107 protein-coding genes and 1 tRNA gene (2 of these 108 only partly in view) are annotated in these 115,343 nt (G+C 45.7%); 54 read left to right on the top strand and 54 right to left on the bottom strand.

Annotated features, from left to right (window positions below; translation table 11 throughout):
• Nucleotides 1-594, top strand: partial view of a DMT family transporter gene (locus tag QUB68_RS02225; RefSeq protein ID WP_332988966.1) — the end only. The gene continues 1,170 nt to the left of window position 1, outside the view; only the last 594 of its 1,764 coding nucleotides appear in the window; the start codon falls outside the window, past its left edge; it ends in the stop codon at nt 592-594.
• A gap of 261 nt (nt 595-855) precedes the next feature.
• Here the strand turns inward: QUB68_RS02225 and QUB68_RS02220 are convergent, their stop codons facing one another.
• The 5 genes from QUB68_RS02220 to QUB68_RS02200 form a co-directional block, all read right to left on the bottom strand.
• Entirely contained in the window at nt 856-2,883 is a 2,028-nt protein-coding gene (locus QUB68_RS02220) for a bifunctional serine/threonine-protein kinase/formylglycine-generating enzyme family protein (RefSeq protein ID WP_332988963.1), read from the bottom strand.
• A gap of 320 nt (nt 2,884-3,203) precedes the next feature.
• Complete coding sequence (locus QUB68_RS02215; RefSeq protein WP_332988961.1) at nt 3,204-4,250, bottom strand: DMT family transporter; 1,047 nt, start codon at nt 4,248-4,250, stop codon at nt 3,204-3,206.
• A 105-nt stretch (nt 4,251-4,355) separates the two neighbouring features.
• Nucleotides 4,356-4,709, bottom strand: coding sequence for a cupin domain-containing protein (locus QUB68_RS02210; RefSeq protein WP_332988958.1), 354 nt, complete (start codon nt 4,707-4,709; stop codon nt 4,356-4,358).
• A gap of 15 nt (nt 4,710-4,724) precedes the next feature.
• Entirely contained in the window at nt 4,725-5,429 is a 705-nt protein-coding gene (locus QUB68_RS02205) for a DUF4079 domain-containing protein (protein WP_332988956.1), read from the bottom strand.
• A gap of 109 nt (nt 5,430-5,538) precedes the next feature.
• A complete protein-coding gene (locus tag QUB68_RS02200) occupies nt 5,539-5,916 on the bottom strand; it encodes a hypothetical protein (RefSeq protein ID WP_332988954.1) in 378 nt (125 codons plus the stop codon).
• A 109-nt stretch (nt 5,917-6,025) separates the two neighbouring features.
• Between QUB68_RS02200 and QUB68_RS02195 the strand changes: the two genes are divergently transcribed.
• From QUB68_RS02195 to QUB68_RS02160, 8 genes are all read left to right on the top strand, one after another.
• On the top strand, nt 6,026-6,919 hold the full coding sequence (locus QUB68_RS02195; RefSeq protein ID WP_332988951.1) for a LysR family transcriptional regulator: 894 nt from the start codon (nt 6,026-6,028) through the stop codon (nt 6,917-6,919).
• A gap of 695 nt (nt 6,920-7,614) precedes the next feature.
• Nucleotides 7,615-7,950 (top strand): cation:proton antiporter subunit C, encoded by a 336-nt coding sequence (locus QUB68_RS02190; RefSeq protein ID WP_332988948.1) that lies wholly within the window; start codon nt 7,615-7,617, stop codon nt 7,948-7,950.
• Nucleotides 7,947-9,377 carry a cation:proton antiporter gene (locus tag QUB68_RS02185; protein WP_332988945.1) on the top strand — a complete coding sequence of 477 codons (1,431 nt, stop codon included), beginning with the start codon at nt 7,947-7,949 and terminating at the stop codon, nt 9,375-9,377. Before QUB68_RS02190 ends, QUB68_RS02185 begins: the two co-directional genes overlap by 4 nt.
• Complete coding sequence (locus QUB68_RS02180) at nt 9,374-9,757, top strand: Na+/H+ antiporter subunit E (protein WP_332988942.1); 384 nt, start codon at nt 9,374-9,376, stop codon at nt 9,755-9,757. The genes QUB68_RS02185 and QUB68_RS02180 overlap by 4 nt, the downstream gene beginning before the upstream one ends.
• Nucleotides 9,758-9,931: 174 nt before the next feature.
• Complete coding sequence (locus tag QUB68_RS02175) at nt 9,932-10,162, top strand: hypothetical protein (protein ID WP_106146229.1); 231 nt, start codon at nt 9,932-9,934, stop codon at nt 10,160-10,162.
• A complete protein-coding gene (locus QUB68_RS02170) occupies nt 10,159-10,446 on the top strand; it encodes a monovalent cation/H(+) antiporter subunit G (RefSeq protein WP_332988938.1) in 288 nt (95 codons plus the stop codon). The genes QUB68_RS02175 and QUB68_RS02170 overlap by 4 nt, the downstream gene beginning before the upstream one ends.
• Nucleotides 10,436-11,023, top strand: coding sequence for a DUF4040 domain-containing protein (locus tag QUB68_RS02165; RefSeq protein ID WP_332988935.1), 588 nt, complete (start codon nt 10,436-10,438; stop codon nt 11,021-11,023). Before QUB68_RS02170 ends, QUB68_RS02165 begins: the two co-directional genes overlap by 11 nt.
• Nucleotides 11,023-11,688 (top strand): Na(+)/H(+) antiporter subunit B, encoded by a 666-nt coding sequence (locus QUB68_RS02160; RefSeq protein WP_332988932.1) that lies wholly within the window; start codon nt 11,023-11,025, stop codon nt 11,686-11,688. The genes QUB68_RS02165 and QUB68_RS02160 overlap by 1 nt, the downstream gene beginning before the upstream one ends.
• Nucleotides 11,689-11,811: 123 nt before the next feature.
• On the opposite strand, the gene QUB68_RS02155 is transcribed toward QUB68_RS02160, so the two are convergent.
• From QUB68_RS02155 to QUB68_RS02090, 14 genes are all read right to left on the bottom strand, one after another.
• Nucleotides 11,812-12,228 carry a hypothetical protein gene (locus tag QUB68_RS02155; RefSeq protein ID WP_332988929.1) on the bottom strand — a complete coding sequence of 139 codons (417 nt, stop codon included), beginning with the start codon at nt 12,226-12,228 and terminating at the stop codon, nt 11,812-11,814.
• A gap of 295 nt (nt 12,229-12,523) precedes the next feature.
• Complete coding sequence (locus tag QUB68_RS02150; RefSeq protein WP_332988927.1) at nt 12,524-12,805, bottom strand: hypothetical protein; 282 nt, start codon at nt 12,803-12,805, stop codon at nt 12,524-12,526.
• 351 nt (nt 12,806-13,156) lie between these two features.
• The gene (locus QUB68_RS02145; RefSeq protein WP_332988925.1) at nt 13,157-13,762 is read right to left on the bottom strand and encodes a DUF4276 family protein; all 606 of its coding nucleotides are present in this window, start codon (nt 13,760-13,762) and stop codon (nt 13,157-13,159) included.
• 96 nt (nt 13,763-13,858) lie between these two features.
• On the bottom strand, nt 13,859-14,962 hold the full coding sequence (locus tag QUB68_RS02140) for an AAA family ATPase (RefSeq protein WP_332988923.1): 1,104 nt from the start codon (nt 14,960-14,962) through the stop codon (nt 13,859-13,861).
• 50 nt (nt 14,963-15,012) lie between these two features.
• On the bottom strand, nt 15,013-15,159 hold the full coding sequence (locus tag QUB68_RS02135) for a hypothetical protein (RefSeq protein WP_332988922.1): 147 nt from the start codon (nt 15,157-15,159) through the stop codon (nt 15,013-15,015).
• A 32-nt stretch (nt 15,160-15,191) separates the two neighbouring features.
• On the bottom strand, nt 15,192-15,575 hold the full coding sequence (locus QUB68_RS02130; RefSeq protein WP_332988920.1) for a type II toxin-antitoxin system VapC family toxin: 384 nt from the start codon (nt 15,573-15,575) through the stop codon (nt 15,192-15,194).
• Nucleotides 15,572-15,808 carry a type II toxin-antitoxin system Phd/YefM family antitoxin gene (locus tag QUB68_RS02125; protein WP_332988918.1) on the bottom strand — a complete coding sequence of 79 codons (237 nt, stop codon included), beginning with the start codon at nt 15,806-15,808 and terminating at the stop codon, nt 15,572-15,574. The genes QUB68_RS02130 and QUB68_RS02125 overlap by 4 nt, the downstream gene beginning before the upstream one ends.
• A 101-nt stretch (nt 15,809-15,909) precedes the next feature.
• Nucleotides 15,910-16,179 (bottom strand): type II toxin-antitoxin system RelE family toxin, encoded by a 270-nt coding sequence (locus QUB68_RS02120; RefSeq protein ID WP_332988916.1) that lies wholly within the window; start codon nt 16,177-16,179, stop codon nt 15,910-15,912.
• Nucleotides 16,176-16,394 (bottom strand): hypothetical protein, encoded by a 219-nt coding sequence (locus QUB68_RS02115; RefSeq protein ID WP_332988914.1) that lies wholly within the window; start codon nt 16,392-16,394, stop codon nt 16,176-16,178. The genes QUB68_RS02120 and QUB68_RS02115 overlap by 4 nt, the downstream gene beginning before the upstream one ends.
• 85 nt (nt 16,395-16,479) lie before the next feature.
• On the bottom strand, nt 16,480-17,073 hold the full coding sequence (locus tag QUB68_RS02110) for a DUF6000 family protein (RefSeq protein ID WP_332988913.1): 594 nt from the start codon (nt 17,071-17,073) through the stop codon (nt 16,480-16,482).
• 293 nt (nt 17,074-17,366) lie between these two features.
• Entirely contained in the window at nt 17,367-18,953 is a 1,587-nt protein-coding gene (gene ndhD1 / locus QUB68_RS02105) for a photosynthetic/respiratory NAD(P)H-quinone oxidoreductase subunit D1 (RefSeq protein ID WP_442923029.1), read from the bottom strand.
• Nucleotides 18,954-19,335: 382 nt separating this feature from the next.
• Nucleotides 19,336-21,381, bottom strand: coding sequence for an NAD(P)H-quinone oxidoreductase subunit 5 (locus QUB68_RS02100; RefSeq protein WP_332988911.1), 2,046 nt, complete (start codon nt 21,379-21,381; stop codon nt 19,336-19,338).
• A 433-nt stretch (nt 21,382-21,814) separates the two neighbouring features.
• On the bottom strand, nt 21,815-22,192 hold the full coding sequence (locus QUB68_RS02095) for a thioredoxin family protein (RefSeq protein ID WP_332988906.1): 378 nt from the start codon (nt 22,190-22,192) through the stop codon (nt 21,815-21,817).
• A 45-nt stretch (nt 22,193-22,237) separates the two neighbouring features.
• Nucleotides 22,238-22,951 carry an NnrU family protein gene (locus tag QUB68_RS02090; protein WP_332988904.1) on the bottom strand — a complete coding sequence of 238 codons (714 nt, stop codon included), beginning with the start codon at nt 22,949-22,951 and terminating at the stop codon, nt 22,238-22,240.
• 178 nt (nt 22,952-23,129) lie between these two features.
• On the opposite strand from QUB68_RS02090, the gene QUB68_RS02085 reads away from it, so the two are divergent.
• Entirely contained in the window at nt 23,130-24,134 is a 1,005-nt protein-coding gene (locus QUB68_RS02085; RefSeq protein ID WP_332988902.1) for a LysR family transcriptional regulator, read from the top strand.
• Between the two features lie 145 nt (nt 24,135-24,279).
• Here QUB68_RS02085 and QUB68_RS02080 read toward each other — a convergent pair whose 3' ends face one another.
• Nucleotides 24,280-24,474, bottom strand: a complete 195-nt coding sequence (locus tag QUB68_RS02080; RefSeq protein WP_332988900.1) for a hypothetical protein — start codon at nt 24,472-24,474, stop codon at nt 24,280-24,282.
• 6 nt (nt 24,475-24,480) lie between these two features.
• Between QUB68_RS02080 and QUB68_RS02075 the strand changes: the two genes are divergently transcribed.
• A complete protein-coding gene (locus QUB68_RS02075) occupies nt 24,481-25,938 on the top strand; it encodes a serine/threonine-protein kinase (RefSeq protein ID WP_332988899.1) in 1,458 nt (485 codons plus the stop codon).
• 104 nt (nt 25,939-26,042) lie between these two features.
• Here QUB68_RS02075 and QUB68_RS02070 read toward each other — a convergent pair whose 3' ends face one another.
• From QUB68_RS02070 to QUB68_RS02060, 3 genes are all read right to left on the bottom strand, one after another.
• Nucleotides 26,043-26,819: an ABC transporter permease gene (locus QUB68_RS02070; RefSeq protein WP_332988897.1), complete on the bottom strand. Its 777-nt coding sequence runs from the start codon at nt 26,817-26,819 to the stop codon at nt 26,043-26,045.
• A gap of 82 nt (nt 26,820-26,901) precedes the next feature.
• Nucleotides 26,902-27,621, bottom strand: coding sequence for an HAD-IA family hydrolase (locus tag QUB68_RS02065; protein ID WP_332988895.1), 720 nt, complete (start codon nt 27,619-27,621; stop codon nt 26,902-26,904).
• Between the two features lie 289 nt (nt 27,622-27,910).
• A complete protein-coding gene (locus QUB68_RS02060) occupies nt 27,911-29,104 on the bottom strand; it encodes an NAD(P)/FAD-dependent oxidoreductase (protein WP_332988894.1) in 1,194 nt (397 codons plus the stop codon).
• Nucleotides 29,105-29,456: 352 nt separating this feature from the next.
• Between QUB68_RS02060 and QUB68_RS02055 the strand changes: the two genes are divergently transcribed.
• Nucleotides 29,457-32,507 (top strand): PAS domain S-box protein, encoded by a 3,051-nt coding sequence (locus tag QUB68_RS02055; protein ID WP_332988892.1) that lies wholly within the window; start codon nt 29,457-29,459, stop codon nt 32,505-32,507.
• A gap of 125 nt (nt 32,508-32,632) precedes the next feature.
• A complete protein-coding gene (locus QUB68_RS02050) occupies nt 32,633-33,055 on the top strand; it encodes a thiol-disulfide oxidoreductase DCC family protein (protein WP_332988890.1) in 423 nt (140 codons plus the stop codon).
• A 111-nt stretch (nt 33,056-33,166) separates the two neighbouring features.
• On the opposite strand, the gene QUB68_RS02045 is transcribed toward QUB68_RS02050, so the two are convergent.
• From QUB68_RS02045 to QUB68_RS02035, 3 genes are all read right to left on the bottom strand, one after another.
• A complete protein-coding gene (locus tag QUB68_RS02045) occupies nt 33,167-33,586 on the bottom strand; it encodes a hypothetical protein (protein ID WP_332989219.1) in 420 nt (139 codons plus the stop codon).
• A 324-nt stretch (nt 33,587-33,910) separates the two neighbouring features.
• Nucleotides 33,911-39,367, bottom strand: a complete 5,457-nt coding sequence (locus QUB68_RS02040; RefSeq protein WP_332988888.1) for a trifunctional serine/threonine-protein kinase/ATP-binding protein/sensor histidine kinase — start codon at nt 39,365-39,367, stop codon at nt 33,911-33,913.
• A gap of 281 nt (nt 39,368-39,648) precedes the next feature.
• Nucleotides 39,649-42,033, bottom strand: coding sequence for a GAF domain-containing protein (locus tag QUB68_RS02035; protein WP_332988886.1), 2,385 nt, complete (start codon nt 42,031-42,033; stop codon nt 39,649-39,651).
• Between the two features lie 496 nt (nt 42,034-42,529).
• On the opposite strand from QUB68_RS02035, the gene QUB68_RS02030 reads away from it, so the two are divergent.
• Both QUB68_RS02030 and QUB68_RS02025 read left to right on the top strand, forming a co-directional pair.
• Nucleotides 42,530-43,309, top strand: coding sequence for a calcium-binding protein (locus QUB68_RS02030; RefSeq protein WP_332988884.1), 780 nt, complete (start codon nt 42,530-42,532; stop codon nt 43,307-43,309).
• 294 nt (nt 43,310-43,603) lie between these two features.
• Entirely contained in the window at nt 43,604-45,100 is a 1,497-nt protein-coding gene (locus tag QUB68_RS02025) for a tetratricopeptide repeat-containing S1 family peptidase (RefSeq protein ID WP_332988883.1), read from the top strand.
• Here QUB68_RS02025 and QUB68_RS02020 read toward each other — a convergent pair.
• From QUB68_RS02020 to QUB68_RS02010, 3 genes are all read right to left on the bottom strand, one after another.
• Nucleotides 45,071-45,343, bottom strand: coding sequence for a hypothetical protein (locus QUB68_RS02020; protein WP_332988880.1), 273 nt, complete (start codon nt 45,341-45,343; stop codon nt 45,071-45,073). The genes QUB68_RS02025 and QUB68_RS02020 overlap by 30 nt on opposite strands.
• A 102-nt stretch (nt 45,344-45,445) precedes the next feature.
• The gene (locus QUB68_RS02015; protein ID WP_332988878.1) at nt 45,446-46,228 is read right to left on the bottom strand and encodes a Tat pathway signal protein; all 783 of its coding nucleotides are present in this window, start codon (nt 46,226-46,228) and stop codon (nt 45,446-45,448) included.
• Between the two features lie 3 nt (nt 46,229-46,231).
• Nucleotides 46,232-46,540, bottom strand: a complete 309-nt coding sequence (locus QUB68_RS02010; RefSeq protein WP_332988876.1) for a hypothetical protein — start codon at nt 46,538-46,540, stop codon at nt 46,232-46,234.
• A 372-nt stretch (nt 46,541-46,912) separates the two neighbouring features.
• Here QUB68_RS02010 and QUB68_RS02005 point away from each other — a divergent pair, with 372 nt between their 5' ends.
• Together QUB68_RS02005 and QUB68_RS02000 are read left to right on the top strand one after the other, a co-directional pair.
• Nucleotides 46,913-48,301 carry an NB-ARC domain-containing protein gene (locus QUB68_RS02005; protein ID WP_332988874.1) on the top strand — a complete coding sequence of 463 codons (1,389 nt, stop codon included), beginning with the start codon at nt 46,913-46,915 and terminating at the stop codon, nt 48,299-48,301.
• An 87-nt stretch (nt 48,302-48,388) separates the two neighbouring features.
• A complete protein-coding gene (locus QUB68_RS02000; protein WP_332988873.1) occupies nt 48,389-48,760 on the top strand; it encodes a hypothetical protein in 372 nt (123 codons plus the stop codon).
• Between the two features lie 138 nt (nt 48,761-48,898).
• Here QUB68_RS02000 and QUB68_RS01995 read toward each other — a convergent pair whose 3' ends face one another.
• Complete coding sequence (locus tag QUB68_RS01995; RefSeq protein WP_332988872.1) at nt 48,899-49,126, bottom strand: type II toxin-antitoxin system HicB family antitoxin; 228 nt, start codon at nt 49,124-49,126, stop codon at nt 48,899-48,901.
• The gene (locus QUB68_RS01990) at nt 49,123-49,494 is read right to left on the bottom strand and encodes a type II toxin-antitoxin system HicA family toxin (RefSeq protein ID WP_332988870.1); all 372 of its coding nucleotides are present in this window, start codon (nt 49,492-49,494) and stop codon (nt 49,123-49,125) included. The genes QUB68_RS01995 and QUB68_RS01990 overlap by 4 nt, the downstream gene beginning before the upstream one ends.
• A 42-nt stretch (nt 49,495-49,536) precedes the next feature.
• Between QUB68_RS01990 and ffh the strand changes: the two genes are divergently transcribed.
• Nucleotides 49,537-50,964: a signal recognition particle protein gene (ffh, locus tag QUB68_RS01985; protein ID WP_332988868.1), complete on the top strand. Its 1,428-nt coding sequence runs from the start codon at nt 49,537-49,539 to the stop codon at nt 50,962-50,964.
• A 238-nt stretch (nt 50,965-51,202) separates the two neighbouring features.
• On the opposite strand, the gene QUB68_RS01980 is transcribed toward ffh, so the two are convergent.
• The 8 genes from QUB68_RS01980 to QUB68_RS01945 form a co-directional block, all read right to left on the bottom strand.
• The gene (locus QUB68_RS01980) at nt 51,203-51,790 is read right to left on the bottom strand and encodes a Uma2 family endonuclease (protein ID WP_332988867.1); all 588 of its coding nucleotides are present in this window, start codon (nt 51,788-51,790) and stop codon (nt 51,203-51,205) included.
• A gap of 81 nt (nt 51,791-51,871) precedes the next feature.
• Nucleotides 51,872-53,071, bottom strand: coding sequence for an LPS export ABC transporter periplasmic protein LptC (gene lptC, locus QUB68_RS01975; RefSeq protein WP_332988866.1), 1,200 nt, complete (start codon nt 53,069-53,071; stop codon nt 51,872-51,874).
• Nucleotides 53,072-53,236: 165 nt separating this feature from the next.
• Complete coding sequence (locus QUB68_RS01970) at nt 53,237-53,842, bottom strand: LabA-like NYN domain-containing protein (RefSeq protein ID WP_096831201.1); 606 nt, start codon at nt 53,840-53,842, stop codon at nt 53,237-53,239.
• Nucleotides 53,843-53,932: 90 nt separating this feature from the next.
• On the bottom strand, nt 53,933-55,540 hold the full coding sequence (gene metG / locus QUB68_RS01965; RefSeq protein WP_332988865.1) for a methionine--tRNA ligase: 1,608 nt from the start codon (nt 55,538-55,540) through the stop codon (nt 53,933-53,935).
• Between the two features lie 196 nt (nt 55,541-55,736).
• Nucleotides 55,737-56,096 (bottom strand): hypothetical protein, encoded by a 360-nt coding sequence (locus QUB68_RS01960; protein WP_332988863.1) that lies wholly within the window; start codon nt 56,094-56,096, stop codon nt 55,737-55,739.
• Between the two features lie 202 nt (nt 56,097-56,298).
• Nucleotides 56,299-57,402, bottom strand: a complete 1,104-nt coding sequence (gene hrcA / locus QUB68_RS01955) for a heat-inducible transcriptional repressor HrcA (RefSeq protein ID WP_442923035.1) — start codon at nt 57,400-57,402, stop codon at nt 56,299-56,301.
• Nucleotides 57,403-57,771: 369 nt separating this feature from the next.
• Nucleotides 57,772-58,644 (bottom strand): alpha/beta fold hydrolase, encoded by an 873-nt coding sequence (locus tag QUB68_RS01950; protein ID WP_332988859.1) that lies wholly within the window; start codon nt 58,642-58,644, stop codon nt 57,772-57,774.
• A 246-nt stretch (nt 58,645-58,890) separates the two neighbouring features.
• Complete coding sequence (locus QUB68_RS01945; RefSeq protein WP_006631881.1) at nt 58,891-59,616, bottom strand: hypothetical protein; 726 nt, start codon at nt 59,614-59,616, stop codon at nt 58,891-58,893.
• Between the two features lie 77 nt (nt 59,617-59,693).
• Between QUB68_RS01945 and QUB68_RS01940 the strand changes: the two genes are divergently transcribed.
• Complete coding sequence (locus QUB68_RS01940; RefSeq protein ID WP_332988857.1) at nt 59,694-59,957, top strand: hypothetical protein; 264 nt, start codon at nt 59,694-59,696, stop codon at nt 59,955-59,957.
• A gap of 237 nt (nt 59,958-60,194) precedes the next feature.
• On the top strand, nt 60,195-60,749 hold the full coding sequence (locus QUB68_RS01935) for a GNAT family N-acetyltransferase (RefSeq protein WP_332988856.1): 555 nt from the start codon (nt 60,195-60,197) through the stop codon (nt 60,747-60,749).
• On the opposite strand, the gene QUB68_RS01930 is transcribed toward QUB68_RS01935, so the two are convergent.
• Nucleotides 60,721-60,957 (bottom strand): hypothetical protein, encoded by a 237-nt coding sequence (locus QUB68_RS01930; RefSeq protein WP_332988855.1) that lies wholly within the window; start codon nt 60,955-60,957, stop codon nt 60,721-60,723. The genes QUB68_RS01935 and QUB68_RS01930 overlap by 29 nt on opposite strands.
• 48 nt (nt 60,958-61,005) lie before the next feature.
• On the opposite strand from QUB68_RS01930, the gene QUB68_RS01925 reads away from it, so the two are divergent.
• The 5 genes from QUB68_RS01925 to QUB68_RS01905 all read left to right on the top strand — a co-directional run bounded on the left by QUB68_RS01925 (nt 61,006) and on the right by QUB68_RS01905 (nt 65,056).
• Nucleotides 61,006-61,079 (top strand) — tRNA-Pro (locus QUB68_RS01925).
• Between the two features lie 153 nt (nt 61,080-61,232).
• Nucleotides 61,233-62,114, top strand: a complete 882-nt coding sequence (locus tag QUB68_RS01920) for a Tic22 family protein (RefSeq protein ID WP_332988854.1) — start codon at nt 61,233-61,235, stop codon at nt 62,112-62,114.
• A gap of 326 nt (nt 62,115-62,440) precedes the next feature.
• Nucleotides 62,441-63,328 carry a peptide chain release factor N(5)-glutamine methyltransferase gene (gene prmC / locus QUB68_RS01915; RefSeq protein WP_332988852.1) on the top strand — a complete coding sequence of 296 codons (888 nt, stop codon included), beginning with the start codon at nt 62,441-62,443 and terminating at the stop codon, nt 63,326-63,328.
• Nucleotides 63,329-63,492: 164 nt separating this feature from the next.
• Complete coding sequence (locus QUB68_RS01910) at nt 63,493-64,095, top strand: L-threonylcarbamoyladenylate synthase (RefSeq protein ID WP_332988850.1); 603 nt, start codon at nt 63,493-63,495, stop codon at nt 64,093-64,095.
• Nucleotides 64,096-64,120: 25 nt separating this feature from the next.
• Nucleotides 64,121-65,056 (top strand): sensor histidine kinase, encoded by a 936-nt coding sequence (locus QUB68_RS01905; protein WP_332988849.1) that lies wholly within the window; start codon nt 64,121-64,123, stop codon nt 65,054-65,056.
• A gap of 176 nt (nt 65,057-65,232) precedes the next feature.
• Here QUB68_RS01905 and QUB68_RS01900 read toward each other — a convergent pair whose 3' ends face one another.
• Nucleotides 65,233-65,721 carry a GNAT family N-acetyltransferase gene (locus QUB68_RS01900; protein WP_332988847.1) on the bottom strand — a complete coding sequence of 163 codons (489 nt, stop codon included), beginning with the start codon at nt 65,719-65,721 and terminating at the stop codon, nt 65,233-65,235.
• A 417-nt stretch (nt 65,722-66,138) separates the two neighbouring features.
• On the bottom strand, nt 66,139-67,122 hold the full coding sequence (gene hemB, locus QUB68_RS01895; RefSeq protein WP_332988846.1) for a porphobilinogen synthase: 984 nt from the start codon (nt 67,120-67,122) through the stop codon (nt 66,139-66,141).
• A 307-nt stretch (nt 67,123-67,429) separates the two neighbouring features.
• On the opposite strand from hemB (QUB68_RS01895), the gene QUB68_RS01890 reads away from it, so the two are divergent.
• The 3 genes from QUB68_RS01890 (at nt 67,430) to QUB68_RS01880 (ending at nt 69,292) form a co-directional block, all read left to right on the top strand.
• Nucleotides 67,430-68,422, top strand: coding sequence for a DUF1517 domain-containing protein (locus tag QUB68_RS01890; protein ID WP_332988845.1), 993 nt, complete (start codon nt 67,430-67,432; stop codon nt 68,420-68,422).
• Complete coding sequence (locus QUB68_RS01885; protein WP_332988843.1) at nt 68,382-68,543, top strand: hypothetical protein; 162 nt, start codon at nt 68,382-68,384, stop codon at nt 68,541-68,543. Before QUB68_RS01890 ends, QUB68_RS01885 begins: the two co-directional genes overlap by 41 nt.
• Before the next feature lie 194 nt (nt 68,544-68,737).
• Nucleotides 68,738-69,292 (top strand): cyclic nucleotide-binding domain-containing protein, encoded by a 555-nt coding sequence (locus QUB68_RS01880; RefSeq protein ID WP_332988842.1) that lies wholly within the window; start codon nt 68,738-68,740, stop codon nt 69,290-69,292.
• Nucleotides 69,293-69,429: 137 nt separating this feature from the next.
• On the opposite strand, the gene QUB68_RS01875 is transcribed toward QUB68_RS01880, so the two are convergent.
• From QUB68_RS01875 to QUB68_RS01865, 3 genes are all read right to left on the bottom strand, one after another.
• Complete coding sequence (locus QUB68_RS01875; protein WP_332988840.1) at nt 69,430-69,876, bottom strand: hypothetical protein; 447 nt, start codon at nt 69,874-69,876, stop codon at nt 69,430-69,432.
• A 348-nt stretch (nt 69,877-70,224) separates the two neighbouring features.
• Nucleotides 70,225-70,998, bottom strand: coding sequence for a hypothetical protein (locus QUB68_RS01870; RefSeq protein WP_332988839.1), 774 nt, complete (start codon nt 70,996-70,998; stop codon nt 70,225-70,227).
• A gap of 186 nt (nt 70,999-71,184) precedes the next feature.
• Complete coding sequence (locus tag QUB68_RS01865; RefSeq protein WP_332988838.1) at nt 71,185-71,361, bottom strand: hypothetical protein; 177 nt, start codon at nt 71,359-71,361, stop codon at nt 71,185-71,187.
• A 76-nt stretch (nt 71,362-71,437) separates the two neighbouring features.
• On the opposite strand from QUB68_RS01865, the gene QUB68_RS01860 reads away from it, so the two are divergent.
• A complete protein-coding gene (locus QUB68_RS01860) occupies nt 71,438-72,136 on the top strand; it encodes a class I SAM-dependent methyltransferase (protein WP_332988836.1) in 699 nt (232 codons plus the stop codon).
• Nucleotides 72,137-72,323: 187 nt separating this feature from the next.
• On the top strand, nt 72,324-72,956 hold the full coding sequence (locus tag QUB68_RS01855) for a 7-carboxy-7-deazaguanine synthase QueE (RefSeq protein WP_332988834.1): 633 nt from the start codon (nt 72,324-72,326) through the stop codon (nt 72,954-72,956).
• Nucleotides 72,957-73,193: 237 nt separating this feature from the next.
• On the opposite strand, the gene QUB68_RS01850 is transcribed toward QUB68_RS01855, so the two are convergent.
• Nucleotides 73,194-76,898 carry an AAA-like domain-containing protein gene (locus QUB68_RS01850; RefSeq protein WP_332988833.1) on the bottom strand — a complete coding sequence of 1,235 codons (3,705 nt, stop codon included), beginning with the start codon at nt 76,896-76,898 and terminating at the stop codon, nt 73,194-73,196.
• A 369-nt stretch (nt 76,899-77,267) separates the two neighbouring features.
• Here QUB68_RS01850 and QUB68_RS01845 point away from each other — a divergent pair, with 369 nt between their 5' ends.
• Both QUB68_RS01845 and QUB68_RS01840 read left to right on the top strand, forming a co-directional pair.
• Nucleotides 77,268-77,501, top strand: a complete 234-nt coding sequence (locus tag QUB68_RS01845; RefSeq protein WP_332988832.1) for a hypothetical protein — start codon at nt 77,268-77,270, stop codon at nt 77,499-77,501.
• A 153-nt stretch (nt 77,502-77,654) separates the two neighbouring features.
• Entirely contained in the window at nt 77,655-78,947 is a 1,293-nt protein-coding gene (locus tag QUB68_RS01840; RefSeq protein ID WP_332988831.1) for a trypsin-like serine peptidase, read from the top strand.
• A 65-nt stretch (nt 78,948-79,012) separates the two neighbouring features.
• On the opposite strand, the gene QUB68_RS01835 is transcribed toward QUB68_RS01840, so the two are convergent.
• Both QUB68_RS01835 and QUB68_RS01830 read right to left on the bottom strand, forming a co-directional pair.
• The gene (locus QUB68_RS01835) at nt 79,013-79,672 is read right to left on the bottom strand and encodes an AAA-like domain-containing protein (protein ID WP_442923028.1); all 660 of its coding nucleotides are present in this window, start codon (nt 79,670-79,672) and stop codon (nt 79,013-79,015) included.
• Nucleotides 79,673-79,773: 101 nt separating this feature from the next.
• Nucleotides 79,774-83,376 (bottom strand): AAA-like domain-containing protein, encoded by a 3,603-nt coding sequence (locus QUB68_RS01830; protein WP_332988829.1) that lies wholly within the window; start codon nt 83,374-83,376, stop codon nt 79,774-79,776.
• Nucleotides 83,377-83,796: 420 nt separating this feature from the next.
• On the opposite strand from QUB68_RS01830, the gene QUB68_RS01825 reads away from it, so the two are divergent.
• The 5 genes from QUB68_RS01825 (at nt 83,797) to QUB68_RS01805 (ending at nt 90,209) form a co-directional block, all read left to right on the top strand.
• Nucleotides 83,797-84,570, top strand: a complete 774-nt coding sequence (locus QUB68_RS01825; RefSeq protein ID WP_332988828.1) for a calcium-binding protein — start codon at nt 83,797-83,799, stop codon at nt 84,568-84,570.
• A 255-nt stretch (nt 84,571-84,825) separates the two neighbouring features.
• A complete protein-coding gene (locus QUB68_RS01820; RefSeq protein WP_332988826.1) occupies nt 84,826-85,473 on the top strand; it encodes a calcium-binding protein in 648 nt (215 codons plus the stop codon).
• A 352-nt stretch (nt 85,474-85,825) separates the two neighbouring features.
• Entirely contained in the window at nt 85,826-87,148 is a 1,323-nt protein-coding gene (locus QUB68_RS01815) for a serine hydrolase domain-containing protein (protein ID WP_332988825.1), read from the top strand.
• A gap of 167 nt (nt 87,149-87,315) precedes the next feature.
• Nucleotides 87,316-89,178 carry a hypothetical protein gene (locus QUB68_RS01810; protein ID WP_332988824.1) on the top strand — a complete coding sequence of 621 codons (1,863 nt, stop codon included), beginning with the start codon at nt 87,316-87,318 and terminating at the stop codon, nt 89,176-89,178.
• 215 nt (nt 89,179-89,393) lie between these two features.
• Nucleotides 89,394-90,209 carry a hypothetical protein gene (locus QUB68_RS01805; RefSeq protein WP_332988822.1) on the top strand — a complete coding sequence of 272 codons (816 nt, stop codon included), beginning with the start codon at nt 89,394-89,396 and terminating at the stop codon, nt 90,207-90,209.
• A 65-nt stretch (nt 90,210-90,274) separates the two neighbouring features.
• Here the strand turns inward: QUB68_RS01805 and QUB68_RS01800 are convergent, their stop codons facing one another.
• Nucleotides 90,275-91,630 carry an AAA-like domain-containing protein gene (locus tag QUB68_RS01800; RefSeq protein WP_332988820.1) on the bottom strand — a complete coding sequence of 452 codons (1,356 nt, stop codon included), beginning with the start codon at nt 91,628-91,630 and terminating at the stop codon, nt 90,275-90,277.
• Nucleotides 91,631-91,918: 288 nt separating this feature from the next.
• On the opposite strand from QUB68_RS01800, the gene QUB68_RS01795 reads away from it, so the two are divergent.
• The 6 genes from QUB68_RS01795 to uvrA all read left to right on the top strand — a co-directional run bounded on the left by QUB68_RS01795 (nt 91,919) and on the right by uvrA (nt 101,649).
• Nucleotides 91,919-95,470 carry a Calx-beta domain-containing protein gene (locus QUB68_RS01795; RefSeq protein ID WP_332988818.1) on the top strand — a complete coding sequence of 1,184 codons (3,552 nt, stop codon included), beginning with the start codon at nt 91,919-91,921 and terminating at the stop codon, nt 95,468-95,470.
• A gap of 542 nt (nt 95,471-96,012) precedes the next feature.
• Entirely contained in the window at nt 96,013-96,747 is a 735-nt protein-coding gene (locus QUB68_RS01790; RefSeq protein ID WP_332988817.1) for a calcium-binding protein, read from the top strand.
• 344 nt (nt 96,748-97,091) lie between these two features.
• Nucleotides 97,092-97,553 carry a hypothetical protein gene (locus QUB68_RS01785; protein ID WP_332988815.1) on the top strand — a complete coding sequence of 154 codons (462 nt, stop codon included), beginning with the start codon at nt 97,092-97,094 and terminating at the stop codon, nt 97,551-97,553.
• Between the two features lie 26 nt (nt 97,554-97,579).
• Entirely contained in the window at nt 97,580-97,750 is a 171-nt protein-coding gene (locus QUB68_RS01780) for a hypothetical protein (RefSeq protein ID WP_332988812.1), read from the top strand.
• Nucleotides 97,751-98,056: 306 nt separating this feature from the next.
• Complete coding sequence (locus QUB68_RS01775; RefSeq protein WP_332988810.1) at nt 98,057-98,500, top strand: retroviral-like aspartic protease family protein; 444 nt, start codon at nt 98,057-98,059, stop codon at nt 98,498-98,500.
• 185 nt (nt 98,501-98,685) lie between these two features.
• Nucleotides 98,686-101,649 carry an excinuclease ABC subunit UvrA gene (gene uvrA, locus QUB68_RS01770; protein WP_332988809.1) on the top strand — a complete coding sequence of 988 codons (2,964 nt, stop codon included), beginning with the start codon at nt 98,686-98,688 and terminating at the stop codon, nt 101,647-101,649.
• Nucleotides 101,650-101,902: 253 nt separating this feature from the next.
• Here uvrA and QUB68_RS01765 read toward each other — a convergent pair whose 3' ends face one another.
• Nucleotides 101,903-102,322, bottom strand: coding sequence for a hypothetical protein (locus tag QUB68_RS01765; RefSeq protein ID WP_332988807.1), 420 nt, complete (start codon nt 102,320-102,322; stop codon nt 101,903-101,905).
• Nucleotides 102,315-102,533 (bottom strand): hypothetical protein, encoded by a 219-nt coding sequence (locus QUB68_RS01760; RefSeq protein ID WP_332988805.1) that lies wholly within the window; start codon nt 102,531-102,533, stop codon nt 102,315-102,317. The genes QUB68_RS01765 and QUB68_RS01760 overlap by 8 nt, the downstream gene beginning before the upstream one ends.
• 92 nt (nt 102,534-102,625) lie before the next feature.
• Between QUB68_RS01760 and QUB68_RS01755 the strand changes: the two genes are divergently transcribed.
• Nucleotides 102,626-102,946 carry a XisI protein gene (locus QUB68_RS01755; protein ID WP_332988803.1) on the top strand — a complete coding sequence of 107 codons (321 nt, stop codon included), beginning with the start codon at nt 102,626-102,628 and terminating at the stop codon, nt 102,944-102,946.
• Nucleotides 102,947-102,983: 37 nt separating this feature from the next.
• Nucleotides 102,984-104,534: an ATP-binding protein gene (locus QUB68_RS01750; protein WP_332988801.1), complete on the top strand. Its 1,551-nt coding sequence runs from the start codon at nt 102,984-102,986 to the stop codon at nt 104,532-104,534.
• A gap of 9 nt (nt 104,535-104,543) precedes the next feature.
• Here the strand turns inward: QUB68_RS01750 and QUB68_RS01745 are convergent, their stop codons facing one another.
• On the bottom strand, nt 104,544-105,038 hold the full coding sequence (locus QUB68_RS01745) for a GAF domain-containing protein (protein WP_332988799.1): 495 nt from the start codon (nt 105,036-105,038) through the stop codon (nt 104,544-104,546).
• Between the two features lie 91 nt (nt 105,039-105,129).
• On the opposite strand from QUB68_RS01745, the gene QUB68_RS01740 reads away from it, so the two are divergent.
• On the top strand, nt 105,130-106,002 hold the full coding sequence (locus QUB68_RS01740) for an alpha/beta fold hydrolase (protein ID WP_332988797.1): 873 nt from the start codon (nt 105,130-105,132) through the stop codon (nt 106,000-106,002).
• Nucleotides 106,003-106,156: 154 nt separating this feature from the next.
• Here the strand turns inward: QUB68_RS01740 and QUB68_RS01735 are convergent, their stop codons facing one another.
• The gene (locus QUB68_RS01735) at nt 106,157-106,375 is read right to left on the bottom strand and encodes a high light inducible protein (protein WP_332988795.1); all 219 of its coding nucleotides are present in this window, start codon (nt 106,373-106,375) and stop codon (nt 106,157-106,159) included.
• A gap of 243 nt (nt 106,376-106,618) precedes the next feature.
• On the opposite strand from QUB68_RS01735, the gene QUB68_RS01730 reads away from it, so the two are divergent.
• The 5 genes from QUB68_RS01730 (at nt 106,619) to hemB (QUB68_RS01710) (ending at nt 111,163) form a co-directional block, all read left to right on the top strand.
• Complete coding sequence (locus QUB68_RS01730; protein WP_332988793.1) at nt 106,619-107,395, top strand: GTP-binding protein; 777 nt, start codon at nt 106,619-106,621, stop codon at nt 107,393-107,395.
• Nucleotides 107,392-108,207: a metallophosphoesterase family protein gene (locus tag QUB68_RS01725; RefSeq protein WP_332988791.1), complete on the top strand. Its 816-nt coding sequence runs from the start codon at nt 107,392-107,394 to the stop codon at nt 108,205-108,207. The genes QUB68_RS01730 and QUB68_RS01725 overlap by 4 nt, the downstream gene beginning before the upstream one ends.
• 356 nt (nt 108,208-108,563) lie before the next feature.
• Nucleotides 108,564-109,292 carry a metallophosphoesterase family protein gene (locus QUB68_RS01720; RefSeq protein WP_332988789.1) on the top strand — a complete coding sequence of 243 codons (729 nt, stop codon included), beginning with the start codon at nt 108,564-108,566 and terminating at the stop codon, nt 109,290-109,292.
• Nucleotides 109,293-109,505: 213 nt separating this feature from the next.
• Entirely contained in the window at nt 109,506-110,072 is a 567-nt protein-coding gene (locus QUB68_RS01715) for a Crp/Fnr family transcriptional regulator (RefSeq protein WP_332988787.1), read from the top strand.
• 68 nt (nt 110,073-110,140) lie between these two features.
• Entirely contained in the window at nt 110,141-111,163 is a 1,023-nt protein-coding gene (gene hemB / locus QUB68_RS01710) for a porphobilinogen synthase (protein ID WP_332988784.1), read from the top strand.
• A 126-nt stretch (nt 111,164-111,289) separates the two neighbouring features.
• Here hemB (QUB68_RS01710) and QUB68_RS29910 read toward each other — a convergent pair whose 3' ends face one another.
• The gene (locus tag QUB68_RS29910; RefSeq protein WP_442923034.1) at nt 111,290-111,466 is read right to left on the bottom strand and encodes a hypothetical protein; all 177 of its coding nucleotides are present in this window, start codon (nt 111,464-111,466) and stop codon (nt 111,290-111,292) included.
• On the opposite strand from QUB68_RS29910, the gene QUB68_RS01705 reads away from it, so the two are divergent.
• The 3 genes from QUB68_RS01705 to QUB68_RS01695 all read left to right on the top strand — a co-directional run.
• On the top strand, nt 111,422-111,571 hold the full coding sequence (locus QUB68_RS01705) for a hypothetical protein (RefSeq protein WP_332988783.1): 150 nt from the start codon (nt 111,422-111,424) through the stop codon (nt 111,569-111,571). The two genes, QUB68_RS29910 and QUB68_RS01705, sit on opposite strands and share 45 nt — an antisense overlap.
• Nucleotides 111,572-111,815: 244 nt before the next feature.
• Nucleotides 111,816-113,258, top strand: a complete 1,443-nt coding sequence (locus QUB68_RS01700; RefSeq protein ID WP_332988782.1) for a hypothetical protein — start codon at nt 111,816-111,818, stop codon at nt 113,256-113,258.
• Nucleotides 113,259-113,819: 561 nt separating this feature from the next.
• On the top strand, nt 113,820-115,343 hold the 5' portion of the coding sequence (locus QUB68_RS01695) for a response regulator (RefSeq protein WP_332988780.1). 3,975 nt of this gene lie beyond the right edge of the window; the window shows 1,524 of its 5,499 coding nt (coding positions 1-1,524); the start codon lies at nt 113,820-113,822; the stop codon falls past the right edge of the window.

Genomic DNA, 115,343 nt, shown 5'->3' with positions numbered 1-115,343 from the left:
CTGGGTTCTTGGATCTTGTTTGGTGCTCGCCCAAGTACGATCGGCTTTTTGGCGATCGGCGGGATTACCCTAGGTCTGATTTTAGCTGGGTGGCCCAGTTTTGCGGCGCCAGCTCCGGGCGGCGGCAATGTCGGGGTGGGAGTCACGGCGGCACTCGCTTCTGGGATTACCTTTGCAGGTTACGTATTGCTGACGCAAATGGCCGCGGGCAAGCTGCACCCGATTCCTTTTAGTTTAGTTAATTTCGCCGCAATTTTTGTATTTTCCTCCCTGAGTTTGTGGGTGCCCCTGTCGGAAAATTTTGCTCCTCAAATCGACCAAAATGTTTGGCCGGGTTTGATTGTGGGAGGCGTTGTTTTAGGGGTGCTGACGCTGTTTAGCTATCTTTTGAACAATTTTGCCATCCGGTATGCCGGAGCAGCATTAGCGTCAGTAATTGGCACTTTGGGCCCGGCGATGACCGCACTCTTCGGGTTTATAATTATCAATGAGAAGTTGGACCCTGTGGCAATTCTCGGCATGATTGTGGTGACGTTGAGCGTGGCTGCTATGAGTGTAGAACGTATGGTGGCTCCTCAAAAGAAGGCTGGTTAAGGTAGAAACTGATGTTTGTAGTGAGGAATGCGAGTCCTGGGATTTATGCGGACTCGCATTCCTCACTACGAACCTGTTTTATAAAGTGTTCGTAGTGAGGAATGCGAGTCCTCGGATTTTGATTCCTAATTAAGCGTAAAATATGCCTCCCTAAAAAGCTTCCTTCTTCCTTCTTTTTACTCGCTCGCGAAGCCTTTATAGCCTTCTTCCTTCTTCCTTCTTCCTTCTTCCTTCTTCCTTCTTCCTTCTTCCTTCTTCCGATCAAACAACAGAAACAACCACACGAAAACCCACAATACTAGCCTTACAATCCGGCTGATATCTGAGGCGACACGCGCTGCGACAATTCGGAGGATGATCGTTCCAAGAACCGCCCCGCAACAACCTCAGCGAAGAGTCGCCGCCAGACTCCCAAACGCTGCCATCGACAGGCGCACCGTTGTAATTATTGTGCCAAGAATCCGCGCACCATTCCCACACATTTCCGTGCAAATCGTACAATCCGAAAGCATTCGGTTTAAAACTGCCAACATCTGTCGTTTGAAAGCGATAAACTCCCTTGGGCGCCTCAGCATAATTAGCATTTCCGTTGTAATTTGCTAACTCGCTGGTAATCGTTTCCCCAAAGTGAAACGCCGTCACAGTTTCCCCGCGACAAGCATATTCCCATTGAGCCTCGCTAGGCAAGCGATAATGCTTACCAGTTTTGCAAGAAAGTCGATCGCAAAACTCCACCGCCTCGTACCAAGATACATTTTCTACAGGTCGATTTGCACCTTTAAAACGGGAAGCATCGGGATTGAGAAATATTTTAATTTCCGGCAGGGCTGCAACGGCTGTCCACTGTGCCTGAGTGACTGGAAATTTGCCAATACAAAAAGAAGCTAAAGTTACTGGGTGCTGCGGTTTTTCGTCGCTGTCACCCCGATCTTTTCGGGTACCCATCAGGAAATTACCGCCAGGAACTGATACCATTTCCATGACTGTACCGCGGCCGAGATGTTCTTCAAAAAAATGCGCTTTCCCACTCTTAAGATTAGCTTGCTTCCCGCGATTGTCTACTGTCAAAACCTGAAATTCAAAAGTGCTTTTGACAGCATCAATCCTTTGCGTTCCCTGGTTATGAGGCGGATTCGTGTTAGATTTTTCCCTCGGATTGACAGAGATATTGCTGTTGATTTGCCCCATGCGATCGCTCGGGGTATTGATAGCAAGTTGTCCTGCCTCGCTCAGATAAGCATTTAGCGGAGGTAGAGCTGCCTTGGTCTGAGAAGAATTTAAAGTAAGTTGTCCACCCTTAGCAAAATGGGGTTGGGGAGGTAAAGAATAAAGATTTAAAGCTTTGATTACTTCATCAGCAGATTGATATCTATTTTTGAGATAATCTTGAATTAATTTATCTAAAATTGTTGCCAACTCGCTGCTGATTTTTGTGCCTGCGGGCAAGCGTTCTCTCCAAATCCAGCCGCCGTTAATTGGGTCATAAAGGTCATCAGAACCGTCAACTTTTGGCAAACATTGAGTTAGCAGTCTCAGGCAAGTTATCCCCAAACTGTACAAGTCGCTTCCCGGGAAAACTTGACCGCGCATTTGTTCCATAGGCGAATATCCGGGGGTTCCTACCGTCGTGCCTACTTGGCTCATCAGCGAGCCCGTCACTTGTTTGGAAACGCCGAAATCAATCAACACTAACTCTCGGCGTGCTCCCCTGCGGAAAGCGGAATTGCGAAAATTTCCCGCGGTTAGAGATGGATTGGGGGAGGTGCGGCGGCGGATGATATTCTCCAGTTTGATGTCTCGGTGAATGACATTGCGATCGTGCACAAATTTCATAATCGGCAAAATATCTGCCAGCAACTGCCAAATTTTTTCTTCGCTAAAAACGCCCTGCTGAGTTAATTCAGCCAGTAAATTTTGCCCCTCAATCAACTCTTGTACTAAATATAGCCGCTTGTCTTGTTCAAAATAAGCAATTAATCGAGGAATTTGGGGATGTTCGCCGAGCTCGTAAAGTCGTTTCGCTTCTTGCTGAAACAGTTCTGTTGCCTTTTGAAGTGCTGATGTTCCCTGAACTTGGGGCACAAACTGCTTGATGACGCAGGGATCGTCCATGCGATCGATATCTACCGCTTCATAAGTCCTGCCAAATCCCCCCTCGCCCAACAGTCGAATCACGCGGTAGCGGTTTCTGAATAGAGGCGTGAGGTCGGGCTGGCCGCAACTTTGACAAAATTTAGAGTTGTCGGGATTGAAAGGATTAGAGCACCTTGGATTCGAGCAGTAGAACATATCTGGGAAGAGATGATCTGGTTAAGGTTATGATATATCTTTTCTGGCTCTTAGTAATTTTTTGACATATTACAGTATACTACAACTTGGCGATCGCCCAAACAAAGATTATCGCACTCTCTCTCAAGAGCGATCGGGCTACAGACAAGAAGAGCTCGTACCGAATTGAAGAGCGATCGAGCCTGTGGTAATTTTGAACTATGGGGTATTGAGTATGGCGCGAGCTAACGACTCGGTGAGCGTGGCGGCAAATATGACTGAAATACTGTCGGTTATTAGTCGATCGGCCTTTGGGCTACTTACAGATGCAGATAAAAATATTAAACTCCCCGGAAACCGATCGCCATTTCCATTGCATCGCGAGGACTGGGGTTAACTAATTCTCGATTTACTTTAGCCTCATATAGGTGGCCAATAAAACCCAATATAATCCCGACCAACAATAAACTTCCCCCTAAATATTGAGCTAAACTAGGAGATTCCCCTAAAATCAAATAAGCCATCACTATAGCTGCAATTGGGCTGACTAAATTGGCTAAATTTAGTTCAGTTGAAGTCGCCTTTTTTAAACCCGCTAACCAACATAATTGACCAGTGACGACAATAATCGCCGCATAGACAATCATCCATTGCCAAAGAAAAGGAGATAACACTTCTGCAAAATGGTTTGGCCCGTAAAGGAGATTGGCCAATAGGAAAAAAATCACCGTCCCTAGAATATTGCGATAAATACTAAAAATTCCCAAGGGAATTGATTGTAATTGCAGTTTACCAACAACTGTCGAAATGGAACCAATGATAGCGGCGATCGCTACACAAATTTCTCCTGTTCCAATTTGAAATCCAGCCATCGTCATCGTCTGGTCAGAACTCCCTAAAAAAGCAGTCACTATCACCCCGGCTAAGGAAATCACAGAGCCTGCACTTGCCCAAAAATTGACCCGCAAACCCAACAGCCAAACACCCAATACCAGGGTTAAAATTGGTTCGATGCGCCCAATTAAAACGATATTAGTAACATTTGTCTGTGCGAGGGCATTAAAAATTAACGCTGGAGCGATCGCCCCCGATAAAATACCTGTAATGGTTAAACTAATCCAATCTTTACGAGTCAGAGCTTTCAGAGTATTCGGTTGCCAGTCTTGATGAAAAATTAGAGTCATTAACCCCAAAGCACAAATATTACCCACAAATAAGACATTGCAGAGTGAGATGGGATTTCGACCATTTATAGCATGAGCTTGTCCAATTTCAACAATTTTACGAGTTAGAGAATTAGAACTCGCAAAAATCAAAACAGCAATGCCAAGATATATGGTGCCGGGAAGTCGCATTAAAATCTTATGGACTCCATTAACAATATTCATAATTTTATATGGTTTGATTCCCGTACTATGTAACTGTCAACTGTCAACCTGTTTGCTATCAACTGTCAACCTGTTTGCTATCAACTGTCAACTGCTATACTTAGCTTAAGGTGATGCCTTTTTATAGCCTATTTGGGGAGCAGAATAAATGGAGACAAACACAGCATCTTCACTATTCTCATTCACTGCCCCATGAATCTGATTTTTTTCTGCGATGGCAACTTCACCAGCATTCAAGCTTTGGCTTTCACCATTGCCTAAATAATAGGTCAAAGTGCCCCGGAGCATCACCCAAGTATCTTGTCCATCGGGGTGAAAATGACCTTGCACAATTTGCCCAGGCTTGACTCCCCAAATAGCGATGCTAGCATTTTCAGTCTCAATAATTTGTGTCACCGTAGCGACTCTATCGGAGAAACGAACATAAGCTTCTAGGGCTAAAATTATGGATTTTATCATTTTCAAGTTACCGTTTTATTTTGGTTGAGGACAGGTTTTGTTGGTAAAATCACATTGATAAATATAGTGTTCTTGCCAATGGAGGGGAATCTCTAGTAAATCCCGCGCACCAGTCATTCCCTGACCGATAAATAGCAACAGAGCAAAACAATTGAGAATGATATGAACGGTGCGCCAGCGATTTTGTTTGTCCTGATAAATATCTTGGACGATCGCCACTGAAAAAATCATCAATAAAGCGGCTGTAATACCGTAGTAAAAATGGGAAACAAACCATTGATTATCTAGACGATAAATTTCTGGGTGAAGCCCTAAAATAATCAATCCCATGCCCGTCAAAGTGGCAAAAATGCCTCGCCAGAGTTTAACTCTTGCCCTAAATAGTAGTGTGAAAGAAGCAATAGTTAACAGGAAAATGGCGATCGCAAAAAAGACTCGAAAGGGTTCTTTGGTAAGGGTGTCGTTACTGAGCATTTTTGAAAAGATGGGATAGGCCATTCCCAGTAGGGCAACCCCTACGACTGAGCCGCTCAACCAATTACCGATCGCTACGTGCTCGGAACCGACTACTGGCGGAATTTTACTTTTTTCGCCACCGGCAACTTGCAGGCGACGTTGACGGGTGAGTAGGGCGCGATTCACCACAATGCCGATTAAGGGAAAAACCACAATAATGGCGATCGCCGGATGTAATAATGCAAATATGTCTTGAAGTTCCATGTTAAAGATCCATTAATTCACTATGGAGTTTAAGTTGTTAATTCACGGTATTTTCCAATATATCTATCGGAATTTTCCCTTACTTACCCTCAGCAAGGGAACAGGCAAATTACTTGACTTCAGCGGCGGAAAAAGTTGCTACTCTCCCTTGCTTCACAGCGACAACGACATCATAGGTTGCACAGTAAGAGAAGGTAACATTATTGGCTTTGTTGTAGAGATTGACCACCATGCCTGCTCCACCGGGTTGTACTCCTAATGGTAATAAATCACCATAGAAAAATCGTCGCAATTGGTCGCCACTACCAACTTGTCCTTTACTTTTACTAATAATATCGATTTTTTGCTGAACCGTCATTTCCGGGGCGGCGATTGCCGTATTTTGGAATTTGGGCAAAAAGCTATGTACAGCTACATCTCCCGCGCTGATAGCGCTAGCAAGGGCTAGGGTAGCGAACAGAGGACTGAGGGATTTGAGTTTTAACATCTTCGTTTTTTGGTGACAACGGTTGATGACGATATGATGATCTATTTCAATTTTTTTGACAAGCAGGCAAAATAGAATATGTTATATGCCATTTTGGAATAGGTGCTGTATGGATCGAATTGCCTGTATGCAGAGTTTCGTTCGGGCGATCGAAATGAAGAGTTTTTCGGCCGTAGCGCGGGAACAACAGACGACGCAACCGACAATTAGCAAGCAAATCGCCGCTCTGGAAAAATATCTGGGGGTACAATTACTCACTCGTTCTACTACGAACTTGAGTTTGACTGAGGAGGGGAAAAAATACTATCAATACTGTCAGCAAATTTTGGAAACTATCGCCGAAGCGGAAGCCAGTTTAACAGAGAAAGAACGGGCGACAGGCATTTTACGATTAGGCTGTCCCGTGCTTTTTGGGCAAATGCAGATTGTCCCCCGTTTAAAAGCCTTTCTGAAACGCTATCCCGATGTCAAGATCGATCTGATGATGGCGGATCATTTTGTGGACATTGTAGAAAATGGTTTAGACCTTTTGATCCGCATTGGCAATCGTCTGGATAGTTCCTTGATTAGCCATCCCATCGGCACTACCCGCCGCGTCACAGTGGCAACAACAGGCTATTTTGAGCAAGCGGGAGAACCTCAAATACCGGATGATTTAGTGGATCATGATTGTATTATATATACCCATCTGTCAACGGGCAATGAGTGGCATTTTTTAGGAACAGATGGCACTATTAAGGTGCGGGTTGGGGGCTGTTTTCAAACTAATAGTTCTGTGGCTATTCGATCGGCAGTGTTATCGGGTTTGGGCATTGCTGTCGCGCCAGTCTGGATGTTTGGTGATGAGATTTACCGGGGCGATCTCAAGGTTGTGTTGCAGGATTATCAGCCGACTCCGTTGCAAATTCATGCGGTATATCGTCGCAGTCGCTTTTACCCGGCAAAAATAATTAGTTTTATTGATTTTTTAGCGGAAGAATTTAAGCTCGATCCCTGGGTTTGAGATTAATTAGTATTCTATTCTATTCTAGCAATTATAGAAACAACAACAATTAAGGTTAAAGACTCAAAGGGCGATCCTCTTCGTTGGCTTCGCTAACGCACGCTGATTGAAGCGAGATCGCACCAGTGGTAATTTTGAAGTATTGGCTATTGCGATCGAGCTTTAGAATAATAAGGCTAGAAACTAAAAGAGCGATCAACCCACTGGTAATAGCGCATCTACGTGCCAAAGTGGATCAGGGCTGCGCGGATCGCGATGAACCCGCGATCCGTGAATCACCACATCAATCTTTCAAGAGCGATCGATTAACGCCTCGTGAATTGCAAATTGCTGAATTAGTTGCTTTGGGACGAACAAATGCACAAATTGGGAAATAAATTTGGATTACTGAGAATTCTGTGAAACAAGCTTTGAAGCGAAGCCTCCCATGTCATGCAATAGATGACGATTATACTTTTACCAGCTATAACCCTAACCATCCTATCGGTGAATAGGCTTGCAATAAATACCTATGGCGGATCATCTGAAGCTTTCCAGGAATCACCTTCTTGCTTTGGGTACCTCATATCGCTTATTATTCTTAAAACACTATCAAGCAATCCCTAAAACTACCGTCAAGCACCAAAAATAATGCCTATTTCCAGCACCTTACCCCAATTGGATCGAACCCAGCCCTTCCCCAAAAGGCGATCGCCATGTTAGAAGCTTTCGTATTAGCAACAGTATTCTGTGGTTTTTTTGGCATCATCTTTAAAAAAAACCTGATCATGAAAATCGTCTGCATGGATGTGATGAGTACAGGAGTCATCGCCTACTATGTCGTGCTGGCATCGCGAGATGGCTTGTTGACACCAATTATTTCAAAGGCTAAAAATGTTCCCTATGCAGATCCGGTTCCCCAGGCGGTGATCTTAACGGCGATCGTGATCGGCTTTTCGATTCAGGCATTAATGCTAGTCGGTGTAATGAAGCTGGCACGCGATAATCCGACATTGGAATGTAACCAAATTGAGATAAACAATACTCCATGAATACCCTGACGATCGCCTGGATTGCCTTCCCATTTTTTATCGGGTTTATCATTTATTTGATTCCGAAGCTTGACAAGTATCTCGCAATATTAGGAGCAATTGTTTCTGCTGCTTTTGCATTCCAACTTTTTGCGATGCCGTCAGCGGTGACACTGGAATTACTCGATCATTTCAGTGTTACTCTGCTAGTCGATCGCCTAAGCGGTTACTTTATCTTAACCAATGCCCTAGTCACAGCAGCCGTTATCCTCTACTGTTGGCCCACAGATAAGACGGCATTTTTTTATGCACAGATTCTGATGGTGCATGGTAGTCTGAATGCAGCCTTTGCTTCTACGGACTTTATCAGTTTATATGTGGGATTAGAAGTCAGCGGGATTGCAGCTTTTTTGTTGATTTCCTATCCCCGTACTGACAGATCTATCTGGGTGGCTTTGCGCTATCTATTTATTAGCAACACGGCAATGTTGTTCTATCTAATCGGTGCCGTGCTGGTTTATCAGGCAAGTCATTCCTTTAGTTTTGCCGGATTGGCCAAAGCACCTCCAGAGGCGATCGCCCTGATTTTTATGGGACTCTTAGTTAAAGGAGGCGTATTTGTATCCGGGTTGTGGCTGCCGTTAACTCACTCCGAATCAGAAACACCGGTGTCGGCTTTGCTATCAGGAATTGTCGTCAAAGCCGGGGTATATCCCCTCGTACGGTGCGCGCTGATGGTGGAAGAGGTGGCTCCTATTGTCCAGATTTTCGGAGTCGGAGCAGCGTTTATGGGCGTGTTTTATGCCATCTTTGAAAAGGATACTAAACGGATGCTGGCGTTTAGCACAATTTCGCAATTAGGCTGGATTCTTGCTGTACCCGAAGTGGGCGGACTTTACGCGCTGGCGCACGGTTTGGTCAAATCGGCACTATTCCTAATTGCTGGTGCTTTACCAAGTCGCAATTTTCAGGAGCTCAAACAAAAGCCGATCGAACTAAAAATCTGGATTGCTCTAGTTATCGCTAGTTTGTCAATCTCTGGGTTTCCCTTTTTGGTTGGCTTTGGGGCGAAGATGTTGACGATGAAGAATCTGCTACCTTGGCAAACGATCGCGATGAATGTCGCAGCAGTGGGCACGGCAATCCTGTTTGCTAAATTCATCTTTCTACCCCGTGGTGGCACAGCCGAAGCAAAACCTGGTTTTTGGCCTCCGGTGTTGCTATTGTTGGGTGGATTAATTGCAGCTAATGCCTTTTATGTTCAGGCTTATACGCTGGAAAATATGCTAAAGGCGATCGGCACTATCGGCGTTGGTTGGTTAGCCTATTTCTTGATTTTTCAACGCACGGCAATCAAACTGCCACGGATGTTTGAAAAATTCGATAATTTGGTCGGTTTTATGAGTCTCGTTTCGCTTCTACTATTCTGGATGGCATTACCAAAATGATTGGACATCTCATCTTAAGATTGAGCATCTGGTTTCTACTGACTGCCGATTTTAGTTTGGCAAATATTGCGATCGGTATTGCGATCGCTTTCCTCTTGCCACGCAGCTACACACGCCCGGAACCGCTAAAGGAGTGGTTTGATGTCTATGGTAAGATACTTTTGGCGATTCCGATCGCTTATCTAGAAGCATTTGAGCTCATCTTCCGTCCCCACAGACACGAAGATATAGTCCTGGAAAAAGTGCCAAATCATCGATCGCCTCTGTTGATATTCCTAGATGTCTTTCTGATCACTTTTACACCCAAGACAATTGTTGTGAAATACCGGGAAGATGGTTTTTATGAAGTACACCGGGTGCGACGGACATCAAGTAACTAGCTGAAGTTTTTTTCGGATTTTTAACCGCAGAGAACACAGAGAGCACAGAGTTAGAGCAGAAAGAAATGAATCTCAAAAATTCTTAGCAACACAGTTAAGAGATATAAGTTCTACAATTGAAAAAATCAGGAGGTAACATAATTGAACAACTTGAATAACTTGATTTTAATTGCGATGATTTTGGCTTTGCTCATACCCATGTACGAGGTATGGAAAGATGAGGATATCTGGCAGACAATGTTGGCTTTTGCTAGTATTTCGACTAAGACGGCAATCATCGCTCTGGTTATATCTGTCTGGCGCGATGATTGGATGATCGGTGTGGTGGCCGCGATTATCCTGAGTGTGGGTAATGCTGGATTGATGTTGTTGGCACAAATAATCAAACGTATTAGTGACGCATGATTGTAATAGATGTATTGAGCTATACCTGCATCGGTATAGGGATTTTTTTCTGGTTTTGGGGTACTTCTTATCTACTTGGAAAGCGATCGGTTTTATATAAACTTCACAGTCTTTCGGTAGCAGATACCCTTGGCTCGATGTTGATTGTGGTGGGATTGCTACTGAAAATACCCAGCAAATGGCCTCTGCTAATTCTTGCGATCATTTGCTTAGCGATATGGAACACCATGCTGGGATATGTATTAGCCTATTGTTCCAACGCAGGGAGTGATTATGAACGATAATAGCTACATTTATGTCCTCGTTGCTCTGCTGCCCTTAGCTGCTTGTATGCTGGTGTTTCAGGTGAATCCATACCACGCATTGCTACTGCGAGGGGTGTTGGGGGCGATCGCAGCTTTGGTGTATACAATTTTAGGCGCGGGGGATGTGGGCTTGACTGAAGCCTTGATGGGCACTCTACTCGCGATTACACTTTATGCGGTGACAGTGCGCTCATCCCTCGTGCTGCGTCTGGGTGTGATGGAAAGCGCGATCGAGGGCGATGCTGTCTCAGACGACAAAATGGCCGGCCATTTTCAGCAAGTTATAGATGACATTCGTGCACTTTTCAAGAAACGTCATATGCGTCTGGAAGTGTTGCCCTATGCGACTACTCAAGCATTGCATCGGGCGTTGATGGAAAAAGAAGTTCATGCAGTTTGTTCCCCACAAGAGCAACTGGAACCTAGTAGCGAAACGCCACCTTATAACACCGAAATTAGAGTTCGGCGTGTCTATGAGATTATGCAAACCGAACTTTCATCACCAGGGACAACTCTAACTTATGTGAATACACCAGACGTAGAGGAAAAGCATTAATGAAATGGGTTTATCTGATCGCCGGCATAGCGCTATTCGTCAAAATGCTGCTCGTCCCCAATCCAATATCTGACTTTTCGCAGCAAAATTCGATCGTTCAATTGGTTGTCCAAGATAGTGGAGTATCTAATGCGGTTTCCGGTATCATTTTGCGGAATCGCTTATACGATACGATTTTTGAAGTAGTGGTATTTACGATCGCAATTTTAGGCGCAAAGTATCTACTTGCAAATGAAAGGCCGTCTTGCGCGGTTTATCAGTTTACGGATCAACCATCGATTATTTTGGCGCGATTGGGAGCAACTATTGCCGCGTTGGTAGGTATAGAATTAGCAATTCGCGGGCATTTGAGTCCCGGTGGTGGTTTTGCGGCCGGTGTAGCGGGGGGAACTGCGATCGGGCTAATTGCAATTACCTCATCGCCACAGTGGATGGAAGAAATCTACCACCGCTGGCACGCTGCGATTTGGGAGAAGATTTCGGTGCTGGTTTTTATTTTATTATCAGTGATCACGCTGTCGGGATATGAGTTGCCACATGGAGAGTTAGGCACGCTTTTGAGCGGCGGAATTCTCCCCTTACTGAATGTCCTAGTTGCAGTCAAAGTCACATTAGGATCGTGGGCGGTGATGTTGGTATTTATTCGTTATCGCGGATTGTTGTGACAGATTTGAGTCCGCACTTAAATCCATTGGCATCGGGATAGTAAATAACAGTTAACGGTTAACGGTTAACTGTTAACTGTTGTTATATTCCCCATCAAGCAATTGCTGCACTTATTGTTCTACCTACTTACTTTTGGGCAACAATTGATTTAGCGCACCACACAAGTATTTCTTCACTGTGTCCCTACTTGCACCAACGCCACTGGGAATCGTAAAAATCATTTCGACAGTTAATAGAGTTCCATCCGCTGAGGCAAAAACATCGATCGGCAAAGCACGCTGAAATGCTGTGGCGGGATTTTCGGCTTTCATGACACCTGTACTCACATCGGTGCTGATAGTTTTGATGCTCTCGCGGGCCAAAATGGGTCGCAATTGGGAAAATGCTCTTTCTATCGATAATCCCTCAACCTCAACACGGGCAGAAAAGGCGGCACCATTGAAAAAGTCACCCTTTTTTTGAAAGCTTTCTTCGCAGGTTGTGGCAACTGCGGGGGTGGCGAAACACATGAGAGCTAGAGTTAACAGGAGCGATCGCATATTAGCTGAGGAATGAAGAATGAAACAATCATCAAAACAATGATGCACCATCATCGGATTGTTTGGCAAGAGATGGAAGTATCTTCTACGCAACTACAATTTGCTGAGTACCAACAAACTCTGGATTGAAAGCTGGATTATCATCTTCCAACAGCATCTGGATGCACTTTTTTGAAACGCAAACTTGGATAACTTGGGTTTTCCTTGAACTCGCGATATGCGTCGCGTGTTTGCTCTTGAACTTGTTTTGGCAGTGCCGCAAAAGATTTACGGAATTCGGCTGTAGTACGGGACTTCACAATGTTTCTGGATCGAGTTCTTGGGTTTTACCTGCGTGATACTCAGTCATTGCCGTCGCTGCAAGTTTGGCAAGAGTATCGGGAGAACTAGCAAATGCTCGATCGCATATTAGATCGTCTTGAAGTTCTTCCAAAATCATTGAGGCGATCCTCTTCGTTGGCGTAGCCCCCGTAGGGGCGGGCTTCGCTAACGCATCTTGCTCACTTGCAGGCAAGGTTTTCAACTTAGCGATCCTCTTCGAGGGCTTCGCTAACGCACGCTCCAGTAACTCAGTCATGGCTAGCACACTCTTAGAATCAAAATGGCATCTTATCTATTATCGCTTCTTCTAGGCAAGTAGAGTGAATCACAAATTGCGAAAGTGCGATCGTCCTTGACAACTATTGCACTCTTCGCAGAACAATAGACAAGATTGCAAAATTCATTTTAATCAAATTTTGTAACAGGCAAGATGCCTGTTCCACAAGAGAAAATGTTTTTTGTGGAACGGGCCGAAGAGCCCGTCCTAGTTATTTTTGCAATCTTGTCTAATAACGCTAGAAACTAAAAGGGCGATCCTCTTCGAGCGCTTCGCTAACGCACCGAATTGAAGGGCGATCGTTCTACTGGTAATTTTTTTGTTCTAAAGTCAACTACTAATGCCTTCCCCATTCAAAGATTCAAGTCGTGACAGCCATTTGTTGAAGTGAGAGCATTTGCTCCGAATTACTTGCAATCCAATTTGTTCAGCTAACTGCGATCCAAAAACAGACTTCGCTTTTCCGTAATCAGGGAACAGAGCTATGATACGCTTGCTAGGTGATGTTTGCGGCCCATCATTGATTAACTCAGGTGTCCGATGTTGATTTGCGATAGCTTGGAGAGCTTCAATCTCTTTTGTCCGTCCAGCATCAAGGTACTCAAAACAGGTTGGATCGGAAAACAGGTATGCCTCATATTCATGTAACTGAACGTAAGGAATGAATCGAGCATCATCAATATCTTCTGCAAAACGTTGTTCTAAAAATTCAACCCGCTGTATCGGATCTTGACGTAGACTCTCAGACTCAGCTAATCCCGGAAAATCGGGATGAAGAGCATATAAATCAATCATAGTTGTGAAGAACACATCCGGGGCTTTCTCTTGCTTAAGAAAACGCATGATATCATTCTTCATCGGCCCATACTTACGACCACCACCTCGATGCACTTGACCCTTCTTTTTTGCATGAGCAATTAGTATGGGATTGTGCATAAACATTCCATATTGAGTGAGCTAACTGCGGTTTGAGCGAAATGTCAGCGAATGTCTGCTCGGTTTGTCCTTCGGCAAATAGGTAAAGACGCGCCATTAATGGGGGCCTCCACCAATAATATTTTTTTCCCAAACTTCTCCCAGACTGTACTCGTCAAGCCAAGCATCTAATTCTCTGGGATTTAACCTCTTAAATTGCGATTCCTTGCCCTCTCGGTTTACCACAATCACATCTTCAGGCTCGAAATTATCCAAGAAAGAACTAGATTGGGTGCTAATGAGAATTTGCGTGTGGAGTGCAGTCTTGCTAAATAAATCAGCCACAACATTTAGGGCATAGGGATGAAGCCCCAACTCCGGCTCATCAACAACAATGAGTTCTGGCAGTTCATTTTCAGGCTGTAAGAGTAAGGTTGCAAGGCAGATGGCACGTAAAGTACCATCGGAAAATTCATGAGTTCCAAATACTCGATCGGACTCTTTTTCTCGCCAATTAAGAATGACTCGATTAGATGCGTCTGGCTCCAGAACAAAGTCATCAAAAAAAGGTGCAATCAGACGAATTGTTCCAATAATGCGTTGATAAGCTGCACCCTCGTTTTCTTCACGGAACCTCAGAAGTAATGCAGCTAAATTTCCCGCATCGGGCATTAGCCATCGGTTGTCACCAACGTAACAGGATTGTCGAACTCCGGCCGTAGAAGATGTGTCATGAAAATGGTATACACGGCAACGATTCAGCAAATATTCTAGCGTTTTAGCCGTTTGCTTACCTTCCTTTGCTGCTTCTTTGATTCGGCTTTCCTGATGTCCTGCACCTAATTCGTCAGTCCTTGGGGATGGCCAGCCTGTTTGCAGAAAGCTCAAAGTTTCTTGGGCAAAAATTAGCGTATCACCCGCCGCATGAAACAGCCGAAGATGATAATAATCTACCCCATTTTCGACTTTAAATTCTAGTTTTGCTTCTATTTGGGGCGTTGTTTTAGGCCCAAAATGTAGGAGGGATTGAGCACGACCTGATACACCAATAAACTGTTGAAAGCGTCCAGCCATCATCTCATTAAGCATCTTGAAGAACGAGATAAGATTGCTCTTGCCTACCCCATTTGCTCCAATCAAGATATTTAGGGGATGCAATTCAATATCTATTGCTTTTATAGACTTAAATCCATTGAGGGTTAATCTTTGTAGCCTATTCAAAAGTCAGTCTCCTAAGTCTGCGATGGTGTGTTTGCTTTTTTGGATAAGGTCTAATGTTCGATCGCCCTTGACAAATATCGCACTCTTCGCAGAACAATAACGCTAGAAACTAAAAGGGCGATCGTACTGAATTGAAGAGCGATCGACCAATTGGTAATTTTGAAGTATTGGGTATTGAGTATTGCGAATGGCGCCATGAAGTTGTGCGACGACAAATAACCGTAAACTGCTACATAACGCTGACCGAGTAGGCACGAATTGCCCCATCTACTGTCGCAATAGTCAGACCATTCTCTAAAGCTTGACAGATAAGCATTCTGTCAAATGGATCGCGATGTAATGGTGGCAGTTTAGCCAGTTGAGCTACGCTACTTTCATCAAGAGCAAGACTGACAATTTGATGAAGATCGCGCTGTTTGGGTAAATATGTTTCGGGATGCTCCGGCAGAGGTAACTTACCCAACTGGTACTTTACAATTGCTTCCCAGACGGAAACTGCACTCAAATATACCTCATTATCTGGATCGCGAATTGCATCTCGAACATCTGTTGATAACTTGATGTCACCACTGATGAACCATAAAAAGATGTGCGTATCTAGCAGAATCTTCATTTACCTTCAAATGCACTGAGGATATCTTCCGGCAAAGGAGCGTCGAAATCATCTGGAACTGTAAACTCGCCTGCACACAAACCAAATGGTCGTAATTGCTTGCTACTAGAAATAGGTCTTAGTTCGGCGATCGGCTTATCTGCTTGCAGGATAACAAAAATTGCACCTGCTTCCACTTGACGCAGATACTTTGAAGGATCGCGCTGAATTTCATCAACTGTCACACTTAACATAAAAATGCCTCAGTATAAAGCTCAAAAGCAGTTTCATGGTCTTTCTCAACAACCGCAGTGAACGTTCTCATAAAGTTAAACTAAAGTAGATGAAATAACCATTATAACTGAGATAGCAACTTGTCGTACTCTGCGTGGGAACCAACCCAAAACCAGATCACAGTATCTCCATCCAACTGACCAACGGCTCGATAGTTGTTGCTGATTCGAGCAGAGTATATTGGTAGCTCTGGATGCACTTTTTTGAAACGCAAACTTGGATAATTTTGGTTTTCCTTGAACTGGCGATATGCGTCGCGTGTTTGCTCTTGAACTTGTTTTGGCAGTGCCGCAAAAGATTTACGGAATTCGGCTGTAGTACGGGATTTCACAATGTTTCTGGATCGAGTTCTTGGGTTTTACCTGCCTGATATTCAGCCATTGCGGAGGCTGCAAGTTTGGCAAGAACATCGGGAGAACTAGCAAATGCTCGATCCCATTTTAGATCGTCTTGAAGTTCTTCCAAAATCATTGAGGCGATCGCATCTTGCTCACTTGCAGACAAGGTTTTCAACTTAGCGATCGCGCGATCGAGTAAATCAGTCATGGCTAGCACACTCTTACAATCAAAATGGCATCTTATCTATTATCGCTTCTTCCTGGCAAATCTATATCTTAGGAAGCAGAGCTATCTACGTCGCAAATTCTGGAAAATACTGGTCTACAAAGTCCATCACCTTTTGAAAGTGGAGAATTCCTTCCTCTGGCCTTAGTACCCCATATTTTTCGTCTCCCCAAGATCTAAAAGATCTAATTTTCCAATTATCGGGGTTTTTTAGATAAACTTCTGCATAATCAGTTCCATGTCTACGATCTAACCACCGTAATGCTCCAATAGCCCATTTTTGGTCGTACTGTCGATCGCCAACGGGTAAGTAGGTGTCGAGATAAGAGCGCAAAACTCTTACCGATTCAGCACCGTCAAAACGAGCTAATGCAAAACAATGAAATTGTCCTGCATAACAAGTTTGACTTGGAATCAGTAAAGTTTCAATTTTATTGAGATGGTGAGAAAGCCGACCAATTCCACAAAGCCAACTTGCTGTAATTGTATCCCTCCAATTACCGTTATACATCTGGATCGTTTCTTCCTCAGTTACTTCATATAGAGCAACTGTCGTCGAGTCCACAAAGGCATCTAAATCTTCTTTGCCAAGCCCTAAAAAGTTACCGTGTAAAACGTTGAGATAAAGTGGCTTGGTATATGCTCCGCAATATAGATTCATTTTTTTTGATGATCTTTTAGTATCAACTTGTTAAGACTGAACCCTCTCCTGGATTTGTGGTAAAAACGGTAGCGTAAGCGTCTCACTCATGCAGGCTTTCCCACCCGCACCACGGGAATTTTTATTTTTCCGCTCATCTAAAATTCAAGAGAGCCAGACTGAACATCTCAATTATAACCTCATCATAAATTGACGCAAACATCTAATAGATAAGCTTCAGCCTCAAAAAAATAGAAAACCCCCAAATCTATTTCTAAAAGCTTTGGGGGTTTTCTTCCTAAATCTCGTTCACATTACAACTTACTCTGCTCGATCGCAGGTGCGCGCAAAGACACCGTTTTATCAGCAGCAGCCTTAGCCACCAACGAAGGCACAGAATCACGCAATCTAGCCGTCAACTGTACAGTCGTCGCATCGTAAACCTGAGTCAACATCTTAGGATACAAACCAATGCCAATAATCGGCACTAACAAAGCCGCAATGATAAACACTTCTCGCGGTTCCGCATCCACCAACTCTTCGTGTTCCACCAATTCCTTATTCTCAGAACCGTAGAAAATCTCACGCAGCATTGACAGTAGATAAATCGGAGTCAAAATCACCCCGAAAGCAGCGAGAAATATCACGCAAACCTTAAACACCGGATTGTAAGCATCGCTGGTTGCAAAACCTACAAACACCATCAATTCTGCTACAAAACCGCTCATTCCCGGCAAAGCTAAAGAAGCCATAGAGCAAGTAGTCCACATGGCGAAAACCTTACGCATTTTCTGGCCGACACCGCCCATTTCGTCGAGCATGAGGGTGTGAGTGCGATCGTACGTGCAGCCTACCATGAAGAACAAACTCGCCCCGATCAAACCGTGGGAAACCATTTGCAGCATGGCGCCGCTGGTTCCCAAATCGGTAAACGAAGCTATCCCAATCAGCACAAATCCCATGTGCGAAATTGAAGAATAGGCAATTTTTCGCTTCAAATTGCGCTGAGCAAAAGAAGTTAAGGCGGCGTAAACAATGTTAACTACACCCAAAATTACTAAGAGGGGTGCGAAGGTAGCGTGAGCATCGGGGAGCATTCCCGCATTCATCCGCAGTAAGGCGTAGCCACCCATTTTTAGCAGAATTCCTGCTAGCAACATATGGGCGGGTGCGGTTGCTTCGCCGTGGGCGTCAGGGAGCCAAGTGTGCAGCGGAAAAATTGGCAGTTTGACGCCGTAAGCTATTAAGAAACCTGCGTACAGGAGTAATTCTACATTGGTGGCGTAGTCTTTGGCTGCGATCGCCCGCATATCGAAAGTCACCGTATCGCCGTAAAACGCCATCGTCAGCGCGCCCACCAAAATAAACAGCGAACCGCCTGCGGTGTACAGGATAAACTTAGTTGCTGCGTAGAGGCGCTTCTTGCCGCCCCAGATGGATAAAATCAGGTAAATCGGGACTAATTCCAGTTCCCAAACCAGGAAAAACAGCAACATATCCTGCACGGCAAAAACTGCGATTTGGCCGCCGTACATTGTCAGCATCAAAAAGTAAAATAGCTTCGGTTTAAATGTGACTGGCCAAGCTGCTAAAGTAGCCAGCGTAGTAATAAAACCTGTCAGCAAAATCAGCGGCATTGACAAACCATCAGCACCTACCGACCAATTTAAATCGAGTTGCTGCACCCAAGTATAACTTTCTACCAGTTGCAAGTCTGGATTGCTGAAGTCGTACTGAGTGTAAAAAGCGTAAACCAGTAGGGCAAAATCGATCAAACCCACAATTAGTGCATACCACCGCACCGTCTTGCCGTCCTTATCGGGAATCAAAGGAATCAGCAGGGACGCAGCAATGGGAAACAGAATTGTTGTTGTTAACCAGGGAAAGTTAGCTGTATCCATTGCGTTTTAAAATAAGCCGTCAGTTATTAGGTTTAAACACATTTTGGCACTTTTGGTCTAAATTTTATACTTTCTTTATACTAAACGTTTGTTTTTGCTATATTTGTGACAATTTGTGCGATCGTACAAATTGAGTTTAATGCAAGATTTATGTCTATTTGCTAATTGTCAATTGTGAGTTATTGAGCTAATACCATTTGTTCAAATATCTCTTGGTGGGACACGGCAATTTACTCGTTACCAGGCTCCAGCCTGGTAACGCAGATCCGGAGGCTCTGCCTCCTTTTCAAGAATGAGGCAGAGCCTCTAGATATCGGTTCCCAGGCTGGAGCCTGGGAACCAGGAGATTGACACCAATAGGCAGTGCCGTTTCCCGACAGATTTAGCTGACTCCAGAAACGATCGCAAAACCCAGAACTGCGACAAACACAATCAGGGCGTAAAATTGAGCGCGACCGTTTTCAATGTATTTCAAGGCTTCGCCTGTTACCAGGGCGAGAAAACCTGTCAAATTAACCACACCATCGACAACTCGCAAATCCACTTCCATGACTTGTCGCGCTAAACGACGGCTGCCTTTGACGAAGAGAAACTCGTTGATATCGTCGAGATACCACTTGTTGAGGGAGAACTCGTAAAGCGGTTTGATTTTTTGGGCGATCGCATTTGCATCAATTTTCCGGCTCAAATACATCAGAGAAGCCAAAGTAATGCCCAGCAAAGCAATACCTACAGAACTGCCGCCCATGATTAGAAATTCCGTCAAATCAAACTCAGCGGCGTGTGCCAAAACTTCTTCCAGAGACTCGCCAGGAGCGCGTACAAACTGCTCGAAATAATTGGCAAACGGCGTACCGAGAAAACCGATAAACACAGAAGGTACTGCCAACAACACTAACGGCAGAGCCATTGTCAGCGGAGATTCGTGAGGGAAATGGTCATGCTCATCGTGACTTTCGCCAGTAGTGGCCAATTCCTTAATGTTCATTGCTCCAGGGCCGAAGACCAAACCTGGTTGCAGAAGTTGTTGCTTGATAGCGTTGTCATTGCCCCGGAATTCGCCCTCAAAGGTGCTGAAATACATCCGAAACATATAAAACGCGGTCATCCCCGCAGTCACCCAGCTAACAGCCCACAGAGCGGGATTTGCCTCAAAAGCTTGGGCGAGGATTTCGTCTTTTGACCAGAAACCTGCAAACGGCGGAATGCCGCAGATTGCTAAATTGCCGATTAAAAAGCAACTAGCGGTAATCGGCATATATTTCCGCAATCCGCCCATAACTCTCATGTCTTGAGCAAGAGCTGGGTTGTGGCCGACGACATCTTCCATGCCGTGAATGACTGAACCCGAACACAGGAACAGCATGGCTTTGAAGTAAGCGTGTGTCATCAAGTGGAAAAGTCCGGCACTGTAAGCGCCGACACCCATTGCCATTACCATGTAGCCCAATTGGGAGATGGTGGAGTAGGCTAGACCTTTTTTGATGTCATTTTGGGTAATTGCGATCGAAGCACCCATGAATGCTGTAAAACAGCCTGTGCAGGCGATCAAATTCATGACGACTGGCAGCCCTTCAAACACTGGGTACATCCGAGCGATCAGGAATACGCCGGCGGCTACCATCGTGGCGGCGTGGATTAAGGCGGAAATCGGTGTGGGGCCTTCCATTGCGTCTGGGAGCCAGACGTGGAGGGGGAATTGAGCAGATTTGGCTGCTGGGCCCAAAAAGATCAGGACGCCGAAGATTGTCGCCAGAGTCGCGCTCAAAGCACCGGATTCGACTAATGAGTGCAGGCGTTCGCCCATTACGTCAAATTCAAAGCTGCCGGTGGCCCAGTAAATGCCGAGGATGCCCAGCAGCAAGCCGAAGTCGCCGACGCGGTTGGTGACGAAGGCTTTTTGGCAGGCGTCTGCTGCGGGTTTGCGATCGTACCAAAAGCCGACTAGCAGGTACGAACACATACCTACGAGTTCCCAGAAAATGTAAATCTGAACGATGTTCGGGCTGATTACTAGACCTAGCATTGAGGCGCTGAAGATGCTCAGGTAGGCGTAAAAACGCACGTACCCGTCATCGTGTGCCATGTACCCGTCGGTGTAAATCATCACCAAAAAGGCGACCGTGGTGACGATCGCCAGCATTACCGACGTGAGGGGGTCGATGATATAGCCCATATTCAGCGAGAACTCGCCAGCAGAAGCCCACTCAATCGTGCGGGTGTAGGGTTCGTGGCCCTGTAGTTGACTCCACAGCAATGCGAAAGATAGTACCATTGACCCTCCGAGCGTGGAGACGATGAAGATCGCATTCGCTTGTCGGAGTTTGTTGGTTGCCTGGTTGAAGGTGATTAAGCCTATACCTACTAGCATTGCGCCTGCCAATGGCAGGACTGGAATCAGCCAAGCGTATTGATAAAGCTCTTCCATGACTGATAGGTAGTTTAAAGTTTCTACTAGAATTGCGAAAACTGTAAACAATTGTGACACAAGCCTGCGCGACTGGGCAGAAATACTTGTTCTAATTCTTAAGATAAGATAGGACGTACGGTTGAAACCGCGTCTACAAAAACGATGTCCGCCGGACGCCGACTGAATAAAATTACGTTTTACGTAATTTTCACCGCCTTTTCTTCAACCCGCTCCCGTCGCGTGAGTGTTTGTATAGACGCGGTTGAAACCGCGAGCGTCTTATTTAAATCTATACCAAAAGATAGATAGACAAATATCGCAGTCCTGTGTATCTAAGACTGCGATATTTATTTTGGTCGGTTGCCCGATCGACAAATGGGGAATTCCTTCTCCCTTCTACATAAAAGCCGAATACCTGCTTTCTGGGCAATAGCCGAATGCCTTTAAGCCGTTACCTGTTGCCTACTTCCTGCGGTTGCAGACGTTGAGTTTGGGAAGACCGTTGAGTGGCGAGCATCCAGTAATCCAGAGTCCGCCGCAGTTCCTCGCGTCCTTGGTAGCGTTCTAATCTAAATAGAACTTTGTCGCCCTCAAACAAAATCAGTGTCGGCAGACTTGTCAGCCGGTAAGTGCTAGCCAACTTGAAACATTGATCGGCATTCACCCCTAGGAGCTTGACTTTTCCTGCCCAATCTGACTCAAATGTCGTAATCGTAGGCTCGATCGCGCGGCACAAACCGCACCAAGGTGCCCAAAAGTGAACTAAAACGGGGGTAGAGGCTTCAAAAACCTCTTGTGCAAAAGTGCGTTCGCTAACCGACAACACCATGAGCCCTCAAAATTTAATAATTTTTTTTCTATCCTAGGGATCATGCTACCAGTATATGTTCCCTGTGACACGTATCAAAAAAGGATGAATTTTCCACAGCAGGCCCGTAAAAATGGCTACCCCTACGTAGGAAGGGCGGAGAAACTCAAGCAAATCAATGGTTTGACGCTTTTGGAGGATTGCCAAAAAGGGAATAATTGAGGTTTGAGATTTGATGGTTTCAAAGGATTCGCCAAAACGAGCGCGCAGCCGGCTGTCGCCGTGCCATACTCCGAACAGGTGGTGAAGTATCAAACCGATGGAAGTGACCAGGGTAAAGCTAGTGCCGATCCACAGGGTGTGGGCCACGCACCAAATCACCTGTCCCACCATTTGCGGGTGACGGGTGATGCGAATGATGCCGGCTTGGTACAGGTGAACTTCCGGCTTTTGGATGGCGGCAATTTCTAGGAGGTTGAAGGTTGCTGGGTACAGAAACAGAAAGGAAATTGCCGAAAGTATCCAAACTAAGGGTTTAACTGCCGGCACGCCCTGTACTTGCCAAAGCTGCACGCCGTCGTAGCGGTGGTTGAAAAAGTAGACAACCAGAATCACCGCCAGCGGCAAACTGACAAGGGCAAACAAAACTCGGTAAAGTCTCGGCCCGATCAGCTTTTCACCTTTCGGGCGCAGGGCTGCTAAACCGCTGTGGGCGATCGCAAAACCGCATAAAAGTCCGAGAATAACTAAGTGGGAGTCCAGCGCTAAGTCGATCGTCATTGCAAATATTAAGAAAAGTTATTGATTCTCTGCCAAATTGTGTCACAAAGTATCTATGGGATCATTCAGCGGTTATCAGTTATTGGTCATCAGCCTGCACTCAACTGTTTAAAAAGTTAACTGACAACTGACAACTGACAACTGACAACTGACAACTGACAACTGACAATTTAGATATATGTCTGACCTTCCTTTCACTTTAGACCAGTTACGCATTCTCAAGGCGATCGCCTCTGAAGGAAGCTTCAAACGCGCCGCCGACAGCCTCTACGTATCCCAGCCAGCAGTGAGCTTGCAGGTGCAAAACTTAGAGAGACAGTTGAACGTGCCGCTGTTTGACCGGGGGGGGCGGCGGGCTCAACTGACCGAAGCTGGACACCTGCTGCTGAGTTACGGCGAGAAAATTTTATCGCTTTGTCAAGAAACTTGTCGAGCTCTGGAAGATTTGCAAAATCTCCAAGGCGGTACTTTGATCGTGGGCGCTTCTCAAACAACCGGGACGTATTTGCTACCCCGGATGATCGGGATGTTTCGGCAAAAATACCCGGATGTAGCGGTACAGCTTCACGTGCATTCGACCCGCCGCACCGCGTGGAGTGTGGCCAACGGACAAATCGATTTGGCAATTGTGGGCGGAGAAATCCCTACCGAACTTGTAGAAGCTTTAGAAATTGTTCCTTACGCTGAGGACGAACTGGCTCTGATTCTCCCGCCGTCTCACCCGATGGTACAACAAGAAAGCATCCAAAAAGAAGACCTTTATAAATTGCAGTTTATTTCCCTGGATTCGCAGTCTACTATCCGCAAAGTCATCGATCAGGTGCTGACTCGCTGCGGCATTGACACGCGCCGCCTGAAAATCGAGATGGAGTTAAATTCGATCGAAGCCATTAAAAATGCCGTTCAGTCGGGACTGGGCGCTGCTTTTGTGTCGGTTTCGGCGATCGAAAAAGAGTTGCTCATGGGCGTCTTGCATAAATCTAAAATGGACGAAGTTTTGGTAACTCGGATTTTGTCGCTGATTTACAACCCCAACCGCTACCGTTCTAAAGCAGCAGAGGCTTTCAGCAATGAAATTTTGCCTTCCTTTGCTACTTATTCCACCACCCACGAGAAGAAAGAACCACCCGCGATCGATTTGGGACTTATAGAAATAGTAACTCCCAAGTCGGAGGGAAGTTAATCTGTTATGTCGCCTGCTGTTGGCAGTTCGCGGTTAGTTGAGAGATTAAAATATGGTTTTATAACGCATGAAAAAATTGGGAATGGGTAATTGGGAATGGGTAATTGGGAATTGGCTTGTTTGATCCCAAAAGCTAATACCAAAACTAGCTAAAGAGGATAAAATAAACTGGGAATCGCATACAAGGAAAGTTTAACCGCGCAGAATTAGGAATTAAACCATTCCCAATTCCCAATTCCCAATTCCCAATTAGCAATTCCCAATTAGCAATTCCCAATTCCCAATTAGCAATTCCCAATTCCCAATTAGCAATTCCCAATTCCCAATTCCCAATTAGCAAACCAAAATGGAAGTTTACTGCACCCGTCCTGGCTGCCCGCGCCCTCAAAACTATTTTTCCGATCTCGATGACAGTTCGATGCTGAAAACGGTGCAGCAAAAGTTTTGCACGACTTGCGGAATGCCCCTGATTTTGAGCGGCCGCTATTTGCCAGTGAGGTTGTTGGGTCAAGGCGGTTTTGGGGCGGCGTTTTTGGCCAGAGACCGCTATACTCCGGGGATGCGGCAGTGCGTTGCTAAACTTTTGCAGCCGTCGATAAGTCTGACTCCGGCACAGCTAAAAATTGCTCAAACTTTGTTTGAACGGGAAGCGGCGGTGCTGGAAGAACTGGGAAACGAACATTCGCAAATTCCGAGTTTGTTGGCGTTTTTTGAGCTGACTGTTCCGAGTTTGCAAGGGGGGAAAAACGATCAGTTTTTCTATTTGGTTCAAGAATTTATTGATGGTGAAAATTTGGAGGAGGAACTTGCTGTTAAAGGTAAGTTTTCGGAGGCGGAAACGATGGAGGTGCTGCGGGAAATATTGAAGGTTCTTGATTTTGTGCACTCTCGCGGTTCGATTCACCGGGATATTAAACCTGCTAATATTATGCGGGCTAAAAATGGTCGGCTTTATTTATTAGATTTTGGGGCTGTTAAACAGGTGACGCAAACTGCGGGTACTTCTAAGGCTTCCACTGGTATTTATTCTTTGGGTTATGCTCCGCCAGAACAGATGAGCGGACAAGAAGTTTATCCAGCAACGGATTTTTATGCTTTGGCTGTGACTTGCATTACTTTGCTGAGTGGTTTGCAGCCGACGGAGCTTTTTGATAGTTATCAAAATGAGTGGAATTGGCGATCGCGCGTGCAGGTAAGTTCGCGTTTGGCTCAAGTTCTCGATCGAATGTTATTGCCGGCTCCCAGCCAGCGCTATCAATCGGCGGCCGAGGTGGAAGCGGCTCTAAAATACAATTCTCAACAGCCTACCATGGTCGTGCAGCCCCCGGCAGTAAGGACTCCGCCTCCCCTACCGACTCAGCCGCCACCACCGACTCAGCAGCCTCCTGTGCCTGTTCCCGCGACTCCTGCGGGAAATCTGCAAGCTTCGTCGAGACGGGCTTTTTCGATTTGGGATATTTTGGGAGGGGCTGCGTTTACGGGTTTTGAGGGGGGGTTGCTGGCGATCGCCCTGACGAGTTTGCCGCTGTCTCCCAGCGTTGGTATCGGATTGTTGGGGATGATTGTGGGGGGTCTGATTTATGGCCAGTACCGCAGGGCGATCGAACAAACTGAGATGCTGATTATTGGTGCAGGTACTTTCGCTTTGCTATGGTTTTTCCCGGCTTTGCGCGCCGCAGTTACGATTTATCCGAGCTCTCCGATCACTGGAGTATTGTTTGTGGGATGGTTGGCGGCCTTGGGGGCGATCGCTGCAACAGCGATTTTTCGCTTAATTTATAAGTTACTTTCTAATATTTTTTAAGCCTTATTTGAAGTTCTAAAGACCTAGTTTGTAGTGAGGACTTTAGTCCTTGTTTCCGAGGACTAAAGTCCTCACTACAAACTATTTCATTACAGGTTTGTAATTCAATCTTGCTGCGTAGAAAACTGGCGGGCGCCGATCGCAGAAAAGGCGATCGCAGCCACCAACAACACAGGTATGCTGTACCAAGGAAACTTTGCCATATCGTAAGCAGCGGCTCTCAATCCAATGCTGGCATAAGTCAGCGGCAACAGATAAACTATGCCTTTCAGAGCTACCGGCAGCGACGCTGGGTCGAAAAATGTCGCGCCTAAAAATGACATCGGAGTTATCAGAAAATTGTTGTACAATCCAACTGATTCGAGAGATTTTACGGTTAACCCCACTATCACTCCCATGCCCGCAAATACAGCAGAATTGAGAATTATCAGCAACAAAAATAACGGATGCAAAAATACCAGCTTTTGAGTAAACAAAACTGCTACTAAAATCACCGAAACAGAAGTCAGCAATCCCCGCAATATTCCGGCTAGCATTTTGCCCGCGTGCAAAGCTAACGGGTGTACCGGCAGCAGCAGCAATTCCTCAAATGTTTTACTAAAAAGGCGTTCGCCGCAAATCGAAAATACTGTGCCGGTAAAACTTACTGTCATCGATGAAAGTGCTACCATTCCCGGCAACATAAATTCTAGATAATTGCCACCAATTGCAGGTTTAGGCATGGAACTTCCCAACCCGAAACCAAAAGCTAGAATGTAAATTAATGGGGATGTTAAACCAGCGGCGGCAATTGGCAAAATTCGGACTCGCAAATCTAGCCATTCTCCCCAAAACACGGTCATTGTGTCTGTTAGTATAGTTTTAATTGAGGTTTTTTTCATGGTTGGGCGAGGTGATTTGCATAATTGATATCAAGTCCTGTCAATTAACGGGACTAAATATGACATCTTGATAATTATCAAGTTAAAAGGTTAAATAATCAAGACTGCTGCACTGTTCTAATTTGGTTTCAGTTAAAGGCAATTTGCCTAATGCTACTTTTTCCTGTTCTCGGTTCAACCAAATTGCTTTTAAGCCGGCGGCTTTGGCACCGCAATAGTCTGCTTTGAAGCTGTCGCCGATATGCAAAACATTCTCGGCTGTGCAGTTGTGCTTTTGCAAGGCTGCGGTGAAAATTTCCGGCTGAGGTTTGGCTGCACCTACTTCGGTGGAAATTGTGACTGATGTGAAATATTCTGCTAAGTTGAGTGCTTTTAATACTGGATAGAGTCGCGAATCGAAATTCGAGACTACTGCTAATTCAATTCCTTGTTGCTGCCATCTATTTAAGGATCGGAATACGTCGGGATAGACGAACCAAGGTTCGGCGGTGGCAAAATGAGCGTAGAGTTCGGCAAAGAATTTGGGATAGTCAGAAAATTGGTGGAAAACGCCTGCTATTTGGAATGCTTTTGCAGAAACTGTTTGCCACCACTCAAATTCTAGCTGGGGAATTTTTGCTGCTTCTATTGCTGGAAATGCCATCGGAGTTGCTGAGGCGAAGCTTTGGTAAAATGCTGCATTTAACTCTTCGCTTTTAACTATTACTCCAAAACTATTGGCTTGTTGTGCGTAGACTTCGCCGACGCTGCCGCGAACGTCGAATAGTGTCCCGGCTGCATCTAAAAAGATAATTTTTGTCATTGGTTAGAATAAATTTGAAAACGAGTAATAGAAGACCGGGCGAATGGAATTCGCGTCTACACAAACTCTCACGTGCCTCCGCAGGTTGAAGAATAAGAATAAGACCGGGCGAATGGAATTAAGTTATTTTTTTCAGCGAAGGGAATTCGCCTCTACACAAACTCTCACGTGCCTCCGCAGGTTGAAGAATAAGAATAAGACCGGGCGAATGGAATTAAGTTATTTTTTTCAGTCCGCAGAGGCGGACATTTTTTGTAGAGACGCGAATTATATTCGTACGTCTTATCTATTACTTTTTCATCAACTCCTGAATCGGCTTGCTAATCCAATTGAAACCAACTTTTAATTGATGGTCAAATGTTGGCATCCGATAGAGATAGGCTAGGCGGCGAGCAATGTGTGCTAGTTGTCCGTCGAGTTTGATTCCTAAGCCTGTGAGGGTGGCGTTGTCTATTCCTAATGTCATCATTTCTCCTAGCGGCTGGTACCGGAAAGGTAGTAATGGGCGGTCTGTGAGGGATGCCCAAATGTTCCAGGCGGTGTAGTCAGCTTGTTGGAAGGCTGTTTGGGCTGTTCCGGGGACTTTTTGACCTGTTGCGTCGTGACATTCGGCTAAGTCTCCCAAGGCAAATATGTCTGGATTGTCGATTATTTGCATCTGGGAGTTAACTATTAATTGACCGCGTTGGTTTTGTTTGAGGGGGAGCGATCGCACTGCTTGACTAACTTGAGTTCCTACTGTCCACAATACTATGTCTACGGGGAGAACGTCTAGTTGTCCTTTGTAGAGTAAGGAGATGGTGTCGGATTCGATCGCCTCTACCGCCGTTTCCAAGTCAATCCAGACTTTGCGTTTGTCTAAAGCTTTTTGGGCGGCTTCGCGGTTAAACTCTGGTGATGTCCGCAGAATCGTGTCGCCTTGCTCGATTAACCGGACGCGACCTTTGTCTCCGAGCCGATCGGCTAATTTACAAGCTAATTCTACTCCCGAATAACCGGCGCCGACGATCGCCACCCGAATTTTGTCAGTGTCGCTAGCTTCTAAAAATCGCAGTCTTTCTTCCAATCGGTAGGCGTCATCGAGGCTGCGGAACGAGTAAGCGTATTCAACTGCTCCCTTGACCATATCGAGAGGTGTTTCGCCGCCTAAAGCTAAAACGAGCCGATCGCACGGAATTTCTGGCCCGTCGTGTAACTGCACTCGCTTGGACTCCACGTCGATGCCGGAGACAGTGCCTTGACAAAAGCGCACGCCTGTGTTTGGCAGGATTTCGGCAAAGGGCGGGGCGATTTCCCAGGTTTGGAGTTCCCCGGTTAAGAGTTCGTACAGCAGCGGAACGAACAGGAAGCGATCGCGACGGTCAACTAGGACAATTTCAGGTTTTTCGGTTTTGGAGAAGGGTAACTGACTCAAGCGCAGGGCTGTGTAGAGTCCGCCGAAGCCTCCGCCGAGAATGCAAATCCGGGGTTGTTGTTGAGTCATGGTGTTTTGTTTGAGGGCGATCGGTAGCAAGGCAACTTATCTTATTCTAACGAGAGTGGGAGAGTGCGAGAGTGAGAGATGGGGAGAATCGGAAAAATCTTCCCTGAACATCCATCCGTTAAATCTGTTACATCCGTTAAATCCGTTATACAATCCGTTGCCGAACTGCCTTCTGCCTTCTACATAATATCTTTGATTAGCTTTGCCTATTAGCCAGGATTAAATTTTTTGAATGTTAGCACAAGTAATTTTGTACTATATTAGTTGATAGCCGATTATTCTCCAAATTAAATTCATTTTTTATACAGGCATCTCCTCTAACACTTGCCCCGCACTCACAAGTGACAAAATCATGCAAATTTCCTCGAATTCTTCAAAAAAATTTAAGAACGGCGATCGCCCTCACGAAGACAGCTCATCTTTGTTAAGCAGCGAAGAACGATATAAAAATTTAGTAGCTAATATTCCCGGTGCTGTCTACCGCTGTACCTGCGACTGTCCGGGCGACGCCGGATCGATGCGGACTATGGTGTTTTTGAGCGAGGCTATTCAAGAAATATCTGGCTATCCATCCTCGGATTTTATCAACGATCGCGTCCGTTCTTTTGCCAGCATTATCCATCCTCAAGACAGCAAAAATGTCGATGCTGCTGTCGCAAAAAGTGTAGCAACTAGAACTCCGTACATCCTTGAATACCGCATTGTTCGGGCTGACGGCGAAATTAGCTGGGTTTACGAAAAAGGCCAAGGTGTCTGCTGCGAGGCGGATGAGACTAGAGGAAGACAAGAGGGACAAGCAGAAATTGAGGAATTATTGTCTGCTGTGGTTTCGCCGATTTCGCCGATCGCAAATTCTTTGTCTTCAGTTATCTATCTCGACGGAGTTATTTTGGATATTACTGAGCGCAAGCGCGCTGAGGAAAAGCTGCGAAAAACTCAAGATTTTCTGAATGCGGTATTGCAAAATCTGCCAGTTAGCGTCTTTATTAAAGATGCTGTGGAACAAAGATTTATTTATTGGAATACTGCTAGCGAAGAATTGTTTGGCTATTCCCGCGATGAAGTGCTGGGAAACAATGCTGCTGACTTGTTGGAAGCAGAGCAGGCTAATTACTTGCAAGTACAAGATTTAGAAGTATTTGCCACGGGAAAAGAGGTCGATTTGCCAGAAGAAACTATCCAACTTCCGCGCCGGGGAAAGCGAATTTTACACACTAAAAAAGTTCCTTTGTTTGACGATTCTGGCGCGCCCAAGTATATTCTGGCTATTGCTCAAGATATTACGGAAAGTAAAAAAACTGAAACAGAATTGTCGCGCTTGGCTCTCGTGGCTCAAAAAACGCAAAATGGTGTGATTATTACTGATGCTGAAGGCTGCATAGAATGGGTGAATGAAGGATTTACTCGGATTAGCGGTTATGTGCTGGCAGAAATGCTGGGACAAAAACCGGGTGATGTGCTGCAAGGCCCTCAAACAGATCCGGTAACTATTGCTCAATTGCGATCGGCTTTGACAGCGGGCGAACCCTTCAATCACGAAATTTACAATTACAGGAAGGATGGAAAGGGTTATTGGGTGGCGCTGTCGATCGCCCCAATTTATCAAGAAAATGGGGAACTTGAAGGTTTTATTGCGGTGCAAACTGATATTACCGATCGCAAACAAGCTACTGAATCTGTCAGGGAAAGCGAGAGTTATTACCGCTGCATTGTCGAGACGGCTTCGGAGGGCGTTTGGATGTTTGACGCCGACAGCACCACGACTTTTGCTAACAGCAGGATGGCCCAAATGCTGGGGTATACTGTGGAGGAAATGCTGGGGCGATCGCTATTTGAGTTTATTGATGACGAAGCTCGGGAAATAGCCGAAAGTTACGTGCAGCGCAGGCGGCAAGGCATTCGCGAACGCCACGATTTTCAGTTTACTCGCTCTGACGGCTCTCACTTGTGGGCGATCGTCTCAGCGACACCGATGTTCGATGCTGAGGGCGAATTTTCGGGGGTTTTGCGGATGATTACCGATATTAGCGATCGCAAACAAGCCGAAGCAGAATTGCGCCAAACTCTCCAAGAATTAGAATTTGAAAAATTTGCATTAGATCAATCAGCAATTGTCTCAAATACCGACGAATTCGGCGTTATTACCTATGTCAACGACCAATTTTCCGAACTCTTGAAATATTCCCGAGAAGAACTAATCGGCAAAACTCACAAACTTGTCAATTCCGGCTATCACCCAGCCGATTTTTTTAAGCAACTTTGGTCAACCATCCGCCAGGGAAATGTTTGGCGAGGAGAAATTAAAAATCAAGCTAAAGACGGTAAATTATTGTGGTTGGATACAACGATTGTACCTTTCTTAAATTCTCGGGGAGAACCCCACCAATATGTAGCAATTCGCAAGGATATTACCGATCGCAAACAAGCAGAAGAAGCGGTGCGCCTGTCCGAAAGTCAATTGAGGACTAAAAATCAAGAATTGGCCAAAGCCCTGCGGGACGTACATAAAACTCAAAGCATGATGGTGCAAAATGAAAAAATGGTAAGTTTGGGGCAGTTAGTAGCTGGGGTAGCTCACGAAATCAACAATCCAGTTAGCTTCATTTACGGCAACGTCATGCACGCTGACGATTACTTTCAAGACTTGCTAAGAATGCTGCAACTTTATCAGCGGGAATACCCGGAACCAACAGAGGCAATTAGAGAAGAAATAGACGATATAGATTTAATTTTCCTGCTCAAAGATTTGCCAAAACTGTTAACATCGATGAAAATGGGAGCAGAGCGAATTCGCCAAATTGTGCTATCGCTGAAGAATTTCTCGCGCTTGGATGAAGCGGAACAAAAGCAGGTTGACATTCACGAAGGCATTGAAAGCACTTTATTAATTTTGCAGCACAGGTTCAAAGAAACGGCAGGGCATCCGAAAATTGTGCTGCTTAAAGAGTTCGGAAATTTGCCCCGCGTACAGTGTTATGCTGGACAGTTGAATCAGGTATTTATGAATATTATTGGCAATGCCATTGATGCTTTGGAAGAGGCAATGGAAACCGGACAGTGGGCGGAGGGGGAACTGGCACCTATTCCTTATTGTCCTTCGCCGACGCTGCGGATTTGTACTGGTGTAAAATACGAGCAGGCTGCTGTTTCTGATGATTCTATCGGGCATCCTTCTCATATTGTGATTCGGATCGCTGACAACGGCCCCGGGATTCCGATAGAGGTTCATCAACGGCTGTTCGATCCGTTTTTTACTACGAAAGAACCGGGGAAAGGTACTGGTTTGGGGCTGTCTATCAGCTATCAAATTGTGGTAGAAAAGCACGGCGGTGAGCTTAAGTGCCATTCTGCACCGGGTCAAGGTACGGAATTTGCGATCGAGATTCCTGTCGCTAGAAGTTAGTTGACAGTTGACAGCTGACAGTTGACAGTTGACAGTTGACAGTTGATAGTTGACAGTTGATAGTTGACAGTAGTCAGTAGTCATTAGTCAGTAGTCATTAGTCAGCACTCAATTTACCATTAACAATGAATTACAACGTAATTTACGACGGCAATTGCAATCTCTGCGTTACCTTGGTGCAGTTACTAGAAAACTTAGACCAAGGCAAGAATTTTGAGTATATTTCAATGCAAGATTTAGAGGGATTAAAGCGCTTTGGGATAACTTCTGGCGATTGCGAAATGGGGATGATTTTGATAGATAAAAACAATCCAGAAAAACGGTGGCAAGGTAGCGATGCGGCGGAGGAAATCGGGCGGATATTGCCCGCTGGCGAGGTGTTTGTGGCTGCTTACCGGGCGATGCCGGGGATGAAGTGGATGGGCGATCGCGTGTACGAACAAGTGCGCGACAACCGCTATACTTTGTTTGGGAAGCGATCGACAACTTACAAATCGGCCTATGCAGTGGGCTGTAGGTCGATCGACAATTGCGACACTCAAAGCTAAAATCAAATCCCGCCTAAATATCCCCTTTATTTCTTCGTCCCTCTGAGCTCGGACATCGTTTGTGTAGGGGCGGTTTCAACCGCCGACTTACACCTTACAACAGACTTATTCTCAGCCATTAAACAAACCGAATATCTCGCGACAAAAGTGTTTGAGCTTTTCGCCCGACTCCGCAGCGGGCTCAGTTGCACCCACAAAACCCCAATTTTCCACAGTAGAAAAGCGCCACTGTTGACCAGTATGATCGTAACCAGCCGCCTCAACCCCGATCGCCCGCCGAGATCCTTCGACCGGATCTTGGTAAAATCGGATTTGAATCAAGATGCTGCGGCTTTGCAACAAGCGACTTCTACCGGGAAAATGGAAGCCAATGTCGATCGACTCAGGATCAACAAGTTCCCTAGTATCCTGATCATTCATCCAAGGTTTCAAATCAACTTTCGCATCAGGGAATTCCGACTTAAATAAATTAACAACCGCAGCAATTTTGCTCGTAAGTTCAATATTTCTAGCTTGTTCGGCAGCATTCACTGGCAAAACTCCTATCAAATACATTTATTACATTTAGCTAATAATGTAACTGTATATTGCCGAATATAAACTGTGAACAGCGGACTTTTTCATAGATAATTAGACATTGACAAATTTTAAAATTTATGTTAATCACTCTTAGTCCGCGCAGGCGGACTTCGCTTTCACTCTTTGTGGAACAGGCATCTTGCCTGTTCATAAATGCCACCCGACAATTCACTCTTTGTGGAACAGGCATCTTGCCTGTTCATAAATGCCACCCGACAATTCACTCTTTGTGGAACAGGCATCTTGCCTGTTCATAAAAATTGTGCAACATATGAGTTAATTCAAAGGAAGTGCGATCGCAAATTCCGTACCTGCACCCAACACAGACTCGCAACTCAGCTTACCGCCGTGGGTTTCTTCCACAATTTGCCTGCTGATAGACAGCCCCAAACCCGTACCTTTGCCGACTCCTTTGGTGGTAAACAAATGGTCAAATATCTTCGCCCTCACATCCCCTGACATCCCTCCCCCATTATCTTTGATGGTAATCACCACGCTGTTGCTATCCTGGGAGACATGGGTGATAATGGCGATCGTATTCGGTACAGCCTCAACCTCAGCATAACTACGACCCTGATTGAATTCGTCAAAACAGTCGATCGCATTTGCCAACAAATTCATAAACACCTGATTCAACTGCCCAAAATAACACTTAACAGGCGGCATATATCCATATTCCTTGATAATTTGAATTGCGGGGCGAGAATCATTAGCTTTCAGCCGATACTGCAAAATCAGCAAAGTGCTATCGATACCCTCATGAATATTTGCTGACACCTTATTCGCAGTATCAGCCCGGGAAAAAGTGCGAAGAGACGTGCTAATATTGCGAATACGCTCAGTCCCCGACTTCATCGACAACAGCATTTTCGGCAAATCTTCCATCAAATATTCCAAATCAATATCCGACGCTTTATCCTCCAATTCATCTCCAGGATTCGGGAACTTTTCTTGATAAAGTTGCAAATAATCAATCAAATCCGAACTCGCCTCAGCAGCAGCATCAACATTCCCCGCAATAAAACCCAGCGGATTATTAATTTCGTGAGCCACCCCTGCAATCAAATTACCCAAAGCCGACATTTTTTCGCTTTGAATCAGTTGCAGTTGCGCCTCTTGCAATTCATTAAAAGATTTTTCTAACTGTTGAGACTTCTCTTTTTCCCGTGCGTACAAACCAGCATTTTCTACAGCAATCGCAACTTGAGAAACCAACACCTTAAATACTTCTACCCTCTCATCGGTAAAAGCTCCTACCGTCAAAGCATTTTCGAGATAAATAATTCCGCGCCGCTGAGATTGATAAATAATCGGCAAACATAGAATTGACTTTGGTTGATATTTCCCAATGTAAGCATCCGCATTAAAAGGTGCGGCGACAGTCGCATTGTCTAAAACCAGATGCTTTTTAGTGCGGTGTACATAATTGATCGCAGACTGGGGTACATCTTGAGAATTTTCTACTGGAATAGACGGTAAAAGTTTCACCTTATCCTCCCCAGCAGTGCCAGTAGCTTCTATGCAGAGAACATCATTTTTCAGCAGCAGCAGCACTACTTTTTGAGCCGCCGCATTTTCCAACAAAATATTGATTAACTTAGTCAATAACTTGTCGAGAACAATTTCACTGGTAATCGCTTGGGAAGCTTTGACAAAAGCGCTCAAATCTAAGAAATGGCCGAAACCGTTACTGGTAGTGCTTCCCGTATTGGTGCGGGTGACATCTAGGGTTCGGGTTTCTGTTGTGCGCGTTTGTGCGACTAAGAAAGGATATCTAGATTCTAAATCTTTGACTTTAGCTAAAGCTCCCCAGCGGATGTAGGCATAATATGCTTTGGTAAGGTATGCTTGAGAGATTATTTTTTTGCCCAAAAATTCATAGAATTCTCCGGCTAATTCATAAGCTAATGCTTCCTCTTGGATGTATTTGTTTTTTTGAGCTCCGGCAATCGCGCGATCGTAATAATCCATTGCTCGCTCATTCTGCCCTAACACTCGCGCTTTCTCGGCTTCTACCAAATCATATTTGTGTTGGTGGTTCATGGGAGCGTGAGCGGCCCATTTTTTCATCTTTTTTTGTAACTGTATCACTTTTTTAAGATATTGTTTTTGCTCGCCTTGGCCAGCTTGGGGAAACAAAGCGAGGAGACTGAGAGAGTAGTAGAAGTTGCTGATGGAAACCACATAAAATCCCGCAGCGGCTTCTTCATATTTTTCAAATAACCTTGAATTATCCAAGGCTTGCACGTAGTTTTTGAAGAAAAAATTAAGCTGAGCTTTGGCGCTATAAATCGAACAAACTAAAAGAAAGTTTTTAGATTCTCTCAAAGCGGGGAGCGTTTCAACTTCATTAAAGCTCTCGCCGACTAAATGGCATGGTTCGACAGCTTTTCCGCAGAAATTGAGACCTGTCTGCCTCCGTATACTTATATACGGTACAGCCATTTCTAATTTAAGTTGCTGCATTAATTTCACATACTTACCAGTCTCCTGTTCAACCAGCTCTAGAGGCTCTCCCATCAATAGTTTGTAATTGCAGTATTCGCCTATAGCATAACCTGCATATTCTAAGTCTCCACTTTCCATCCCGGCTTTAAAACCTTCGATTAGATAGCCTAATACTGAGTTGAGCTCGGATTTCCAATGTTTAATAAAACAACTAAAAACTGCATAAACTCTACTTTTGAGCGAACGGGATTGAAATTTGTCTAACAGCCTAATTGCCAGTTCGCCGAATTGGTATCCCGAATTGATATCCCCTAGCCTGCACAGGATTACACCATAATAAACGTAGGCGATACTAGCATAAGGCGAGTTGCCATATTTAACGCACTGCTGGATCATCATAAATGTCAGCAGCGGTAGCAGTTGCGGTTTTGCCTGAACAGCACTGCTGAGAATCCCTGATGAAATCCGCATGATTGCTTGTTTATGAGGCTCGGTCATTTCTGGCAAGTTATCCAAATCCTCAACTCGTTTCGTTCCCAAACTTAGTTTGGTCTTAATCAGTCCCGCCAAAATATTGAGCATATTGGGGTTTTGAGGAAAATAAATGCCTAACAGTTTCAGCACTTGCAGTCCTGTATTTAGTGATTCTACCAGTCTATTCTGAGCATTGTAAGACTGGATTTGAAGTTCATAAACCTTCACTTTTTCCAGTAAATTTTTAGCTTTTTGCACTACGATATTGACCAGTTCTTTTGAATCTTCATAGTTGATGTTTAAGTATTCAGCTTCTGCTGTTGACTCGTAAATTGCTAACGTTAAGTCATACTCACTTTGCCAACAATCCACTGGCAATAATTCCATAGCAACCCGCAAATACCTGACAGCAGCTTCATAAGCAGCCGCCGCTTTTGCCTTGCGTCCAGCCGTTAAATTTAATTTTGCTAACTGGTTTTTTTGTGACTGTTGGCTAATCGTGTCAATTCCGACATTCAACTGATTGACAATATCAAAAATGTTGTCTTCTAGCTGTTCGGGTGGAGTGTTCTGTAACAGTAATTGACCGATTTTTAAATGGGTGGATTGCTTCTGAGCTTCAGGAATCAGCGAATAGGCGGCTTGCTGGACGCGATCGTGCAAAAAGCGATATCCCACCCGCGACGTGTCAAAACTCAGATTAACCGCCTCTCCGGGCGTAAATAGTAAAGGGATGCGATAGGCATCGCTCAAAGGCAGAATTAACCCGGATTGCAAAGCCGAATAAAGTTCGGTAGCTGTAGCATTAGCCGACTGTTCGCTGACAATAGACAGCACATCGAGAGCAAATTTATCACCCACACAAGCTGCTAATTTCAATATTTTCTGCGTAGATTCTGGCAATTTTTCAATGCGAGAAGCTACGAGTTCTACTACACTTTTATCGGTAATTCCAATCGCTTGGATTTCATCGATATTCCAATCCCAGCCGCCTTTACTTCCATCATTTGTAATGCTAGAAAAATCAAATGTCAAAAGATTATCTTGATAAAGTGCTAGGAGTAATTGCGTCAAAAAAAAAGGATTTCCACCCGTTTTATTCCAGATTAACTCTGCTAGAGTTGTAAGTTTTTCTGTGCAATCGTTAAGCGTATCAGCAACTAACTCAGTCACATCTGCTAAATCCAGCGGTTGCAGCACAATATTGTTGACAATCGTACCAGTTTTTTCAATTTCTTCTACAGTCTGAATTAACGGGTGAGTCGGACTAACTTCATTATCTCGATACGCACCAATTACCAATAGATATTGCTGTTCCGGGTCAGTAATCAGCAGTTGCATTAATTTCAAGGTTGCTGAATCAGCCCACTGCAAATCGTCTAAAAATATGACTAGCGGGTGTTCTTTTTGCGCGAAAACCCGCAGAAACTCTTTGAACAGCCGATTGAAGCGATTTTGTGCTTCTGTCGGGCCGACTTCCGGCACTTCTGGCTGTTTACCAATTATTAATTCAAGTTCTGGAATCACATCGGCAATTACTTTGCCGTCTGTTCCCAATGCTGTTAATATTTTCGTGCGCCATGTTTCCAAAGAAGCTACACTTTCTGTTAGCAACTGCCGCAGCAAGGAGTTAAATGCTTGGATTAATGAGGCATAGGGAATGTTTCGTTTGAATTGGTCGAATTTGCCGCTGATGAAGTAACCTTTTGACTTGGTAATAGGTTTGCTAACTTCATTGACTACGGCTGATTTGCCGATACCTGAGTAACCAGAGACTAGCATTAGTTCGCTGGTTCCTGATAAGGGCGGGTTTTGTTCTGAGGTTGTTAGTTTTTCTAACAAATTGTTGGCTAAACCCGCCCCTACACGTTCAAATGCTGCTAATAGTTCGTTGACTTGTTGTTCCCGCCCGTACATTTTTTGGGGTATTAACAGTTGGCTGAGAATATCTAAGCGGCCGGGGATGAAATTTACTATTTCGCCTGCGGTTTCTAGCTGATGCAAACAAGTTTCTAAGTCTGCTAACAATCCGGCCGCACTTTGATATCTGGCTTCGGCGTTTTTTGCCATCAATTTCATCACAATTTCTGAGATGGCTGCGGGGATTTCGGAATTGATTTGATGCGGCGAAATTGCTGGAACTGCGATGTGGCTGTAAACTATTTCTAAGGGGTCGTTGCTGGGGAAAGGCAAATTTCCGGTCAGCATTTCATACAAGGTGATGCCGAGGGAATAAAAGTCGGTGCGGTAGTCGAGGGTGCGGTTCATTCTCCCGGTTTGTTCGGGTGACATATAGGCTAATGTGCCTTCGACTGAGTTGGGATTGTTGAATTGTGGGTTTTCTTTGTTGAGTTTTGTGGCAATGCCGAAGTCGGTGAGTTTTACTTGTTTTGTTTGCGAGTTAATTATGATGTTGCTGGGTTTGATGTCTTTGTGGATTATGTGCTGACAATGCAGGTATTGTAGGGCTTTGACTATTTGGATGGCGATGTTTAAATTTGCTCGCAGACTTAATGTTTCTCTTTCTAGGAGTTGGGCTAGGGATTCGCCGCCAAAGTCTTCTAAAACCAGTCCTAATCGGTGGTCAAATGTTTCGAGGCTGATGGCTTTGACGATTTGTTCGCTGTCTAAATTTTGTCGGATTTGATATTCGTGCTTGAGCCTGGTAATGGCTTCGAGTGTGGGATATTCGGCTTTGAGGACTTTCAGAATTGTTGCGGGTTCGTCTGTGGATGTTTGGGCGCGATAGATGATTGTTTCGATGCCTTCATGTAGGGTAGAATCGATTTTGTATTCTGATAATTTTAACATATGTTAACTTGAGATTACATCATCTAATTATTAGTATAATAACACTACTTTATCTTGATTTTGCGTGATTCAGGTCATGAATTTTTCGATCCCCAATCACACGCAAGATACACTAAGTGAGAACACGGCTGCGATCGTCGGTATCAACAAACATCTTAAATGTAATATCGGTCTTTTGTGTGAGTCCAGAATGCTTTCGATCCCCCCTAACCCCCCTTAAAAAGGGGGGGGACTGGAGGGAGGAAAGTCCCGGTTTTAAGGGAAGTTGGGGGGAATGGTTGTCAATCGGTGATAACGGTAACTTCGCGATATTCAGCAAGAGCTTTTGTGTCCGGTAAAATACGGACGCGGGCGAATTTTAAACCGCTGACTCCTTGCAGTGATTCTACCATACCGGTCTGCACTTTTGCTTCTACCCAACCTTCGCGTGACAAGTAGCGCAAGTATTGTTGATACTCTTCCCATTCGTCTTCGGTTGAATAAACTACGGTTAGCATTCCTGACTGGGTAATGCGCTCTTGTGCGTCTTTGTCAACGGCTTTTTCGATCCGCTTTTTGACGAGTTCGTAGCGGATGTCGCGAGTGCCTTTAACGTCGAACATTTTTTCGGTGTTTTCGTTGTGGAAAATGTCGATGGTGGTATTCTGTACTAAGACTAAATGGGCGAGTTCCATGTTGATTTGGGACTCGGCTTGCAGGCGAAAAACTGTGCGGGCGCAGTCGCAAATTGCTCGCAGTTGTTCGTACCGCAAACTGTGCAGGTGAAATTGGCTGAATTTGGGTTCAATAGATTTCCCGACATAAATCATGTGATCCATGCCGTCGGTGCATTCGATGTCGCAGTAGTGGGGGAGGATTTGCTGCATTTTTTCTTGCCAGCGGGCCCAGGTTTCTTGGAGTTTGCTGCCGATGAGGTTGAGCATTTGATCGTAGCGAGTACGATCGCCATAAACGCAGTTGTGTTCGTTTTCACAGGCGGCTCGGTAAGCTTCAACTGCTGCCAGAACCAGGGGCCCGCATTGCACAAAATAGTCAAAATAAACTTCTAAACGCTCGTTTAAATACTCGGCTGCTCTCACTTCCATATCGACTGTTACTTTTTGTTTTAAATGCTCGATGTAGTCGAGCAAGTCGAGCCGCAGTTGCTCGCCGAGGTGGGTAGTTTGTGTTTCGCAAACGGCATCGGCTATGGCTAAACCTAAGCGGAATTGTTCGAGCAAATCTGTTTGAATGGCTCGGTTTCTTTCGTCGCTGGAACCGCGAATGTCGGAAATTCCGTACAGCGGGTGAACGTCTGCAAATACGATCGTCTCTTGGGGCAGTCCCCAACTGCGCCTTTCTGCTTCTTGAGCGAACCGCCATTCGACTGCGGGATGAATGTTGTGAATGTGGGTAAACCGCTGCTGGATGGCTTGCCGCAGGGCTGCAATGAAGGCGGGAATGAGTTCTTGGGCGTGTTGGGCGTCAATGTTGTTGAAGTGGTTTGCCCGATCGCACAACAGCCCCACTACGCCCAAAATCCGCAGCCCGCACCCGTCGCGGGTGACAGATTTGACCACCAGCGGTACTAGCAGCATCGATTGAGTGCCCATTTTCCGCAAAGTTCGATCGCACTCGGTGCGGCACTCGCGGCGCAAGTCTGGGACGTTCCAAACTTGATTTGCTGCGGTGGCCTTGAAGAAGTGAGAAGCTTCTAGGGAGTCCATTGAATAAACAATCGGCTGTAAATGTTGACCGTCTTTGGCAACTAATAGCTGTACCTGTTCGCCGTCGGGGCGCATTAGCAAAGTGCCGTCAGCATTAAAGAGCGATCGCAAACACTGATCGATTCTCTCAAATTTGTCAGGGCGCAGCATCGAATTGCGATCGATCAATAACTGAGTCAGCCGTCGAATTTGCTCCTGTACGGTGACATCAAAACCTTCTAGCAGCAGCAAACCTTCGACGCGGTAATTATCCAACTTTAGTCGATCGGCTAAATTTGCCAGTTGATTCGGCTGCATCAGCCAAGCTTCCCGTTCTGCAACAGGCATTAAATTTAAAGGAAGATCCGTAAATTCATCAACTTTTGAGTCAATCCGAGTAATTTTCAACTGTTCCGATCCCAGCCAAAATTCAATAAATTTAGGTTCTCGATGTTGGGAATTTTTTATACTCGCCGTGACAGGTTCGTCTAGCACCCGCAAACTGTCGAGGTCAATTTGATAAAATTGCTTAAATACCCAGTGTAAAAGGTGACGGCGGTACAATTGCTCTGCTGTTTTGGCATCCCAATCCTCGAACAGTTCCAGCAGACTGATGCCAGTTTCTGTAAACCAACCGTTATTAGATTGAGTTACCAAGGGCGTGCCCTCCCAACCGGCCAAGCGGCAAAATGCCGTGTTAGCGTAACGCATGGCAAAAGTTCCCGGTTCCATGACTGCGATTAAAACGCGGCGATCGCCTAGAAATTGAAACAGTCGCTCTAAATCTTGTTTCCAAGTTTTCAAACGTTCAATTTCAGCAGATTCACTGGGTACTTGAGCCGCCAAAGCTTCCAGTATCTCTTCCATGCTTGGTTCCGGGAGATTTTCACTGTGCGGCTCCGTGGAAACGATACCTGCTGTTGGCAGTGATTTTACGGAGTTATTGTTGTTTGGATGGGCCGACGATTTAGGAGTAGACATGAGTAAAACACCTGAAAACAGTGGATTTTGTTAAATAATGAGCGATCGGGGATTTATGGCTTTGTCAAGAACTTAGAACCTGTTTGTAAAGTTTGTGTATGGGTATCGGAAACTGGGTGTTTTCACGGGCGATCGACCCAGAAACTTTTACTTTTCTTCAAAAACAATCTCTTAGTCTTGACGTTATAGGTGATATTAACGTTTTTCTCACCTGCTGGGTAACACCCATTATAAGCGGTAAGCCGTAGCGGATAGTGTCAGCGACTAATGCTATTTCACTCAGAGGCGAGATATCTAGCAGATTTGGGTTAAACGAGGCACAGCGCTAGTAATTAGGAATTGGTAATTAGTAATTGGCAATTGGTAATTGGCAAGTAGGTTGCGAGTCACTAATTCAGGAAATAAAAGTTAGTAAAAATACACTAAACTTGCTGTTTGGCAATTTACTAATTAAAATATATAATACAGCAAGCAGCGTTTTTAAAAGGAGATACCTATGGCTCTAACGATTAACAATCTCATCGGCGATCTGACTGGATTTCCTGTATTTGCTGGCGGCGGGCCGCGTTTTTTGGGATTTGCTACATCAGATGAGATTGATGTAGAAGATGGAAATTTGTCGTCTTTTCCTTGGGGAGTTTGGGGACTCGACGGCAACGATACTATAGCAGGTTCGTCGGATTCCAACGAACGGCTGTTAGGAAATAATGGCAATGATGTTATCGGAGGTGGCGGCGGAAATGACATAATTTACGGCGGGAAAGATAACGATCTCCTGGATGGAAATGATGGCAACGATGTAGTTAGGGGCGACGCGGGAAACGACATTATCTTTGGAGGGCCCGGGAACGATATTTTGCGGGGAGGGCAAGGAGACGACGATTTAGACGGCAATGACGGCAACGATTTCTTAGTGGGCGATCGCGGAGTTGACGTGCTGACGGGAGGCCCCGGTGCTGACGTATTTGTACTCAGAAGCAACGAACAATTTGGAGTCAATGGAGCCGATGTTATTACAGATTTTAGTTTTGACGAGGGCGATCGTATCGGTTTGACAGACGGTTTAACAGAATTAGACCTCCTCTTCACAGACGACAATCTGATCGCTTACGAAAACGACGGAATTATCAACGATATGGTGATTCGCAACGCCAGAAACGGACAGATTTTGGGAGTTGTTTTAAACACGGATAACTTTGAACTTGTCGGCTCTTTTGAACAAGCAAGTCCGTTTGCTTTGGCAGTAAACGGTTCCCAGTTCCAGTTTTTGGCTTAGCTATTTGTAGGCCGATTTTAGGGGCGGGCTAGTTCCGGGTAGGGACACGGCACTGCCGTGTCCCTACAGTTATGTACTTTGAAATTGTTTCGGAATGCTGTTCGAGGTTGCTAATTATTTGGGAAGTAGAGGGGCGATCTCACTTATGTCAGAAATGCCGAAAATGTACGAAATGTACGAATTGTCAGAACAATCGAAATAACCTGAAAACCTCCACTATTTCTAGCCTGCGGAGATTTCATTTTCGCCTATACTATTCGGAGTATAAAAAATCTCACTCTTGTGCAATTACTTATGAATAGGGGTTATTCGCGGTTTGATTCCCTCGCCAGCATCCTAGCAGGAACGGTAACGGTAGCAGGAGTAGTCGTTTTTGCGCCTGCACCGATTTTCGCTATGTCTTCGCCAGAAATTGCAAAATTAGCTGAATCTGTCACCGTTCAAATCAATGCACAAACAAGTGGTGGCGGGACTGGATTTATTATTGCAAAACAAGGGACAACTTATACGGTTTTGACATCTAACCACGTAGTGGCTGACACTAAAGATACCTTTAAGATTCGCACTAATACGAAAAAAGAATATCAAGTAACCCGTAGTGTACTATTGCAGAAAGGCCAGAATGCTCCCGATTTAGCAGTAGTAACATTTAACAGTGCAGAATCTTATCCTGTTGTAACTTTAGGTGATTCCGAACAAGCGGCAGTCGCTACACCAATTTTTGTGTTTGGCTATCCAGGTATTCCGGCTAGCAGAAACTACCAAGAAGAACGTAATTTTGAGTTTTCACCTGGATATGTTACTAGCCGTATCCCCAATCATCCACAAGGTTATAATTTGCGCTACAATGCTATTACGAAAGGGGGAATGAGTGGAGGGCCGGTATTTGATGGAGAAGGGCGCGTAGTTGGAGTTCATGGAGAGGGCGATCGCGATTACGATCCTGTCACAGACGGAAAAGTCCGCACAGGTTTAGCATTTACTAAAACGGGATTTAATTCAGCGGTTCCTATTAACACTTTTATCGCTAAATTATCGGAAGCTGGTTTAAATCGATCGGCACTTTTGATAAATACCTCTCCCACAGCTAATGCACCCCTGAAACTCAATAATCCCCAAGATGCTAAGACTTATTATGTTCGGGGTTTAACTAGGTTCGATCGGGGAGATGCGCCAGGGGCTGTGGCCGATTTTACCAAAGCGATTCAAACTCAATCGGATTATGTAGAAGCTTATTTCTATCGGGGACTTGCCTATTTTGATTTGAGAGAAATTCCCAGAAGTATCGCTGATTATAGCAGGGCGATCGCCCTAAATGGCAGTTATCTCGATGCGTACTACAATCGGGGGCTGGTTTTGTCGGCGATGGGAGATAAACCGGGGGCGATCGCAGATTATACTCAAGTTATCCGTCAGGATCGAAACTTTGCAGCGGCTTACAACAACCGAGGTGTAGCGCTTTCGGACTTGGGCGATCAAAAAGGGGCGATCGACGATTTCAATCAAGCGCTGCAAATTAATCCCGGTCGCGCCAACACTTATTTTAACAGAGGATTGGCGCTATTTCGCATCAATAACGATCGCTCTGCCTTAGCTGATTACACTCAAGCAATTCAACTCAATCCCAGTTATGCTAAGGCTTATGCTAATCGAGGCATTACGTTGGTGAGAATGGGAGATACAAAAGGGGCGATCGCAGATTTGCAGCAAGCCGCCCGTTTATTTAGGGCTCAAGGAATGAATGCAGATGCTCAGAAAGCATTAGATTTGATTGGTCAACTGCAAAAATAGGATTGATTTGATACAGAATATTTGTAGGGAAACGGCACTGCCGTGTCCGTATTCCTCACACAATATTCGTAGGGAAACGGCACTGCCGTGTCCGTATTCCTCACACAATATTTGTAGGGAAACGGCACTGCCGTGTCCGTATTCCTCACACAATATTCGTAGGGAAACGGCACTGCCGTGTCCGTATTCCTCACACAATATTTGTAGGGAAACGGCACTGCCGTGTCCGTATTCCTCACACAATATTTGTAGGGAAACGGCACTGCCGTGTCCGTATTCGCCCGTATCCTCAACTATCGAAAAAAATACAGAAAGAGGACACAGCAGTGCTGTGTCCCTACAGCCCTAAAACCTCACCGTCACCAAAATCACCCGCCGAGGCTGATTTTCCGCTTCAACAATATACTCAACACGCCCAAAACCTTTCGGCCCAGGTTCAACTAAATCGTAGCGAGAAGTCACCGTCCCCGCTGCTGTGTCATATTGAGCAAAAACAGCACCAGGATTTCTCCCAGCAGAGGCATCGCTATCACCTCCCCAAGAACTCAAATCATCTATTCGCGATCGACTTGGCAATAGTGATGCTGCAATTTCTGGAGGTGTTAATCTTTGATCCGCTAAGACTTGTTGAGCGTTATGAATAGCGCACATTGTCGGCCCGGAAATTTTGGCATCGCTATATTGATCTTCCCACTTTTGTACGAAGCCAAAGCCAACATTCGGGCCGACTTGCTCCTGTCTTTGCCGACCCCACAGCCGACTTACAGATAAAGTATTATCCTCCTCGCTCTTGCCTACCTGACCTAATTCAGTTCTTTTGCTAGTAAAATTGCGCTCAACAAATTCTTTATCTGCCCTGCGAATAGCGTTGGCTGCCGCTGGTTTTATTTGACTGCTAACATTACTATTTCCTTGTAAGATTGGTGATAGAACACCGGGGATAGGCTGTGCTCCACAATATTTTTGAATACCGCTGAAAACGCGATCGGCTGATAAGGCACTAATCGGAAATTCTAGGGAATAAGCTTCGGCAGGTTTGGGGAAAAAGATGCCCGATGTTGCGGAAGCGGCAAAAGAAGCACCACCCCAGATGATGATACGATTAAATTGACGGCGGCTGATACTCATAATTTATCTTCTCCCTGGAGAGCTTGCCCCTGGTACAACTTGAAATTTGAAAAAGTGATAACTCCTGTTGTTACAATTTTGAGCTGTGGAACAAGAGATATCAATAGATAAACTTTTACCATTACTAATATCTGCCAGCATTGTATTAATCCTTCCAGGCTTACCAACCTCAGAAGCTACTTCATTTCCATCTACATAAACCTCGATTTTTGGTGGTGAAATCTCACTGCGATCGTCAACTCCATACTCCAATCGGAGAGAAGCGCGACCGCCTGGAAGTTTACAAGTCCAACTGGCCTCGCGTACACTCATAATACTGGTGTATATCTGTCTGCCTATAACAATGTCTGTAGGCTTCCTCTCAAAATATTGTAGGTAGCCCCTATTGTTAAGATAACCCCCTGTAACAATACATTGCAGGTCTAGTATATGAATAGGCCGCTGGGCCTGGGCCACCTGTGCCCCAACAGTCGCTAGAGTAAAAGACAACACCCCAGCCGCGAACAAACCACTGAGCCACCGAACTCGCTTCATAAAATATCCTGCCAAAACTTTAAACTACTATAAAGGATGAGCTGTGTAGGAAAAGTCCTGACTTTCGACAGATGACAAAATCTAAATTGTTTCATTTGTAAGAAATGTCAGGTATAATAAATCATGTAAACTCCAGCGTCTCCTTTATGTATGGATATTGCCGCAGCTTTAAAACTGGCAGATGACCTAGTTTTTGTCCAAACGGGAAAGCGCTTAGATTATGTGCAAGAAGCTATCCTGCGGGGAACTTTAAAAAAACGCACTTACACGCAAATTGCTAAGGAAGTTTACTCAAGTTCAAGTCATGTGAGAAATGTCGGTTCGGAACTCTGGAAAATACTTTCTGAAGGATTGGGAGAAAATATTACTAAAGCTAGTTTGAAACCAATATTAGAAAAGGGTACATTTTATAATTATCAATTTGCTATTGTTGAAAATGTAACAGGTGAGAATATAACAGTTAATAAAAACGTCAATATTTGTTCTAAAAAAGCCCGATCGCCCGCAACTCCCCAAAACCCCCAACCAACAGCCAAACAGCCCCGCATCGACTTAGGCGACGCACCGGAAATCCTCACGTTTTACGATTCCCTACGGGATAGCTTCGCTTCACGCACTTCCCAACTCACCACCCTCGAAAACTGGATTTTAGCAAGTCGCACCCGTCTGATCAGCATCCTCGGATTAGCTGGAAGTGGCAAAAGTGCGATCGCCCTCCAACTCATCCCACAAATTCACCACCAATTCGACTGCATCATCTGGCGCAGCCTCCGCCACTCTCCACCACTGAGTGCACTGGAAACCGACTTAATCAAATTCTTGGGCGATCGCCAACCAACCGAGTTACCATCAATTATCGAATATTTGCGATCGCACCGCTGTCTGATCGTACTCGATGATGTCCAAACAATCTTCAGCAGCGGACAACTAGCAGGCAACTACAAACCAGGCTATGAAAATTATGGCACTTTCTTCAAACAAATAGGAGAATCATGTCACAACAGTTGCTTAGTTTTGCTCAGTTGGGAAAAACCCAGAGAAATTGCAGCATTAGAAGGCGATCACAAAAATTGTCAAACATTGCAACTCAATGGTTTAGGCGAATCAGCACGAGAACTCTTCACAGAAAAAGGTTTACTTGAATCAGAAAACTGGTCAGAATTGATTGAGCTTTACAAAGGCAATCCATTGTGGTTAAATATAGTATCGACAATAATTCAAGACTTATTTGATGGCAAAGTTTCGGCTTTCTTATCTTATGATAGTCTGGTTTTAGGAGATTTAGAATATTTATTGCACCAACATTTTCAACGATTGTCGGAATCCGAAAAACAGGTGATTTCCTGGTTAGCCAATCAAACCGCAGCAGTCGAAATCTCAAACAAGCCAAGGAATCTCGAACTATCGCCGTCAGAATTCCTGAAAGCCTTGGAATCCTTGAGACGGAGGTTGTTGATAGAAAAAGTGCAAACAGACGAGTGTACGTTGTTTAGTGTTCAGCGGGCGATCGCAGAATATGTAAAAACTAACATCAAATAAACTGGAATATTACCTAGCTCAGATACAAAGGCTGCCACCAAGTAAAATATGGCATAGTAGAGATATTCCTTTCATAGCATCCCACCTATGACTGCCCAAATCACCCTAAATTTATCCGATGAAGTCTATCGCCAAGCAGAATTGCTAGCGCAGCAACGCCACCGCAGCGTCAGTGAAATTTTAGTAGAAACTCTGGGAAATTTTCTTTTACCAACCGCTAAACCAGTATCAGCATTGTCCGATTCGGAAGTAATAGCCCTAACTCAACTGAGGTTGCAACCAGTCCAAGAACAACGATTAAATGAATTGCTAGAGTGCCAACAATGCGGTACTATTACCAAAATTGAAAGTCAAGAATTGCAAGCATTAATTCATATTTATGAAGAGCGACTGCTGCTACAAGCTCAAGCCTTAAATGAATCAGTGCGACGCGGCTTGCTCGAACCATTACAAGGATAAGTAGAATGGCTATGTAACTGGTTCCCAGGCTCTTGCCTGGGAATCAATATCCAGAGGCTCTGCCTCGGTTGGGAAAATGGAGGCAGAGCCTCCGAATATGCGTTACCAGGCTCTAGCCTGGTAACGAGTAATTTATGTTCAAGCAAACAGCAAGTTTTCTACTAAAGTTTTAGGTTCAGGGAGAGATTTACCATCTACCTGATATTCTTCAACTAAAAGCTCTAATACCTCTAGTGCATTCTGCAAAGCTTCTTCGTAGGTAGATCCATGAGTGTGGAACTGCTGAGATGGAAAATCAGGTAAGTGAACTAGGTAGCAGTTATCTTCATCAGACCATTGAATAACAATTATATAAGGTAATTTCATGATTCCGATTCCTCTTCTTCAATTGCTTTCAATATGCCAAGTTTTCGATTAACTTCTCTCTCTAAATATAGTTTCGCATCATCGCCATCATTTCCAGCAATCGTAATTGGTTCATTAGGTAGTAAAGGATGAACCCATCTTGTATGACTGCCTTTTGCCGATCGATAAGTAAACCCAGCTTTTAGTAGCAGACTTTTAACTGGTTCCCAGGCTCCAATTACTATCAGTCGATCGGCATTTCTGTCGTTTGATCTACAGTCGGCGGAGGCCGACTTTGTTTGTGTAGGCGCGATTTCAATCGCCGTCAAACAACGCCCAAAAACCCAAAAATCCAACTTTCCCCAAAACTTGCATCCAAACACCCGCATTTAGCCCTAAAATAAAAAAGACTGACTAGCCAACAAAGCCCTATGTTTGAAGCCCTTGCCGATCGACTCGAATCCACCTGGAAAAAACTGCGCGGACAGAATAAAATCTCCGAATCCAACATCCAAGACGCCATCAAAGAAGTCCGCCGCGCCCTCCTGGAAGCCGATGTCAACCTCCAAGTCGTCAAAAACTTCGTCGGAGAAGTAACGGCCAAAGCACAAGGGGCAGAAGTCGTTTCAGGCGTCCGTCCCGACCAACAATTCATCAAAATCGTCCACGACGAACTCGTGCGCGTCATGGGGGAAACCAACGTACCCCTCGCCACCGCCGAATCCGGGCCCACAGTCATCCTGATGGCCGGTTTGCAAGGAACCGGGAAAACCACAGCTACCGCCAAGCTAGCCCTGCACCTCCGCAAGCAAAATCGTACCGCACTGCTAGTCGCCACTGACATTTATCGACCCGCAGCGATCGACCAATTGCTCACCCTCGGCAAACAAATCGACGTACCAGTATTTGAACTAGGCACTGATACTGATCCCGTAGAAATTGCCCGCCAAGGCATCGAACACGGCAAACAACTAGGCGTAGATACCATCATCGTCGATACAGCAGGCCGTCTGCAAATCGACCAAGACATGATGGCAGAATTGGCCCGCATCAAACAAACAGTACAACCCCACGAAACGCTGTTAGTTGTTGATGCCATGACAGGCCAAGAAGCAGCAAATTTAACCCGCACCTTTCACGAACAAATCGGGATTACCGGCGCAATCTTAACCAAATTAGACGGCGATAGTCGCGGTGGTGCAGCCCTATCCGTGCGGCAAATATCCGGCGCGCCGATTAAATTTGTCGGCGTTGGCGAAAAAGTGGAAGCCTTGCAACCATTTTATCCCGATCGCATGGCATCGAGAATCCTCGGCATGGGCGATGTCTTGACGCTAGTCGAAAGAGCTCAAGAAGAATTCGACATCGCCGATGCCGAAAAAATGCAAGAGAAAATGCTCACGGCAAAGTTTGACTTTACCGACTTTCTCAAACAAACCAGGCTATTAAAAAACATGGGTTCCCTCGGCGGCATCATGAAAATGATTCCGGGAATGAACAAACTCTCAGACGAACAAATGCGGCAAGGAGAAGTGCAGCTAAAACGCACCGAAGCCATGATTAATTCCATGACAATTGAAGAACGCCGCAATCCCGAACTGTTAGCAAGTTCTCCATCCCGTCGCCGTCGCATCGGAAAAGGTGCTGGCTACGCTGAAAACGACGTAACTAAGCTGGTAAGTGATTTCCAAAAAATGCGTACCATGATGCAGCAAATGAGTCAAGGCAACTTTACAGGTATGGGAGGAATGCCGGGAATGCCGGGAATGCCGGGAATGGCCGGAATGCAGGGAATGCCCGGAATGCAGCAGAAGAAAAAGAAAAAAAATAAGCCCAAAAAAGGTTTCGGACAGTTGTAATCGAAGGAAGAAGGAAAAAGGAAAGAAGAAGGAAGATAAAACGGCGGTTTCAACCGCCTCGTCTTCTGATCCTATTGATTTTATAATTTTTAGTTTTCTTAAAACAGCCTCTCTAAGGAATGAGAATTAAATAACTTCCACAAGTTTGTGGGATGGGCGTCCCGCCTGTCCAAAAAGGACGGGCGGGACGCCCATCCCACAATAACAATTAAAATTATAAGTTATTTAATTCGCGATCCTAAGCACTTTGAATTGCTTCTCTGAATTCGCGCATGGCCTGAAGGTGATTTTCGATATTGATACACCGCGAAAATAGTACAATATCTAAGTCTGGGAGTACAAAAGATCGATCGACCTCTGCATATCCATCAGCCCCCAACGAATACAAACGTAGCCTACCATTTTCCCAAAACCAGACCTCAGAAATTTGCAGGCGTTTGTAAGCCTCCAACTTATTAATCCCGCCGCTAGTCACCACCACTTCCACCACTAAATCAGGACATTCTCGGTTAGAACCCAATTCGTAAGACAGAGCCGCTTCTCGCTTCACCTTTCCCGCTTCACTTTCCAGCGTCACCGAGCCCGTTGGAGTAAAATCAATCCCTGCATCTTCCAAATACAAATTCACCAGTGTTGAAATCCGTTCTTTAACAGTTTGATATTTTCTTCCAGGGATACGCCTAATCTCCAATACACCATCTAAAAACGACAGTCTGATTCCCGGACTATCCAGCAACTGTTCAACAACTTTAAACTCTCTCCAGGTCAGTCCATCAATTAAGATAGGTTCATCGAGTCGTTCTAACTTTTCTAAAGTTGTCGTCATCCCAAGTCCTCCTTACTCAATCCCATCTTAATTATATCTGCGTTTATGTGCGCTCATCTGCCCATATCTGCGGTGGCAATCCTATTTACTTTCCAAAAATCCCTTATTCTCATCCGGCACAAATTCCGTCACCACTTGGCCGCCGCCACCGTCACCTTTGACAATCACAGTTTGATTTTTAAGCTCTCCCGCCGCCCTCGGCCCAGTCAAATTAAACACCGGATTTAGTTGCTTGTAAACTACATTTCCTTCTGCATCAAACGTCTGGTTAGTTAAATACCACGTTACGCGATCGGTATTTAATTGAGATTGACGCTTCTCGCCGATTCCTACCACATTTCCTGTCAAATAAAATATTTTTTTATCTAAATCTCCCCGCCCCGTATCGCCAGTCATCGTCACCTTTTCCACTCGGTGAAAAACTTTCACAGGCCCGGGCGAAACCACATTTTGCGCCGGAAAATTCCAACTCATCAAACTGCTTTCTATTTGCAGTGGCGGGTCTGATGGCACTAATTGAGCGTTTTGGGTCAGCGTCGCAATCTTGGTTTTTAAGTCTACATCTACTTTATCGGCAAAACCACTGTCTGTTACTGTTTTATCTTTGTATCTGTCAATTTGAGTCGGTTTGTCGCTGTTTACCTTTTGTTGCTCCACAAACCAGACTAAGTGCTCAGTTCGCAATTGCAGAACCGGATCTTTAACATTCGCCACCACAGATCCGAATAACTCCATCCTCTTAGCCCTACTGAAAACCCGCGCTTCCTTCGCTGAAGCTGTCACCTGTTTGTTCTGTCCAGTCAAATTATTGCGAATAACTAACACGTCTTCCTTCGGCCGCCACTCCAACTCGTTTCCCCGCAATACCACGCCATTTTTCAGGTCAGTAGCGACTATATTACCTTTGAGAAAAACCTGATTTCCTTCCTGAAATACCTGCCCAGTGTCTCCCTGAATATCATAAATTTCTTTGCCGTCCTGAAACAATTTGCCCACTGGTTTCTGAACGTCAACTATCTTTTGGTCTTTGCTATAAACGGCATTTGTAGATTTTACTTTCCAGAACGTTTCGCCCTTTTCGTTTGCTTGTTCTAGGGTTACTTTGTTCAAAGTTAAAGTGCTGTTTGACTGCTGAGCAGTCTTGATATCTTCAGCTAATTTGTTTTTTTGAGTCTCTTGCGGAGCCGCACAAGCAGCAATCCCCAAAATCAGTGCTGCTAAACATAGCTGCACCAATTTTGGGGATTTGAAATTAGGAATTTGTGATTTGAGATTAATCATTGGTAATCGATAATTGGAAATTGAGAATTGGGAATTGAAAATTTGCTATTGAAAAACAATCAAAAATTTAAAATGTGTCATACCTTGTCTAAATTTTTAACTTCTAATTTTCAATAATTCAATCCATCACCCATCACCCATCACCAATTACCCATCACCAAATCCCTATCTGTCGTCGTGTTCGTCCATCAAGCTTAGACCCGACAATGGGCGGTAAGCATAATTAGGGCGCGATGTTTTTTGGATGTCGTCCTTAATCATTTCCAAATCGATGTAGCGATCGGCTACATTAATCAAACTGTCACTTGTCATCGATCGCAAACTCACCACCTCAACCCGCACGCCGCGATAGCTCACAGCATCCACAGCATAAGCCAAATCGCCGTCACCGCTGACCAAAACTGCCGTGTCATAAGACCCCACCAACGCCATCATGTCCACAGCGATTTCTACATCCAAGTTCGCCTTCTTAGAACCATCCGGTAACTGTACCAAATCCTTAGAAATCACGCGGTAGCCGTTGCGGCGCATCCATAGCAAAAACCCCTGCTGTTTCTCGTTCGTGCGATCGACACCCGTGTAGAAAAAAGAGCGCAACAGCCGCGAGCCCGCAGTTAAACGGCACAGCAGCTTAGTGTAATCAATCTCAATTCCCAACTGCAAAGCAGCGTAAAAAAGGTTAGACCCATCAATAAAAATTGCCACTCGACCGCGATTCTCCAGAACCTGTTCCGGCGTAAAAAGGTCGTTGCTTTCTATTCTATTCAACATGATTGTTATGCCTCAAATTTTATGAAAGATTGGTAAGGAAATAAGTGCTAATTCATAATCTGTTATAGCACCCCGATCGCTGGCTGCCAACTATGAAGGTACTGTTTCCAGCAGTTCTAGCCGCTTAAAAACAGGTTGTGGTTCCCCCAGAGTTTGGTTTGCCGGTAAAGCGCCCCAGGCAGCATGAGCTGCAAAAGTCGCTAAACTGTTAACGGCAACCCGATCGTTAAAGTCAATTGAAAAACCTAGCTGCTGATAGATAGCATTGCTGATATTCGGAATAATCGGCGATAAAAGGTAAGATGCTAGTCTAACAGATTCCAGAACAGAATATAGCACTTGTTGGACACTTTCGAGCTGTCCTTGCTTGTACAAAGTCCAAGGTGCTTGTACGTCAATAAACTTGTTGCCGGCTCGAACTAAGGCAAGCACAGCTTCGCAAGCCTTGCTAAAAGCCAACTCTTCGTAAAAACCTGCTACTCGATCGCCCAAATCCAGGCTCAAACCCTTGAGAAGGTTGTCATCGGAAATGTTTGCCGCAGACACATTTGGCACATAGCCGTCACAATATTTCCGAGCCATGTTTAAGGTGCGATTCAGCAAGTTTCCCAAATCATTTGCTAGCTCAGCATTCAATGTATTGATAAACCGAGTTTCGTTAAAATCGCCGTCCTCTCCGAACTCAATTTCTTTGAGAAAATAGTAACGAACTGCGTCAGGGCCGTATTTATTGACCAATTCGACTGGGTTTAAAGTATTGCCCTCCGTTTTTCCCATTTTTTTGCCGTCTTTGGTCAAAAAACCGTGAGCGAAGACGCGCCCAGGCATCGGTAGACCGGCTGACATCAGCATTGCTGGCCAATAAACGGCGTGGAAGCGGAGAATATCTTTGCCGATCAAGTGCAGGTTGATCGGCCACCATTTAGATAAAGCATTCTCTAACATCGGGTCGCTGTCCGGATCGAGCAGAGCAGTGACGTATCCCAGCAAAGCGTCAAACCAGACGTAAATGGTATGACTGGGGTCAACCGGTATTGGCAGGCCCCATTCCAGATTCACCCGAGAAATCGAAAAGTCTTGCAGTCCAGAGTTGACGAAGCTCAGCACTTCGTTGCGCCGACTTTCCGGCGCGATGAAGTCGGGACGTTCTGCGTACAATGCCAGCAGTTGGTCTTGATAGCGCGACAGGCGGAAAAAGTAATTTTCCTCATCGCGCCACTCAACTTCCTTGCTGGTGTGGATGGCACACCGATTTCCGGGTAACAAATCACGTTCGTCTTTGAATTCTTCGCAGGAGACGCAGTACCAGCCTTGTTGCTGGTTCAAGTAGATGTCGCCGGAGTTCCAGACGCGCTGGAAAAATTCTTTGACAATGTACTCGTGGCGTCGCGAGGTGGTGCGGATGAAGCGATCGTACTGGATGTCGAGTTGCTTCCACAGCGCCTCAAACCCCGGAACCACTAAATCGCAGTGAGATTGGGGCGATCGCCCCAATCTCTCGGCTGTGCGCTGAATTTTCTGCCCGTGTTCGTCAGTCCCCGTCACCAGCAACACAGATTTGCCCCGCAGGCGTTCAAATCGGGCTAGGGCGTCCGCAGCCATAGTCGTGTAAGCGCTGCCAACGTGAGGTAAATCGTTTACATAATACAGAGGGGTTGTGATCGCAAAGGTATTCTTAGTTTTATCGGTCGATTTCATTGAATGCTAAAAGAAAATTCCCTAAATTTCATTTCGATCTTAACTCAGCGGTTAAATCTTTTATGGAGTGGCAATCAAGCTAAATTTGCTGCACGTTATTTGCAGTTGTCTAACTCGGGCTATTTCCAAAAGAAGTATAGCTTTCATATCCAGACTAATCTTTTTTAGATCTTTTTGACGAACTCTCAAAAATGTCTTAATATTTGGACGTTCTTCTGGCTTTGGGTTCCGAGGATTGTCGCGGACGCGTCCTCAATTCATTTTGCACAGCCGCGATCCCCAAAACTCCTCGGTTCGGCTGCTGAACCTGCCTCGCGACTGGCGCTCCCCGACAGCTTTCTGTGAATGCCATCCAGAGCGATCGAGCGGAGGTATCTCCCACCCCGATCGCCCGCAACTCCTGCTTGTTGCCGCTGACGAACCGCAGACCGAAATCGGCTTGTTTGCGTACATCTCTGATCAAGCGCGATTTATAGGTATAAAAAGCTACTTTGATTAATATTTGTGTCTGAATCCCGGGTGCTTTTCCCACAGCACCGAGATGATTTTTTAACACAAGTAGTCTTGGACGCACTCAGATGTCATCGCCTGATTTTTGGGGCGCAGCAATCATCGGCAAGCCGAGTTTTTTTGTGAATAAACCCCGGTTCCTTGATGTTGGCAGTGCGTCCGGGACAGACCCATAAAACCCCAAGCCTGTTAAGCTTGGGGCGATCGGATTAGGGTGCATCTAATCAAGGATTATGCGATCGGCCTCGCTAGCCTTCAGGAAAATTCAATCGATTTCCGCCAATAGCTTCTGACAAATAATCCGCCGCAGCTTCCACCACCGCGATCGCATTTTCGTAAACCATCCGCGTCGGGCCCAAAACCCCAACACTACCCACCGGCACTGATCCCCGGCGGTAAATCGAAGAAATCAGAGTACAGCCGCGAATTGGTTCTAAGGAATTTTCCGAGCCAATACGCACCGTTACCCGCTTCCCAGGTCTGTCCAACTCAGGCGATTCAAAAATCAAAGGCCAAAGCAGTTCCTGCTCTTGTTCGAGCAGTTGCACCAGAGTTTGAACTTGCTGTAACTGCGAAAAATCTGGCAAGCGCAGCGCTTCTGACAAACCGCCGATCAGAATCCGCGTGTAGGTTGGATTGCTTTGACGGCTGCTCAAAGCAGTCAGCATGGTTTCCATCCACTCAGCGTACAGTTCAAAGTCCCGGTCTAACTCGCTCCAGTCTATAGTCGAGAGTTCCGAGAGCGATCGTCCCCGCAACTTGCTGTTCAAAAAATTGGACAAAATCTGCAATTCGCGATCGACAATTTCGACATCAGGCCAGTTACCTTCTGCGCCCTTCGGCAACTGCACCAACACCGAATGAGTTTCGTAGGCATCCGTCACCACGATCAGCATCACTTTTCCCGGCTCTAGCTGCACCAGTTGCAAGTGGCGCAAGCAAGCCATATTAGTTTGCGGTATCGTGATCATGGCAATGTAACCGCTGATAGTTGCCAGGATTTGAGCAGCGCCGCGAAGTGCCGCATCCATCCGACCATCCGACCAATTGAGCTGGTCTAGTACCTGTTCCACCTTGCGGGCCAGCGTATCAGACGGCTGAATCAACTGGTCTACATAAATTCGGTAGCCGGAGTCAGAGGGGATTCGTCCGGCAGAAGTGTGGGGCTGATAAAGCAATCCAGCTTTTTCAAGAGTCCCCATCGCATTGCGAATTGTCGCTGGGCTGACGCTAAGGTTGAATTCGTCAGCCAAAGCTTTTGAGCCAACGGGTTCCGCTGTTGCTATGTAGTGGCGAACCGTTGCCCAAAGGATGTGTTGTTGCCGATCGGTGAGGTTAACGCGCACAGATATTTAAGTAGAATTAGAATTTAGAGTTGAAAGCCACTATTTAATCGAAACGTCTGTCCCAAGAGGGCGATCGGGCAGACTTACTTATTTAAACATAACAGATTTAGGGGAAGGAAGAAGTCAGTTGTTATTGGTTATTGGTTATTGGTTACTGGTTATTGGTTACTGGTTATTGGTTATTGGTTATTTGTTATTGGTTATTTGTAAGTTCTAATGCCCATGCCCTGTTTGCTCCCTGCCCAATGCCCCATGCCCCATCCCTCCGCTTCGCTTCGCCCAATTCCCAATCCCCAATTCCCAATGCCCCATGCCCCATGCCCCATGCCCCATGCCCCATGCCCCATCCCTCCGCTTCGCTTCGCCCAATTCCCTTTAAGTGTGTTCTTTCAGAATATTTTGCAGGTAACTAGCCACTGCATCCGGCTGTTCCATCATTGCCAAATGGCCGCAATCAAGCTGAAGCACATTTTCGCCACCACCTTGGAACATCCAGTGAAAGCTCGCCAAATGCAGCACATATTTTGGTTCCATAATTTTGTCTTTAGTGCCGGCAATAAAATAAACAGGCTGCTTGAGTTGGGACACTATTTGCGGCAACAGGTGAATCTCCGCTTCTGTGGTGGAGTCCAACAAAGCCCCCAAAGCTGCGTCTGGATGAGCTGCCACGAAATCTCTCAAGCGCTGCCTTCCCCAAAAGCGCCCGATCGATCTTGCCACAGAATCGCGGGCAAACACGAAATCTGCTAATGGCAAGTGAGCCAGCCAGCGGGGACGCATTTTCACTAGCTGTTTGCCGACCGCTCGAAACCGCTCGAATTCTTCCTTTAGATAGATGCCGCCGCCAGCATTGATGCAGACAACACCTTTAATGCGATCGGACAATTGGCTAGCTGCCCAAAGGGCGATCGTACCGCCGAGAGAGTGTCCCACCAGCCAAGCATTAGAAATATCAAGTTTTTCGAGTAAAATTTCCAAATCGCGAGCGTAAGCTGCGGGAGTGTAGCAGGAATTGAGCGCGATCGAATGCCCGATATCGCTGTCGCCGTCGTCGGCTTGAGAATCGCCAAACCCGCGCAAATCGTAAGTCAGGCACTGATAGTTTGATGCCAAGCGATCGGTCAAAGGTTGCCAGTAGCGGCGGCTTAACAGCCAGCCGTGGACAAATACCAAAACCGGAGAAGTTGTTGCAGTCGGAGCCGTCAAATCGTAAGCGTGCCGAAACCCTAGGATGTCGATGGTTGCCATAATTTTATCCTATCGCGAAATCAGCACAGAGGGATCGGCAGTTCGAGGATGGCGATCGGCTTAATTTAAGTTTCTCAGGACTCAAGCCAGGGCTTGACAAAAAGCGGGTTTCTGAGTATAAAACATTGCATAAATCGTTCGATCGATCGATCAACCGCAGATTTAAGGCAGATCAACGCAGATCAACGCAGATAATTTCCAGATACTCTGGAAATGAGTGCAAGAGGTTTAGTGTAAGCGCGATCGCTAAAATCGCTCGCCCAGCAATCTTTGTCGCACCCCCTCAGCGATTTTCTGCCCCAGATACTCAGGAATTAAACTTTCATTGGGCCCTAACAAGTAGAGAATCAGGCGAGTTCGCCCCCGCCAAACCAGCAAATTTGCATTTACCACCAACAAATCCTCTTGCCAGATGGCATACATAACTTTGTAAAAAAGTCCAGGTTGGTTATCTGCTTCTATCAGCAAAGCCGGCAAGTGGAAAACCGGATCGACATAAAATTCAGTAGCCACATCCTCCAAACCCGCGTCTAAATTAAATTCCACAGCCAACATCTCTTCAACCTCAAAATGCCCCGCCAAGGCCTCTCGAACCGCCCTACAGACGTTTTCTGCTGTTTTATCTGCCAGTACCTTGCCGCCGCGAGATACTACCAATTTGATAAATACCAGCATCGGCGGGTAAATTTGACCGTACAGACTCAGACTGTGAATCGTCAGCCCGTAGGCCGCCAGCACTCCAAAAATATCGCTCAGTAGAAAAGACTGGTTCCGGTAAGCAAAATGCAGGGCACTTTTGTTACCTTCGGCTCTGATTTCGATGACTGCTTGCCGAGTTTTGTAAAGCTGATAAGCTAATTTGAGGTTTTGCAGTTGGATTTCGCTGCTGACAAATTGCTCATAAAACTGTGGAAACGCTCGGTTAAAGCGCTTGAGAAGTTCTAGTGTAGATGGTTTTAAACCCGAAGCCATAATTGAGGGGAAGGTGCGGGAGATATACTGGATTTACTGCTTCGTAAAACTTACTCAAACTTAGCCAAAGCTAACTGATGTTCACTTCCTACGCTGTTGGGCAGTCGGCTATCCCAAGATCCGTAGGCTATCCCCCTCAAGCCGAAGGTTCCCAGTTTAAAATATTAATACTGGCATTCAGATCGCGATCGATCGACATACCCCAGGATGGACAGTACAGTCACCGCCCTTGCCATTCCAGTGGTATTTCCCACCAAGCGTATAAGTTCCGGCGCGATCGACGGCACTCAAAAGCAGCAATTCCCAAAATGCCTCTGTCCTGGTTCGGCAACAAATTTTAGCTTCAGAACGGGTTGTCCGGGCATTGGCTAGCAGAACACTTCTACCAAACTTGACGAGAATCAAAAAAGTGCAGACTCAATGTTGGACGACAAATCGCTGTTTTCAGCGTAAGATGAGTGTACCGTAAACTGTTCCTCAAGAGCCTACCGGCAATTTATCCCACCCCGCTCGGAGTGGGTTTGTCTGTCGGGTTCTCTTTCACCTCGTCCAACTTCTACTACCTTAACCGCGCCTGCATGGGTTTTTGGAAAAACTTATTTAGTAGTCCTGAGTCTGCCTCTGTACCCCAAACAGCGGACTTTGAGGAAGATGTGGTTGTTGGGTTAGGCGATCCGCTTTCCCCAACGTTTCGCAAACCCACCTCCCTCGGCAACGCTCGCATCTTTTTCAGTTGCGATCGCGACATTGACCTCTACGAACTCGAAGAACTCTGTAATGCAGTGGGTTGGTCCCGCCGTCCCCTGCGTAAAGTCAAAAAAGCTATTCAGCACAGCTTCCTAGTCGTCTCTATGTGGGAGATGCGGGGCAGCCAGCGACGGCTGGTCGGTTTCGCCAGAGCGACTTCAGACCATGCTTTTAATGCCACGCTTTGGGATGTGGTAGTTCATCCTGACTACCAGGGTAAAGGCATGGGCAAGGCGTTGATGAAATACATCATTAAAAAACTCCGCAGTGAAGATATCAGCAACATTACCTTATTTGCTGACCCTCAGGTGGTGGATTTTTACCGAAATTTGGGCTTTATGTCCGATCCGGAGGGGATTAAAGGTATGTTTTGGTATCCAGATTAGCGAGCGGGTGCAGGTTGGCGTTGATTTGTTGAGGACATTCAATATCGACGCTGCTAACACCTCCTCGCCCGATCGCGCTGCGGTCAGTTATCAAGAGGGTGTATCCCCACAGCGCCGGCCGCGATCGAGCTGCAAGTATTGTCAAACCGGACAACCTGAAGACAACTTCGGCGTAGCACCCAAAGCTCAAATAAAAAAAGCTTGACAAGCTGGGAGTTTTGTGTGTTAATAGTTAGAAGATAGCCAACTATCACAACGGGATGTAGCGCAGCTTGGTAGCGCGCCTGCTTTGGGAGCAGGATGTCGCAGGTTCAAATCCTGTCATCCCGATCGCACAATGTTAAATAATAGATTCAAGCAGAAACTGTCTCTGATGTTTACACTTGGTCAAAGTGAAAACAGATGGAGGCAGTTTCTGCCGATCGTGTCAAGGCGCCAGTCTTTGCGTTAATGTGTTTCAGGATCGCGGATGGTGGAAAAAACATGAAATCATTAGTTCGTTTCGGCGCAATATTAGGAATTGTCGGCTGCACTTTGCTGGGCCCTTCGCCAATTAGCAAGATGTCTGCGCTCGCACTGCCGGAGCCGCAAGTTTTGGAAAAATTGCGATCGGTGCCAGTATTTACGATTACAAACGCTCAGGGTGCGTTCCTGATCGATTCTGTTCCCAAGCCGGGTCAGGGTCAAAGTGGCAATGCTTCTGTGGCAAGAATTTTCATCAGCCAAAAAGATGCTCAGGCTTTTCTCGATCAACTGAAAACGAGAAATCCTCAGTTGGCAGCATCGGCGCGGGTGATGCTCGTGTCGCTGGAGGAAATTTATCAGATCGCTCAAGCCAATAAAGGCAAGCCGGATCAACTGCTGTTTGCTTTTATTCCGGCTCCGCAGCAGGTGCAGTCGGCTAAAACTGTACTTCAGCAGACTGGGCAACAAGTTAACGAGTTAAACGGTGTACCTCTGTTTTTGGCGAGAGGTGGCCCGGAAAATGGTTATTTGACGATTCAGCGGGGCCAGCAAGAGGAGCTTCCCTTGTTTTTTAACAAGGAAGATTTGCAGGAAATGGTCGAGCGTTTTAAGCAGCAGCAGCCAAACGTGACTTCCACCATTAAAATTGAGGTGGTGAACTTGGAGAGGATTTTGGAAGCTTTTCGCACAGAGAACGACCCGTCTTTGAGTCAAATGATTTTGGTTCCGTCGCGGGAGTCCCTGGAATTTGTCCGATCGCTCCAACCAGCCGGTGCCGGCCAAAATCCACAGGTGGCTCCAGCTCGGCCTGCTGCATCTCCGGCTCCAGCTCGGCCTGCTGCATCTCCGGCTCCAGCTCGGCCTGCTGCATCTCCGGCTCCAGCCCGACCAGCTCGCTAATAGTCATTAGTCATTGGTCATTAGTCATTGGTCATCAGTCATTGGTCATTAGTTACAGGATTTACCCAAAAATTGGTTTCATGCGCTACTCATAGCGGTAAAGTGCGGTGTGGATGGAACCCTAGATAATTGGGTTTTGCGTTCGGGACTGAGTTAGTAGGTTGGATTTTGGGATTTCTCGACTCAACCTACTATTTACCAATTCTCAATTCTCAATGACCAATTCTCAATTCTCAATGCCCAATGACCTGTTTGGCCGATGCCCAATGCCCAATGCCCAATGACCTGTTTGGCCGATGCCCAATGCCCAATTCCCAAAAAGTCCTATGTTTGTTTCTGGTTTAGAGCTTTGGCAGTGGATGAATCAAGCTAAGGCTCTGGCGATCGCCTCCGACATTCCCCAAGCAGAAATCGACTGGCTGCTGCAAGAGTTAGCAGGTTTGGATAAGTTGGCTCTGCGTTTGGAGTCGTTTAAAGATTTGCCAAAAATTGAATTAAAGTTGTCTTTATCTGAACTTGCTCAATTGTGGCAGCGGCGCTGGCAGGAACGGGTTCCTGTGCAGTATTTAACGGGAGTTGCACATTGGCGGCATTTTTCGCTCAAAGTAACGCCAGCGGTGCTCATTCCTCGTCCTGAAACGGAATTGCTAATCGATTTGGCTGTGGATGCTGTTAAAAACTATTCAGTTAATCCAACATCGCATTGGGTGGATTTGGGAACGGGCAGCGGGGCGATCGCGATCGGCTTGGCTTCTGCGTTGACAAATGCTACGATTCATGCAGTAGATTGCAGTTTTGAAGCCTTGGCAGTGGCTCGACTGAATGCTGAGAATTTGGGCTTGGCATCGCGAGTTAATTTTTATCAAGGTTTGTGGTGGGAACCGCTAGGATTTCTCAAAGGTAAAGTGAGCGGCATGGTGTCTAACCCGCCTTACATTCCCAGCAGCACGGTGCTGACTTTGCAGCCGGAAGTTGTGCGACACGAACCTCATCTGGCCTTAGACGGCGGTTTAGACGGCTTAGATTGCATCCGGCATTTGATAGCAACGGCTCCCGATTATTTAGCATCCGGGGGAGTTTGGTTGGTTGAGATGATGGCTGGACAAGCTGAGGCGGTGGCTGATATGTTGGAAAGTCACGGGAGTTACGGTGGAGTTCAGATATTTTCGGATTTAGCAGGAATCGATCGCTTTGCCTTAGCCTATCGTCTTTAGATTCCAAAAATATGCTGCAATTCTAAAATAGACAAGATTCCATTCATGCGCTGTCCGATCGCGAAATTATCTGCGTTTATCTGTGTTTATCTGCCTGACATCTGCGGTTGATCGGCTCGCATCAAAGATTTATGCAAAATCTAAAATCTAAAATCTAAAATCGGATGACTCAAGTTTCGATAAATGCTCTAGTTCAAGGGGCAATTTCTGGTAATCATATTGTCAGCTTTCCTACGGATACTGTACCCGCTTTAGCTGCAAAACCCGATCGCGCGGAGTTGATTTTTGCAGCTAAACGCCGTAGTCAAGACAAACCGCTGATTTTGATGGCAGCATCGGCGGAGGCTTTGTGGCCTTACGTGCAGGGGAGTCCAGCAGAGTTGAATTTGTGGCAGCAAGTGGCCGCATCCTATTGGCCTGGGGCGCTAACTTTGGTGCTGCCGGCTTCGCCGCTGGTGCCACCTGCCATGAATGCGATCGATCGCACTACAATCGGGATACGAGTGCCTAACTTTCCCCTTGCACTCCAGATTTTAGAGCAGACAGGCCCTTTGGCGACTACGAGCGCTAATTTGTCCGGCCAAGCGCCTCTGGAGTCGGTGGCAGAAATTGAGGCGCAGTTTCCCGAAGTCTTGACATTAGTTGCTGCTGAATTAGCAACAGCGCCAACAGCGCCAACAGCTTCGAGTTTGCCTTCGACTGTGGCTAAATGGGCCTGTGGCAATTGGGAAATATTGCGACAAGGCGCGATCGAGCTAGAATGCTAAAAGCTAAACTCCTAGGCAAAGTAATATGGCGCCGATCGGCTGGAGCGACTTGATATATTTAGGTATGGGACTGGGACTGGGTTTGGGAGGCAGTTTGATTTGGCGCGGGCAGCAAAAAAGCTCGCAACAGCCAGAACCTGCGCCCAAAGTGCCACCAACTCCTCAAGAAATTAACTTAGAGAAGTTTGATGCCCTCGGAGAGCAACTGAAGCAAACTCAATTGGCTTATCAGATGGCATCGGAGATGAGTCTATTTAAGGCGGGTTTTTTGGCTCGAACTTCTCATGAGTTGCGATCGCCCCTGAGCACTATGATTGGTACGCTGCAATTAATTCTCTCAGATTTGTGCGACGATCCTGCTGAGGAACGAGAGTTTGTCGAACAAGCTCACGTCGCAGCACTCAAGCTGGTGAAATTGATAGATGAAATTATCTCTGTTGCTAAAACTGAACACGGCACTGACAGGATGGATATTGAGCCGATTCAGTTAGCTAAGGTTTTTGATGAAGTTGATGACTTAACTTATTTGCAAGCCGCTAATCGCAGCATTCGTTTGGAGATATTGCCGCCAGATCCGGGGATTTATGTATTGGCAGATTTGCCGAGGTTTAGGCAAGTTTTAGTCAATTTGGTAGATACTGCTATTGCTCAGATGGAGGAGGGGAGTATTTCTGTTTCTGCCCATTCTTCGCCGGAATCTGGCTGCGTTCACATTTGGGTGGACGATCAGCGTTCGGTTAGTGCTTGGAGCGAGTCTTGGGATTTGCTGAAGCACGATTTGGAGTGCGATCCTACTAAGAGCAGCGATAATTCTAAGGTGTCTTCTGGCATGAGGTTACTGATGAATCAGACTCTTTTAAGTTTGATGAATGGCAAGTTGGAGGTTCTGGCCGTGCCTTCTGAGTCGGAAGAGTCCAATTTTAACCGGACTCAGTGTTCTATTCCTTTGGCAACTTTGTGATGAAGGAAGTTCGGCAACGGATTTTTTAACGGATTTAACGGATTTAACGGATTTAACGGATTTAGCGGAGGTCGAAAAGAGGGCAATGGATTTAACGGATTTAATTATTGATAGGGAGTAAGGTGCGCATTGCGCACCCTACATATGATAGATTTTGGTGCAAGTTTTGTGCTTATTTAACAAATAGCAGTTAGCAATTCGCCGTTGCTAATTTCTAATTCGACATTTTCTTCTAAGAGCTGATTTTCAAGTACCATTGTGGTGCTGGCGTTATGCTGAAAACCGATGCGCTCGTAGAAGCTTTGTTTGTAGGTTGTCATCAAGTAAACTCGCTCTACTCGGCACATCCGAGGGTGGCTCAAGACGGTTTGCACTAATTTGCGGCCGAGTCCTGCACCTTGATAATCTGGGTGAATGGCGACATCCCAGATGGTGGCTCGATAGATGCCGTCTGATGTGGCCCTGGCAAACCCGATCGCCCGTGAGCCATCCCAAACTGTCACAACTGGTTCGCTGTTGGCGATCGCGATTTCCCAATCTTCTATTTTGCGTTCCCTCGCCCAAAAGGCGGCGGCTTTAAATAGTTCTTGGATCTGTACGATGTCGGCGCGATCGCGCTTTGTGCAAAATTGAATGTGACTCGAATCCCTAGTCGTTGATGTCATGCTCAATATGCCTTTAAGTTTTATCTAAACTGTGTTACTTTTACTGTCTTGCAGGAATGAAAGTTGATTTTGCTTGGGAACAATCAATAATTGAATTCCCGATTTACACAACCATTACTATTGACACATATTCTCTAAGGGATTTCGGTGATTATTAATACTTTTTTGTATAAAGTTGGTGAAAAAGTTTTTGACTCAAAATTCGCCAGATTAGACGGCGGTTGAAACCGCTTCTAGACAAGCGAAGTCCGCGACTCGACTTCGCTCGCCGAACACCTCCGCGGTGTAAAGAAGATCGCGTAATTTTCACCTCCTTGTCTTCAACCCGCAGGCGAGTGCGTGAGTGTTTGTATAGACGCGGTTTCAACCGCTCGGTATTCCGATCCCAAACGTATTGGGTGGGGCCTCACGAGTGAATCAGTTTTTCAGCCAGCGGGCGGCGTCTTTGGCGTGATAAGTCAAAATCAAATCAGTACCAGCACGCTTGAATCCTGTCAAGGTTTCCATCACTACTCTTTCTTCGTCAATCCAACCGTTGAGGGCGGCGGCTTTCACCATCGCGTATTCTCCAGAAACGTTGTAAGCAGCAACTGGCAAATTAGTTGCTTCTTTGACGCGCCAGATAATGTCCATGTAAGCTAAAGCGGGTTTAACCATTAGCATATCCGCACCTTCGGCAATGTCGAGAGCAATTTCTTTGAGAGCTTCGCGGCCGTTTCCTGGATCCATTTGATAGGTGCGCCGATCGCCAAATTGCGGAGCAGAATCAGCCGCATCCCGGAACGGGCCATAATAAGCTGAGGCGTATTTTGCCGCGTAGGACATGATGGGAATATCTTCAAATCCAGCACTGTCCAATCCTTCGCGAATTGCTCCCACAAAACCGTCCATCATTCCCGAAGGTGCAATAATATCTGCACCAGCTCTAGCTTGAGCAACGGCAGTTTTCTTCAGCAATTCTAGAGTCGGATCGTTCAAAACGCGACCGCTTAAATCTCCGACTTCCAAATAGCCACAGTGACCGTGACTGGTATATTCGCACAGACAAGTATCGACCATGACGATTAAATCTGGTACGGCTGCTTTGACTGCTGCCGTTGCTTGTTGAACGATGCCGCAATCGTGCCAAGCACCTGTGGCGTCTGTATCTTTGTCTGCGGGAATGCCGAATAAAATAATCGCGGGAATGCCGAGGTCGTAAACTTCTTTTGCTTCTTCTACGATTTTGTCTACCGATAGCTGGTAAACTCCGGGCATCGATTTAACTTCTTTAGCAAAACCTTCCCCCGGTACGGCAAATAGGGGGTAAATTAAATCGCTGGTTGTCAAGATATTTTCGCGTACCATCCGGCGGAGTTGGGGATGGTTGCGGAGGCGGCGGGGGCGGTGAGTTGGAAACATAATGTTTTTTTTACGGTAGATAAAGTCCAGCTTTCTGGGACTCGCGGCGTTTGTTTAAAAGTCTAAAGCTTATTGTTGGTCGATCGCCCTCAACTTAAGTAAAGTTCTGTAAAACCCGCGATGTCCATTGTTCGCAGCATCGGACTTAAGTCCTCTCTACTCTCTAGCCTTTCTGGTTCGCAGACTGAACCCTAACGGTGCTGGGATGGGTTGGTACGGATATCTCGCTGGCTTCACACCTACAACCGGGCTGCCTATTCGCGAAGATAGACTGTAAATTATAAATGTATCGAATAGTAACGGTCTTATGTACAAGCAACTAATTTCAAAGATCAAACCACTTTTGAAATCACTATTTGCGATCGGTCTGGTACTGACGCTAGCCCTGAGTAACGCTGACGGAGCTCTGGCGGCCCGCAGCGGAGGACGCATGGGTGGCGGATCTTTTAGAGCTCCGGCGCGCAGTTACTCGTCTCCTAGTCGCACTTACGCCCCGTCTGGAGGCGGTTACTACCCCGGTGGCTACGGCGGCGGCTTTGGTGGTGGCTTCGGTTTCCCATTCTTGCTGCCGTTTTTTGGGTTTGGTGGCGGCTTTGGCGGCCTGTTCTCGATTTTGATTTTTATTTCGATCGCGAATTTCCTGGTGCGAAGCTTCCGTAGCGCTGGTGGCACAACTGACGAACTCGGCAACAGCACGGCTACTACGACGGTATCTGTGGCCCGCTTGCAAGTTGGTTTGCTAGCAGAGGCCCGCGGTTTGCAGGGCGAACTCGACTCCTTAGCGCGCAAAGCCAATACGGATACAGCGGCCGGCCGCGCTCAAGTGTTGCAAGAATCTACTCTGGCGATGCTGCGGCATCCTGAATATTGGGTTTATGCAGGCGCTGACTCTGTGCAAACTCGCTTGGAAGCAGCCGAAGCTAAATTTAACCAGTTTTCTTTGGCAGAACGCAGCAAGTTTACTGAAGAAACGCTCTCGAATTATAACAACCAGCTCCGGCAAGCAGGGAGCAGCAAAAACCTGCCAGGTTTGCAGGAAAACGGCGCGCTGGTTGCTTCTGAGTTGAATTCAGATCCTGGGGAATTTATTGTGGTGACGGTGATTGTCGGTACTCAAGGCAAATTGCAATTGCCAACAGTGAAAAACTCTGATGATTTGCGCCAAGCTTTGCGCCTGATTGGAGGAGTATCGAGCGAGCAGTTGCTGGCGGTTGAGGTGCTGTGGACTCCTCAAGCTAACGGCGATACTCTGACTGCTGATGATATGTTGGCTGGCTATCCTGATTTGCGATCGATTTAGCGATCGAGACTGGGCGCGGAGCGTTGTCTCCCGCGCCCCATCCCGCACCAAAGCTGTGGGGAAAACCCGATTGCTGAAGCGGGATGGTATGGATGCCGATCGAGTTACAAAAGATTGTTGAACAAATGCTAGTATTGAGAGATTATGATTCAGTCTGATTCATCTAACGTTGACAAGTCCTGACCTTGAAGCGTTTTGCGAAGAAGTTAGGCAGGATAAGAAAAACTGTATTCAGCGAGGAGTGACTGCTTCGGAAGAAGTTGCAACCGCGCGCCATCTAAGTTTAATATAAAAAAGCGATCGGGAGCTCAACTTATGGCCGACAGCAGCAGAAAAAAAGCACTTTTTATTTTGAGCCAGTTAAATAACGATGATATCGACTGGATCGTCCAAAAAGGCAAAAAGGAAGTTCTCGCTCCAGGCGCGATTTTGATCAAGGAAGGGAAACAGATTGATGCACTATACATTGTTTTAAACGGGATTTTGAGCGTTTTGCTCGACGATGAGGAGAGTAAAGAACTCGCTAAAATAGCCAGTGGAGAACTTGTGGGAGAAGTTTCTTTTATTGACGCTCGCCCTCCTTTGGCAACGGTGAAGGCGATCGAAGAAACTCACTTGCTGGCAATTCCCAGGCGGCAGTTAGTAATCAAGCTTCAACACGATATGGGCTTTGCTTCCCGGTTTTACTATGGAATTTCGCTGTGTCTGGCAGACAGGATGCGCGGTACGATCAGACATATAGAATACGGTCGCAATATTGAATTGGATCAACCAGAATTAGATCGCGAGGATATTAATCCCAACGTCCTGGAAAATTTGGCGCTTGCTCAGGCTAAGTTTAATTGGCTGAGGGAAAATGTTAGGGCTTGATTAATTGTAATCCGAAAGGAAAATAGGGGCGGGTTTTAGCGGAAAGCTCGATCGACAATTTCCGGCTCTAGAAAAACCCCCCCTTGGCTTTGCAGTTCCAACCTCTCGCGCTGAGGCGCAACTACCAACCAGACAACCTAGATAATTCCCGGGCCTTTGCCGCGGGTGTCTGCATCCACTGTCAGTTGTCCTTCTTCGCCTTTTTTATCTTTGATTTCTGCGAGAATGCGAGCGCGTTCTGCGGCTTCGGCTTCCTCTTTTTCTCTCAAATCGCCCGGTTCGTTGATGTACATTTCCGGTTCGATGGCGTAATTGTTAACCAGACCTTCCTTGTCTACGGTATAACCATCTGTAGTGTGAATGCTTTCGTCATCAGTTTGGTCGTCTGTTTTGGCGCTTTGCTGCCTTCCTTCAGTGGTTGTGTGCATGAAGTTAGAGCCTTCGCGTTCTTGCCGCGCTGCTGTCTCAGCAGGAGTAATGCCCCTGTCGTAGTGGGGGGCTTCCATATTAGCTTCGATTTGTTCGTCAGCCGGTGTTGATTTGCTAACTTCTTCTTTGGGGGGTATTGGTTGGCGATTAGTCATGATTTATTCCTGGGTTATCTTTTCAAAAAGGTCTTTGCGTTATGTTTAAATATTAGGCCAAAGCTAACTCATTCACAAACTATCTTTGGTTATAGTTTCCGAGAAATTGCTGTGATGTAAAATACATTTATTGAGTCTTCCTCAAGACTGAGAGAATTCTGTTTTGAGTAAAAATTTCACACGGCGCGAGGATTTGACATCTATCTAAAGGTAGGGAATTGGAAATTGGAAATTGGTAATCGGGAATTGGAAATTGGGAATTGGTAATCGGGAATTGGAAATTGGAAATTGGGAAAATGACTAATGACTAATGACTACTGACTACTAACTACTGACTACTGACTAATTTCATGATTCTTTGAAGAAGCGGATGATTTCGCGGACGTGGTTGAGAAATTGTCCGTCATCGGTGAGTTGGGCGATCGCACTTTCTGCATCTCTTGCCAGTTTAGTGTGTTCTGCCTGGTTTGTCGATCGCAAATATTCTAGAGATGCCGCTACCTGAGTTAATTCTATTCTGATAGATTCTCGATCGCGCTCTTGGACAGCAGCCCACGAATGGGGATCGTCTGAATCTAATTGAGCCGTCAAATTTTTAACTGTTGATTCTAATTCTGTAAAGCGGTTGCGGAGTTCGACAATATCTTCGCGGGGGTGCAAGAATTGGCTGCGGATGGTTGTCAGTCGCACCGCTAAATACTGATAACCTCGGATAGCTGGACGCAGTACAGTTAAAAGCAGTGCAGCACCAGAACTGAGATAGCCAACAGCACTAATTCCGGTGGCGGCTAGGGCGTAAAGTGCGATCGCGCTACCCAGGTGAAGGGCGATCGCCACCAGGAGCGATCGGCTAGCTAATACAGTAACGTATTTGAGCTGTTCCGCATCGACAGCGATGTTTTTATTCGTAGATTCTGCCCCTTGCGCTAAAACTTCCTTAGCTTCAAAATGGATATTCCAGGGAACTGTAACTATCAGCAACAGCCATTCAAAAATAGCAATAGCAATTACCCAATCAATAAAACTGCCTGCGGAAACGTGCAGCCATTGCAGAATGGCAAAAATTAACAGTAACAATAGGCCAGTCCCTGCGCCGAAACTCGCAAAAGTGTTGTAATACATAGCGATTGCCTTTACGAAATGTTATTTTGATTGTGGATATATTTTGCAGGTATAGTTAGAGACTGTGTGACAGTTAGGGAATCTTCCTATTAAACTTGACTTGCAGGTATGGTATCGCCGTTTTCGATGACTTAAAAATTAAATCGTAACTTCACGGCACTCGAAAAAATGGTAAATGTATAATTGTCAGGGGTTAAACTTGAGAAATTTTGGTTGAAGTACGGTTGAACCGGGAGCTGCTCGATCGCCGGAGGCTGAGATACACTGATTGTGAGGTCGATCGCGCGCTACTGCAAGCTGCATCTCAGGAACCGAGACACCGCTACTGCAACCTGCGATCGGCCACAGCAAAATAGGTGCCAAAATTAACTCTACCGTCTTCAAATTCCCATAACTGCACATCTACAATCTAAAATCAAAAGTTAGCAAGGACAAACCGATGGCGAATTCAACTCTTGGTCTAGAAAATCAACTTTACGATTATCTGTTATCTATTTCCCTGCGGGAACCCGATATTCTCGCTTCACTGCGGGAAGAAACTGCTAAGCATCCTCTGGGTATGATGCAAATAGCTCCCGAACAAGGTCAGTTTATGGAAATGCTGGTGCAGCTTATGGGAGCGACAAAAACCTTAGAAATTGGCGTTTTCACTGGTTATAGCTCGCTGTGCGTAGCTTTAGCGCTGCCTTCTAACGGAAAAATTATTGCTTGCGATGTCAGCGAGGAATATACTTCGATCGCACGACGCTATTGGGAAGCTGCGGGTGTAGCAAACAAGATTTCTTTGCAGTTGGGCCCAGCAATAAATACTCTCGACAAACTCATAGCCGAGGGACAAGCAGGAACCTTTGATTTTGCCTTCATCGACGCCGATAAAGAAAATTATGAGGCTTATTTTGAGCGATCGCTCCAACTGGTGCGCAATGGCGGTTTAATTGTAATTGACAACGTTCTGTGGTCTGGACGAGTTGCCGATCCTCAAGTACAAGACACAAATACCCTCGCCCTTCGCAGTTTCAACGACAAATTGCGCAACGATCCCAGAGTTACTCTCAGTGTTGTCCCCATTGCTGACGGACTGACTTTGGCCCTGAAACGCCGCTGGGCGACTGTGATGCAGCCCGAAGATCAAAACTAAACAGTTGTTTGCGGTTTGCGGTTCATTTTTAAATAGCCACAAACCGCTAATTATTTAATTACATAAAATTCCTTTGCCTGCATAGAATCAAGTGTGCATTTCGCACCATACAAACTCAAAATTCTCGGGCAAAGTGCGGATGGCGCCCCGTACAGAATGATTTATTTTTAGTTAAGCTGAGGCGAAAATGCTGGGATCAAATTTGCAAGTAAAATTGCCGATTCACGAAACTTTTCAATGTACCGTTCAAGGCGAAGGCTACTGGACTGGGACTTTAGTTGATTTTATTAGATTAGCCGGTTGTCCTGTGCGGTGTCCTTGGTGCGATACTGGCTACGGAAATGGTGGCAAAGGTTTGCCCTCGGTGCCGCAGTCGATCGCACAATTGCTAGATCAACTCCAGTCTCCGAGAGTTGTCATTACTGGTGGCGAACCTTTCATTCACCAAAATTTGCCCGAGTTAGTGGAAGCTTTGTTAGCAACTGACAAGCAGGTGAGTATTGAAACTTCGGGTGCTTATTGGCAGGATGTTTCGCCGCTGGCTTGGATTACTCTTTCTCCTAAAGAGCACGTCAATCCTCAATATCCAGTGCAAGAGCATTTGTGGAGTAGAGCTAATGAAATTAAGTTAGTAGTAAGCACGGGCGAAGAAGTTGATTTTTATAGAAAATATTTGGCTGATAATGTGAATATTCCTGTATATTTGCAGCCGGAGTGGGAAAAGCGCGATCGGGCGATTCCGATTATTTTGGAGTTGCTGAAACAGCATCCGAGTTACAGGTTGTCTTTGCAAACTCACAAGTTTATTGGTGTGCAATAAACATCCAAAAATCATGTATGGGTGGGCTCACTAACTATCTATAAAACATACAAATAATCTCATAAAGCCGCCCCATCCGCGCCATTATTCACATCAACGTTTTACTCAATAAATTAATGGTACATTTTTATTGTTGGTGGGTGGAGGCGGGTTAACAATATTATTCATGCCGATCGTAAATGGTTTGTGAACCCGCCCGTACAAGCCATGAATTTTGTCATGATTTATGCAATTTTTTTAAGGATTGCAGATTTGTGCTATCGCCCTTTCTTCAGGATGGTTGGCAATGTAATTGCTCAGCCATTGACAACTCAGCTTCATTAAGCTATCTAGATCGAGTTCCAAATTCCAGATCCTTAAAGTAGCATCATCGCTAGCCGAAACAAGAGTTTTGCCATCGGGACTAATGTTAACATCATTAACTCGATCGCGATGTCCGTCAAAAGTTTGTAATGGCTGCGCCTCCGAGCTGGTTTTGCCGTCTGCGACATTCCATAGTTTAATTGTGCGATCGAAACTTGCAGATGCTAAAGTTTTGCCATCGGGACTGAAACTAATGCTTTTTACCCATGTTCCATGTCCTTTAATAGTTCTGATTTCGGTTCCGGTTTCTGCATTCCACAATTTAATCGTGCTGTCATCGCAAGCCGATCCTAAAATGTTGCCATCGGGACTGAAACGCAGGCTGGTAATTCGGCTGTTATGCGCTTTCACAATCCTTCTTCGGGGAGATTCTAAGTTGTTTAAATTCCAGAATAATATCGTGCGATCGTTCCCTGCGGAGGCTAAAGTTTTGCCGTCGGGACTGAAGGTGACACTTCTAACTCTTTCCAGATGTCCTTTCAAAGTTTTGATTTCAGTGCCGCTTTCTAGGTTCCACAATTTCACAGTTTTATCGATCGCAGATGATGCTAAAATTTTACCGTCTGGACTGAAAACAACGCTGTCAATTCCGCTCTGATGTCCTGAAAGAGTTTTAATTTCGGTGCCGCTTTCTAGGTTCCACAATTTAATAGTTCGATCGCCCGACGCGGATGCTAAAATTTTGCCGTCAGGGGCGAAACTGACGCTGGTGACAGCACCTTGATGTCCTAGAAAAGTTTTGATTTCGCTGCCGTTTTGTGCATCCCATAATTTAACAGTGCGATCGCCGCTACCGGAAGCAATAGTTTTGCCGTCGGGGGAGAAACTCGCGCTGAAAACCTGGCTGCGGTGGCTTTCCAGAACTTTGGGTTCGATGCCGCCGAGGTTCCAGAGTCGTACCGTGCGATCGGTACCTCCGGTTGCCAAAGTGCGGCCGTCGGGACTGAAACTGAGGCTTGCAACCCTACCACTGTGTCCTTTGAGCGTTTGCGGCTCGATGTCTCCCAACCGCGATAAATTCCATAATTTGACGGTTCCGTCTTCGCTAGCGGTAGCCAGAGTTGGGCTGTTGCTGCCAGGAGGGCTGAATTTGACGCTCCAGACTTCTTTGCTGTGGGCTTGGAGGGTTTTGAGGAGAGTCAGGTTTTGGACATCCCACAGCTTGACTAAACCGTCTTCGCCAGCGGATGCTAGGGTTTTGCCGTCGTTGGAAAAACTGACACTTCTGACAGCTTTGCTATGGCCTGTCAGCGTGGCGATTTCGGTTCCGTCTGCTGGATTCCAGAGTTTGACAGTGCGATCGCTACCGGAAGATGCGATCGCCAATCCGTCGGGCGAAAAAGTGACGCTTGTTGCCCAGCCCCTATGTCCTGTAAAGGTTTTGAGCAAAGTGCCGTCGGCCGGATTCCAGAGTTTGACAGTGCCGTCGGAACCCGAAGATGCGATCGTCAATCCATCGGGAGCAAAACTGACTCCTCTCACCCAGCCCTTATGTCCTGTAAGGGTTCTGATTTCTGTGCCGTTGGCGAGGTTCCAGATTTTGATCGTAGCATCGTCGCTAGCAGATGCGATCGTCTTGCCATCGGGTGAGAAACTGACATTCCCAACGTTATCGCCGTGTCCGGTGAGGGTTCTGAGCAATGTGCCGTCTGGGTTCCAGAGTTTGATAGTATCGTCGGCGCTAGCGGATGCGAGGATTTTTCCATCGGGCGAGAAAACGACGTTTCTGATGAAAGCTTGGTGGCCTGCAAGCCGATCGCGCTCTCGGATGCTGTAAATTGCTTGTTGGAGGGCGATCGATACTTGCATCTTAGTTTCGGATTTTGCCGGACTGAATGCCTCTAATTTTTTCATTTTATCTGCTGCTTGCAGTGCTTCAATCATTGCTGCAAAAGGATTTGAGGCTAAAGTTGTTTTTGACGACACACTTTCCAGGATAATTTTTGTTTCTGCGAGGGAGCGATCGGCTTTGACTACTTGCAATTGTATGGCGATCGCTGCGGCTAAAGATAGCGCTAAAATAGTCGAGCCGATCGCAATTATCCTTCTAGCTTGTTTTTTAGCTAACATTAACTCTGTTTTAGCTTGATGCTGAGCCAGACTTAAAGTTTCATTAGCTTGTGCCAATATTTGACTTTCCTCAGCTTGCAGTGCAAAAGCCAATTCAACTTCTCGCTTTTCCAAATCCTGAGCCTCCGATAAAAAGCGATAATCCAGATGACTTAAACTTTGATATTTTGCCCATTCCAAAGCTTCTTGCAGTGCATTTCCGCGCAGCAACCGCGAATTATCCTCAAAATTGGCAGCAGTCCAAGCATTAAAACTTTCCGCATAAGGCCGCAGCTTTCCCAACTGTTTTTCTACCCATTCAAGATTGAAAACTTCCGCATAAATACGGTTGTAAACTTTTAATTTACCTGCATGATGAACCACCAAACCCGACAGCCGCAGCTCAGTTTGTTCGGGACTGCCATCAGCCATCACCCCCCCCAGCCCCCCCTTGCTAAGGGGGGGAGTAAGAATAGCATTTAGCTCCTCCTTGCTAAGGGGAGATTCACCAGCATTTAGCCCCCCCTTAGCAAGGGGGGGTTGGGGGGGTTTTCCGGGCAAGATTTGCTGGTAAAGCCCCAATAACTGCCCTGCTTTTTGCTGATTTCTCAAAATGCGATCGCGAATAGTTTTCAAATGTTCAGGCTCATCCTGAGACTCCCAATTCTCCACAATCCGCAACTGCACAACCTGTTCAACCGATCGCGAATTTCCCCATGCTGATTCCTCAATCATCAGTTTACACAATTTCTGGGTAAGAAAAGGTTGTCCACCTGTCCAATCGAGAATTTGGGCGATCCTCTGCGAGGGCTTCGCTAACGCACTTTCAGCATGAACAACTTGCCCCTGCCAACCATCAATCAAAGGCTGCACTTCATCAATTTTAAAGCCGCCTAAATTTATCGCCTTACCAATATTAAAAGGAGTTTGAGTTTTATCAGCAATCAAATCCGAAGGCGCCGCCACCCCCAACAGCGCAAAAGTCAAACGCCCATATAAAGGATTGTCAACTCTTTGATTGTAAAACCAGCGAATCAGAGCAAAAAACTCATCGGTAGAAAAATTCATGCTCAAAACGCGATCGATCTCGTCAATAAAAATAACAATATTTGATTCTATCTCAACTAAAATAACTTCTTCAATAAACAAACTAAATCGCTGGAGAGGCGATAACAAATCCCGGCAATCGCGCCACCAATTGCGCCAATTAATTTGATTGCCTAGCTGACAGCTACTAACCAAAGAATTAACAATACCAGCATACCACTTTTCGGGAGTTACATCTTCCTTACCAATCCCAGTTAAATCGATAAAAGCGCAAACAGTACCTTCAGCTTGCAACCTTTGCATAGCCCGCACCCGCAAGCTTGATTTGCCCATCTGCCGCGAATTCAGCACGTAACAAAACTCTCCCGCGCTCAAACTTTCGTAAAAGTCTAAGTCTGCTTGCCGCGTCACGTAACTAGACGCATCTGCTGGGAGACTCCCGCCAATCTGATATTCATCACTAAGTGGAGATTCTTTCATCATTGCTTGCACCCATATCGAGATTTGATTGTACGATCGCTTACTTGACTATGTAGAGATTTAGCAAAAAACCTGACTTTTACTGATTTTGATGATGCTGGGTCAGGATGCACCTGATTTTTCCCTATAAATTCAAAGCCTGAAGTTATTTATCAGTTCCTATAATACCTGATTTTATCACCATTGCCGTTCAAGAGTTTTAGCAACAAACTGATAACAGGAAGTGAAAAGTGCCGAAAAAAATGCTGTTCAAAACAGGATTGTTCAAGGATTAATCACTCTGACAACTTATCTAAATTTTTGATGAGGTTTGTTATGAACGAAAAGACAAGTAAGCAGAAGGTTGAAGTTTCGCGCGAAGAGCGTGCTCGTATGACTAAACTCACTGAGGAAGTCACCATTCGCGTTCAAGAGATGGCTCGCATTGTCAGGGGAAACCTTGGCATGGACGTTAGTGTTCCTGTGGGTAAATTCACCATGACCACGGGGACTCCAGAAAATCCGCGAATCCACCTCGAGTTTGAACCAATAATCGTTATCGGCGATGGCAACGGCTGTTATGCAGATCCGCCGGGAATTTGCTGCGAATGCCCATGCCCTGAATGAATGCTAAGCCTTAAAGAGGGGATTCTCAACTTTTGATATCCACGCCGAGTCCCACTCAAAACGCCCTCATGAATTTTTGCAATACCTCAAACATCTGAGGGCGTTTTGATATTCCTCCAAACTGAAAACTAAATAAAAAAAGGAAAGGAGAAAATGTTTCAAATCCTCAAACGCTTACAGACAAAAAGATCGCTGCGTTATGCCATCTGCATCCTCTTGGGAATAGGGTTTGTTGCTCTGTCCAATCACGCCTGGTCGATCGCGGAAGCCTCCGGTGCGATCGCACAAAGTTCTATCACGAACAACGTCACCGATCGGTCGCTCAGGCAAGCTGGCTGGGAACCCGTTGGACAGGTGAATCAAGCGCCTATGCCGGACGATCCCGCTGCTGTGGCAGAATCAAGCCGCGATACAAGGGAAGCGGCGGCTTCTGTTGTTTTAGAGGATGGTCGGATGTACCGTCGATCGCGCCAACCCTCCCCACAAGCGGACGAACCACGAGAATTTTTGGGTATCCCGCGCGACTTCAAGGGAAAGCCGGAAGAATCACCTCAAGACCGTCGTTCCAGTGACAATTCTGAGTTTGCGATCGCCGAGGCCAAAAGCAACAGAAAGCCTGGTGAGCCGTCTGCGTCTGATTTAACTATCAACAACGCAGATGCCGTCGCGGTTCTTCTCGGAGATGACGATCGCAAGGTTTTTGATAAAACCAGCGATTTGACCAGCTACCCCTACCGGACGGTTGGATCCCTCTCAGGCAGTCCTACAGCAACGGGCGGTTGTACGGGGACATTGGTCGGACCACGCCATGTACTCACGGCGGCGCATTGTCTCCATGACGGCAAAGGAACATGGTACTCACCCATCTATTTTTCGCCCGGTCAGCAAGGTACCACAAAGCTCAACGGCACACCACGCAAGATGGTAGGACGATATGCTCGAACGTTTGGCTTGTCATGGGACTACGGTTTGATCGTCCTGGAAGACGACCCCAGCACGGCAAGTCTCGGCTGGATGGGGATGGGTTGGTACAACAACCTCAATGCCTACAAAGGAAAAAGCGTTCGCAACCTTGGCTATCCCGTCGCCAATCAGCAGTGTGCTGCTTCACCACTCGATAACGGCACAAAGAAAGGTCAGTGTGGGGGATATATGTATGGTGATAGCTGCAAGGTCGATCGCGCCGTTGGTAGCGGCTACATGATGTACGACTGCAATACAACGGGGGGACATAGCGGCAGTTCGGTGTGGGAATGGCGAGGAGATATCCCGACCGTCTTAGCAGTTCACAAACGGGGCAACGAGCCTGCATCTGGTGCGGAAGTGACGGCGAAGCCTGCAACCTTGAACCTTGGAGCGCGTTTGCGATCGCCGATGTATGGTGATGTTTGTGACTGGATTGGTGAGTCTCCTAGCCAGTACGCCAAACATCAGTGTGACAAGTAAGTAGTCGCATGGGCGATCGCGAATTGGGGATTGCTCACCTTTCCCCTCAACCCATCGGTTAACGGTTAGACTTCGTGAAGTTGGAAGCCGTTGAGTGCGATCGCTCTACCAATATTAAATGGTGTTTGGGTTTTATCCGCAATCAAATCCGAAGGAGTCGCCACTCCCAACAAAGCAAATGTGAGACGCTGATATTTTGGCTCATCCACTCGTCGGTTATAGAAAAACCGAATTAAAGCAAAAAAATCATGCAGGGAAAAACTCAGGCTCAAAACTGTGTCGATTTCATCAACAAAAATCACAATATTTTGTTCAATCTCTTCTAATAAAACTTCCTCAATAAACAAACTTAACCGCTGCACGGGTGACAAAAAATCCCGCTGCTCTTTCCACCAAGTCCGCCCTTGAAATTTCTTGCCAAGCTGACAGCTACTTACCAGAGATTGCACAAGTCCGGCGTACCACTTTTCTGTCGTTACATCTTCCTTGCCAATTCCAGTTAAGTCAATAAAAGCACAGAGAAACCCTGACCCTTGCAGTCTTTGCATCGTCCGCACCCGCAAACTAGATTTGCCCATTTGCCGCGAATTCAGCACGTAACAAAACTGACCTGCTTTCAAACCTTCGTAAAAGTCTGAGTCTGCTTGTCGCATTACATAGCTGGAGGCCTCAATTGGAAGACTACCGCCTACGTGATATTCATAATTAGTTGGATACTCTCTCATAATTGCCCGGATAAAAATCTTGGTTTGATTATATGATAACTGCCTTACAATTACCCATTACCCATTACCCATTACCAGTGTCTTGTAACTAGCAACTTGAGTTATTTACAGATTTGGCTAAATTTTCTAGCCTCTTCGGGATGAGAAGCAAAATAATCTTCCAGCCACAAACAACCCCGCCTGATTAAACTATCTAAATCGCGGTCTAAATTCCACAGCTTCACGGTACCATCAGCACTAGCAGAAGCTAAAGTTTTGCCATCGGGACTAAAACTGAGACTCATCACTCTGTGGCTATGTCCTTTGATCGTTTGGATTTCGGTTCCAGATTCAATATTCCACAGCTTTATTATGTCTTCTCCCGCAGAAGCTAAAGTTTTACCATCGGGACTAAATGTAACGCTTCTGACCCAATTGCCATGTCCTTCCAGAGTTTTTCGTAAAGTCTTATCAGCGACATTCCACAACTTAATGCTACCGTCAGCGCCAGTAGTTGCTAGCATCTTGTTATCTGGACTAAAACTAAGACTTGTCACCCAACCCCCGTGGTTTCGACTGAAGAGTTGATTGCCATTTTCTACATTCCACATCTTTACGGTGTTATCAGCACTACCAGAAGCAAGCAGCTTCCCATCTGGACTGAAACTAACAGTCAAAATATTGCCGCGATCGCCTTTTAATGTTCTGAGTAAAATGCCATTCTCCGCATTCCATAATTTTACCGTGCGATCGCTACCACCAGATGCGATAATCTTGCCATTGGGACTATAACTAACGCTCTTAATTTTGTTGCCATTATCTGGAAAACTTTTCAGCAACATCCCACTTTCCACATTCCACAACTTCAACGTACCGTCATCGCTAGCAGAAACCAGAATCTTGCCATCAGGGCTAAAACTAATACTCCAAACATGGCTGCTATGACCTTTGAGAGTCAAAATTTCCTTGCGATTTTCGACATTCCACAACTTGACTGTATAATCAGCACTCGCAGATGCCAAAATTTTACCATTCGGACTAAAACTGGTACTCAAAACAGCTTTACGATGGTTTGCTAAAGTTGAAAATCGAGCCGTTTCTAAAGCCCACAATTTGATGCTGTTGTCGTTAGCACCGGAAGCGAGAATTTTGCCATCTGGGCTGAAACTAACGCTCATAACCCTGGCATTATGACCGCTGAAAGTTTGTAGTTGAATCCCCTCTAAATTTTCGACATTCCACAGTTTGACCAAACCATTTTCACTGGAGGATGCCAGAGTTTTACCATCAGGACTAAAATGAACATCCCAAAGTACTCCCCCATGTCTGAAGGCTTTGATTAACTTGCCATCTTCTAGATTCCATAACTTGATTGTAGCGTCTTCACCGACAGAGGCGAGAATTTGGCCGTTGGGACTAAAATCGGCACTTCTAACAAGGGGGCGATTGTTTTTGAGGGTTTTTAATAAAGTTCCATCGGGGACATTCCACAACTTTACCGTACCATCCTGACTGGTAGAAACGAGAATCTTACTATCGGGGCTAAATTTAACGGATGTTGCCCAACCGTTATGGGCTTTGATATTTTTTAATTCAGTTCGATCTAAGGCATTCCACAACTTCACAGTGCCGTCAGAACTAGAGGAAGCCAGCATCTTACCATCAGGGCTAAAACTCACACTTCTCACCCAATCTTTATGTGCTTTAATTGTTTTGATTAACTCGCCAGTTTCTACATACCAAAGTTTGATCGTGCCGTCATCGCTGGCAGATGCAAGCATCTTGCTATCGGGACTAAAACTAACGCTCCAAACATTACCTTGATGACCAGAAAGAGTTTGTCTCAGTTTTCGATTTTGGACCTTCCACAACTTTACTGTAAAGTCCTCGCTCGCAGAAGCAATAGTTTTACCATCTGGGCTAAAAATGACTTTTCTAACATTAGCTGCATGACCTTGGATTTGATTAATTTCTCTAACGTTATAAACGGCTTGCTGTAGCGCCACGATCGCCTGTTCTTTTAAATCATTTTTGACTGCTCCATATTTTTCTAATTCCTGGAGTTTTTGTGTTGCCTTTAGTGCTGCTATGAGTGCTTCAAATGGGTTTAATTCAAAGGTTGTTTTTGAAGTAAATACGTCCAATTCTACTTGTTCTTGGAGCAGCGAGCGCTCGGTTTTTACTAATTGTACTTGGATCGCCACTGCGGCGATTAAAGATATTGCAAAAATTCCAGAACCAATGCCAATAATTCTTTTGGCTGTGCGTTTTGCTTTGGTTAATTCAGCGGTTGCTTGTTGTTGTGCTGTGGTTAAAGTATCGTTGGCTTGAGCTAATATCTTACCTTCTTCTTCTTGGACGGTTAAAGCTTGTTGAACTTCTCGTTTATCTAAATCTTGACTAGCTGCTAAAAAACGATAATCGAGCGGACTTAAACTTTGATTATTTGACCAAAAAAGTGCATCTTGTAAGGCTTGCCCTCGTAAAAATCGCGATTCATCTTGATAATTGGAAGCTACCCAAGCATTAAAAGCCTGGGAGTAAGGACGGAGCTTTTCTAATTGTTTCTCTACCCACTCCCAATTAAAAACTTGTTCGTAAATCCGGTTGTAAACTTTTAATTTTCCCTGCTGTTGCACGACTAAACCTGACAGTCGCAATTCTGTTTGTTCGGGACTGCCATCCGCAGAGATCCCCCCAACCCCCCTTAACAAGGGGGGCTTGAGATTTCTCCCCCCTTGGTAAGAGGGGCTGGGGGGGATCAAAATTTGCTGATATAAGCCCAATAACTGTCCGGCTTTTTGCTGATTTCTCAAAATGCGATCGCGAATAGTTTTCAAATGTTCCGGCTCATCATGAGACTCCCAATTCTCCACAACTTGCCACCTTACCAACCCCTCAAATCCCTCTGTGCCTCTGTGGTTAACTTTATTTAACTCATTTTCCAACACCAATTTACAGAGCTTTTGCGTTAAAAAAGGCTGTCCCCCCGTCCAATCCAAAATATCTGCGATCGCACTTTCAGGATTGGCAACCTGCCCCTGCCAACCATCAATCAAAGGCTGCACTTCATCAATTTTAAAACCGCCTAAATTTATCGCCTTACCAATATTAAAAGGAGTTTGAGTTTTATCAGCAATCAAATCCGAAGGCGTCGCCACCCCCAACAGCGCACAAGTCAAACGCCGGTAGAGAGGATTGTCAACTCTTTGATTGTAAAACCAGCGAATCAAAGCAAAAAACTCATCCGTAGAAAAGTTCATGCTCAACACTCGATCGATCTCGTCAACAAAAATAACAATACTTGATTCTATCTCAACTAAAATAACTTCTTCAATAAACAAACTAAACCGCTGGAGTGGCGATAACAAATCCCGGCGATCGCGCCACCAATTCCGCCAATTAATTTTATTGCTGAGCTGGCAGCTACTCACCAAAGAATTAATCATTCCCGCATACCATTTTTCGGGAGTGACATCTTCCTTACCAATCCCAGTTAAATCGATACAAGCGCAAACAGTACCTTCAGCTTGCAGCCGGCGCATCGCCCGCACCCGCAAACTAGATTTGCCCATTTGCCGCGAATTCAAAACGTAACAAAACTCGCCCGCTTTCAAACTTTCGTAAAAGTCCAAGTCCGCTTGTCGGGTGACGTAACACGACGCATCTGCTGGGAGACTCCCGCCTAGATGGTATTCATAGTTAACTGGAGATTCTTTCATCATTGCCTGCACTCAAATCTAGACTTGATTGTACGATCGCAAACCTGACTGTGTAGAGATTTACCAAAAAACCTGACTTTTACTGATTTTTAGGACATACGAATCGGGGGTCAGAAACCGGGTTTTTTACGATACTCCTTCGTCGCAGCCGACAGATTAGGTAAAAAACCCGGTTTCTTTGGTCTGATGCCTCAGTCCTGATTTTGATGGTGCTTTGTCAGGCTGCACCTGATTTTTCCCTATAAATTCAGAGCCTGAAGCTATTTATCAGTTCCTATAATACCTGATTTTATCACCATTGCCCTTCAAGAGTTTTAGCAAGAAACTGATAACAGGAAGCGAAAAGGGCAGCAAAAAAATATAAATAGCAACCATTACTTCCAAAATAAACCAATTAGTTTGAAATACAAAGGAACAACTGAAATGGAAAATATCAAAGGCACTAAATTCAATGACAACAACACTGTCAACGGCGACGGTAAGTTGCACAAATCATTAGTGGGAACCAATCAGCAATGGGAGCAAAGTCCGAACGGGCTAGTATTAACGCTTGGCAATGATGTAATCCACGGCCTGGAAGGTAACGATCTCATTGAGGGTCGTGGAGGAAATGACATCTTATACGGCGACAGTGGTGACGATCGCATCTACGGCGGCACTGGCAACGACAACTTGTACGGCGGTAGTGGCAGCGACTATCTGGATGGCGGCACTGGCAACGACTATCTGGATGGCGGCAATAACAACGACAACTTGTCCGGCGGCACTGGCAACGACAAGCTGTATGGTCAAGCAGGCGACGACAACTTGTACGGCGGTATTGGCAATGACATTCTTACTGGCGGTATTGGCAAGGATTACCTTAGCGGTTTCGGTTCCGGCGAGGAATACGACATCCTCACTGGCGGTACAGAAGCGGACACATTCGCAGTGGGTTCCCCTGTCAATAGTATTGATTACCTTGGGGCTGGGTATGCCACAATTACAGACTTTAACAAGGTACAAGGTGACAAAATTCAACTCTTAGACTTGGGAAGCGACAATAACCAATACTCCCTCGGAGCTGGCAACTGGCAAGGTAGCAACGCTCCAGACACTGGAATCTTTTACAAGGGTGATTTGATTGGTGTTGTGCAAGACACAACCAATGTCAGCTTCCAAAAAGACTTCACCTTTGTCCCATACGCCGTTGGCTAAGCAATAGCTGTAGGGTGCGTTATTAACGCACCCTATAACTGGAGTCACTAAACTAAAACTCAAGCCTCAAAAACGCGAATAAATTATCACAAAGTCAGTTTTTCCAAGAGACTGACTTTCTCACCCGGCTAAGAGCTTGCCCTCAAAAAAACAGAGGAAATAAATCAAGTTTTAACGATTCAAAGCAATGTAGTAGCGATCGCACAGGTCGCTCAATCTCTACGTCTTAATTTGGAACAACAAGGAGTAACAGAAATGGCAACTATTAATGGCACAAACTTCAATGAAGATGGTATTAACAAACCAAAGCTAGTTGGAACTTATGGAGATGATTCAATCTTTGGCTATGCAGGAAACGACATATTGTCGGGTCTTGGTGGTAATGACTATTTAGATGGTGGGTTTAACAACGACGTTCTCGATGGTGGCGTTGGTAATGACACTTTATATGGTGGCGTTGGCTACGATTATCTAGTTGGTGGCCCTGGTAACGATTATCTAGCTGGCGGTACTTTAGACGATGCTTTATTTGGCGGTACGGGCAACGACGTTCTCTTAGGCGACAGCGGTAACGATCAACTTACTGGTTACGGCTTTGGGCAAAATGAATTCGACATCCTCACAGGTGGCATTGGAAAGGATACCTTCGTGTTGGGTGACATAAATAGTGTTTACCACCTCGGAAATGGCTACGCCACAATTACGGACTTTAGTTTAGCTCAAACCGATAAAATCCAAATCAAAGGCCTTATCAAAGACGGTTACTCGCTTGGGCTTGGCAACTGGGAAGGTAGCAATGCCCAAGACACGGGAATCTTCTACAAGGGTGATTTGATTGGTGTTGTGCAAGACAAAAATCTTACCAAACTCAACCCAAATCAGGTGTTCATGACCGCTAGCTAATTAATTGCCTAATTGAGACCGGGCGATCGCTCTTTCAGTCTACAATGAACTGAGGGCGATCGCGCGAGTCTTTTATTGACGCTATCTGTTTTATACTGTCGCATCGGACTCCAGCACTCAAACCTCGGCTTGATTATACGATCGCCAACCTGACTATGTAGAGATTTACCAAAAAACCTGATTTTTGCTGATTTTGATGATGCTGGGTCAGGCAGCACCTGATTTTTTCCGATAAATTCAAAGCCTGAAGCTATTTATCAGTTCCTATAATACCTGATTTTATCTCCATTGCAGTTCAGGAGTTTTAGCAATAAACTGATAACAGAAAGCGAAAACCCACGAGTCAAAATTAATGAAAATTATTCCTAAATTATTAATCCTTTCTAGCCTAGCTTTAGGTGGATTTCTAATTACGAGCCAATTAGTCAAAGCCGATTCACAAGCAATTCTCACCAGCGAGCGATCCAAAATAGCTTCCACCGATGTTATTACCGCCCCAGGATTTGACATCAATCGATTCGAGCAAAATATCAAGCAAACCCTCGATCACCAATCAATAGGTTACTCATACGCCATTGTACTCAACGGACAACTCAAAAAAAGCGGTGCAGGTGGCTATGCCATTCTCAGACGAGATATCCCCAATAATAGTGGAATTTTCCCCGATCCCAAGGGAATCCCACAAAACCCAATCAAGCGCATGAATATTGCCAGTATCACTAAACCAATTACTGCTACGGCTGTGCTGAGAATCATTCAAGAGAAACAAGCACCCAGCTATCCAAATCTCACGATTAATTCTAAAATCGAACCTTTTCTTCCTACTGCTTGGAAATTAGGGCCAGGTGTAAAAGATCTCACCTTCAAAGAACTGCTATCACAATACAGCGGTATGAACGATAACGGCGGGGGAACCTCTCTTGATGCACTCAAAGAATGGATTGCCAAAGGTGTAACTCGACCCAAAACAGAGTACATATACATCAATGCCAATATCGCGATTTTCCGCATTATTTTGCCCTACATGGTTTTGAGTAGTCAAAATAAGGGTTACTACAGCAACCTGTACAAAACTAATCCCGAAGAGTTCGATCGACAAATGTCAAGACTATACAAAGAGTTTGTTAAAGTTGAGGTCTTCGCGAAAGCAGGAATCAAAAATGCTGAACTATACCATCAAACAACCAATATCGACGATGCGCTACCGCAAATTCCGACCCGATTATATCACACAGTTGGGAGTATCCAACAGCCGAATCGAGCGGGAACTCTGGCAGGGGATTGGACGCTGAGTGCTGGTGGAGGCGGATGGTATTTATCAGCCATCGATTTGGGAAGATTCTTAGCCTACGTGCGCTTTTCTAACGATATCCTGAATCAAAACACCCGCGATTTAATGTTCGATAAAAATAACTGTCCGGGTGCAAATTGCAGACCCCTTGGATGGCGACCTCCATTGGCGGGAAAACATGGCACTTATTACTCTCATGGTGGTTTGCTTTTTTACGGTACTGGACCGAAAAAAGGAGAACCAGATTTGAGAAATGGGATGAACGGTGGTGTTGTTACATTGCCGAATGGAGTGCAGGCATCTTTATTGATTAATTCTCGCGGCCATTCTCCATCAGCAAATCAAATTTTAATCGATGCGTTTGACAAAGCTTGGAGTAATTAAGTGCAGGTTTGAGAAACCCAGTTTCTGTAGCCAGATGAATTTTATTTAGCTCAAGACAGGGCGATCGCTCTTTCAGTCTCCAAAAAACTGAGGGCGATCGCTTCTTGAGAAAGATGTTTCAATTTACTTCAAATTTGATACAAACTAAATATTGAGGTTCAAATGTCATGCACAAACATCAATTATCCGTTAGTTCCTTAATTGCTGCTAGCCTAATTGCAACCAGTTTCTTGCTACCCTTAGCACCCGCCTTGACAGAGACTTCTGATTTGAAAGAAGTAAATAATATCCCCATCACAGGTTCTGGCGACCCCCAACTTGAACCAATTTTACAATCCCTCACCGAGTTTATGCGTCATCGTTGCGTTGGGGCGGCTGTACTGGGTGTTTCTGTCAAAGGGAAACCTGTAGGTGTTTGGGGTTTGGGTCGCATGAATGGCAGACCTACAAATAACTGGGATGCCGCCTGCGGCGACGATATGAATGCCCCTCTCGCTCCTGTCGTACCACCAAATACGCCGATGCGAATTGGTAGTATTTCTAAACCCGTAACTTTTGCAATGGTACGTTGGGCGTTGAAAAAAGTCGCCAAAGATAAAGCGGGTCTAGAATTAACAGACGAGCAAATTGAAGGGTTAAAATTATTTGACCCGCAACACTATCCGCCCCTAATTCCCGGTACAAATAAACCTTACCCCGTCGCAATAATTCCTAAAGATGTGTATGGAGTCTTTTCGGGAAAAGTCAAATACTCCGTAGCTATAAAAGACGGCTTTAAGTATGGCGGAAACAAGGACAAAGAAAAACTCTGTGCCGATTTAACATCAGGGTACGCAGATCGACAATGGCAGTCAGTCACTCTTGGTCATTTTTTATCTCATCGGACTGGACTTCAAAGGAGCGCGCCAAATCTGGAAAACGACATAGTTCCTAATCTTCCTATTATCCGCAAACTGACAACAAAAGCAGATTTTAAAAATCAAGAAAATCTAATCAGCAAACAGTGGGGAAGCCAAACGATCAATTCAGCAAAAAACCAACTTGGCTTAAATTCCGACAAGAATGGCTACTTCATTCCTGAAATCACGCTATCAGAAACTATGATGGTGTTGGCAGGGCGCTGTCTGCGGTATCCTCTAGGAAAGTATAGCTATTCCAATACTAGCCCAGCCTTTCCTACCATTATTTTGAAAGAACTAATGGCATCTGGCAGGTACGGAGCGGATTTATTAGGTAAGCCAGAAACTCACAAAGGTTCGGCTTTACAGGTATTTTTCCAAACTCAACTAGGCGTAACGACTACAGCTACAGAAGGGGTATTTATTACACCAGGGGTACAAAATTTTCCGGGCGATCGCGAACCGAAAAAACGTCATTGGAATGGCAAAAATTACTATGGAACTCAATGGGATGTAAAACGCCCCCACTGCTTATGGACAGGAAATTTATGTGATTTTACTAGCTGGATAGACAAAAAACCTGGCACTATTAATTGGTCAGGGAATTTGCAGCAAGTGCCGTTTCCTTATAGTGGCTCAGGGATCATAAGTCCTGGTACGGGTTCTCTCGCCGTAGAACCAAAAGCTTTTCTGAAGTTTATGTCGGAATATTGGGTAGGAGGTTATGATTCTAACCCCTATATCGGTGAAAAGCGCAATAACACATGGACTCGATATACTGGACACACGGGAGCCTATGACGGCGCTTATACTTGGGCAATTCATCTAGGGGGTAGTAATAATCCTAAAAATTGGAAATTACCGCCACGAGATCAACAAGGACGCATCCTGGATGTCTTTGACAAAGAGAAATTACAAACTTACCAAACTTCTCTTCCAGATGGTGTTGATATCTTCGTTGCTGTTAACCAGTGGGCAGATAGAAAATGCGTTGAAGCCGATCGAGTAAATACCAAAGAGAAAGGTTACAACTGTGGTGATGCCTATGGTTTGTTGAATAAATTTATTCTCTACGGTGCTTCGCGGGTGAATTGGGTGCAGGTTAACACCATCGATGATATCAGTAATTAAGTTCCTGGCAGCAGTCCGGCAGGGGTTTAAACCCCTGCCTCAAAGCGAAAGTCCTCTCAAAGAGGACTGAAGAGTTTTTATTCGTTTACTCGTTAGCAGGATCTGCCTCGAATTTACCCTTTGCAGGTGAGGCAGAGACTGGAAGAGCGATCGCGAAAATTCAACTGTTATTTGGTTAAGTTATCTCAACTGTAAATTATCAAGGAGATCGCAAAATGCACTCGCAAACTACCTACTTTAGATTCTCTCTCCTGTTATCATGTATCCTTTTTCTAGGTGTTGCACCTTTTACTTGGATTGCATCCTTGTTTGTACCCGGTCTTTGGAATCAAGGGATTGGAATTTATTCCATATTTGTTGTGGCACTACTCAATTTAGCTATTACTACTGGGTTGGTTTTTTACTATAGGGTATCTGTCAATTCTCGTGGCATAAAATGTACTACTTTTTGGGGGAAGCTTCATTTTGTAGAATGGTCAACCATTCGTGGTGCAAGGTTTTACAGTGGAATTTTGACATCAGGATTAAAGTTTATCTTGATATCGACAACCAAAGTATCACAAGATTTATGGTTGCCCTTATTGCTCAACGATCTGTCTCATTTTGAACAGTTGGTTTCAAAATATGCGGGTACAAGTAACCCACTTGTGAATCGGTTACATGAACGAAATACCACTACTTATTTATTAAATGAAGCCAAAGCTAAAATTAAATGGGCGTGGCAAGCAGGAATAATATCCGGTACTTGGACTCTGATACTTGTATTTTTATCCTTAGCAGGATACGGCTTTACTGGCTTGATAGACGCATCTGCACTTATAGATGTTTGTCTGGTTTTTGGTCTGTCATTTGGTATTTACAAAAAAAGTAGAGTTGCTGCTGTAATTATGCTGGTTTATTTTCTCTTAAGTAAAGCTTGGATTGCAATCGGACTAAAAATATTTCCAGGAGTTATATCATGGTTTTTTCTGATCTTATTCTTAGGAGGTGTTCAAGGTACTTTTACTTATCGAAAACTGTCAAAATCTTAGTGGACGGTATCCTGATGCTATGTTTAACGTTAAGCTGACGCGCCTTGCAATGCCCACCTTACTTTTCACCCCAAAACACGGCAGAAATACTCGCGGTACAAATTGCAGCGCGGCATCACATAATTGTTTTGCCGCCGCACAATTCCCATGCTGTGCAACTTATAAATTTGCATTGAATCTAATTCAACTGCTTCGGGGGAATTAACAACTTTTTTCAAAGCTGAAGCTAATTCTGGATTTTGTTGCAGAATTTCTAAATGTCTCCGCAAATGATTGCTGTAGATTCCCGATTCTGAGGCAGCATTTTCTAATAGCTGATTTAATGAGATTTTGCCACAACTAACCTCATACATTGCCAATCTTACTAAATAAGGATGTCCGCCGATCGCCCAAATCAACTCTTGCAACTGCCCATCACCCCAATCCAAGCCGTGAACCCCAGCTAAATCGTGGATTTGCTGGCTGTCAAACTCCAGCAGTTCAACGGGAACTCCCGCATTAAACGGAGATTGGTTCATATCCAAAGGAATATAAACTTCCGTAGAATGCGCCATTACCAACCGCAGTTTTTGCCAAACATCAGAAATTTTGGCTTTTTCGTGCCAGCTTCGCAGCATTCCCAGAAAATCTTCAACTACTTCTGTGTAGGGAAATATGCGATCGACTTCATCCAATCCCAACACTAGAGGAGTTGCTGTTTGGGCCAGCAAATACTCTTCAAAGTATACCGTACAGTTATCGTTGCTGCCCAAAATATCGGTATCCCAATATTCGTTTAACTTGTTTTCTAACTTTAACTGTCGGCTTACCATCAAGCACAACCAGCGCAGAAATTTATCAAGATTTGTTAATATTCCTCGGTCTGCCGCGCTCAAATCTAAATAAACTGCATGATAATTTTCCCGGACAGCCCGATCTAAAATCCGGGTCATCAGTGAAGTTTTTCCCATCATCTCCGGGGCTTTAATCCGAATCAGAGAACCGGGTTTGACAACCGTTTCGCCGCAGAGAGCATCAATGCTGGAACGCTCTATATAAAAAGGTGAATCTAATGCTACTGAACCTTCGGGAAACTGCAAATTTGCCGCCGTTGGTGATGTTGGTAAAGGCGGGTTTGTGTGAAGAGATTGACTGGGTTCGGCTTCATAAGCTCTCCTCAGTGCTTCTTTGAAATTTTTCTTGGTGATTTTTTCTCCCAAAGCTTCTGAAAGCTTGTGCCACAATTTGTTACCGACATCTTTGTTGAGGTATTCAGCACTGTAGCCGTAAACTTTGGCGATTTCATCGTAACTTTTGCCTTCCCAAGAACCTTGAAGGACTTTCATTTCGATGTCGCTGAGATATTTGCCGGTGTTTAGAGCAAAAATGCGATCGGCAGATTCTTTGGTTTTGCTCCAAGAGAATTGTAATTCTGAGTTCATGGGCTGGACACGGGTAACTAAGTATACACGTAAGTATGCAGACTCTTGCAAGAGAGCAGTTGTTCCTCTATCGGAAAGTCACCCTGACTTTTCCCTATTTTAACTGATTTAAGCTGAGTTTTTACTGTCAATGCTGGTTGAAATACCTGATTTTATTCCCCTGGTGGGTTTTATGCTTAGAAAATAAGCTGGTTTTGAAGCAAGTTGATTGTCGATCGCAATTACAGAAACCCGATCGCACTAACCAAAGCCAAACCTCGCAAACACCAGGGTAAAAGGATAAAGATTATGGCTGCTACGATTACCGTCAATAGCACAGATGACTTGAATACCAGGAATGCCGTCATCTCGCTCAGAGAGGCAATTCTGATTGCCAATGGTACTCTAAATTTTGCTGCTTTGACAGTGGCAGAACAAGCGCAAATTAACGGCACTGTCGGTACTGGTGCCGATCGCGACACGATCGCCTTTAATATCGGGGCGATCGGTTCTCAGCAATTAATTCAGCCTTTATCCGCACTGCCGCCGATCTCCGATCGAGTTGTCATCGACGGTTTGAGTCAAGGCGGCGCGGGCTATAACGGTTTGCCCCTGGTGGAAATCAGCGGCAACCTCCCCGGATTTGGGATGGTCGGACTTGATATCACTGCTGGGAACAGTATCGTGCGAGGTTTAGCGATCAACAGATTTTACTTGGCAGGCATCCGCTTGCAAACCAATGGCGGCAACGAGATCGTCAGCAACCACATCGCCAGCGATTCCGGCAGCAGAGGGATCTCGATTGATGGCGTTCCAGATAATCGGATCGAGGGCAACTTAATCTCCGGCAAGACCACTATTCTTCCCGGTGTTGCCGGCATCGGCATCGAGATTTCCGGTATCGCTGCGCGCAACAACCAAGTAATCCGTAACCGTATTGGCACTAATATTACTGGTACTGCTGCGATCGGCAACAATGTTGGCATCAGCATCAAGAATGCGCCTGAAAACCTGATTCAGGACAACCAGATTTCTGGCAATAATGCAGGTAGTGACGGCGTTGGAATTGGGATCGCTGGTCCAACTGCCAATCAAAATCGAGTTGTCGGCAACCGGATCGGCACTGATATTACGGGTACTGTAGCGCTAGGAAACGGTATATATGGCATCGCTATTGGCGGCGGTTCTAACAATATTATCGGCGGCACAACGCCTCAAGAACGCAATATCATTTCTGGTAATGGGACTGCGGGTATTGTCATTGGAGACGCATCTGCACCCGTACCTTTAGACGCTAAGACTGCGAAGACAAACCGAATTCTCGGCAACTATATCGGTACGAATATCAGCGGTACTGCCGCTTTGGGAAATACGATCGGCATCGTTATCCTTGCTGGTGAAAGCAACACCATCGGCGGGGCGACGGCGCAAGAACGCAATGTCATTTCCGGCAACCAAATGGCCGTCTTATTCCTTGGCAACGAGGTCATTGGCAACCGCGCGATCGGCAATTATATCGGCACGCAAGCTGACGGCAGCACTCCTTTACCTAATACCTCGTACAGCGTCGTAGCTAGAGATACTGGCGTCAATAACCGCATCGGCGGCACCGCAGCAGGGGAAGGAAATACGATCGCCTTTAGCGGCAGCACTGGCATTCAAGTTACTGGTGGCAAAGGCTTAGCAATTTTAGGCAATTCCATCTTTTCTAATAATAGTTTAGGCATCGATCTCGATAACGATGCCGATCCCCTCACTCTCGACGGCGTTACCCCAAACGACTTGGGAGACGGAGATACAGGCGGCAACGGCTTGCAAAATTTTCCTGTTTTAAACTCCGCAACTGCTAGCGGTGGCAACATTACCCTTAGCGGCACTCTCAACAGCATTCCCAATACGACTTTCCGCGTCGAATTTTTTGACAATACTGTCCTAGATCCCAGCGGTAACGGCGAAGGAAAAACTTACCTCAACTTTGTAAATGTCACGACTGATGCTGCTGGCAATGCTAATTTTACATCGCCGGCGTTAACTGCAACAGGGGCGATCGTGACTACTGCGACTAACTTAACAACTAACGATACTTCCGAATTTTCTCAACCTTCCCCCGGCTTACTGAAATTGAGCAACCCCGCTTACACGGTGAATGAAAGCGGTACAGTTGTAGGTGCAGCGATTACTGTCGATCGCATTGCTGGTAACAAAGGTGCTGTTGGCGCAACATTGACGCTGACGGATGGTACTGCTGTTGCTGCTGACTACACCAATACGCCGATCGCGATTAACTTTGCCGCTGGCGATACGACACCAAAAATTGTGACTATTCCGATCGCCGATGATGCGATCGACGAAGCTGACGAAACGGTTAATTTATCTCTGACTAATCCTACGGGAAATGCTACGGTGGGCGATCGATACAAGAATGCAGTTTTGACGATCGCAGATAATGACTCTAATCCCACTCCTACGCCAACTCCCACACCAATTCCGACACCAATTCCAATCCCGACACCAACTCCAATTCCGACACCAATTCCAATTCCAACACCAACTCCAATTCCAACAACAACTCCAATTCCGACACCAATTACGACAGAAACGCCAACGCCAAGTCCGACACCAACTCCAATAGAAACGCCAACGCCAACTCCAACTCCAACTCCAATAGAAACGCCAACTCCAACTCCAATTCCAATTCCAATAGAAACGCCAACGCCAACTCCAACTCCAACTCCAATTCCAATAGAAACGCCAACGCCAACTCCAACTCCAACTCCAACTCCAATTCCAATAGAAACGCCAACGCCAACTCCAACTCCAATTCCGACATCAATTCCAATAGAAACGCCAACGCCAACTCCAACTCCAATTCCGACACCAATTCCAATAGAAACGCCAACGCCAACTCCAACTCCAATTCCGACACCAACTCGAATTCCAACCGAAATTCCGACAGAAATTTCGACACCAACTCCGGCAGCAACACCAACTCCCACGCCAACTCCGACAGAAATTCCGACAGAAATTCCGACAGAAATTCCGACAGAAATTCCAACTCCGATCGAAATTCCCACACCCACTCCAACTCCGATAGAAATTCCGACAGAAATTCCCACACCAACGCCAATTGCGACAGAAATTCCGACCGAAGATTGCCCGTGTAATTCTCTATCCCTTCCGAATCTAAACCAACCCAATTCTGTAGAAAACAACTTGATATCAGGCGGAACGGAAGATGATTGGCTGTGTGGCAGCAATAATCAAGACATTATAATTGGCAATGAAGGAACAGATACATTATTGGGAAATCTGGGAGAAGATTCGCTAGATGGGGGCAAAGGAAACGATTTCCTATTGGGAGGTAAGAATCGAGATTTAATTGTAGGCAGTGAAGGCAACGATACTCTGTTGGGAAATTTAGGTGACGATACTGCCTGTGGTGGTGGCGGCAACGATTACTTGCGGGGTGATGAAAATAACGACTTACTTGATGGCTGTGAAGGTAATGATACGATTTTGGGCGGAAAAAACAATGATACGATATTTGGGGGAGCGGGAGACGACTTTTTAAGCGGCGATTTGGGAGATGATATTTTAATTGGAGGAAGTGGGAGCGATCGTTTTATGCTTTGGCCCGATTCAGGCATGGATATCATTCTAGATTTTGAACCTGGAAAAGATGCGATCGCCCTTAGTAAAGGTTTGACTTCCTCTCAACTTTCAATTACTCAAGCCAACAGCGATACCTTCATCCGCTTGACTGCAACAGGTCAAATTTTAGCTACTCTCAATAACCTATCCGTTGCTCAAATCAATTTTACCGACTTGAACTCAGCTAACTCATTCATTCCTCTTTTTTAATCTATCAATACCCAAAAGACCGTCAGGGGTTTAAACGGGTGCATCTCATTTTGGCAAATATATCTGTAGGGGCGAAGCATTCCGGCAGTAAATATGAGCTTCTAACTAATAATATCGTGTCCGGTCGATTGACCGTAATAAGTAAGGTTCGTAGTGTGGACTTTAGTCCGCAGTATTTTGCGGACTAAAGTCCACACTACGAACCGTTTTTGTCATGGTAATTGACCGGACGTGATATAACTTATCGGTCGGAATGATTCGCCCTCTTCAAGAGTGAGGTCCACCAGGTTTAAACCCCTCCCGAACTGCTGGTTTAACGCAGTTGTTGACACCAATGAAACCTGATTTTTCCCAATTCTGATATTTTACTACCTGATTTATTCCTACCCATAATTACCAAACACCATTTTTTAATCATTTCAATACCTGATTTTATTCCCATTGTCTGTTCTTTGAAAAGAGGAGAAACTAAATACATCAAGCAAGTTAGTTGAGTCTTTCTCACCCTTGCACAAATTTGAAAACTACAAGGAGCAACAAAAATGTCATCAGTTATCAAAGGTACTGACTACGACGACAACAACACTGTCAACGGCGACGGTAAACTCCACAAATCCCTAGTGGGAGATGATTTTACCATCAACGGTCAAGGTCAAATTGAGATTTCAAATGATATAATCTACGGCTATAAAGGCGATGATATCTTGTTAGGTCGCGACGGAGATGACATCCTCTACGGTGGCTTCGGCGGCGATAAGCTAAATGGCGGCGCGGGTAATGATAAATTATACGGCGAAGCTGGCGAAGATTTGCTGTATGGAGGTGCTGGCAAAGATACACTGTCTGGCGGTCTTCACAACGATTATCTATTCGGAGGAAGCGGCAAAGATTATCTGATCGGCGGCGACGGTAACGATTACCTTGACGGTGCTAATTTTTCGGGTGCTGGTAACGGTATCGGTGGCGGTAGTGAATCCGATTCTCTCTCCGGCGGCGCGGGTACGGACACTTTTGTACTCGGCAATGTTGATAATGTTTACTATCTCGGCACTGGCTATGCTACGATTACGGATTTTACGTTAGGTACTGATAAAATCCAGATTAAAGGTAATTTAGCAGACGGCTATTCCCTGAAAGCTGGCGATTGGAACGGCAACAATGTTCAAGATACTGGCATCTTCTACAAGGACAATTTGATTGGGGTTGTGCGAGACCAAAAATTAACTAATGTTAACCCTAATCAAGTATTCTTGTCCGCACCTCCCATCCCTCAATAGTCTTAAGCTTGGGTACATCTGGTTTTTGAAGAGGGCGAAGGATGACCGCATATAAGTTATTACTTATAATCTGATACGGTTTACTTAAGACAGATATCCCTGGCACACCCCTTAAAAAGGGGGGGACAAGAAAGCTCTTAAAGTCCCCCTTCTTAAGGGGGATTTAGGGGGATCTCCGGGGCATAAAAAGTGTTAAGTAAACCGTATTGACTTATAATCTAATATTTACTAGGGTCATGCTTCGCCCCTACCAGAGACGTTTCTCACAATAAAATGCACTCTTAAGCTTCGCTACCTAATGGCGGCAACTGAGCACCGCCCACTATTTTTAAACAGGAGTTTTTATGATGAAAATTGCGGAAAATAAACGGAAATTCAACAGGCTTTTCTGCACAACTTTTACCTTAATTTCAGCTATTCTCTTAGGAAGCTTGGGAAAGGTTTTCGAGTCCAACAACAACATAGCTTTAGCTGAGGAAAGCATCCCCGTTAGCGGTAGCGGCGACGCGCAACTCCAGCCGATTTTGCAATCGCTAACTGAATTTATGCGCCATCGCTGTATCGGTGCGGCTGTCCTCGGTGTTTCTGTCAAAGGTAAGCCCGTGGGTGTTTGGGGTTTGGGGCGCATGAAAGGCCGATCGACCAATAACGCAAATCCGGCTTGCGGCGACGAGATGCAGGCTCCTCTAAGTGCGATCGTACCAGCAGACACCCCCATGCGTATGGGCAGTATCAGCAAGCCTGTTACCTTTGCGATGGTGCGCTGGGCGCTAAAACAGACGGCGCGCGATCGGGCGCCGTCTTAGAACTGACTGACGAGCAAATTGAAGGGATGAAATTGTTCGATCCGCAGCATTATCCGCCGCTAATTCCCGGTTTTAACAAGCAATATCCTGTAGCGATTATCCCTGAAAAATTGCACGCGGTATTTTCGGGCTGGTTGAGCAAAAACCTGCTGGTTGAGCGCGCCCTTTTATCTCTGTCGAAACCAAGTCGAAACTAAGTTTAAACCTGGTTGATAGGAGTCGAAAATTCGTCCCTTACTGCTTCAGAAACCGGGTTTTTTACGGAGATTAAAGGCGGCGAGCCAATATTTTCCTAAAAAAACCCGGTTTCTGGAGCAAGTCTTGTGTTTTTGCAATGACTTACTTATAACAGTAAAGATATAGGCTGGCTGTGCGGGAATATCGCATTCCTAAAAAATGCTTTCACCGAATCGGGATAATCCCTAGTTTTTATCTATTTTAGCTGGGGTTTGAATTCAGCAGTTTATGCTAAAATTAAGACAGCAATTTTTCAGATGAAAATTATGCAGTCAACTACCGAAAGCCTCATGGGAAAAGTCACAACAACGCTAGTAATTACGAATCGGATCGATGAAGCTAAAGCAGAAGATGGTTTGATTCCTATTGAGCAAGTCAGGTGTGTCACTCTAGAAAATGTTTTGGTGGATACGGGCGCGACAACTTTGTGTTTGCCGAAAGATGCGATCGCGAGACTGGGTTTGAAAATTCTTAAGCAAGTGGTTGTGGAAACAGCCACAGGTATTAGTGAGGCTCGGATTTTTAGAGATGCCTCGATTTCTTTGTGCGGGCGCGAAGGCACGTTTGAGTGTCTGGAATTACCAGAGGGGAAAACTGCACTTTTGGGCGTGATTCCGATGGAAGCGCTGGGAATTGAAGTGGATTTGAAACATCAAAGCTTGAAGGTTTTGCCCGACGGGCCGACGGAAACTTATTTGACAATTCTTTAATGTTAATCTCAATGGAGGGGAAGTAAAAATTATGCAGTCTACTGTGCAAACAGCAGCGGGCATTAAAACTGAACCCTCAACTGTCAACTGTCAACTGTTTAAGATTCTTTGATATTCTTGAGTTTGGATGCCACCTATTCCAAAGGCAGCGCTAAGATGGTTAAGCACTGTTTTGCACTACTCTCATGTCCCAACGCGCCAAAACCTCAAAAAGCCAGTCAAGTGCATCCCACAATGGGCATAATGTGACGAGTTCTAACTCCAACAGCCAAAATACAATTCGGATTCGCGGTGCGAGACAGCACAACCTTAAGAATATTGATCTGGAACTGCCGCGCGATCAACTGATCGTTTTTACTGGTGTCTCCGGTTCCGGTAAGTCTTCCTTGGCTTTCGATACAATTTTTGCCGAGGGACAGCGCCGTTACGTGGAGTCTCTCAGCGCCTACGCGCGCCAGTTTTTGGGACAGTTGGACAAACCCGATGTGGACGCAATCGAGGGGTTGAGTCCGGCTATTTCGATCGACCAAAAGTCAACTTCTCATAACCCGCGATCGACTGTAGGCACTGTTACAGAAATTTACGACTATCTCAGATTGCTCTACGGCAGAGCTGGGGAACCGCACTGTCCGATTTGCGATCGCTCCATCGCGCCGCAGACAATTGATGAAATGTGCGATCGAGTCATGGCCCTTCCAGACGGCACTCGCTTTCACCTTCTCGCGCCGGTGGTACGCGGAAAAAAAGGCACTCACCGCAAATTATTGTCGAGTTTAGCTTCGGAAGGATTTATTCGCGTCAAAGTTAACGGAGAAATTTTAGAACTTTCGGAAAATATCGAATTAGATAAAAATCATAGCCACAACATCGAGATAGTTGTTGACAGGTTAATTAAAAAACCGGGTTTAGAAGAACGTTTAGTTGATTCTCTCTCGACTTGTTTGCGCCATTCTGAGGGAATTGCGATCGTTGAAGAGTTACCGACTGACGAAAATTCCGAACCAAATCCGCCGATCGTATTTTCGGAAAATTTTGCTTGTCCCGAACACGGCGCGGTGATGGAAGAACTTTCGCCCCGGTTATTTTCGTTTAATTCCCCCTACGGTGCGTGCCCAAATTGCCACGGTTTGGGGAGTTTGCGGACTTTTGCGCCGGAGTTGGTGATTCCCGACGAGAAAGCGCCTCTTTATTGTGCGATCGCCCCTTGGTCTGACAAAGACAATTCCTATTATCTCTCTTTGCTGTGCAGTGTTGCTGATGCTTGCGGATTTGCGATCGACACTCCTTGGTTCCGCTTGAGGCCAGAACATCAGCGGGTGATTTTGTACGGCAATGAGTCAAAACAAACCGCCGAAAGTAAGAAACGAGACGGCAGTATCACCGATTTGAGGCGAGATTTTAAGGGCGTAATTTCCATGTTGCAGCGCCAGTACGACGATACTGGGTCTGATTTGATCAAACAGAAGTTGGAACAGTATCGAGTCGATCGCTCTTGCGAGGTTTGTGGCGGCAAACGGTTGAAACCAGAGGCGCTGGCGGTGCGGTTGGGACAGTACGGAATTGTGGATTTAACGAGTATTTCGATTCGCGAATGCCGGGAGAGAATGGATAATTTGGGATTGAGCGATCGACAATTCCAAATATCCGATTTAGCCCTGAGAGAAATCAAAGCAAGGCTGCAATTTTTGCTCGATGTCGGATTAGATTATCTGACATTAGACCGTGCAGCCATGACACTTTCTGGCGGAGAAGCTCAGCGAATTCGACTCGCCACTCAAATCGGTTCTGGTTTGACTGGTGTCCTCTACGTTTTGGACGAACCGAGCATCGGACTGCACCAAAGAGACAATTTTCGGCTACTGCAAACATTAACAAAATTGCGCGATTTAGGCAATACTTTGATTGTGGTAGAACACGATGAAGAAACCATGCGGGCTGCCGACCATATTGTCGATATCGGGCCCGGCGCCGGCGTTCACGGCGGCAAAATCATCTCCCAAGGAAGTTTAGAAAACTTGCTGGCAGCCGAGGAATCTTTGACCGGGGCTTATTTGTCAGGAAAACGAGTAATTGAAACTCCGAATGAAAGGAGAAAAGGCAACGGCAAAGCTCTCTCGATTAAAAATGCGACGCGCAACAATTTAAAAAATATCGATGTGGAAATTCCGCTGGGGAAACTCGTCTGCGTCACGGGCGTTTCCGGTTCAGGAAAATCCACATTAATCAATGAATTGCTGTACCCGTCGCTGCAACACTATCTCACCAAAAAAGTTCCTTTACCGACGGACATGGAAGCCCTTAAAACCAAGGGCGAACGCTCTCTTGAGGATGTGGTTGATAAGGTAATTGTCATCGATCAATCTCCCATCGGCCGCACTCCGCGTTCTAATCCTGCTACTTACACGGGAGTCTTTGATGTGATTCGAGATTTATTTTGCGAAACCGTTGAAGCGAAGGCAAGAGGTTACAAAGCGGGGCAGTTTTCTTTTAACGTGAAAGGGGGAAGGTGCGAAGCTTGCGGGGGTCAAGGGGTGAACGTGATTTCGATGAATTTTCTGCCGGATGTTTACGTCCAGTGCGAGGTTTGTAAAGGTGCGCGCTACAACCGGGAAACGCTGCAAGTTAAGTACAAAGGCAAGTCAATTTCTGATGTTTTGAACATGACTGTTGAGGAAGCTTTGGAAATGTTTAAAAATATTCCCAGGGCAGCCATGAGACTACAAACTTTGCTTGATGTTGGCTTGGGTTACATTCAGTTGGGACAGCCCGCGCCGACGCTTTCTGGTGGCGAAGCACAGCGGGTGAAGTTGGCAACGGAACTGTCGCGCCGCGCTACTGGGAAGACGCTTTATTTAATCGATGAACCGACGACAGGTTTGTCGTTTTATGATGTTCACCATTTGTTAAATGTGCTGCAAAGATTGGTAGATAAGGGGAATTCAATTTTGGTAATCGAACACAATTTGGATGTGATTCGGTGCTGCGATTGGGCGATCGATTTAGGGCCTGAAGGGGGAGATAAGGGAGGTGAAATTATTGTGGCGGGAACGCCGGAGGATGTGGCTGCAAATTCTCGTTCTTATACTGGGAAGTATTTGAAAGCTGTTTTAGAACAGCATCCTTTGGGGGAGGCTGTAGCCGTTAGTTAATAGTAACAGGAATTATGCAATTGGCATCCTACAATCCAATTGTAGGGTGCGTCAGATATTTAAACCTTCAATAATCGTTTAATAAACTAACCTGACGCACCCTACAATTAAAATATGTCATATAATCGATAGAATATAGGTGCGAATCCTTCGCCCCACCGGATATATTGATAAAATTGGGATAATCCAGACAAGCAATCTACATCTGCGAGAAGTTAAATGCTGGGCATTGAGAATAATCTGAATCTTTTGGTCAAGATTTTTTCGGGCTAACTTCAAATGTTAACTCAGAGCGATAAAAGCATACATCAAACGCTAGAAAGAAATTCATGTGTCCCAAAATCAATGGAGCATTTCGATCTTTTGTCCAAGCAAAAGCCAACTCCACAGGCGGAAATTGCTCGACATTTGCTGTCATCACCACCGCTCTTGCTTCAAACTTAGACAAATTTCCTCCCAACGGCACTGAAAGCCTCTGTCGTTCCCAAACAGCACCCAACCTTAAACCCATCTCATAAGGTAATACGTTTACACTAGAGCCTGTATCTAATAAACCTGATACCCTCAGAGATTGATTTTGATACGTTAGAACTATCGGCAGGTAAGGAAGCGTACTTAATGCACCAAGACTTGGATCGACCTCCGTAAAGGCAAATCTAACTCGATCAACCATGTGTTGCAACCTTCTCTTCTGCCAATGCTCTTGCTAGTACAGAAGCAGCCTCAAAAGAATCATGCAACCCTTGACTAGCAGGTGTTCCTCCATCGCTCAATGGTACTAAACCAGATTCGTTCAGCAATTGGGCTATCAGGAAATGGAGTAGCAATAGCTTCTCGGCGTGAGATAATTCTTTAATAACAGGAACAAGTTCAGTAAAAGGCATAAAGCTTTTAGGATAAGTTATAGATGTGTATATTGTAGGGCATTAAGTTTACATCTGCTTATTTATAATCCAACTCGTGAGGCGATCGACAAATGGATAGACTAAACGAATACCGCAAAATTGTTTGTGACTTTCTCGAAGATTTTTCTAAAAATGACGCAAATGCTCAGTTAATCTTTGATATCGCCCGCGATCGATACCTCGTCATGCACAACGAATGGCGCGACGAATATCGCATCTATGCTTGTGCCATGCAGCTCGATATCATCGAAAATCAAATCTGGATTCAACACAACAGTACCGAGGTTTATATCGATCGAGAACTGATTCAACGTGGCGTGTCTCCTCAAGACATCATTCTTGGGTTTCGCTCCCCCAGCATCCGAAAACTCCTTGTTGTTAATTATTCCTAAGTAAACTGAGAGCAACCCCATTAACCCCAATTAAACTATGCCACGCTGGTTCAATACCGCAGGCCCGTGCCAAGCAGACATTCATTACGTGCTACCTCCAACGTCACGCTTACCTGGCTTAGAACGGTTAATCGCTCAACGCAACTATTTCGTCATTCATGCACCCCGACAAGTGGGTAAAACCACGGCGATGCTAGCTTTAGCCAAGCAACTCACCGATAGCGGACAATACACGGCTGTGATGCTATCAGTAGAAGTCGGCGCACCCTTCAGTCAAGATATTGCCGGTGCTGAAGAGGCGATTCTGGCTGCTTGGCGACGGGCGATTTCCATCCGACTTCCCCAGGAATTACAACCTCCAGCTTGGCCTTCCTTGGAATCGGGACAGCGAATCGGCGATGCACTGAGTCTTTGGGCGCAAGCATCCCCTCGTCCTTTGGTAATTTTTATTGATGAAATTGATGCGCTACAAGACCAAGCTTTGATTTCTATCTTGCGTCAACTGCGCGATGCTTATCCCAATCGTCCTAAAGCTTTTCCTCAATCAGTTGGTTTGATCGGTTTGCGGGATGTTCGGGATTACAAAGTGGCTGCGGGCGGTAGCGACAGACTCAATACTTCTAGTCCGTTTAATATTAAAGTGCGATCGCTCACTTTACGCAATTTTAACGCCGAAGAAGTCGCCGAACTCTACGCGCAACATACCGAAGATACCGGACAAGTTTTTACACCGGAAGCAACAGCTTTAGCCTTTGAACTGACTCAGGGACAGCCTTGGTTGGTGAATGCACTAGCTAAGGAAATAGTAGAAGAATTAGTTACTGATGAATCTATAGAAATTACCACGGAACATATTTTATCAGCTAAAGAAATTTTAATCAAACGTCAAGATACGCATTTAGATAGTCTAGCAGAACGACTGAGAGAAAATCGAGTCAAAGCGATTATTGAGCCGATTTTAGCAGGACAAGAACTGCCAGAGTCTTCTAATGACGATCGCCAATACCTCGTAGATTTGGGCTTGCTCAAACGCGATCCGGCGGGGGGTTTGGTCATCGCCAATCCGATTTATCGAGAAGTTTTGCCACGAGTTTTGGTGCAAGGCCCACAAGATAGTTTACCGATTATCAGTCCGAGTTGGTTGAATCCTCGCGGAGAACTAATGACCGATGCGTTACTCCAAGCTTTTCTGGCATTTTGGTTACAACATGGCGAACCGTTACTCAAAAGTGCTTCTTATCCTGAAATTGCCCCTCATTTGGTGTTGATGGCGTTTCTGCATCGGGTGATTAATGGCGGGGGAACTTTGGAACGCGAATATGCGATCGGGCGCGATCGCATGGATTTATGTTTGCGCTATGGTGAGGTAACATTGGGAATTGAACTGAAGGTTTGGCGGACTAGAAAAGTCGATCCTCTGAGTAAAGGTTTGGAACAGTTAGATGGATATCTGGCTAGATTGGGACAGGATTCCGGTTGGTTGGTAATATTCGATCGCCGCGAGAATGCACTGGAACTCGAAGAACGGTTGAACACTGAGATTCATACTACTCCAATTGGGCGATCGGTTACTGTTATTCGTGCGTGAAATTCTGTATTAACTATCTTGAATTGTGGGAGACATTGCCATATTTTGTGCTTGTTTTTGCATGAATTCAATGTCCGATCGCAACCAAGTGCGGGGCCCGCTGCATTGATGAGCAATTAACAGCCCCCACAGTCCTTTTTCCGTTAAAATTGGCACGACTAAATTAGCGCGAACCTTCATGCTACGCAGAAATAGTCGATGACATTGGTGAATTGGTTCTGTTTCAATATCTGCAATTGCTCTGACTCTGCCGGCTTCGTACAAAGCAGCGTATTCGCCGTTAAAACACTCGTCTGGCCCCGTCGAGCCCAAAATTGAGAGTTCGATCGCACTTAGCATCTCACAAGTCACTCGACCTTGCCACTGTCTGTAAAAATAATACAGCACCGCGCGATCGCTCTGCACAACTTCTCGAATGTCGTATAGGGATTTTTCGATTAATACGTCGCGCTTTAGACGATCTGTCAAGCGGTTGACAATGTTTTGCAGGCGATCGCCAGACATGGTATTAACTCCTTAAGTATCTGCCTAAAGTTTACCTCTATTAAAGATAGCAACTGCTAGGATAACTTTACAGCTAGGGGAAACATCAAATATGTCTGTAGTAGAAGCTGCTTGGAAACACGAATTTATCGCTACAAACGGCATCAAACTGCACTGTGTCACTCAAGGCTCTGGGCCGCTGATGCTGATGCTGCACGGATTTCCTGAATTTTGGTATTCTTGGCGCAATCAAATCCCGGAATTTGCATCAGATTATCAAGTTGTCGCTGTGGATCTCAGGGGTTACAACGACAGCGAAAAACCTCAACATAAATCTGCTTACATTATGGCAGAATTCGTACAAGATGTCAAAGGAATCATTCAAGGCTTTGGATACAAAAGTTGTGTCTTAGTTGGCCACGACTGGGGAGGCGCGATCGCCTGGAATTTTGCCTATGCTTATCCTGAGATGGTGGATAAATTAATTGTGATGAATCTACCGCATCCGGCAAAGTTTGCTGAAGGGTTGCACACTCCCCAACAATTGCTCAAAAGTTGGTACATTTTTTTGTTTCAGTTGCCAGTTTTGCCGGAATTGTTAATTAAATTGAGCGACTATCGGGCGATCGATCGCGCTTTGCAAGGCATGGCAGTTGACAAAAATACCTTTACCCCCTCCGATATCGAAGCTTACAAAGATGCGGCTGCCAAACCGGGTGCTCTGACTGCTACTATCAATTATTATCGCAATATTGCTCGCGGATTTCTCGATCGCCCGAATTGGAGTGTGCTGGAAGTTCCGACGCTGATGATTTGGGGAGAAAATGATGCTGCTCTCGGCAAAGAGTTAACTTACGGGACAGCAGATTACGTGCGGGACTTTCAGATTCAATACATTCCCAATTGCAGCCACTGGGTGCACCAGGAAAAGCCCCAGTTAGTGAATCGCTATATGCGCGATTTTTTGGCAAGCAAAGCTGTCTGAGCAAATATGCAGTTTGATTCGCTACAAGTCGCGATAGCAAACATATTTTAAACAAAAAAAATGGTTTGTAATTAGGACTCAAGTCCTGACTACAAACATTTTTTATTATAAGCTATTCAACGAAGATTATCTTAAATCTATGTAACCGATCGCCCTAGCCTAAAGCATTTTTCAGCAAGGTAAGAAAGCCTTGTCCGGTAAAAATTTCTATCGCTAGCAAGGAAACAAAGCCAATCATCGCAAAACGTCCGTTAACTTTTTCGGCGTACTTGGTAAACCCGGTGCTGACTGTTGCGTCTACATACATCTTAGGCTCGACTGCGAAGTTGTTCAGCAAGCCTTGGTCGTCAATCACAAGTTTAGATGAGTTCATTTGTTTTTCCTTGTTGCTTTATGTAAATAAATGTAACAGACTGTTAAGCTATGTAACGGTGATATAACACACAAAGATATGTGATGCTCATCACATACTTTTGTGTTCAGATGATCAAATAAAATCCAAAATCTAAAATCTAAAATTTTACGACCTTTGCTGCGCGGGCATTGTGCCCGATCGCGAAATTAAATTTAAATGTATAAGAGCTGACCAAGCATGATAACGATTATCATTATATTCATGAGTCAACCTACAATCACCGCCGTAGCGGGCCCGCCCGGAAGCGGCAAAACTACCTGGATTCGACAGCAGCTAGCAGCGGAGACAGCACCCGTGCTGTATTTCTGCCCCGGAAGCGGCAATGTGCCGATCGACCAAACCTGCATCGCCGCCGAATTCCCCCAAATCAAAACCCTGACAGACGGCGAAGAATCCCTACTCGCCAAACACCTAGAAAACGGCGTTTCAGCCTACATCGAACTGGGATTTTACCTACAACTGACAACAGTAGAAAACCTGCTCCAAAGCTTCCCCAGCCGTCGGATCGGCGTAGTGCCCCCGGAAATCAAAGACACCGAATGGCATCAGTGGGGCGATGTAATTGTCGAGGGAATAGCCGTCAGCGGGGAATTAGAAAAACTATCGATTTGGCGATCGCCCGCCAGCGGCCAAGTCCTCGATCCCGCCAGCCTCGATATGTTCTGGTACCAAGAAATGACCCAAGGAGCCTACGGCAAAGTTCACAGAGCCAAAGGCATCTTTGACATAGCCGATGGGCGATCGTTCTACTTCGACTTCGCCGCGAAATTCCAAGAAACCGCCCACGAAGAATTGGCACTTCCCCGCTGGCTAGAAGGCCGTCCCCAAAGATTTAGCGGCATAGAAATAGTCGGCGAAAATCTCGACAAAACAGCATTAGCACAAACCCTAGAAGATTGCTGTCTGTCCGAAGCAGTCATGTTGAATTACCAGCAACAAGTCAAAGAATCACTATCATTAGGAGAAGAAACAGCATGAAAATAGCAGTTATATCCTGCATTCACGGCAACTACGAAGCCTTAAACGCAGTATTGTCAGACATTGACGAACAAAAAGCCGACAAAATCTTTTGCCTCGGAGATTTAGTCGGCTACGGGCCCAATCCCCACGCAGTAGTAGAAATGATTCGCTCCCTCGACATTCCCACCTGCATCGGCTGTTGGGACGAAGATATAGTCGAAGGTTTGAACTCTTGCGAATGCAGTTATCCCTCAGCTTTAGCCGAAAAAAGAGGCAAATTAGCCCACGAATGGACTAACGCACAAATTCCCTTTGAAACGCGGGAATATTTAGCTCAGTTGCCGCACAGTTTGCGGGAAGACAATATGTGTTTCGTTCACGGCAGTCCTCACAGCAACCACGAATATTTATTGCCAACAATGGATGCTTTTACTGCTTTAGAGCGGGTATTTTATACGGGTGCTGACGTGCTGTTTTGCGGTCATACTCACGTCCCTTACGTCCGCACTTTAGACGCTGGACAAATGCAGATTCAGGTGAGCGGGCCGAGCGTTGAAGGAGAAAAGTCTTTAAATTTTACAGCTCCTTTAAAGCGGATTGTAAATGTTGGTTCCGTAGGAGAACCGCGCCACGGTAGACCGAATGCTACTTACGTTATTTACGATGCTGATGCGGAACGGGTGACTTTGCGAGAAGTCGAATATGACTATCAAGCTACTTGCGCTGCAATTATTGAAAAGGGTTTACCTCCGATTTTTGCTTGGCGTTTGGCTAGGGGTTTAGAGTATGCCGAAAAAGCTGACGATCCGACTCATGTTTGTGAAAGGTAGTCATTAGTCAGTGGTCAGCGGTCATTGGTCATTAGACATCTTTAGAAAAGCCTGTAAATGGCAGGCAAGATGCCTGCCCCACAATCATTATTGGACAAGTCTATTAGTCAGTATGTCATTGGATATATTGTGAACTATTCTCTTCCCTTTGTTTGTGGAACAGGCGTCCCGCCTGTTTTCGCGAATCAATCACAAAAACTTGAAGTTAGTTGTCAGTATATTGCGAACTGTTCATTCTCTTCTTTCCTCTTCCTACGTGTCCTTTGCGTCTTCGCGGTTCGTTCAAATTATCCTCTAAAAAAACATCCAAACTAACCAGACAAAAACTCTTATCCTCATAAGAATCAACAAAACCAATGAAAAACTGGGCAATTTTAAGCGGAATCGAAGGCAATTTAGCAGCTTACGAAGCTGTACTCGCTGACATAAAACGCCTGAAAATCCGCGTTGACGAGTTGTATATTTTGGGCGATTTAGTCGGCCCGACACCAGAGTGCGAAAAATTAGTTGAACGAGTACGATCGCCCAAACGAGGAGAAATCGAGCCCCAAATCTGTATCGGGTGGTGGGAAGAACAGTGTTTTAACCTGCACGGAGTGGGCGCAAACCCAGATGTTGCAGAATTCAGACAAAAATACAGTGCAGATACGATTAAGTTGCTCTGGGATTCTGTTAGCCGTAAAAGTGTAGAGTGGTTGCGCTCTTTGACTTTCGGCTTTCACGAGTTTGACTGTTTGTTGATTCACGGGAGTACAGTTGGCGCGTCTGACGAACTTACCCCGGAAACTCCGCCGCCTGTGATGCTCGATCGCGTTGTGCGGGCTGATGCTAATACTTTGTTTTGCGGGCGATCGGGCTTAGCGTTTGAGTATCAATTACAGGGAAGTATTATCAATAACTCTGTGCAAACTCTTGACTCTCAAGAGCCACTATCAACGGTCTCTGCAACCCCGCGGCGGGTGGTTGGAGTGGGGAATGTTGGTCGATCGCCCGATCGGGCCACCTATGCTCTTTACGATCCCGACACAGATATCGTCAAGTTCCGAAACGTCTCCTACAGCCCCCGCAAAGGGTTCGGGGGATAATTCCGTCCCCCGTGGCGATGCTGCAAAAATCCCTAGGGCTGACGCACTCGCAAGGGTGAGAAACCGGGTTTCTTCTCAGGGGATTATCGTGAAAGCGTAGGTTTTTGTCAAGAAACCCGGTTTCTGTGATTTTTACAGCGGGAGTCCAGCTAGTTGACATAATTTATCAATTAGCCTAAACTGCATATTGTCTTCAAAGTAGCGGTGAATCCCATGACTTTTTCCACCTACACTCCAGGCTTGTACGCTAGTTTCAAACACCAGACTTTCACCCACCGCCAGTTAGTGCCGGTGCCGTCTCAAGGCTTGCTGCGAATTGAACGGGGAGCTGTCCGAACCGTGACTTGGAGCGACCAGGGGACACCAATCACGCTGGGATATTGGGGAGTTGGAGACGTGATCGGTCAGTCGCTGTCAGGTGTCGAACCTTATCAAATAGAATGCAAAACTCATGTTGAAATTAGTTACATTCCTGCCAATTTGTGCGATCGATCCTTAGAGGAAATTTTCGCGCACATCCAGCAGACTCAAGCATTTTTCTGCATACTTCGCAGCGAATCTCTGCGCGATAGATTGCTGCAACTATTGATTTTGTTGGGTAAAAAATTTGGTCGCGAAGTGGCACAAGGGCTGTTAATTGATTTGAGATTGACTCACCAGGAGATTTCCGAATCTCTTGGGATTACACGGATCACGGTAACGCGGCTGATGGCGAGACTGGAAGAAGATGGATTGATCGATCGATCGCGCCCTCAATACATTGTCTTAACTTCGAGTTAGTTTGATTTTTACCTGTGAGTCAGCGCTGTGCGATAATCATTATCATTATCGTAAAAATACCACCGCTCATGTCCTCAGAAAATATTGCCTCTGAAAGCAAAACCTCGACTTTGCCAGCAACCCCAATCCGCCCCCGCCGCCTGCGACGCACAGCGGGCTTGCGCCGGATGGTACGGGAAAATCACCTCACAGTTGATGATCTGATCTATCCGATGTTTGTGATGGAAGGGGAAGGGCAAAAAGTTGAGATTGCTTCCATGCCTGGGTGCTATCGCTATTCTCTCGATTTATTGCTTGCAGAAATCGCCGAATGTTGGAATTTGGGAATTTGTGCGATCGCCCTTTTCCCAGTAATCTCAGAAACCAAAAAAGATGACACTGGAACCGAAAGCTACAACCCGGGCGGATTAATCCAGCAAACAGTCAAAGCCATCAAACAAAACATCCCCGAAATAATCGTAATTACCGACGTAGCCCTCGACCCATTCACCAGTCACGGACACGACGGTTTAGTTGACGAAAGCGGTAAAATTCTCAACGATCCAACTGTCGAAGTTTTAGTCAAAATGGCAGTTTCTCAAGCAGCAGCAGGTGCAGATATGGTAGCACCTTCCGACATGATGGACGGCAGAATCGGTGCAATTCGCAAAGCCTTAGATGCAGCGGGATACATCGATACAGGAATCCTTGCTTATTCAGCAAAATATGCCTCTGCCTATTACGGCCCGTTCCGCGATGCCCTGGATTCTGCTCCCAAATTTGGCGATAAAAAGACTTATCAAATGGATGCTGCTAATGCTAGGGAAGCACTGAAAGAAGTTGCTTTAGACATCGCAGAAGGTGCAGATATTGTCATGGTAAAACCAGCTTTGGCTTATCTCGATATTATCTGCCAAGTGCGCGAAGCAACTAATTTGCCTGTGGCTGCTTACAATGTCAGCGGCGAATACGCGATGATAAAAGCGGCGGGACAGTTAGGTTGGATTGATGAACAACGGATTATTTTGGAGACTTTGACGAGTATTAAACGGGCTGGTGCTGATTTGATTTTGACTTATTTTGCGAAGCAAGTTGCTTTGATGTTGCAGTAAGAGGGATTTTTAACCGCAGATGCACGCTGATTAACGCAGATGCTTTTTCAGAGCATCTGCGTTAATTTCAAGTAATTTAAGTTGTCGGTAATGCCTTCAGCAGATAAGAGCGCGATCCAGTTTGCGTCACGCCAGCCGCATCTTTGTAGGTGTAAGTTCCGTAGGCAGCACGCCGAAATTATTGATGCCAGTAGCACCAGCTAATGTCACTTTCAGGTCGCCAAAGGTGGGATTTGTCATTGCCAAATTGTTCAAATCTTGGAGTTTACCGTTGTTCCAGACAAAAGCGTGCTCTTGATTTATCCCATCCTGGGAGTAGCCGACTACTTGACAGAATTGGTTGATGCCGGCGGTTTGGCCGTTTGCGCCACCAAAGCTGCCGACTCGGACTTTGAAAAGTTTGACTGAAGCTGCGGCGGAAGCCTGGATGAGTCGCGTTTATGGGGGTGCTCATTGGTCATCCGATAATCGAGATGGGTTGAAGGCGGGCAGGAATTTGGGCAAGTACGTTGTGGAGAAGTTTTAGTTACAGGAATTACGCAAAATTTCTCAATGTATTTGACTGCTGACTCATGACTAATGACTCATGACTAATGACTCATGATTACCTGCTATATTTGTAAGGGTGATTTAATCATTAGTCATTAGTCCCGTGCTCTCAAAGACAACAATTCAGAATTTGACGATCGGCATTTTAATCGCCCTGCTGCTTGAGTTGTACAGCCCGATCGCCATTTTTGCTCAAAACGTCGTCGCAATCAAATTCTCCGGCACTGCTGCGGGTGTCAGCACTCGCTACATCGGTGCAGTCGAGGGCAACATCAACTTTGACCTCAAGGATTTACAAGATTTGGGAATTAATACCTACCGTGTTTACGGCGGGATGTCCCGGTGGGAACCCGAAGACGATGATGGTAAATACGGCTGGCCGGAAATCTCCCGAATTAAGGCAAATCCCAATATAATTAATTGGGCGCATTGGGATCGGATGATGACCGATCCGCCCCAGGGTAGCGATTATTGGTGGTCTGGAGAACCGGGCACAGTTTGGCAAGGCAATGCCAGGACTATTTTCAATACTCTCAAACAAGCAAATATTCGCCCGGTTGTCAGCATTCGCAATGTGGACAGTAGTTGGAATCCGTCTTGGGCGCTGCAACTGAATCCGCCTCGCACCAAAGATGATTGGAACGAGTGGTGGGAGCACGTTTTTGCTACTGTTTATTGGTTGAACGTGCGTAACGATTACCGTGTTGATGATTGGGAAATTCACAACGAACCGGACAACCGCGAACAGGGTTGGGGCGGAACTAGGGCGGATTATTTTGAGTTGGTTAAAGTGGCCAAAGATGCGATCGACTTTGTTTACAAAACTTATTTGCCTTCGCGCGCATACCGCATCCACGGCCCGAAAACCGTAGGCGGCAGCAACTGGCCAGTTTATGCTTTGCGAGAAATTCCTAATTATTTCGATACAGTCAACTTCCACAATTACGATGCAGATATTTCTAACTACACCCGCAAAGTGCGCGGCTGGATGAACGGTACTGTCCGCGCTAACTCCCAGCTTTGGGTGGGAGAATGGGGAAGTTACAAGATTAGCTATAACGATTTCTCTTTAGCTTTAAGTTTGATTAAAAATTTGATTCGAGGTTCCGAACCGGGGGATAATTATATTTACGGTAGTCACATATTCAGTTTGTATGACTGGGGAAAGTCGGGAGTGGCAGAAGGTTTGCTGGGCCCAGGCGGCAAGCGGCGCGCGGGCTACTATGCTTTGCGGATGGGCATTCGGGCTTTGCAGGGCGGGAGAGCTAGCTTTTTTCCTATCACTAACATTTCTGGTTTAATGGCAGTTGCCACTCTGGATGCTAGCAACAATGTTTATTTGCTGGCTGTGAACGACCAAGCAGAATCTTACACTATTAATGCTGATATTTCGGCTCTGATTAAAGTCGGTAATGGTACCGTGCGGGAGTTCAGTTTAAAGGCAATGGATGAGGTTGTTAGGAGCTTGACGCTGAATGGCGGGAATGCGACTTTTGCGGTGGCGGGGAACAGCGCTATTCTCATTAAGTTCGATCGCCCGAATTGAATTTCAAATCCTCTGGAGTCAGCATTGGGATAAGATAGAATTAGTTATTATCGGAATTATTTATTTTCTACCTGTTTCGCCCTGGAACCCTGGAACCCTGGAACCCTCGAACCCTCGAACCCTTAATTGCACAACAGTTGAAATACCTAAATCGTCATGTTGTGATTCCCCTCCTGTCGCTGGTAAATTGGTAGCGTGCAGGTATCTTGCCTCAAACAGAATCCGAGCCAGAGTTCCGTTGAGGGCGAGAAAGTAGGGTGCAGTCTAGACGATCGCAGAAATTATAGCTCGTAAACCCGCAGCAGTAGGCTAGGCGAAAAATTGCCAGCCCGTCAAAAGTCCCCCCTCTGGCAGATAGCATTGGTTCTGACTTGTCATTACCCGTCAATTGTCAGGGATTGGCACGGAATTAATTTTCAATGCCAAGATGCTGGAAGTAGAGGTGAGTTTAATTGTACAGAAACTTTGAGCGCGCACAGGAAACCTCGCGGGCAAAGCCTCTCAATCAATCTGCTGCCCGCGATCGGGTTTTTCCAACAAATATCACTTTTATGCCCCCTGATGTTTATTCCCTCCCTCAGTCAGGTCATCAACCGCAATCCCCTCACCGTCACCCCTGGGACGCCCATAGAAAAGGCGATCGAGCTGATGAGCAGCACAGGAGCCAGTTACGTCCTCGTGGTAGAACCGCGCGGGAATTTTCAACTCGGAAATCCCACCAATGGGACTTCCCCACAGTCGCGCGAACACTCGGGTTTCTCTAAGGGCGCACCGCGTGCGGTACAGGCATCCGCCCACGGCATCAGTGTTAACGGATCGAAAGCTGACTATCCTGGTGGGCAGACAGTGCTGGGGATTTTTACAGCGCGAGATGTTGTCCAGCTAAGTTCTATCGGCGCTGCTTTGAGGGGATTTGCGATCGAGCAAATCATGATCAGAACCGTAACTGTAGCCCGTGAATCGGAAATTCCCGACTTTTTTGCCTTAGCAAATCTGCTGGAAAAAAATCATATCGGTCATTTACCCGTCGTCAGCGACGCTGAAGAACTTATCGGTTTAATTAGCTCTCAAAGCTTAGTGCAACTGTTGCAGGAAATTGGGGAATCGCCACAAAAAGCAAGCAGCGCTTCGCCACCTGCGGCGGCCTTCGCCTTCCCTCCGCCGCTGCCAATTTTGCATCCGAAACTAGAGCTGCCCGCGAGTTTAATTAAACTTTATCAAATCCCTCAAATCGCAGCCTCGCGAATTATTCACGCTCCTGCTACTGCTTCGGTTCGCTATTTGGCGCAACTGATGTTCAGACACAATGTTAGCTATGTATTAATTACTGACACTCCCGAACAAAACTCGAATGGTGCTGCTCAAAATTCCAAATTTACAAATCCCAACCTCCACAAACTGGTTGGGGTGGTAAGTTCTCGGGACATCGTGCAGTTGCAGGCACTAGACAGAGACTCGAACAAAATTAAAGCAGGAGCGATTTGCAGCAGTTCGCCGCCGCTGGTTCGATCGCACTCTACCCTCGAAGCAGCCATCGCCTTGCTGCAAAAATACTACTGCCAGTTACCTTTATTAGTCATCAACGAAAGCAATCACCCGATCGGGATTGTCAATCCTAAAACCATCCTTTTACAAGCCCTGGATTCAAAATCTCTGCATTCCGGTTTGATCGCTTTGCAGCGCCAGCTAGAATCTAGCAACGCGCAATACAAAAGACTCTCGGCAGAAATACAGATTCCGGCAGCAAATCCCCCCCTCGCGGCTGAAATTTCTGAAAACAGTTTCGTGCAGCGCCCAAATCTCCCCGCTACCGTCAACAATCAGGGAATTTGGGATTGGAATCTCGAAACTGATGAGTTTTTTTATTCGGCGCGGTGGCAAGAAATGCTGGGCTACAAAGAAGGGGAAATCTCGAATCGCCGATCGGAATGGTGGAGTCGCATCCACCGTGATGACATTGACGGAGTAAAAGCAGCTTTAGAAGATCACTTCGCACAAAAAACTGCGGATTTTGCAGCAGAATATCGGATGTACTGCAAAGACGGCAGCACTGTCTGGGTGCTCAACCGGGGTCAAGTTTTGCGC

Origin of the sequence: Microcoleus sp. A006_D1, from assembly GCF_036702805.1 — a bacterium.
Taxonomy (GTDB): domain Bacteria; phylum Cyanobacteriota; class Cyanobacteriia; order Cyanobacteriales; family Microcoleaceae; genus Microcoleus.
Note: the sequence above shows the minus strand (reverse complement) of the source record. Positions and strands in the feature narration are given on the sequence as shown.

What these genes read in the sequence shown, in the direction of transcription:
- QUB68_RS01990 (WP_332988870.1), bottom strand. Translation starts at nt 49,494, where the DNA reads ATGCGGGTGTTTGGATGCAAGTTTTGGGGAAAGTTGGATTTTTGGGTT.
- QUB68_RS01885 (WP_332988843.1), top strand. Translation starts at nt 68,382, where the DNA reads ATGATATGTTGGCTGGCTATCCTGATTTGCGATCGATTTAGCGATCGA.
- QUB68_RS01775 (WP_332988810.1), top strand. Translation starts at nt 98,057, where the DNA reads ATGCAGTCAACTACCGAAAGCCTCATGGGAAAAGTCACAACAACGCTA.
- QUB68_RS02150 (WP_332988927.1), bottom strand. Translation starts at nt 12,805, where the DNA reads ATGACTGAGTTACTGGAGCGTGCGTTAGCGAAGCCCTCGAAGAGGATC.
- QUB68_RS01850 (WP_332988833.1), bottom strand. Translation starts at nt 76,898, where the DNA reads ATGATGAAAGAATCTCCACTTAGTGATGAATATCAGATTGGCGGGAGT.
- QUB68_RS01830 (WP_332988829.1), bottom strand. Translation starts at nt 83,376, where the DNA reads ATGATGAAAGAATCTCCAGTTAACTATGAATACCATCTAGGCGGGAGT.
- QUB68_RS02085 (WP_332988902.1), top strand. Translation starts at nt 23,130, where the DNA reads ATGTCTGACCTTCCTTTCACTTTAGACCAGTTACGCATTCTCAAGGCG.
- QUB68_RS02165 (WP_332988935.1), top strand. Translation starts at nt 10,436, where the DNA reads ATGAACGATAATAGCTACATTTATGTCCTCGTTGCTCTGCTGCCCTTA.
- QUB68_RS01725 (WP_332988791.1), top strand. Translation starts at nt 107,392, where the DNA reads ATGAAAATAGCAGTTATATCCTGCATTCACGGCAACTACGAAGCCTTA.
- ffh (WP_332988868.1), top strand. Translation starts at nt 49,537, where the DNA reads ATGTTTGAAGCCCTTGCCGATCGACTCGAATCCACCTGGAAAAAACTG.
- QUB68_RS01995 (WP_332988872.1), bottom strand. Translation starts at nt 49,126, where the DNA reads ATGAAATTACCTTATATAATTGTTATTCAATGGTCTGATGAAGATAAC.
- prmC (WP_332988852.1), top strand. Translation starts at nt 62,441, where the DNA reads ATGTTTGTTTCTGGTTTAGAGCTTTGGCAGTGGATGAATCAAGCTAAG.
- QUB68_RS02005 (WP_332988874.1), top strand. Translation starts at nt 46,913, where the DNA reads ATGGATATTGCCGCAGCTTTAAAACTGGCAGATGACCTAGTTTTTGTC.
- QUB68_RS01905 (WP_332988849.1), top strand. Translation starts at nt 64,121, where the DNA reads ATGGCGCCGATCGGCTGGAGCGACTTGATATATTTAGGTATGGGACTG.
- QUB68_RS01820 (WP_332988826.1), top strand. Translation starts at nt 84,826, where the DNA reads ATGGCAACTATTAATGGCACAAACTTCAATGAAGATGGTATTAACAAA.
- QUB68_RS01825 (WP_332988828.1), top strand. Translation starts at nt 83,797, where the DNA reads ATGGAAAATATCAAAGGCACTAAATTCAATGACAACAACACTGTCAAC.
- QUB68_RS02115 (WP_332988914.1), bottom strand. Translation starts at nt 16,394, where the DNA reads ATGACTGATTTACTCGATCGCGCGATCGCTAAGTTGAAAACCTTGTCT.
- QUB68_RS02065 (WP_332988895.1), bottom strand. Translation starts at nt 27,621, where the DNA reads ATGACAAAAATTATCTTTTTAGATGCAGCCGGGACACTATTCGACGTT.
- QUB68_RS02185 (WP_332988945.1), top strand. Translation starts at nt 7,947, where the DNA reads ATGAATACCCTGACGATCGCCTGGATTGCCTTCCCATTTTTTATCGGG.
- QUB68_RS01855 (WP_332988834.1), top strand. Translation starts at nt 72,324, where the DNA reads ATGCTGGGATCAAATTTGCAAGTAAAATTGCCGATTCACGAAACTTTT.
- QUB68_RS01795 (WP_332988818.1), top strand. Translation starts at nt 91,919, where the DNA reads ATGGCTGCTACGATTACCGTCAATAGCACAGATGACTTGAATACCAGG.
- metG (WP_332988865.1), bottom strand. Translation starts at nt 55,540, where the DNA reads ATGAAATCGACCGATAAAACTAAGAATACCTTTGCGATCACAACCCCT.
- QUB68_RS02025 (WP_332988883.1), top strand. Translation starts at nt 43,604, where the DNA reads ATGAATAGGGGTTATTCGCGGTTTGATTCCCTCGCCAGCATCCTAGCA.
- QUB68_RS02070 (WP_332988897.1), bottom strand. Translation starts at nt 26,819, where the DNA reads ATGAAAAAAACCTCAATTAAAACTATACTAACAGACACAATGACCGTG.
- QUB68_RS01890 (WP_332988845.1), top strand. Translation starts at nt 67,430, where the DNA reads ATGTACAAGCAACTAATTTCAAAGATCAAACCACTTTTGAAATCACTA.
- QUB68_RS02220 (WP_332988963.1), bottom strand. Translation starts at nt 2,883, where the DNA reads ATGTTCTACTGCTCGAATCCAAGGTGCTCTAATCCTTTCAATCCCGAC.
- uvrA (WP_332988809.1), top strand. Translation starts at nt 98,686, where the DNA reads ATGTCCCAACGCGCCAAAACCTCAAAAAGCCAGTCAAGTGCATCCCAC.
- QUB68_RS01880 (WP_332988842.1), top strand. Translation starts at nt 68,738, where the DNA reads ATGGCCGACAGCAGCAGAAAAAAAGCACTTTTTATTTTGAGCCAGTTA.
- QUB68_RS02100 (WP_332988911.1), bottom strand. Translation starts at nt 21,381, where the DNA reads ATGGAAGAGCTTTATCAATACGCTTGGCTGATTCCAGTCCTGCCATTG.
- QUB68_RS01740 (WP_332988797.1), top strand. Translation starts at nt 105,130, where the DNA reads ATGTCTGTAGTAGAAGCTGCTTGGAAACACGAATTTATCGCTACAAAC.
- QUB68_RS01970 (WP_096831201.1), bottom strand. Translation starts at nt 53,842, where the DNA reads ATGTTGAATAGAATAGAAAGCAACGACCTTTTTACGCCGGAACAGGTT.
- QUB68_RS02210 (WP_332988958.1), bottom strand. Translation starts at nt 4,709, where the DNA reads ATGATAAAATCCATAATTTTAGCCCTAGAAGCTTATGTTCGTTTCTCC.
- QUB68_RS02215 (WP_332988961.1), bottom strand. Translation starts at nt 4,250, where the DNA reads ATGAATATTGTTAATGGAGTCCATAAGATTTTAATGCGACTTCCCGGC.
- QUB68_RS01800 (WP_332988820.1), bottom strand. Translation starts at nt 91,630, where the DNA reads ATGAACTCAGAATTACAATTCTCTTGGAGCAAAACCAAAGAATCTGCC.
- QUB68_RS02055 (WP_332988892.1), top strand. Translation starts at nt 29,457, where the DNA reads ATGCAAATTTCCTCGAATTCTTCAAAAAAATTTAAGAACGGCGATCGC.
- QUB68_RS01715 (WP_332988787.1), top strand. Translation starts at nt 109,506, where the DNA reads ATGACTTTTTCCACCTACACTCCAGGCTTGTACGCTAGTTTCAAACAC.
- QUB68_RS01760 (WP_332988805.1), bottom strand. Translation starts at nt 102,533, where the DNA reads ATGCCTTTTACTGAACTTGTTCCTGTTATTAAAGAATTATCTCACGCC.
- QUB68_RS02135 (WP_332988922.1), bottom strand. Translation starts at nt 15,159, where the DNA reads ATGGCGCCATTCGCAATACTCAATACCCAATACTTCAAAATTACCAAT.
- QUB68_RS01780 (WP_332988812.1), top strand. Translation starts at nt 97,580, where the DNA reads ATGAAATTGTTCGATCCGCAGCATTATCCGCCGCTAATTCCCGGTTTT.
- QUB68_RS01765 (WP_332988807.1), bottom strand. Translation starts at nt 102,322, where the DNA reads ATGGTTGATCGAGTTAGATTTGCCTTTACGGAGGTCGATCCAAGTCTT.
- QUB68_RS02035 (WP_332988886.1), bottom strand. Translation starts at nt 42,033, where the DNA reads ATGTCTACTCCTAAATCGTCGGCCCATCCAAACAACAATAACTCCGTA.
- QUB68_RS01935 (WP_332988856.1), top strand. Translation starts at nt 60,195, where the DNA reads ATGGGTTTTTGGAAAAACTTATTTAGTAGTCCTGAGTCTGCCTCTGTA.
- QUB68_RS02145 (WP_332988925.1), bottom strand. Translation starts at nt 13,762, where the DNA reads ATGCACAATCCCATACTAATTGCTCATGCAAAAAAGAAGGGTCAAGTG.
- hemB (WP_332988784.1), top strand. Translation starts at nt 110,141, where the DNA reads ATGTCCTCAGAAAATATTGCCTCTGAAAGCAAAACCTCGACTTTGCCA.
- QUB68_RS02200 (WP_332988954.1), bottom strand. Translation starts at nt 5,916, where the DNA reads ATGTTAAAACTCAAATCCCTCAGTCCTCTGTTCGCTACCCTAGCCCTT.
- QUB68_RS01920 (WP_332988854.1), top strand. Translation starts at nt 61,233, where the DNA reads ATGAAATCATTAGTTCGTTTCGGCGCAATATTAGGAATTGTCGGCTGC.
- QUB68_RS01910 (WP_332988850.1), top strand. Translation starts at nt 63,493, where the DNA reads ATGACTCAAGTTTCGATAAATGCTCTAGTTCAAGGGGCAATTTCTGGT.
- QUB68_RS01860 (WP_332988836.1), top strand. Translation starts at nt 71,438, where the DNA reads ATGGCGAATTCAACTCTTGGTCTAGAAAATCAACTTTACGATTATCTG.
- QUB68_RS02190 (WP_332988948.1), top strand. Translation starts at nt 7,615, where the DNA reads ATGTTAGAAGCTTTCGTATTAGCAACAGTATTCTGTGGTTTTTTTGGC.
- QUB68_RS01875 (WP_332988840.1), bottom strand. Translation starts at nt 69,876, where the DNA reads ATGACTAATCGCCAACCAATACCCCCCAAAGAAGAAGTTAGCAAATCA.
- QUB68_RS02010 (WP_332988876.1), bottom strand. Translation starts at nt 46,540, where the DNA reads ATGAGTGTACGCGAGGCCAGTTGGACTTGTAAACTTCCAGGCGGTCGC.
- QUB68_RS02195 (WP_332988951.1), top strand. Translation starts at nt 6,026, where the DNA reads ATGGATCGAATTGCCTGTATGCAGAGTTTCGTTCGGGCGATCGAAATG.
- QUB68_RS01835 (WP_442923028.1), bottom strand. Translation starts at nt 79,672, where the DNA reads ATGAGAGAGTATCCAACTAATTATGAATATCACGTAGGCGGTAGTCTT.
- QUB68_RS01940 (WP_332988857.1), top strand. Translation starts at nt 59,694, where the DNA reads ATGTTCACTTCCTACGCTGTTGGGCAGTCGGCTATCCCAAGATCCGTA.
- QUB68_RS01750 (WP_332988801.1), top strand. Translation starts at nt 102,984, where the DNA reads ATGCCACGCTGGTTCAATACCGCAGGCCCGTGCCAAGCAGACATTCAT.
- QUB68_RS01950 (WP_332988859.1), bottom strand. Translation starts at nt 58,644, where the DNA reads ATGGCAACCATCGACATCCTAGGGTTTCGGCACGCTTACGATTTGACG.
- QUB68_RS01720 (WP_332988789.1), top strand. Translation starts at nt 108,564, where the DNA reads ATGAAAAACTGGGCAATTTTAAGCGGAATCGAAGGCAATTTAGCAGCT.
- hemB (WP_332988846.1), bottom strand. Translation starts at nt 67,122, where the DNA reads ATGTTTCCAACTCACCGCCCCCGCCGCCTCCGCAACCATCCCCAACTC.
- QUB68_RS01980 (WP_332988867.1), bottom strand. Translation starts at nt 51,790, where the DNA reads ATGACGACAACTTTAGAAAAGTTAGAACGACTCGATGAACCTATCTTA.
- QUB68_RS01900 (WP_332988847.1), bottom strand. Translation starts at nt 65,721, where the DNA reads ATGACATCAACGACTAGGGATTCGAGTCACATTCAATTTTGCACAAAG.
- QUB68_RS02090 (WP_332988904.1), bottom strand. Translation starts at nt 22,951, where the DNA reads ATGACGATCGACTTAGCGCTGGACTCCCACTTAGTTATTCTCGGACTT.
- QUB68_RS02030 (WP_332988884.1), top strand. Translation starts at nt 42,530, where the DNA reads ATGGCTCTAACGATTAACAATCTCATCGGCGATCTGACTGGATTTCCT.
- QUB68_RS01870 (WP_332988839.1), bottom strand. Translation starts at nt 70,998, where the DNA reads ATGTATTACAACACTTTTGCGAGTTTCGGCGCAGGGACTGGCCTATTG.
- QUB68_RS02095 (WP_332988906.1), bottom strand. Translation starts at nt 22,192, where the DNA reads ATGGTGTTGTCGGTTAGCGAACGCACTTTTGCACAAGAGGTTTTTGAA.
- QUB68_RS02160 (WP_332988932.1), top strand. Translation starts at nt 11,023, where the DNA reads ATGAAATGGGTTTATCTGATCGCCGGCATAGCGCTATTCGTCAAAATG.
- QUB68_RS02050 (WP_332988890.1), top strand. Translation starts at nt 32,633, where the DNA reads ATGAATTACAACGTAATTTACGACGGCAATTGCAATCTCTGCGTTACC.
- QUB68_RS02155 (WP_332988929.1), bottom strand. Translation starts at nt 12,228, where the DNA reads ATGCGATCGCTCCTGTTAACTCTAGCTCTCATGTGTTTCGCCACCCCC.
- QUB68_RS02170 (WP_332988938.1), top strand. Translation starts at nt 10,159, where the DNA reads ATGATTGTAATAGATGTATTGAGCTATACCTGCATCGGTATAGGGATT.
- QUB68_RS02180 (WP_332988942.1), top strand. Translation starts at nt 9,374, where the DNA reads ATGATTGGACATCTCATCTTAAGATTGAGCATCTGGTTTCTACTGACT.
- QUB68_RS01790 (WP_332988817.1), top strand. Translation starts at nt 96,013, where the DNA reads ATGTCATCAGTTATCAAAGGTACTGACTACGACGACAACAACACTGTC.
- QUB68_RS01730 (WP_332988793.1), top strand. Translation starts at nt 106,619, where the DNA reads ATGAGTCAACCTACAATCACCGCCGTAGCGGGCCCGCCCGGAAGCGGC.
- QUB68_RS01810 (WP_332988824.1), top strand. Translation starts at nt 87,316, where the DNA reads ATGCACAAACATCAATTATCCGTTAGTTCCTTAATTGCTGCTAGCCTA.
- QUB68_RS01735 (WP_332988795.1), bottom strand. Translation starts at nt 106,375, where the DNA reads ATGAACTCATCTAAACTTGTGATTGACGACCAAGGCTTGCTGAACAAC.
- QUB68_RS01840 (WP_332988831.1), top strand. Translation starts at nt 77,655, where the DNA reads ATGTTTCAAATCCTCAAACGCTTACAGACAAAAAGATCGCTGCGTTAT.
- QUB68_RS02040 (WP_332988888.1), bottom strand. Translation starts at nt 39,367, where the DNA reads ATGTTAAAATTATCAGAATACAAAATCGATTCTACCCTACATGAAGGC.
- QUB68_RS01755 (WP_332988803.1), top strand. Translation starts at nt 102,626, where the DNA reads ATGGATAGACTAAACGAATACCGCAAAATTGTTTGTGACTTTCTCGAA.
- QUB68_RS01745 (WP_332988799.1), bottom strand. Translation starts at nt 105,038, where the DNA reads ATGTCTGGCGATCGCCTGCAAAACATTGTCAACCGCTTGACAGATCGT.
- QUB68_RS02205 (WP_332988956.1), bottom strand. Translation starts at nt 5,429, where the DNA reads ATGGAACTTCAAGACATATTTGCATTATTACATCCGGCGATCGCCATT.
- QUB68_RS02175 (WP_106146229.1), top strand. Translation starts at nt 9,932, where the DNA reads ATGATTTTGGCTTTGCTCATACCCATGTACGAGGTATGGAAAGATGAG.
- ndhD1 (WP_442923029.1), bottom strand. Translation starts at nt 18,953, where the DNA reads ATGGATACAGCTAACTTTCCCTGGTTAACAACAACAATTCTGTTTCCC.
- QUB68_RS01785 (WP_332988815.1), top strand. Translation starts at nt 97,092, where the DNA reads ATGATGAAAATTGCGGAAAATAAACGGAAATTCAACAGGCTTTTCTGC.
- QUB68_RS01805 (WP_332988822.1), top strand. Translation starts at nt 89,394, where the DNA reads ATGCACTCGCAAACTACCTACTTTAGATTCTCTCTCCTGTTATCATGT.
- QUB68_RS02015 (WP_332988878.1), bottom strand. Translation starts at nt 46,228, where the DNA reads ATGAGTATCAGCCGCCGTCAATTTAATCGTATCATCATCTGGGGTGGT.
- QUB68_RS01945 (WP_006631881.1), bottom strand. Translation starts at nt 59,616, where the DNA reads ATGGCTTCGGGTTTAAAACCATCTACACTAGAACTTCTCAAGCGCTTT.
- QUB68_RS02000 (WP_332988873.1), top strand. Translation starts at nt 48,389, where the DNA reads ATGACTGCCCAAATCACCCTAAATTTATCCGATGAAGTCTATCGCCAA.
- lptC (WP_332988866.1), bottom strand. Translation starts at nt 53,071, where the DNA reads ATGATTAATCTCAAATCACAAATTCCTAATTTCAAATCCCCAAAATTG.
- QUB68_RS01815 (WP_332988825.1), top strand. Translation starts at nt 85,826, where the DNA reads ATGAAAATTATTCCTAAATTATTAATCCTTTCTAGCCTAGCTTTAGGT.
- QUB68_RS02125 (WP_332988918.1), bottom strand. Translation starts at nt 15,808, where the DNA reads ATGTTAAGTGTGACAGTTGATGAAATTCAGCGCGATCCTTCAAAGTAT.
- QUB68_RS02110 (WP_332988913.1), bottom strand. Translation starts at nt 17,073, where the DNA reads ATGAATCTATATTGCGGAGCATATACCAAGCCACTTTATCTCAACGTT.
- QUB68_RS02075 (WP_332988899.1), top strand. Translation starts at nt 24,481, where the DNA reads ATGGAAGTTTACTGCACCCGTCCTGGCTGCCCGCGCCCTCAAAACTAT.
- QUB68_RS02130 (WP_332988920.1), bottom strand. Translation starts at nt 15,575, where the DNA reads ATGAAGATTCTGCTAGATACGCACATCTTTTTATGGTTCATCAGTGGT.
- QUB68_RS01845 (WP_332988832.1), top strand. Translation starts at nt 77,268, where the DNA reads ATGACTAAACTCACTGAGGAAGTCACCATTCGCGTTCAAGAGATGGCT.
- QUB68_RS02060 (WP_332988894.1), bottom strand. Translation starts at nt 29,104, where the DNA reads ATGACTCAACAACAACCCCGGATTTGCATTCTCGGCGGAGGCTTCGGC.